The organism is Algicella marina (assembly GCF_009931615.1).
Classification (GTDB): domain Bacteria; phylum Pseudomonadota; class Alphaproteobacteria; order Rhodobacterales; family Rhodobacteraceae; genus Algicella; species Algicella marina.
Window position 1 is genome coordinate 165524 of record NZ_CP046620.1, and the last position, 112752, is coordinate 278275.

Annotated in this window: 109 protein-coding genes and 1 other RNA gene (2 of these 110 only partly in view); 50 read left to right on the forward strand and 60 right to left on the reverse strand. The window is 63.4% G+C overall.

Features of this window, described 5'->3' with window-relative positions; translation table 11 throughout:
• From GO499_RS00935 to GO499_RS00955, 5 genes are all read left to right on the forward strand, one after another.
• Positions 1-813: the 3' portion of an ABC transporter permease gene (locus tag GO499_RS00935; protein ID WP_161860414.1), read on the forward strand. 27 nt of this gene lie to the left of the window's left edge; the window shows 813 of its 840 coding nt (coding positions 28-840); its start codon lies off the left edge, out of view; it ends in the stop codon at positions 811-813.
• On the forward strand, positions 813-1733 hold the full coding sequence (locus GO499_RS00940; RefSeq protein ID WP_161860415.1) for an ABC transporter permease: 921 nt from the start codon (positions 813-815) through the stop codon (positions 1731-1733). The genes GO499_RS00935 and GO499_RS00940 overlap by 1 nt, the downstream gene beginning before the upstream one ends.
• A gap of 84 nt (positions 1734-1817) precedes the next feature.
• Complete coding sequence (locus tag GO499_RS00945) at positions 1818-3437, forward strand: ABC transporter substrate-binding protein (protein WP_161863793.1); 1620 nt, start codon at positions 1818-1820, stop codon at positions 3435-3437.
• Between the two features lie 4 nt (positions 3438-3441).
• Entirely contained in the window at positions 3442-4401 is a 960-nt protein-coding gene (locus tag GO499_RS00950) for an acetamidase/formamidase family protein (RefSeq protein WP_161860416.1), read from the forward strand.
• Positions 4398-6191: an ABC transporter ATP-binding protein gene (locus GO499_RS00955; RefSeq protein WP_161860417.1), complete on the forward strand. Its 1794-nt coding sequence runs from the start codon at positions 4398-4400 to the stop codon at positions 6189-6191. Before GO499_RS00950 ends, GO499_RS00955 begins: the two co-directional genes overlap by 4 nt.
• Before the next feature lie 116 nt (positions 6192-6307).
• Here the strand turns inward: GO499_RS00955 and msrB are convergent, their stop codons facing one another.
• The 5 genes from msrB to GO499_RS00980 form a co-directional block, all read right to left on the reverse strand.
• Entirely contained in the window at positions 6308-6787 is a 480-nt protein-coding gene (gene msrB / locus GO499_RS00960; RefSeq protein ID WP_161860418.1) for a peptide-methionine (R)-S-oxide reductase MsrB, read from the reverse strand.
• A gap of 59 nt (positions 6788-6846) precedes the next feature.
• The gene (locus GO499_RS00965) at positions 6847-7395 is read right to left on the reverse strand and encodes a fasciclin domain-containing protein (protein ID WP_161860419.1); all 549 of its coding nucleotides are present in this window, start codon (positions 7393-7395) and stop codon (positions 6847-6849) included.
• 169 nt (positions 7396-7564) lie between these two features.
• Positions 7565-8158 carry an SCO family protein gene (locus GO499_RS00970; protein ID WP_161860420.1) on the reverse strand — a complete coding sequence of 198 codons (594 nt, stop codon included), beginning with the start codon at positions 8156-8158 and terminating at the stop codon, positions 7565-7567.
• Positions 8158-9144 carry a DUF1775 domain-containing protein gene (locus tag GO499_RS00975; protein WP_161860421.1) on the reverse strand — a complete coding sequence of 329 codons (987 nt, stop codon included), beginning with the start codon at positions 9142-9144 and terminating at the stop codon, positions 8158-8160. Before GO499_RS00975 ends, GO499_RS00970 begins: the two co-directional genes overlap by 1 nt.
• Before the next feature lie 81 nt (positions 9145-9225).
• Positions 9226-9717: a hypothetical protein gene (locus tag GO499_RS00980; RefSeq protein ID WP_161860422.1), complete on the reverse strand. Its 492-nt coding sequence runs from the start codon at positions 9715-9717 to the stop codon at positions 9226-9228.
• Here GO499_RS00980 and GO499_RS00985 point away from each other — a divergent pair.
• The gene (locus tag GO499_RS00985) at positions 9709-10437 is read left to right on the forward strand and encodes a hypothetical protein (RefSeq protein ID WP_161860423.1); all 729 of its coding nucleotides are present in this window, start codon (positions 9709-9711) and stop codon (positions 10435-10437) included. The two genes, GO499_RS00980 and GO499_RS00985, sit on opposite strands and share 9 nt — an antisense overlap.
• Here the strand turns inward: GO499_RS00985 and GO499_RS00990 are convergent.
• The 7 genes from GO499_RS00990 to GO499_RS01020 are packed head-to-tail and all read right to left on the reverse strand — an operon-like array spanning position 10421 to position 16309.
• Positions 10421-10948, reverse strand: a complete 528-nt coding sequence (locus GO499_RS00990) for an NADPH-dependent FMN reductase (protein WP_161860424.1) — start codon at positions 10946-10948, stop codon at positions 10421-10423. The two genes, GO499_RS00985 and GO499_RS00990, sit on opposite strands and share 17 nt — an antisense overlap.
• Before the next feature lie 16 nt (positions 10949-10964).
• On the reverse strand, positions 10965-12278 hold the full coding sequence (locus tag GO499_RS00995; RefSeq protein ID WP_161860425.1) for a TRAP transporter large permease: 1314 nt from the start codon (positions 12276-12278) through the stop codon (positions 10965-10967).
• Entirely contained in the window at positions 12275-12823 is a 549-nt protein-coding gene (locus GO499_RS01000; protein ID WP_284154846.1) for a TRAP transporter small permease subunit, read from the reverse strand. Before GO499_RS01000 ends, GO499_RS00995 begins: the two co-directional genes overlap by 4 nt.
• Position 12824: 1 nt before the next feature.
• The gene (locus tag GO499_RS01005) at positions 12825-13904 is read right to left on the reverse strand and encodes a C4-dicarboxylate TRAP transporter substrate-binding protein (RefSeq protein WP_161860427.1); all 1080 of its coding nucleotides are present in this window, start codon (positions 13902-13904) and stop codon (positions 12825-12827) included.
• A 22-nt stretch (positions 13905-13926) separates the two neighbouring features.
• On the reverse strand, positions 13927-14328 hold the full coding sequence (locus tag GO499_RS01010; protein ID WP_161860428.1) for a YciI family protein: 402 nt from the start codon (positions 14326-14328) through the stop codon (positions 13927-13929).
• Positions 14329-14350: 22 nt separating this feature from the next.
• Positions 14351-15493 (reverse strand): CaiB/BaiF CoA transferase family protein, encoded by a 1143-nt coding sequence (locus GO499_RS01015; protein WP_161860429.1) that lies wholly within the window; start codon positions 15491-15493, stop codon positions 14351-14353.
• Between the two features lie 3 nt (positions 15494-15496).
• Entirely contained in the window at positions 15497-16309 is an 813-nt protein-coding gene (locus GO499_RS01020) for a citryl-CoA lyase (RefSeq protein ID WP_161860430.1), read from the reverse strand.
• 129 nt (positions 16310-16438) lie between these two features.
• Here GO499_RS01020 and GO499_RS01025 point away from each other — a divergent pair, with 129 nt between their 5' ends.
• The 6 genes from GO499_RS01025 (at position 16439) to GO499_RS01050 (ending at position 26081) form a co-directional block, all read left to right on the forward strand.
• A complete protein-coding gene (locus GO499_RS01025) occupies positions 16439-17302 on the forward strand; it encodes a dioxygenase family protein (protein ID WP_161860431.1) in 864 nt (287 codons plus the stop codon).
• 7 nt (positions 17303-17309) lie between these two features.
• Positions 17310-18113 (forward strand): IclR family transcriptional regulator domain-containing protein, encoded by an 804-nt coding sequence (locus GO499_RS01030; RefSeq protein ID WP_284154847.1) that lies wholly within the window; start codon positions 17310-17312, stop codon positions 18111-18113.
• Between the two features lie 58 nt (positions 18114-18171).
• Positions 18172-19611 carry an amidohydrolase family protein gene (locus GO499_RS01035; RefSeq protein ID WP_284154848.1) on the forward strand — a complete coding sequence of 480 codons (1440 nt, stop codon included), beginning with the start codon at positions 18172-18174 and terminating at the stop codon, positions 19609-19611.
• Positions 19612-19851: 240 nt separating this feature from the next.
• Entirely contained in the window at positions 19852-24846 is a 4995-nt protein-coding gene (locus GO499_RS01040; RefSeq protein ID WP_161860434.1) for a peptidoglycan-binding protein, read from the forward strand.
• A gap of 17 nt (positions 24847-24863) precedes the next feature.
• Positions 24864-25469: a hypothetical protein gene (locus GO499_RS01045; RefSeq protein WP_161860435.1), complete on the forward strand. Its 606-nt coding sequence runs from the start codon at positions 24864-24866 to the stop codon at positions 25467-25469.
• A 12-nt stretch (positions 25470-25481) separates the two neighbouring features.
• Entirely contained in the window at positions 25482-26081 is a 600-nt protein-coding gene (locus GO499_RS01050; RefSeq protein ID WP_161860436.1) for a hypothetical protein, read from the forward strand.
• A 2-nt stretch (positions 26082-26083) separates the two neighbouring features.
• Here the strand turns inward: GO499_RS01050 and GO499_RS01055 are convergent, their stop codons facing one another.
• Positions 26084-27208: a hypothetical protein gene (locus tag GO499_RS01055; RefSeq protein ID WP_161860437.1), complete on the reverse strand. Its 1125-nt coding sequence runs from the start codon at positions 27206-27208 to the stop codon at positions 26084-26086.
• Between GO499_RS01055 and GO499_RS01060 the strand changes: the two genes are divergently transcribed.
• From GO499_RS01060 to pcaG, 4 genes are all read left to right on the forward strand, one after another.
• Entirely contained in the window at positions 27207-27905 is a 699-nt protein-coding gene (locus GO499_RS01060; protein ID WP_161860438.1) for a hypothetical protein, read from the forward strand. The two genes, GO499_RS01055 and GO499_RS01060, sit on opposite strands and share 2 nt — an antisense overlap.
• Positions 27889-28917 (forward strand): hypothetical protein, encoded by a 1029-nt coding sequence (locus GO499_RS01065; RefSeq protein ID WP_161860439.1) that lies wholly within the window; start codon positions 27889-27891, stop codon positions 28915-28917. Before GO499_RS01060 ends, GO499_RS01065 begins: the two co-directional genes overlap by 17 nt.
• 67 nt (positions 28918-28984) lie before the next feature.
• The gene (gene pcaH, locus GO499_RS01070) at positions 28985-29725 is read left to right on the forward strand and encodes a protocatechuate 3,4-dioxygenase subunit beta (protein ID WP_161860440.1); all 741 of its coding nucleotides are present in this window, start codon (positions 28985-28987) and stop codon (positions 29723-29725) included.
• Entirely contained in the window at positions 29725-30336 is a 612-nt protein-coding gene (gene pcaG, locus GO499_RS01075; RefSeq protein ID WP_284154849.1) for a protocatechuate 3,4-dioxygenase subunit alpha, read from the forward strand. Before pcaH ends, pcaG begins: the two co-directional genes overlap by 1 nt.
• Here the strand turns inward: pcaG and GO499_RS01080 are convergent.
• Positions 30333-30728 (reverse strand): RidA family protein, encoded by a 396-nt coding sequence (locus tag GO499_RS01080; protein ID WP_161860442.1) that lies wholly within the window; start codon positions 30726-30728, stop codon positions 30333-30335. The genes pcaG and GO499_RS01080 overlap by 4 nt on opposite strands.
• Before the next feature lie 225 nt (positions 30729-30953).
• Between GO499_RS01080 and GO499_RS01085 the strand changes: the two genes are divergently transcribed.
• Genes GO499_RS01085 through GO499_RS01120 form a run of 8 tightly spaced genes read left to right on the forward strand, consistent with a single transcriptional unit; the run spans position 30954 to position 38280 of the window.
• Positions 30954-31955: an ABC transporter substrate-binding protein gene (locus tag GO499_RS01085; protein ID WP_161860443.1), complete on the forward strand. Its 1002-nt coding sequence runs from the start codon at positions 30954-30956 to the stop codon at positions 31953-31955.
• 50 nt (positions 31956-32005) lie between these two features.
• Positions 32006-32779, forward strand: a complete 774-nt coding sequence (locus GO499_RS01090; RefSeq protein ID WP_161860444.1) for an ABC transporter ATP-binding protein — start codon at positions 32006-32008, stop codon at positions 32777-32779.
• Positions 32776-33642, forward strand: a complete 867-nt coding sequence (locus tag GO499_RS01095) for an ABC transporter permease (RefSeq protein WP_161860445.1) — start codon at positions 32776-32778, stop codon at positions 33640-33642. The genes GO499_RS01090 and GO499_RS01095 overlap by 4 nt, the downstream gene beginning before the upstream one ends.
• Entirely contained in the window at positions 33642-34907 is a 1266-nt protein-coding gene (locus tag GO499_RS01100) for a cytosine deaminase (protein ID WP_161860446.1), read from the forward strand. The genes GO499_RS01095 and GO499_RS01100 overlap by 1 nt, the downstream gene beginning before the upstream one ends.
• Positions 34904-36298 carry an FAD-binding oxidoreductase gene (locus tag GO499_RS01105; RefSeq protein WP_161860447.1) on the forward strand — a complete coding sequence of 465 codons (1395 nt, stop codon included), beginning with the start codon at positions 34904-34906 and terminating at the stop codon, positions 36296-36298. Before GO499_RS01100 ends, GO499_RS01105 begins: the two co-directional genes overlap by 4 nt.
• Positions 36299-36880, forward strand: coding sequence for an NAD(P)H-dependent oxidoreductase (locus tag GO499_RS01110; protein WP_161860448.1), 582 nt, complete (start codon positions 36299-36301; stop codon positions 36878-36880).
• Entirely contained in the window at positions 36881-37507 is a 627-nt protein-coding gene (locus GO499_RS01115; protein WP_161860449.1) for an NAD(P)H-dependent oxidoreductase, read from the forward strand.
• Positions 37504-38280 carry a creatininase family protein gene (locus tag GO499_RS01120; RefSeq protein ID WP_161860450.1) on the forward strand — a complete coding sequence of 259 codons (777 nt, stop codon included), beginning with the start codon at positions 37504-37506 and terminating at the stop codon, positions 38278-38280. The genes GO499_RS01115 and GO499_RS01120 overlap by 4 nt, the downstream gene beginning before the upstream one ends.
• 202 nt (positions 38281-38482) lie before the next feature.
• Here the strand turns inward: GO499_RS01120 and GO499_RS01125 are convergent, their stop codons facing one another.
• Both GO499_RS01125 and GO499_RS01130 read right to left on the reverse strand, forming a co-directional pair.
• A complete protein-coding gene (locus GO499_RS01125; RefSeq protein ID WP_161860451.1) occupies positions 38483-39313 on the reverse strand; it encodes an SDR family NAD(P)-dependent oxidoreductase in 831 nt (276 codons plus the stop codon).
• Between the two features lie 57 nt (positions 39314-39370).
• Complete coding sequence (locus GO499_RS01130) at positions 39371-39838, reverse strand: DUF6428 family protein (RefSeq protein ID WP_161860452.1); 468 nt, start codon at positions 39836-39838, stop codon at positions 39371-39373.
• Between the two features lie 114 nt (positions 39839-39952).
• On the opposite strand from GO499_RS01130, the gene parC reads away from it, so the two are divergent.
• On the forward strand, positions 39953-42259 hold the full coding sequence (gene parC, locus GO499_RS01135) for a DNA topoisomerase IV subunit A (RefSeq protein WP_161860453.1): 2307 nt from the start codon (positions 39953-39955) through the stop codon (positions 42257-42259).
• A gap of 90 nt (positions 42260-42349) precedes the next feature.
• Here the strand turns inward: parC and GO499_RS01140 are convergent, their stop codons facing one another.
• The 11 genes from GO499_RS01140 to GO499_RS01190 are packed head-to-tail and all read right to left on the reverse strand — an operon-like array spanning position 42350 to position 52184.
• Positions 42350-43078, reverse strand: coding sequence for a hypothetical protein (locus tag GO499_RS01140; protein ID WP_161860454.1), 729 nt, complete (start codon positions 43076-43078; stop codon positions 42350-42352).
• 19 nt (positions 43079-43097) lie between these two features.
• Positions 43098-44018, reverse strand: coding sequence for an RDD family protein (locus GO499_RS01145; protein ID WP_161860455.1), 921 nt, complete (start codon positions 44016-44018; stop codon positions 43098-43100).
• The gene (locus GO499_RS01150; protein ID WP_284154850.1) at positions 44015-45031 is read right to left on the reverse strand and encodes a stage II sporulation protein M; all 1017 of its coding nucleotides are present in this window, start codon (positions 45029-45031) and stop codon (positions 44015-44017) included. Before GO499_RS01150 ends, GO499_RS01145 begins: the two co-directional genes overlap by 4 nt.
• Complete coding sequence (locus GO499_RS01155) at positions 45028-46335, reverse strand: DUF58 domain-containing protein (protein ID WP_161860456.1); 1308 nt, start codon at positions 46333-46335, stop codon at positions 45028-45030. Before GO499_RS01155 ends, GO499_RS01150 begins: the two co-directional genes overlap by 4 nt.
• Positions 46335-47291 carry an AAA family ATPase gene (locus GO499_RS01160; RefSeq protein ID WP_161860457.1) on the reverse strand — a complete coding sequence of 319 codons (957 nt, stop codon included), beginning with the start codon at positions 47289-47291 and terminating at the stop codon, positions 46335-46337. Before GO499_RS01160 ends, GO499_RS01155 begins: the two co-directional genes overlap by 1 nt.
• A complete protein-coding gene (locus GO499_RS01165) occupies positions 47260-48588 on the reverse strand; it encodes a hypothetical protein (RefSeq protein ID WP_161860458.1) in 1329 nt (442 codons plus the stop codon). Before GO499_RS01165 ends, GO499_RS01160 begins: the two co-directional genes overlap by 32 nt.
• Positions 48585-49388, reverse strand: a complete 804-nt coding sequence (locus GO499_RS01170) for a DUF4129 domain-containing protein (RefSeq protein ID WP_161860459.1) — start codon at positions 49386-49388, stop codon at positions 48585-48587. Before GO499_RS01170 ends, GO499_RS01165 begins: the two co-directional genes overlap by 4 nt.
• A gap of 40 nt (positions 49389-49428) precedes the next feature.
• Positions 49429-49914, reverse strand: a complete 486-nt coding sequence (gene nusB, locus GO499_RS01175) for a transcription antitermination factor NusB (protein ID WP_161860460.1) — start codon at positions 49912-49914, stop codon at positions 49429-49431.
• Between the two features lie 3 nt (positions 49915-49917).
• On the reverse strand, positions 49918-50463 hold the full coding sequence (locus GO499_RS01180) for a 6,7-dimethyl-8-ribityllumazine synthase (protein ID WP_161860461.1): 546 nt from the start codon (positions 50461-50463) through the stop codon (positions 49918-49920).
• Positions 50464-51567: a 3,4-dihydroxy-2-butanone-4-phosphate synthase gene (gene ribB, locus GO499_RS01185; RefSeq protein ID WP_431309879.1), complete on the reverse strand. Its 1104-nt coding sequence runs from the start codon at positions 51565-51567 to the stop codon at positions 50464-50466.
• 11 nt (positions 51568-51578) lie between these two features.
• On the reverse strand, positions 51579-52184 hold the full coding sequence (locus GO499_RS01190; RefSeq protein ID WP_161860463.1) for a riboflavin synthase: 606 nt from the start codon (positions 52182-52184) through the stop codon (positions 51579-51581).
• A 160-nt stretch (positions 52185-52344) separates the two neighbouring features.
• Here GO499_RS01190 and GO499_RS01195 point away from each other — a divergent pair, with 160 nt between their 5' ends.
• The 3 genes from GO499_RS01195 (at position 52345) to GO499_RS01205 (ending at position 56881) form a co-directional block, all read left to right on the forward strand.
• Positions 52345-53622 carry a capsule polysaccharide biogenesis protein gene (locus GO499_RS01195; RefSeq protein ID WP_161860464.1) on the forward strand — a complete coding sequence of 426 codons (1278 nt, stop codon included), beginning with the start codon at positions 52345-52347 and terminating at the stop codon, positions 53620-53622.
• 77 nt (positions 53623-53699) lie between these two features.
• Positions 53700-54842 (forward strand): polysaccharide biosynthesis/export family protein, encoded by a 1143-nt coding sequence (locus tag GO499_RS01200; protein WP_284154851.1) that lies wholly within the window; start codon positions 53700-53702, stop codon positions 54840-54842.
• The gene (locus GO499_RS01205; protein WP_161860465.1) at positions 54755-56881 is read left to right on the forward strand and encodes a capsule polysaccharide biogenesis protein; all 2127 of its coding nucleotides are present in this window, start codon (positions 54755-54757) and stop codon (positions 56879-56881) included. Before GO499_RS01200 ends, GO499_RS01205 begins: the two co-directional genes overlap by 88 nt.
• A gap of 48 nt (positions 56882-56929) precedes the next feature.
• Here GO499_RS01205 and ribD read toward each other — a convergent pair whose 3' ends face one another.
• The 10 genes from ribD to dnaG all read right to left on the reverse strand — a co-directional run bounded on the left by ribD (position 56930) and on the right by dnaG (position 65655).
• Positions 56930-58045: a bifunctional diaminohydroxyphosphoribosylaminopyrimidine deaminase/5-amino-6-(5-phosphoribosylamino)uracil reductase RibD gene (gene ribD, locus GO499_RS01210; RefSeq protein ID WP_161860466.1), complete on the reverse strand. Its 1116-nt coding sequence runs from the start codon at positions 58043-58045 to the stop codon at positions 56930-56932.
• A 4-nt stretch (positions 58046-58049) separates the two neighbouring features.
• The gene (nrdR, locus tag GO499_RS01215) at positions 58050-58526 is read right to left on the reverse strand and encodes a transcriptional regulator NrdR (protein WP_161860467.1); all 477 of its coding nucleotides are present in this window, start codon (positions 58524-58526) and stop codon (positions 58050-58052) included.
• A 175-nt stretch (positions 58527-58701) separates the two neighbouring features.
• Positions 58702-58878, reverse strand: coding sequence for a hypothetical protein (locus GO499_RS01220; protein WP_161860468.1), 177 nt, complete (start codon positions 58876-58878; stop codon positions 58702-58704).
• Positions 58879-58984: 106 nt separating this feature from the next.
• On the reverse strand, positions 58985-59383 hold the full coding sequence (locus GO499_RS01225) for a secondary thiamine-phosphate synthase enzyme YjbQ (RefSeq protein ID WP_161860469.1): 399 nt from the start codon (positions 59381-59383) through the stop codon (positions 58985-58987).
• A complete protein-coding gene (locus tag GO499_RS01230) occupies positions 59380-59907 on the reverse strand; it encodes a DUF4166 domain-containing protein (RefSeq protein ID WP_161860470.1) in 528 nt (175 codons plus the stop codon). Before GO499_RS01230 ends, GO499_RS01225 begins: the two co-directional genes overlap by 4 nt.
• Positions 59904-60356, reverse strand: a complete 453-nt coding sequence (locus tag GO499_RS01235; RefSeq protein WP_161860471.1) for a thiol-disulfide oxidoreductase DCC family protein — start codon at positions 60354-60356, stop codon at positions 59904-59906. Before GO499_RS01235 ends, GO499_RS01230 begins: the two co-directional genes overlap by 4 nt.
• Positions 60356-60634: a hypothetical protein gene (locus GO499_RS01240; RefSeq protein WP_161860472.1), complete on the reverse strand. Its 279-nt coding sequence runs from the start codon at positions 60632-60634 to the stop codon at positions 60356-60358. The genes GO499_RS01235 and GO499_RS01240 overlap by 1 nt, the downstream gene beginning before the upstream one ends.
• A 447-nt stretch (positions 60635-61081) precedes the next feature.
• Positions 61082-61573, reverse strand: coding sequence for a hypothetical protein (locus GO499_RS01245; RefSeq protein WP_161860473.1), 492 nt, complete (start codon positions 61571-61573; stop codon positions 61082-61084).
• Positions 61570-63588, reverse strand: a complete 2019-nt coding sequence (gene rpoD, locus GO499_RS01250) for an RNA polymerase sigma factor RpoD (RefSeq protein ID WP_161860474.1) — start codon at positions 63586-63588, stop codon at positions 61570-61572. The genes GO499_RS01245 and rpoD overlap by 4 nt, the downstream gene beginning before the upstream one ends.
• Positions 63589-63711: 123 nt before the next feature.
• Entirely contained in the window at positions 63712-65655 is a 1944-nt protein-coding gene (gene dnaG / locus GO499_RS01255) for a DNA primase (RefSeq protein ID WP_161860475.1), read from the reverse strand.
• A gap of 67 nt (positions 65656-65722) precedes the next feature.
• On the opposite strand from dnaG, the gene GO499_RS01260 reads away from it, so the two are divergent.
• Positions 65723-66724 carry an HNH endonuclease gene (locus GO499_RS01260; protein WP_284154852.1) on the forward strand — a complete coding sequence of 334 codons (1002 nt, stop codon included), beginning with the start codon at positions 65723-65725 and terminating at the stop codon, positions 66722-66724.
• A 48-nt stretch (positions 66725-66772) separates the two neighbouring features.
• On the opposite strand, the gene GO499_RS01265 is transcribed toward GO499_RS01260, so the two are convergent.
• Together GO499_RS01265 and GO499_RS19610 are read right to left on the reverse strand one after the other, a co-directional pair.
• The gene (locus tag GO499_RS01265) at positions 66773-67507 is read right to left on the reverse strand and encodes a DUF599 domain-containing protein (protein WP_161860476.1); all 735 of its coding nucleotides are present in this window, start codon (positions 67505-67507) and stop codon (positions 66773-66775) included.
• A gap of 27 nt (positions 67508-67534) precedes the next feature.
• The gene (locus tag GO499_RS19610; protein ID WP_284154853.1) at positions 67535-67873 is read right to left on the reverse strand and encodes a DUF6476 family protein; all 339 of its coding nucleotides are present in this window, start codon (positions 67871-67873) and stop codon (positions 67535-67537) included.
• On the opposite strand from GO499_RS19610, the gene GO499_RS01270 reads away from it, so the two are divergent.
• The 3 genes from GO499_RS01270 (at position 67872) to GO499_RS01280 (ending at position 71043) form a co-directional block, all read left to right on the forward strand.
• Positions 67872-68906 carry an RluA family pseudouridine synthase gene (locus GO499_RS01270; RefSeq protein WP_161860477.1) on the forward strand — a complete coding sequence of 345 codons (1035 nt, stop codon included), beginning with the start codon at positions 67872-67874 and terminating at the stop codon, positions 68904-68906. The genes GO499_RS19610 and GO499_RS01270 overlap by 2 nt on opposite strands.
• An 83-nt stretch (positions 68907-68989) precedes the next feature.
• Positions 68990-69883, forward strand: a complete 894-nt coding sequence (gene rpoH, locus GO499_RS01275; RefSeq protein WP_161860478.1) for an RNA polymerase sigma factor RpoH — start codon at positions 68990-68992, stop codon at positions 69881-69883.
• Positions 69884-70386: 503 nt separating this feature from the next.
• The gene (locus GO499_RS01280) at positions 70387-71043 is read left to right on the forward strand and encodes a L,D-transpeptidase (protein ID WP_284154854.1); all 657 of its coding nucleotides are present in this window, start codon (positions 70387-70389) and stop codon (positions 71041-71043) included.
• Between the two features lie 5 nt (positions 71044-71048).
• On the opposite strand, the gene GO499_RS01285 is transcribed toward GO499_RS01280, so the two are convergent.
• The 6 genes from GO499_RS01285 to GO499_RS01310 form a co-directional block, all read right to left on the reverse strand.
• Positions 71049-72023 (reverse strand): sensor histidine kinase, encoded by a 975-nt coding sequence (locus tag GO499_RS01285; RefSeq protein WP_161860479.1) that lies wholly within the window; start codon positions 72021-72023, stop codon positions 71049-71051.
• Positions 72024-72183: 160 nt separating this feature from the next.
• Positions 72184-74001 carry a M3 family oligoendopeptidase gene (locus GO499_RS01290; RefSeq protein ID WP_161860480.1) on the reverse strand — a complete coding sequence of 606 codons (1818 nt, stop codon included), beginning with the start codon at positions 73999-74001 and terminating at the stop codon, positions 72184-72186.
• An 8-nt stretch (positions 74002-74009) separates the two neighbouring features.
• Positions 74010-74363 carry a hypothetical protein gene (locus GO499_RS01295; protein WP_161860481.1) on the reverse strand — a complete coding sequence of 118 codons (354 nt, stop codon included), beginning with the start codon at positions 74361-74363 and terminating at the stop codon, positions 74010-74012.
• A gap of 32 nt (positions 74364-74395) precedes the next feature.
• Entirely contained in the window at positions 74396-75412 is a 1017-nt protein-coding gene (locus GO499_RS01300; protein ID WP_161860482.1) for an endonuclease/exonuclease/phosphatase family protein, read from the reverse strand.
• Positions 75412-76107 carry a molecular chaperone DjiA gene (locus GO499_RS01305; RefSeq protein ID WP_161860483.1) on the reverse strand — a complete coding sequence of 232 codons (696 nt, stop codon included), beginning with the start codon at positions 76105-76107 and terminating at the stop codon, positions 75412-75414. Before GO499_RS01305 ends, GO499_RS01300 begins: the two co-directional genes overlap by 1 nt.
• Positions 76108-76173: 66 nt before the next feature.
• Positions 76174-76638 carry a GNAT family N-acetyltransferase gene (locus GO499_RS01310; protein WP_161860484.1) on the reverse strand — a complete coding sequence of 155 codons (465 nt, stop codon included), beginning with the start codon at positions 76636-76638 and terminating at the stop codon, positions 76174-76176.
• A gap of 70 nt (positions 76639-76708) precedes the next feature.
• On the opposite strand from GO499_RS01310, the gene GO499_RS01315 reads away from it, so the two are divergent.
• Complete coding sequence (locus GO499_RS01315; protein WP_161860485.1) at positions 76709-80326, forward strand: hydantoinase B/oxoprolinase family protein; 3618 nt, start codon at positions 76709-76711, stop codon at positions 80324-80326.
• A 263-nt stretch (positions 80327-80589) separates the two neighbouring features.
• Here the strand turns inward: GO499_RS01315 and GO499_RS01320 are convergent, their stop codons facing one another.
• Positions 80590-81198 carry an ImuA family protein gene (locus tag GO499_RS01320; RefSeq protein WP_161860486.1) on the reverse strand — a complete coding sequence of 203 codons (609 nt, stop codon included), beginning with the start codon at positions 81196-81198 and terminating at the stop codon, positions 80590-80592.
• On the opposite strand from GO499_RS01320, the gene GO499_RS01325 reads away from it, so the two are divergent.
• Entirely contained in the window at positions 81197-81829 is a 633-nt protein-coding gene (locus tag GO499_RS01325; RefSeq protein WP_161860487.1) for an alpha-ketoglutarate-dependent dioxygenase AlkB, read from the forward strand. The two genes, GO499_RS01320 and GO499_RS01325, sit on opposite strands and share 2 nt — an antisense overlap.
• 12 nt (positions 81830-81841) lie before the next feature.
• On the opposite strand, the gene GO499_RS01330 is transcribed toward GO499_RS01325, so the two are convergent.
• The 5 genes from GO499_RS01330 to GO499_RS01350 all read right to left on the reverse strand — a co-directional run bounded on the left by GO499_RS01330 (position 81842) and on the right by GO499_RS01350 (position 88233).
• A complete protein-coding gene (locus GO499_RS01330) occupies positions 81842-83431 on the reverse strand; it encodes an ABC transporter ATP-binding protein (protein WP_161860488.1) in 1590 nt (529 codons plus the stop codon).
• On the reverse strand, positions 83428-84582 hold the full coding sequence (locus GO499_RS01335) for an ABC transporter permease (protein ID WP_161860489.1): 1155 nt from the start codon (positions 84580-84582) through the stop codon (positions 83428-83430). The genes GO499_RS01330 and GO499_RS01335 overlap by 4 nt, the downstream gene beginning before the upstream one ends.
• Positions 84579-85661: a microcin C ABC transporter permease YejB gene (locus tag GO499_RS01340; protein ID WP_161860490.1), complete on the reverse strand. Its 1083-nt coding sequence runs from the start codon at positions 85659-85661 to the stop codon at positions 84579-84581. Before GO499_RS01340 ends, GO499_RS01335 begins: the two co-directional genes overlap by 4 nt.
• 6 nt (positions 85662-85667) lie before the next feature.
• Complete coding sequence (locus GO499_RS01345) at positions 85668-87554, reverse strand: extracellular solute-binding protein (protein WP_284154855.1); 1887 nt, start codon at positions 87552-87554, stop codon at positions 85668-85670.
• Positions 87555-87717: 163 nt separating this feature from the next.
• Positions 87718-88233, reverse strand: a complete 516-nt coding sequence (locus GO499_RS01350; protein WP_284154856.1) for a c-type cytochrome — start codon at positions 88231-88233, stop codon at positions 87718-87720.
• Between the two features lie 162 nt (positions 88234-88395).
• Between GO499_RS01350 and GO499_RS01355 the strand changes: the two genes are divergently transcribed.
• Positions 88396-89259, forward strand: coding sequence for a prephenate dehydratase (locus GO499_RS01355; protein ID WP_161860492.1), 864 nt, complete (start codon positions 88396-88398; stop codon positions 89257-89259).
• Positions 89260-89342: 83 nt separating this feature from the next.
• Here GO499_RS01355 and GO499_RS01360 read toward each other — a convergent pair whose 3' ends face one another.
• The 4 genes from GO499_RS01360 to nudC all read right to left on the reverse strand — a co-directional run bounded on the left by GO499_RS01360 (position 89343) and on the right by nudC (position 92852).
• Positions 89343-91049: a methyl-accepting chemotaxis protein gene (locus GO499_RS01360; RefSeq protein ID WP_161860493.1), complete on the reverse strand. Its 1707-nt coding sequence runs from the start codon at positions 91047-91049 to the stop codon at positions 89343-89345.
• Positions 91049-91348, reverse strand: coding sequence for a hypothetical protein (locus tag GO499_RS01365; RefSeq protein WP_161860494.1), 300 nt, complete (start codon positions 91346-91348; stop codon positions 91049-91051). The genes GO499_RS01360 and GO499_RS01365 overlap by 1 nt, the downstream gene beginning before the upstream one ends.
• Positions 91349-91431: 83 nt before the next feature.
• Positions 91432-91887: a hypothetical protein gene (locus GO499_RS01370; RefSeq protein ID WP_161860495.1), complete on the reverse strand. Its 456-nt coding sequence runs from the start codon at positions 91885-91887 to the stop codon at positions 91432-91434.
• Between the two features lie 2 nt (positions 91888-91889).
• Positions 91890-92852, reverse strand: coding sequence for an NAD(+) diphosphatase (gene nudC / locus GO499_RS01375; RefSeq protein ID WP_161860496.1), 963 nt, complete (start codon positions 92850-92852; stop codon positions 91890-91892).
• A 105-nt stretch (positions 92853-92957) separates the two neighbouring features.
• Between nudC and ffs the strand changes: the two genes are divergently transcribed.
• Together ffs and GO499_RS01385 are read left to right on the forward strand one after the other, a co-directional pair.
• Positions 92958-93054: signal recognition particle sRNA small type (gene ffs, locus GO499_RS01380), an RNA gene on the forward strand.
• A 546-nt stretch (positions 93055-93600) separates the two neighbouring features.
• Complete coding sequence (locus GO499_RS01385; RefSeq protein ID WP_161860497.1) at positions 93601-94506, forward strand: Hint domain-containing protein; 906 nt, start codon at positions 93601-93603, stop codon at positions 94504-94506.
• A 42-nt stretch (positions 94507-94548) separates the two neighbouring features.
• Here the strand turns inward: GO499_RS01385 and GO499_RS01390 are convergent, their stop codons facing one another.
• Entirely contained in the window at positions 94549-95454 is a 906-nt protein-coding gene (locus GO499_RS01390; RefSeq protein WP_161860498.1) for a Hint domain-containing protein, read from the reverse strand.
• 238 nt (positions 95455-95692) lie between these two features.
• Between GO499_RS01390 and GO499_RS01395 the strand changes: the two genes are divergently transcribed.
• From GO499_RS01395 to GO499_RS01410, 4 genes are all read left to right on the forward strand, one after another.
• The gene (locus GO499_RS01395; protein ID WP_161860499.1) at positions 95693-97426 is read left to right on the forward strand and encodes a DNA polymerase III subunit gamma/tau; all 1734 of its coding nucleotides are present in this window, start codon (positions 95693-95695) and stop codon (positions 97424-97426) included.
• 101 nt (positions 97427-97527) lie between these two features.
• Entirely contained in the window at positions 97528-97743 is a 216-nt protein-coding gene (locus tag GO499_RS01400; RefSeq protein WP_161860500.1) for a DUF4287 domain-containing protein, read from the forward strand.
• A 96-nt stretch (positions 97744-97839) separates the two neighbouring features.
• Positions 97840-98598 carry an SDR family oxidoreductase gene (locus GO499_RS01405; RefSeq protein WP_161860501.1) on the forward strand — a complete coding sequence of 253 codons (759 nt, stop codon included), beginning with the start codon at positions 97840-97842 and terminating at the stop codon, positions 98596-98598.
• 155 nt (positions 98599-98753) lie between these two features.
• On the forward strand, positions 98754-99305 hold the full coding sequence (locus GO499_RS01410; protein ID WP_161860502.1) for a DUF2087 domain-containing protein: 552 nt from the start codon (positions 98754-98756) through the stop codon (positions 99303-99305).
• A gap of 76 nt (positions 99306-99381) precedes the next feature.
• Here GO499_RS01410 and lepB read toward each other — a convergent pair whose 3' ends face one another.
• A complete protein-coding gene (gene lepB / locus GO499_RS01415) occupies positions 99382-100050 on the reverse strand; it encodes a signal peptidase I (RefSeq protein WP_161860503.1) in 669 nt (222 codons plus the stop codon).
• Between the two features lie 168 nt (positions 100051-100218).
• Between lepB and GO499_RS01420 the strand changes: the two genes are divergently transcribed.
• The 3 genes from GO499_RS01420 (at position 100219) to recR (ending at position 102513) form a co-directional block, all read left to right on the forward strand.
• Positions 100219-100563: a YbaB/EbfC family nucleoid-associated protein gene (locus tag GO499_RS01420; protein WP_161860504.1), complete on the forward strand. Its 345-nt coding sequence runs from the start codon at positions 100219-100221 to the stop codon at positions 100561-100563.
• Positions 100563-101705: a beta-ketoacyl-ACP synthase III gene (locus GO499_RS01425; RefSeq protein WP_161860505.1), complete on the forward strand. Its 1143-nt coding sequence runs from the start codon at positions 100563-100565 to the stop codon at positions 101703-101705. Before GO499_RS01420 ends, GO499_RS01425 begins: the two co-directional genes overlap by 1 nt.
• Before the next feature lie 208 nt (positions 101706-101913).
• A complete protein-coding gene (gene recR, locus GO499_RS01430; protein ID WP_161860506.1) occupies positions 101914-102513 on the forward strand; it encodes a recombination mediator RecR in 600 nt (199 codons plus the stop codon).
• Here the strand turns inward: recR and GO499_RS01435 are convergent.
• The 3 genes from GO499_RS01435 to GO499_RS01445 all read right to left on the reverse strand — a co-directional run bounded on the left by GO499_RS01435 (position 102459) and on the right by GO499_RS01445 (position 105555).
• Complete coding sequence (locus GO499_RS01435; protein WP_161860507.1) at positions 102459-103382, reverse strand: DMT family transporter; 924 nt, start codon at positions 103380-103382, stop codon at positions 102459-102461. The two genes, recR and GO499_RS01435, sit on opposite strands and share 55 nt — an antisense overlap.
• 88 nt (positions 103383-103470) lie before the next feature.
• Entirely contained in the window at positions 103471-104523 is a 1053-nt protein-coding gene (locus tag GO499_RS01440) for a hypothetical protein (protein ID WP_161860508.1), read from the reverse strand.
• 9 nt (positions 104524-104532) lie between these two features.
• Positions 104533-105555, reverse strand: a complete 1023-nt coding sequence (locus tag GO499_RS01445) for a LacI family DNA-binding transcriptional regulator (RefSeq protein WP_161860509.1) — start codon at positions 105553-105555, stop codon at positions 104533-104535.
• A 386-nt stretch (positions 105556-105941) separates the two neighbouring features.
• Between GO499_RS01445 and GO499_RS01450 the strand changes: the two genes are divergently transcribed.
• The 6 genes from GO499_RS01450 to GO499_RS01475 all read left to right on the forward strand — a co-directional run.
• Positions 105942-107183 (forward strand): ABC transporter substrate-binding protein, encoded by a 1242-nt coding sequence (locus GO499_RS01450; protein WP_161860510.1) that lies wholly within the window; start codon positions 105942-105944, stop codon positions 107181-107183.
• A 73-nt stretch (positions 107184-107256) separates the two neighbouring features.
• The gene (locus GO499_RS01455) at positions 107257-108150 is read left to right on the forward strand and encodes a carbohydrate ABC transporter permease (RefSeq protein ID WP_161860511.1); all 894 of its coding nucleotides are present in this window, start codon (positions 107257-107259) and stop codon (positions 108148-108150) included.
• A 52-nt stretch (positions 108151-108202) separates the two neighbouring features.
• A complete protein-coding gene (locus GO499_RS01460) occupies positions 108203-109084 on the forward strand; it encodes a carbohydrate ABC transporter permease (protein WP_284154967.1) in 882 nt (293 codons plus the stop codon).
• Between the two features lie 4 nt (positions 109085-109088).
• Positions 109089-110150: an ABC transporter ATP-binding protein gene (locus GO499_RS01465; RefSeq protein ID WP_161860513.1), complete on the forward strand. Its 1062-nt coding sequence runs from the start codon at positions 109089-109091 to the stop codon at positions 110148-110150.
• Positions 110150-112549 carry a beta-mannosidase gene (locus tag GO499_RS01470; protein ID WP_161860514.1) on the forward strand — a complete coding sequence of 800 codons (2400 nt, stop codon included), beginning with the start codon at positions 110150-110152 and terminating at the stop codon, positions 112547-112549. Before GO499_RS01465 ends, GO499_RS01470 begins: the two co-directional genes overlap by 1 nt.
• A gap of 112 nt (positions 112550-112661) precedes the next feature.
• Positions 112662-112752: the 5' end (the start) of a sugar phosphate isomerase/epimerase family protein gene (locus tag GO499_RS01475; RefSeq protein ID WP_161860515.1), read on the forward strand. It continues 665 nt past the right edge of the window; only the first 91 of its 756 coding nucleotides appear in the window; it begins with the start codon at positions 112662-112664; its stop codon lies off the right edge, out of view.

Sequence of the window (112752 nt, forward strand, 5' to 3'; positions counted from 1 at the left end):
GCGCTTTTCGGCCTTGCGATCATCTTGCTGGTGGTCGGGGGCGCGGTGTTCGCGCCCTGGGTGGCGCCCTTCGCACCGGATGAGCAGCATTTCGACGGGCTGACATTGCAGGGCGCGCCGATGCCGCCCGGCGGGCAGTTCCTGATGGGCACGGACCTGCTGGGGCGTGACCTGTTGAGCCGCATGTTGCACGGCGCGCGGACCTCGCTGGTGATCGGTGTCGTGGCCAACGGGGTGGCGCTGATCATCGGCACGTTCGTGGGGGTGATGGCCGGGTTCCTGCGGGGATGGATCGGTGCGGTGCTGATGCGGTTCACCGACCTGATGATGGCCTTTCCGGCGCTGTTGCTGGCGATCTGTCTTGCGGCGATCTTCCAGCCTTCGCTGTGGATCGTGGCGATGGTGATCGCCCTGGTGAACTGGGTGCAGACGGCAAGGGTGATCTATACCGAGACCACCAGTCTGGCGGAGCGGGAATTCATCGCCGCGGAAAAGACTCTCGGCGCATCGCAGGCGCGTATCCTGTTTCGCCATATCCTGCCGCATCTGGTGCCGACGCTGATCGTCTGGGGCACGCTCGGAATTTCCGTCACCGTGCTGCTGGAAGCGACACTTTCGTTCCTCGGGGTGGGGGTTCAGCCGCCGACGCCAAGCTGGGGCAACATCATCTTCGAGAACCAGACGTATTTCCAGGCGGCGCCGTGGCTGGTGTTCATACCCGGTGCGGCGATCCTGCTGCTGGCGCTGGCGTTCAACCTTGTGGGCGATGCGCTGCGCGAGGAACTTGACCCGACGCAGAGGGGGAACGGCTGATGCCTGGATACCTGATCCGACGCCTCGTCCAGTCCGCCCTGATCCTGCTGGGGGTAAGCTTCATTACCTTCCTGCTGCTGTATGTGCTGCCCGCCGACCCGGTGCGGCAGATCGCCGGACGCTCGGCGACGGCGCAGACCGTCGAGAACATCCGGCATCAACTGGGGCTCGACCAGCCGCTGCTGGTGCAATACTGGCGCTATCTTTCCGGGCTGGTGCAAGGCGACATGGGCCGCAGCTACCTGCAGAAGACGGAGGTTTCCTCGCTGATCGCCGCGCGACTGCCTGCCTCGCTGCTACTCATGGCCGGCGGGATCGTCTGCGAACTGGTGATCGGCCTCGCGCTGGGCATCATTGCCGCGGTGTTCCGGGGGCGACCGCTGGACCATGCGCTGATGGTGACGAGCTTCGTAGCGGTGTCGGCGCCGCAGTTCGTGGTGGGGCTGCTGCTGCTCTACCTCTTCGCAGTGCAACTGGGCTGGTTCCCGATCGGCGGCTACGGCACGTTCGCACATCTGGTGCTGCCTGCCGTAACCCTGGGGATCATGGGGTCGGGCTGGTACAGCCGGATGATGCGCTCCTCCATGGTCGATGTGCTGCGGCAGGATTACATCCGCACCGCTCGCGCCAAGGGGCTGACCCGCAGGAGGGTGCTGCTGCGCCACGCGCTGCCCAACGCCATCCTGCCGATCATCGCCATGATCGGGATCGACATCGGCATCTTCATGGGCGGTATCGTGGTGGTCGAAAGCGTCTTCGGCTGGCCCGGCATCGGCCAGTTGGCATGGCAGGCGATCCAGCGCGTCGACATTCCCGTCATCATGGGCGTCACCATGGTTTCGGCCGCTGCCATCGTGCTCGGCAACCTTCTGGCCGACCTGATTACCCCGTTCATCGACCCGCGGATCAAGCTGCGGTGAATTTCTGCCCCCCCCCCGCCCCGCGCGTATTGCGGGGCCAGTGATCAAGACCAACCACGAACGACCAACAAGGAGACAGACATGATGAAATCACTGCTTGCATCCACTGCAATCCTGTTCGCCGCGGCGCTGCCCGGCATGGCACAGGACTATACGCCCGACCCGGACGCGACGCCGGGCGGGATGATCACCGTCACCTACAAGGACGATGTGGCGACGCTCGATCCGGCCATCGGCTACGACTGGCAGAACTGGTCAATGATCAAATCCCTGTTCGACGGCCTGATGGACTACGTGCCGGGCACGACCGAACTGCGCCCCGGCCTCGCCGAGAGCCATGAGGTCAGCGAGGACGGCACTGTCTTTACCTTCAAGTTGCGGGAAGGCGTCACCTTCCACAATGGCCGCGAGATGACGGCCGAGGACGTCAAGTATTCGCTCGACCGCGTGACCGACCCGGAGACGCAGTCTCCCGGTGCCGGGTTCTTTGCCTCCATCGCCGGTTTCGATGCGGTGAGCGCTGGCGAGGCGGAGGGCCTTTCCGGCGTCGAGGTCGTCGACCCGCTGACCGTCAAAATCACGCTGTCGCGGCCGGACGCCACCTTCCTGCACGTGATGGCGCTGAATTTCGCTTCTGTCGTGCCGGCGGAAGCGGTGGAAGAGCATGGCACCGATTTCGGCAAGCATCCCGTGGGAACCGGGGCGTTCAAGCTGGGCGAGTGGACGATCGGTCAGCGACTGGTGTTCGAGAAAAACGCGGACTACTGGCGTGACGGCGTGCCGTATCTCGACGGAGTGACTTTCGAGGTCGGGCAGGAGCCGATCGTCGCGCTGCTGCGGCTGCAGCAGGGAGAGGTGGACGTTCCCGGTGACGGCATTCCGCCCGCCAAGTTCCAGGAGGTGATGGGTGACCCGGACCAGGCTGCCCGCGTGGTCGAAGGCGGCCAGCTTCACACCGGTTACATCACGTTGAATGTCGGCATCGAACCGCTGGACAAGCTGGAAGTGCGCGAAGCCATCAACATGGCGATCAACAAGGAGCGGATTACCCAGATCATCAATGGCCGAGCCGTGCCCGCGACGCAGCCGTTGCCGCCGTCGATGCCCGGCTACACGGACGGGTACGAGGGTTATGCCCATGACATCGAGGCGGCCAAGGCCAAGCTGGCTGAAGCCGGAGTGGGTGACGGGTTCACGACGCAACTCTACGTGATGAACACCGACCCGAACCCGCGGATCGCGCAGGCGATCCAGCAGGACCTGAAGGCAATCGGCGTTGATGTCGAGATCCGCTCTCTGGCGCAGGCCAACGTGATCGAGGCCGGCGGCGCGGGGCAGGCGCCGATGATCTGGTCCGGCGGCATGGCGTGGATCGCCGACTTCCCCGATCCGTCGAACTTCTACGGCCCGATCCTCGGCTGTGCCGGTGCGGGCGAGGGCGGCTGGAACTGGTCGAAGTTCTGCGACGAGAGCATAGACGCCATGGCGACGGAGGCCGACAGCATCACCGACCCCGCCGCGCCCGAGCGGCTGGAAATGTGGTCCGATGTCTACATGAAGGTCATGGAGCAGGCGCCGTGGGTGCCGGTTTTCAACGAGCAGCGCTACACGATGAAATCGGCACGCATGGGCGGCGATGACGCGCTCTATGTCGACCCGGTGTCGATCCCGGTCAACTACGACTATGTCTACGTGACCGAGTGAGATCATGTGCAAGCACTGTGATTACACCATCCACGGCGCACAGCATCATTTCGGCTGGGACAATTCCGTTGTTCCGGCCGAGACGGTGGCGCCGGGCAGCACGATCCTGTTCAACTGCATGGATTCATCGGCGGGCCAGCTTGGCCCGTCGAGCACCGTGGCGGACGTGGCCGCGCTCGACTTCGCGAAGATCAATCCCGTTTCCGGGCCGATCTACGTTGACGGGGCGGAGCCGGGTGATGCCCTGAAGATCACGCTGGACGGCTTTGCCCCGCGTGTGCAGGAAGGCTCCGCCTGGGGCTGGACTGCGAACATTCCCGGCTTCGGCCTGCTTGCCGACCAGTTCACGGACCCGGCGCTGACCCTGTGGAAGTACGATGCCGACACGTTGGCACCGGCGCTGTGGGGCAGCACGGGACGGGTGCCGCTGAAGCCGTTTACCGGCACCATCGGGGTGGGGCTGGCGGAACCGGGGGTGCATTCCATCGTGCCGCCGCGCCGGACGGGGGGTAACCTCGACATCCGCGACATCTCTGCCGGGACGGTGCTGTACCTGCCTGTCGAGGTGGCGGGAGCCTTGTTCTCGGTGGGCGATACCCACGCCGCGCAGGGAGATGGCGAAGTCTGTGGCACGGCGATCGAGAGCCCGATGGACGTGACGCTGACGCTGGACCTTGTGAAAGGTGCGAATCTGAAGATGCCCCGGTTCACGACGGCGGGTCCGGTGACCAACCATCTCGACGCAATGGGTTACGAGGTGACCACCGGCGTCGGGCCCGACCTGATGAGCGGGGCGCGGGACGCCGTGGCGGGGATGATCGACCTGCTGTGCGGCGAGCATGGCATGGCGGCAGTCGATGCCTACATGCTGGTTTCGACCTGCGGGGACCTGCGCATTTCCGAGATCGTGGATGCGCCGAACTGGGTGGTCTCGTTCTACTTCCCGCGTGCAGTCTTCGAATGACGCATGCCGCGCACAACTTGGCCGCCCCCGAAACGGGGGCGGTTGCGGCGCCGCTGCTGTCGGTGCGGGATCTGACGGTTTCCGTAAGGGACAGGGGCGTCGTGCGGCCACTGGTGGAGGGACTGAGCTTCGACCTCTCGGCCGGTGAGACGCTGGCCATTGCCGGTGAGAGCGGTTCCGGCAAGTCGATTACATCACTGGCGCTGATGGGTTTGTTGCCGAACAACGTTGCCGTCACGTCCGGCCAGGCGTTGCTGGAGGGCGTCGATCTGCCGTCCTTGCCCGAGGCCCGGATGCGGGGGCTGCGCGGTGCGAAGGTGGCGATGATCTTCCAGGAGCCGATGACATCCCTGAACCCGGTACAGCGGATCGGAACGCAGCTTGTGGAAGCGATCCGGGCCCATGAGCAGGTCGGGATGCGCGCTGCGCGGGAGGCGGCGACGCTGGCGCTGCGACGGGTGCGTATCTCCGAGCCCGAGCGGCGGATGGGGCAGTATCCGCACGAACTTTCCGGGGGCATGCGGCAGCGGGTGATGATCGCCATGGCCCTGGCCATGCGACCTGCGCTGCTGATCGCTGATGAGCCGACGACGGCGCTGGATGTCACGGTACAGCGCGAAGTGCTGGACCTGCTGCGTGACCTGCAGGCCGAGACGGGCACCGCCATCATCCTGATTACCCATGACATGGGTGTCGTGGCGGAGACGGCGGACAGGGTGGTGGTGATGAAGTCCGGGCGGGCGGTCGAGACCGGACCGGTGGAGCAAATTTTCGACGCGCCGACGGACCGCTATACCCGTGACCTGCTGGCAGCGGTGCCCCGGCTCGGGGCCGGGGCGGCCCGCGGCGCGCCCCTGCCGCCCGAGGCACCGGTGCCGGTCGCGCGGCTGGTGGAGGCGCAGGTTCATTTCGATATCGGATCGGGTTTTTTCGGCCGGCCGACGCACCGGGTGCATGCGGTCGAGGGCGTCAGCTTCGATATCCGGCAAGGTGAGACGTTCGGCCTCGTCGGAGAATCCGGGTGCGGCAAGTCCACCATCGCCAAGGCACTGGCCGGTCTCGTGCCGCATCAGGGCCATGTCGAGGTGGCGGGCCGGAAGCTGTCATCCCTCACCGCGTCGGGGCGCAAGGCTATCTGCCGCGATGTGCAGATGGTATTTCAGGACCCGATGGCGGCGCTCGATCCGCGGATGACTGTTGGCGACGCGGTGGCGGAGCCATTGCTTATCCATGGCGTCGGCAACCCGGTGATGCGGCGGTCGCTTGTCAAAGAACTGTTCGACAAGGTCGGGCTAGGTGGCGAACACATGACCCGCTATCCGCACGAGTTTTCTGGCGGGCAACGGCAGCGCATCTGTGTGGCGCGGGCGCTGGCCCTACAACCGAAACTGATCATCTGTGACGAGAGCGTTTCGGCGCTGGACGTATCGGTTCAGGCACGGGTGCTGGACTTGCTGGCGGAATTGCAGGCGACGGTGGGCGTTTCGTACCTGTTCATCAGCCATGACATGGCCGTAGTCGAAAACGTCGTCGACAGGCTGGCGGTGATGTACCTGGGGCAGATCGTCGAGATGGGCACGCGGGATCAGGTGTTCGGCGATCCGCGGCATCCATATACGCAGCGGCTGCTGGATGCCGTGCCGATCCCCGATCCGGCCCGCAGGGGGCGGACGCATGTGCGGCCTGCCGGCGATATGCCTTCGCCCATCCGCCGGCTGGGTGACCCGCCGGACCGCTTGCCGTTGCGGGATGTGGGGGAAGGCCACCTAGTGGCCGATGACACTGCATAAGCGTGGATCGGCGGCTGCCGAAATGGCGAAGCCTCCGGCGTCTGCGGCCGGAGGCTTCTGGCAGGCGACGCCCCGGAGGAACAGACGCCGGCCCTGCTAGATGACTGCCGGGCGGATCAGGCCGCGGGGCGGAATTTCAGGCTGACGCCGTTGAGGCAGTGGCGTTTGCCGGTGGGTTTGGGCCCATCTTCGAAGATATGGCCCAGATGGCTTCCGCAGCGGCGGCAATGTACTTCCGTGCGGGTAGAGAAGAAGGTGTTGTCCGCCATCGTGCCGACGGCGCCGGGCAGGCTCTGGTAGAAACTGGGCCAGCCGGTGCCGCTGTCATACTTGGTCGCCGCAGAATAGAGCGGCAGGTCGCAGCCTCTACACAGGTAGGTTCCGGCGCGGGTTTCCTTGTCCAGCGGGCTGGTGCCGGCCCGCTCCGTCTCGCCCTCGCGCATGACGAGGTATTGCGTTTCGGTCAGCGTGGCGCGCCATTCGGCTTCGGTCCGGGTAACCTCGAAATCCCCGGTGGCGACGGTGCCGGCGCGGAGCGAGGCGGCGGGCAGGGCAGCGGTGGCGAAGAGTGAAAGTGTGAAAGTGCGGCGCTGCATGGTCTCTCCTTTCGGGAGGGGCGATGCGGCGCCGCGATGGGCGCCGCACCGACGTGGATTTACTGCGGCAGAAGAACCGAGTTGACGACGTGAATGACGCCGTTCGACTGGTTGACGTCAGCGATCGTGATCTTCGATCCGTTCGCGCTCTCATCAATCACGTAGTAAGTGCCGTTGCGCATCTCAATGGCGATCCTGTCGCCGGAGACGGTGGTGAGCTCGGTCCGGCCGCCACCCTGAGCAAGCAGGGCGTCGATGTCGGACTTGTTGAGCTTGCCCGAGACGACATGGCTGGTGAGAACCTTGGTCAGCATACCCTTGTTCTCGGGCTTGAGCAGGGTTTCAACGGTTCCGGCGGGCAGGGCTTCAAAGCCGGCGTTCACGGGCGCGAAGACCGTGAACGGCCCGTCGGACATCAATGTGTCGACAAGGCCGGCAGCCTTGACAGCGGCGACGAGGGTGGTGTGATCCTTGGAGTTCACGGCGTTTTCGACGATGTTCTTGTTCTCGAACATCGGTGCGCCGCCCACGTTTGGGTTCGCGGCGATGGCCGCGCCGGAGGCCAGCAGGGCAGTCAGGAAAACGGTGCGTTTGATCAGCGAAGTCATAAGTCTTCTCCCATTTTGTTCAGAACCTCCGATCGGGGTTCTTGGGTGAAGCCACGGGGTGCCCGGACAGATAGTTTCCGGTGGGGCCCGGTTTCCTTATCAAATGTTGTTCAACGATAAGTGATGTGCGAGGGCGCACCCCGGCTGTTTGAGCCGGGGTGCGAAGATTTCACGTTGCCAGCAGGCGACGGAGTTTTTCGATGGCGCGATCGAAGCCTTCGCCGTAGCCGATGGGCTCGAACAGGCGTCCGGTGTCGTCGAACAGCAGCACGCTGGCGGAATGGTCCATCGTGTAGTCGCCATCGTCGAGCGGCACCTTGCGGGCGTAGACACGAAAGGCCTTGATTGCCTTGTCGATCTCTTCCCGTGGGCCGGATACGCCTTCCACCCCCGGCACCCAGGAGACGTATTCACCGAGTTGTTCGACCGTGTCACGTTCGGGGTCTACCGTCACGAAGTAGACATTGAGATCGGAAGCGGCCTCTCCCAGTTCCTCCTGCCAGGAAGCGATGTCGCCGAGTGTTGTCGGGCAGACTTCCGGGCAATGGGTGAAGCCGAAGAAGACGGCGGAGGGCTGGCCCTTCAGCGAGGCCTCGGTGAAGGGTTGGCCGCTGGTGGTGGTGAGCCGGTATTCACCCGCGCCGAAACCGTCTGCGACCGATTGCTGGACGGCCGGGGCCGCCAGCTTCAGCCAGACGAACAGACCGATGGCGATCACGCAGGCGGCGGCGAGGCCGATCTGGATCATTCGGAGAGGTTGCATCAGTTGCTGTCCTTCTGCATGGCGCCATGGTCCATACCGTGGCCGGAGTGATCAGCCTCTCGCGCATTGGGGGCGCCGATGGCGAACGGCACGGTGATCTCGCCCGCGTTGGCGAAGGTGAGCGTGACGTCGACGCTGGTGCCTTCTTCGAGCGGTGCGGCGAGTTGCATGAACATCAGATGGAAGCCACCCGGCTTCAGTTCAACGGTCTCGCCGGCGGGAATTGGCAGGCCATCGGTGAGTTCGCGCATTTTCATGACATCGCCCTGCATCGACATTTCGTGGATTTCCATGTGGCCGGCTGCCGGGGAAGCGGCGGCGACGAGGGTGTCATCCTCGGTGCCGGTGTTGGTAACTGTGAGAAAACCGCCGCCGACCGGGGCGTTGGGCAGTGTCGCGCGGGAGAAGGCGGCGGTGATGGCAAGATCGCCGAGGGTGAATTCGGTGGCGGTCATTGCCGCGCCGTGGCCCGCGTGTTCGTCATGCCCGCCGGCTGTGACGGTGAGTTTCGGAGACGGATTGTCCGCACCCATTTCGTCGGATGTGTTCGTCCAGTCCGCTGTGCCGTTGGCGCATGTCTGGAGCGCCGGAAAGTAGAGCACCGTGCCGGGTTCCACATTCGGACCGACGGTGCCACGCAGGGTGAATTCGTCGTACCAGCCGTCTTCGAGGTTGCCGCCTGTCCAGGAAACCTCGCGCAGGCCCTCCGTCATTTCCGTGCCGTGGTTGTTGTAGGGCGTTGCGTATGCGCCGGTGACGGTTTCGAGTTGCCAGCCGGGCTTGGGCATCGGCTTGGCCGCGTAGAAGCCCTCGGGCAGCGTGATACGGACGGTGTGCGTCGCCTCGCCATCGCAGCCGTGAGGCACGCGGAGGGTGATCTTGGTGGTGGCACCGGCGGCCGCCTCCTTCTGCTCCAGAGTGGCGTGGGCGAAGGCGGCGGTTGCCAGAAGGGTGATGGTGGCGGTCGTGAGAATGAGATTTTGCATCGGCGTTTCCTCGCATCGCGCGCGCGGACGCACCGCTGCCTGCGCGAGATTGATATCGGATGCCCCGTGGGGCGCGAGATTTCAGGTGAGGGCCGGGGGTGCTCGTGTGGTCAGCGTGCCGCGGGCGGCAAGCTGGCGGCTGCGCTGATCGGCAAGGCTTTCCCAGAGGTTCGGCGGCAGGAGGCGCCAGGTTGTTCGAACGGGTGCGTTTGACGGAGGGTGCGCGACGAGGCGGCAGAAGGGACAGCGGTGGTTGTGGCCATCTTCCGGCGCGCCGCAGATATCGGAGAGATCGACGCCGGCGGCGATGTAGATTGCCAGATCGTCGTCGGCTGGACCGGCGGTTGCCATGCCTATAGCCGACGTGACGCTGAACACCGCGAGCAGCAGCGCGGTGACGAGGGCGATCAGTCTGGTGGGCAGGGCCTGCATCCGGTCGGGCATCTCCTTCAGGGCGAAGTTGTGGCGCGGAAACGGGGCCGGATCAACGGTCTTCTCTGCCGCAGGGCGAATTGCGACGAAGGCTTTACTGGACAGGTGCGCAATGTGGTGGATACTGCGGCCATGAACCAAACCCTGCGCCGTCTTTGCTGTCTTCTGCTGATCTGCGCCGCGCTGCCGGTGGCGCGGGCGCAAGCCGAAGGCGTGGAACCGACGATCATAGTCGACCGGCGGTCAGATGGGGTTTCGCTCTACTTCGCGTTGCCGGCGCCGCGGCTCGAAGGTGTGTTCGGGGCGGATATCTCTGCCCTGCTGACGGAGACGGGCACGGCGGATCGGGTGAAACTGCTGGAAGGCACCTACGAGGTGGCGGAGGACCTGATCGCCTCTCTCGGGATTACCGGCGACGGTGAACCTGCGCCGTTTCAGGCGACTTCGCTGATGCTGCACCACCCCGAAGCGCTGCCGCCGTTCGAGACACCGCTCGATGCGGAGATCTCGGTGTCGGTCTGCACGTCGGCGGACACGATTGGCGATGTGGCGCAGTCGCTCTTGCAGGCCTACATGGGCTATTTCGCGTGGAAGCTGCCGAAGACGTCGGTGATCGAGATAGACTTTCCGGAGCGGGGCAACGGCCCGATGGTGTGGCAGGTTCTGGACTATCGCGACTTCGCACTGACGGGGCGGAGTGTGGTCGAGGTGGCTGACGGGGGCACGCTGCGACTGGCACCGATGCAGTATGTGCGCGGTGGTCTGGCAAAGGCCGCGCTGCTAGTCGGCCTTTGCTGTCTGGCGCTGCTGGCAGCGATTGCGCTGTGGCGCCGTAGCGGGGGCCTCAGCCGATCTTCTTGATGAAGGCTGTCAGCCCCTCGATGGCAAACTCGATGATCGGCGGATCGACGAGGATGCCGTCCTCCACCTTCTTGTTGGCCATGGCGACCACGACCTCACGATAGGGAAACACTTCTGCCAGGACGCCGCCGAGGATGTATTTGAGGTGGTTCTGCGCCCTGACGCCCCCAAGCGCACCGCCGGAAACGGAGACGACGAAGCAGGGTTTGCCGGTCAGGCAGGAGTTGAAGGCCGGGCGCGAGGCCCAGTCGATGGCGTTCTTCAATACGCCGGGCAGGCTGTAGTTGTACTCCGGAGAGACGAAGACGACGCCATCCGCGGCCTCTATCTGAGCGATGAAGGCGTCGACCTCCGGGTGGTCTTCCAGATCGGCATTGTAGTGGGGTAGTGGGCCGATATCGGCGGTGCTGCACTCCGCCTTGCCTTCCAGGGCGGCGATGAGGGCACGGGCGGTGGCCTTGGAAGCGGATGCAGCGCGAAGGCTGCCGGGGATGAACAGCAGTTTGGTCATGGTTTTTCCTGTCTTGTCAGAGTCTGGCCAGCCAGGTGGCTATCGGCGGGAAAAGGATGATGAGCGCAAGGCCCGCGAGCACCGCGAAGACAAAGGGTATGGTGCCCCTGAAGATGTCTCCCACGGATAGGTCCGGGTCGTCCATGGCTGATTTGATCGTATAGACCGACAGGCCGAACGGCGGGGTGAGAAGGCCGACCTCCACGGCGACGACGGTGAGGACGCCGAACCAGATCATGTCGAAACCCGCCGCCTGGGCGACGGGCAGGGCGATGGGCAGCAGGATGAGCATGATCGAGATCGAGTCTATCAGGCAGCCAAGGGCGATGATTAGCGCCAGGTAGATCAGCAGAAAGCCATACGGGCCGATGGAGCCGGAGAGGAAAACCTCCGCCAGTTCGCGGGGGACGCCGGAGAGGGCGAGCATCCGCGAAAACAGCGTGGCCGCGAGAATGAGGAAGAGCACGGAGACGGTGATCTGCCCGGTTTCGACGAGCAGTTGCCAGAAGACACGTCCAGGCAGGGCGCGGCGCATCAGGGCGATGACGAGTGCGCCGAAAGCCCCGGCGGCGCCCGCCTCGGTGGGATTGAGAAAACCGCCATAAAGTCCGCCGAGCACGAGCAGCATCAGCGAGAGGATCGGCAGGGCCTTGCGCGCGAGGTCGCCGAGGGTAAGCGCCTCCGGTTCGCCGGCGTGATCCTCGCCGGCATAGACGAAATCCGGGCGGGTGCGGGCGAGGAGGACGATGGTGGCAGAGAAGATCACCGACAGCAGAATTCCGGGGCCGATGCCGGCGAGGAACATGCGGCCGACGCTTTCCTCTGCCAGCACGGCGTAGACGATCATCAGCAGGGACGGCGGGATAAGCATGCCGAGAACGGAGGAACCGGCGACGACACCGGTGGCAAAGCGCTTGGTGTAGCCGTGGCGCGTCATCTCCGGCACGGCGACACGCGAGAAGACTGTGGCCGAGGCAATGGAAATACCGGTGATCGAGGCGAAGACGGCATTGGCGAAGACGGTGGCGATGCCGAGGCCGGCGGAGACCCGGCGCAGCAACCGTTCGAACACGTCGAATGTGTCCTTGCCGACGTTCGAGACGGTGACGAGCAGCCCCATCATCACGAACAGGGGTACGACGGCGAAGAGATATTCCTGCAGGGAATCGTTGGCGACGGCACCGAGCATGCGCAGGGCCACGTCCTCGTTGCGGATCAGCGAGACGCCGGCGAATGAAACGGTGAGCATGCCGACGCCGATGGGCATGCCGAGCCAGATCAGAAACAGAAGGGCTGCGATCGCGAGCGATCCGATTTCGAAGGGACTCACGGTGCCGGCTTCCGGAGGCTGGCGAGTTGCGTGCCAGCGCGGCGCAGGAATTCCAGCGCGGCGATGGTGAGGCCGGCAAGGATCAGGGCGCGGAACGGCCATGTCGGCAGGGTTCCGAGACCGGGTGTGCCGATGAATTCGCCCGAGACGATGTCTTTTGTCAGCACCCGGACGGAGGCCCATGCCATGCCGCCGGTGACGGCCGCGCCGATGAGATGGAATGCTGTTTTCAGCGCGGCGGCCATGCGCGGGCGTCTGGCCGAGAGCGGGCCGATAAACACGGAGGTATGTGCCAGTCGGTCGGCCCGGACCGTGGCCGCGAGTTGCAGCGCAACGATGAGGACGACGAGCAGGCCGCCGAGTTCGGAAACGAGTGGGAGAGAGGCACCGAAGACGTTGCGGGCGACGATGTCGGCGCAGATGATCAGCATGAGGCCGACGATCATCATCGTGCCGAGCGCGGCGCTGCCCTCGACAATGAAGGTCCAGCCGCGGAAGAGGCGCCCCCCGGAGGAGACGCTGTCTTTATCGGAACGCGGTGTCACGTCAGAGTTCTTCGTCCCAGTTGCGGATCGGGGTTTCGCCACGGGCACGAACCCCATCGAGATAGGCGCGCATGAAATCCTGCGCGGGTACGCCCTGCGCTTCCAGCCCATCGGCCCATTCCTTGGCGATGTTGGGCATGGCCGTGACCCAGGCCTCGCGGTCCGCATCGCTCATCGGGGTGATTTTCACGGGCGGCGACTGGGTGGCGCCGATCTCCACCATCTTGTCGAACACGGCTTCGTGCCGCTCCAGCAGATCCTGGCCATGGGAGACCGTGTAGTACTTGCCGGCCTCGACCATCGCCTGCTGCACTTCCTCGGGCAGGCTTTCCCACGTGTCGTTGTTGATGGCGACGGCACCGGAAAAGGCGGTGCCCATGTCTACGCGGGTGATGTGCGGGGCGACTTCGTAGATTTTCGCCGGCAGAACACCGAGGGCGAGAGAGAGAACACCGTCGGAGACGCCCGTCTGGATATCTGTGTAGAAGGTCGTGAGCGCGCCATCGACGGCATTGGCACCGGTGCCGCGCAGCCAGTTGCCTAGAACACCGGGGGCGGAGATCTTCATGCCATCGAGGGCCGCGAAGCCCGCAAGCGGCTCCGACGTATAGAGATCGTAGCCGTCGGTGCCGGTGAAGCCGAGCGCCTTCAGGTTATACTGCTCCCATTCGTTGCGGAAGGCATCGTCGGTCTCGAACAGTTCGGACATGACCTCCAGTTGCAGCGCGGGGTTGTTGGTGGAGAACGGCGCATAGCTGGAGGCCTGGGACAGTGGCAGGCGGGCGGGCTCAAGGAAGGAGAAGACCCAGCCGATATCGGTGATGCCTTCCTCGACGGAGGTCAGTGTCGCGTTGGCCTTGTAGAGGGTGCCGCCGAAAGCTTCGTTCCACGCAATTTCGTAGTTGCCGGACTCGGCGAGGATCTCATCGGTTCTGGCCATGAAATGGCTCTTGATCATGCCGACCCACGGGATCACCAGCGGATGGCTGGAGGCGACGGTGAGATCGATGGTTTCCTGCGCACGGACGGAGCCGGGCAGAAAGAGCGTGGCGGCGATGGCGGCGCCGATCAGATGTTTCATGTTAATCCTCCCATTTTTTTGTTTATTCGACGGCGAAGGTCTGGCTGGAGAAATCCAGCCGGACCTGCACCGAGCCTTCGTTGATCATCCATGGACGCACGCGATAGCTGCGGGCGCCGCTGGCATGCATCGGGTCTCGGGCGGCAATGGCTTCGGCCTCCGCCTTGTTGGCGGCGCGCACGACGACCATGCCTTCGCCGGCCCAGTGGCTGCCGTCATCGGTCCAGAGCGGTCCGGCGGCGAAGAGAATGCCGTCCTTCTCCAGTCCGACCTGAAAGGCGAGATGGTCTTCGAGGTTGGCAAAGATCGGGGCCATGCCGTCTGTGGGGGTGGTGAAGATGGCGAAGAGCTGTTTTTGCAGCATCGCCTTGCTGGCTTCCAGAACGCCATCCTTGGGCACGCATTTCAGATAATCCTGTGCCATCGTCGGATACTCCCCTGTCGGCTCAGCCGGCCTTGCGTTTCTTCAGTTCGGCGCGGATCTCGGCACCGTGTTCATCCAGCAGCGGTGGCGGCAGGACGTCGAGATCGGCTTCGCCGTCGAAGCTGTAGGGTGCGCGGACGGTGGTGAAGGTGCCGAGTTCGCTGCTGGGGGCGCTGACCTTGATGTTGAGGTGCTGCGCCTGAGGGTCTTCGAGGGCCTCGTCGCTGTCGTAGGCGGGCGAATGCGGTACTTCATTGGCGAGCAGGCGGTCGCACCATTCATCGCGGGGACGCGTTTTGAACACGGGCGTGAAATGGGCGATCAGGTCGTCCTGATGCTTGATCCGCTCCAGCCGCTCCGCGAAGCGGAGATCGTCTTTCAGCTGCATCTGGTCGGTGGCTTGCAGCAGGCCTTCCCAGAACTTGGTGGGGGAGGACAGATGGAAGGCGATCCATTTGCCGTCCGCGCATTCGAACGTGTAGCTCTGAGAGACCACCGGGCGGGATAGCGGGCCCATGACTTCGCCGACGGAATAGTAGTGGGTGAAGCTGTCGAGGTTGAAGTGGCACATCGCCTCCAGCATCGAAATGTCGATGCGCCTGCCGGTGCCTGTCTGGCCCTTTTCGAGCAGGGCTGCGAGGATGGCCATGGCTGCGTACTGGCCGGTGATGGCGTCGGCGATGGCTGGGCCGATGACGCGCGGGTTTTCCGGCGGCGTCAGCAGGCGCAGGTAACCGCTGGCGGCCTGGGCGACGGTGTCGTAGGTCGGGCGATCGCGGGAGGGACCGGAAGTGCCAAACCCGGAAATGGCGCAGTAGATCAGGCCGGGATTGAGGGCGCGGAGCTCGTCCTCGCCCGCGCCGAGTTTTTCGGCCACGCCGGGGCGGAAGTTCTGGATGAAGACGTCGGCGTCGCGCACGAGATTGTGGAGGACGTCGAGATCTTCCTTTTCCTTGGTATTCAGGGCGATGGACCGTTTGTTGCGGTTGTAGGTCTGGTAATGCGGGCTGTAGAGGCCGCCCTTGAAGGCGCGGAAGGGATCGCCCTCACCGGGGCGTTCTACCTTGATGACATCGGCGCCAAGGTCAGCAAGGTGCATCCCCGCCGCCGGACCGGTGATGTAGGTTCCGAGCTCGATGACGCGTATGTTGCTGAGGATCTTCATGGCTCAGTCCTTCGCCGGCGCTTCGTGGCCCGACAGCTTGCCGTCGTAGGAAATCGCGAGGTCAGCCTTGTGGGACATGATGAAGCCGATGGAGCGCATGCTTTCCTCGAACAGATGCGCCGAGAGCCCCGCGGTGCGGGCAAGCAACGGCACGGCCTTGATGGCTGGGAGGGGCCAGCCGGCATCTAGGATCGTGGCGGGGATCGCGCCGGAGACATTGATTGGAAGGGGGCGTTCCATGATCTCCGGTGCGTGCTTGCCCAGCATCCGCAGGGCCTCGACATAGGGACCGGAAACTCCGGTCTCGTCGGCGATTTCCATAAGGCGATTGGCGCGGGGGTCGCCGGTGCTGTGCTGGGGATGGCCAAGGCCCGGGGCCTTCTTCTTCGCGGCCCTGAGGTCCTTCAGCACCGCGATTGCGGCGGTCTCGATGTCGGAGCCATCCTTCTCTGCCCGATCAAGCACATCCTGAAGGCAGTAGGCGGCGATTTCCGAAGAGCCGGCGACGACGCTGCCCATGCCGAGCAGGCCGGCGGCCATGGCGCCCTGCCACGCATCGGGCCCGGCAGCGAGCGTCATGCGGGCTGCCTGTACCGAGGGTACGAGACCATGCTCCGCTATGGCGACAAGGCACGCGTCCATCATCCGGCGCTGGGCTTCGGAGGGACGGTCGCCGAGAACGAGCAGCCAGAAGTAATCGGTGAAGTCGATTTTGCCGATGAGGTCCGCGCACAGGTCCATGCCGCGAATGGTGATGCTTTCGGCATCCGACGTGGCGATGGCGGTGAAGGATTGATCCTGTTTTCCTATGCGCATTCATTCCTCATTTTTCGGTATACGAAAATATTTGCTCTTGCCGTACATTATGACCTGAACTAACGTTCCGTCAAGACAGATTGTTGCGCGCGCGGCTGAAACTGCGAAAGCAAACTACGGGAGGACGGGATGAGCGACATAAACCAGTTCACGATCACCGAGGCGGTGAAGGACAGTTTCAAGACAGAGCCGGGCAGCCGGTTCGAGACGCTGCTGCATGGATTGCTTGACCATCTGCACGATTACACGCGGGAAATGCAGGTTACCCACGAGGAATGGATGGGGGTGCTGAATTTCCTGTACGATTGCGGGCAGATCTCGACGCCGGAGCGGCACGAGTTCATCCTGTTGTCGGACGTGCTCGGCTTTTCGGCACTGGTGGACATGATCAACACGCGCGGGGGAGCGACGGAAGGCTCCAACCTCGGGCCCTTCTACCTCGACAATGCGCCGGAAAAGACCTTGGGCGCAGACCTCGGCGATGGCCGCGAAGGGGTGACGGTGCTGGTCTACGGCAAGGTGACCGATTCGCTGCACAACCCGCTGCCGGGTGCGATCGTGGATACCTGGCAGGCGGACGGTGCGGGCACCTATCCGATCCAGGAGCAGGAAATGGGGCAGGACAAGATGGACCTGCGCGGCAAGTTCACCTGCGATGAGAGCGGGCGCTATTATTACACCACGGTTCTGCCCAAGCCCTATACCGTACCTTATGACGGGCCGGTGGGGCGGCTGTTGCGGGCAGGCGACCGCCATGCGTGGCGACCGGCGCATCTGCATTACATCATACGGCATCCGGGCATGGCGGCGATCACGACCGAGATATTCTTCGAGAATGCCGAGTACGTGGACAATGATGCTGTGTTCGGCGTGCGCAAATCGCTCGTCGCTAGGGTGAAGCCGGCAAAGAATGTAGCCGAACTGGGGTTTGAACTGGCCAAGAAGCCGGATGCGATGTTCGAATACGACTTCATACTCGCACCGGAAGACTGAGGCCGCATTGACAGAAGACCCCGACAGACCCGCCGACTTCGTGGAAGCCCTCGCCAAGGGGCTGGCCATTCTCGAAAGCTTTTCAGGCACGCACCCGGAAATGACGCTGAGCGAGGTGGCGCGGCAGGTCGAAATAACACCTGCGGCGGCGCGGCGCAGCCTGATCACACTGGAAGCGCTGGGCTACGTCGGGCGTCGGGAGAAGCGGTTTCACCTCAAGCCGAAGATCATGTCGCTGGGATCGGGGTTCTACTTCGCGGCGCGGATCGACGAGGTGCTGCAGCCGGACCTGCGGCAACTGGTGGAGACATTCGGCGACGCATCGTCGATCGGCACGCTGGACGGTGAGGATGTGATCTACATCGCGCATTATTCGGTGCAGCGGGCGCGACGTGCGGCGGCGGTGGCCGGTGCCCGTTACCCGGCGTTCGCGACGTCGATGGGCCGGGTGCTGCTGGCGGGGCTGGAGGACGACGCGCTGGATATGGCGCTGGAGGCGATGGCGCTGCCGTCGCTGACATCGCGCACCTGTGTCGACCGCACTGAGCTGCGCGAGGAGATCGGCCGGGTGCGGGCGCAAGGTTACGCAACGACCGTGGACCAACTCGATTACGGGATCACGGCGCTGGCTGTGCCCGTGCGAGATGGCGGCGGGCGGACAATCGCGGCGCTTAACACCTCCGGATACACGGGGATGGTGACGCCGGAGAAGCTGGTGGAGGAGCGGTTGCCCGAGCTGCGCGCCGCGGCTTCCCACATCGCCCATCAGATGGCGCGCTACCCGATGCTGGAATCCGTCTTGAGACTTTGAACAAAAAGAAAACCGGGAGGGAAGAATGTGCAGATTGTGTGATCCGGCGAGGCCGCTCTTGCCTTGCCCCGTAGGACGGCCGTTGCGTGCGGCGGCGGATGTGGGCGGCGGAGGCGGACCGCAGACGCTGGCCGGACTGCCGGCGGGGCTGGGCGAGCCGGGACGCAAACTGCTGATCCGCGGTGGGGCTGTTCTGTCGATGGACAATGGCGTCGGCAATTTCGTGACTGGCGATGTGCTTATCGAGGGCGGGCGGATCGCGGAGGTTGCGGCCAGCGTCGAAGCCGGCGACGCGGCGGTGATCGAAGCGAAGGGCAAGATCGTGATGCCCGGTTTCGTCGATACCCACCATCACCAGTTCGAGACAGCGCTGCGCAGTCAGTTGGCGCACGGCATCCTGATCAATGACGGCAGGCCGGAAAACGCCACCAACTATTACGAGACGATCCTGCAGCAGTTCTCGATGGTCTACCGGCCGGAGGATGTCTACATCAACGAGCTGTTCGGCGGCATCGCCCAGCTCGACGCCGGGGTGACATCTGTGATGGACGTCAGCCAGATTCACCACAGCCCGGAGCATTCGGACGCGGCGATTGAGGGCTTGCGCGACGCCGGGCGGCGCGGAGTGTTCGGCTATTTCGAAGGCTGGGGTGACAAGGCGCAGTATCCGGGCGATGCCGCGCGGATCAAGGCGGAGCACTTCGCCTCCGACGATCAGCTTCTGACCATGGTGATGGGCGGGGAGATCTACCTGCCGGGCTACGAGGAGGCGTGGCGTGTGGGACGGGAACTGGGCCTGCCGATTGCGCTGCATGTCGTCGGCACGTTCGGAATGGCGGACACGTTCGACGCGTTGGCGGAGGCCGGGCAGTTCGGTGCCGACAACATCTTCATCCATATGACGGGGATGTCGGACATGGCGTGGCAGAAGGCGGCGGACGCAGGCGCGCATGTTTCGCTTTCGGTGCCGATCGAAATGCACATGCGTCACGGCACGCCGCCGATCCAGAAGGCGCTGGACCTCGGGATGTCGACGTCACTGTCCACGGATGTGGAATGCACGATGACGGCCGATTTCTTCACCCAGATGCGCAGCCTGATAACGCTGCAACGGATGGGAGTGAACGAGAAGGCGTTGGCGGGGCAGGACCACCCGGACCTTATGCAGTGCCCGGCTGCCATCCGCCATGCGACGATGGGCGGCGCCGAGGGGCTGAAACTGGACGGGCGCATCGGCTCTCTGACGCCGGGCAAGGATGCGGACATCATCCTGCTGGATGCAGAGGCTTTGAACGTGGCGCCACTGAACAACGTGCCGGGGGCGGTCGTGACGCTGATGGAGCGGAGCAACGTCGAAACCGTGTTCGTGGCCGGTCAGGTGAAGAAGTGGCAAGGCAAGCTGGTGGGCTTCGATGTGCCGAAGCTGCGGGCGGAACTGGAATCGAGCCGCGATTACCTGTTCGAGACCGCGGGCGTGGACCGCGATCTGTTTGCCTGACGATTGGCTGCCCGACAGGGCCGCCGCTGCCGGCTTCGCTCTGTTTGGACCCGATTTGCGCGGGACGCCTGCTTTCTGAACAGGCGTTGCGGGGTGGAATGTCGGGTTTGGACCGGGACGCTGCCTTTCCCTGTATAGTTTTTGGTGGAAGGGCGAGGTTTTGCTATCCTTTCCCCAAGGTAATTTCGAATCGCGTGAACAGTAGCCGTGCCTGGCACGGACCTTGGGGGAGGTTGATTGATGATCGGCAAATTTGTTTCCGGTGGAATCCGCAGGCTGACATTGACAGCAACGGTAGCGGCGGTGGCTTTGGCCGCTACGGGACAGGATGCGGCGGCCAACAACCTCAAGAAAGGGCTGATCGGGCTGGGAGCCGCGATCATCATCAACGAGGCGATCAAGAACGAACAGCGCAAGCAGGGAACGGCCACGTCTCCATCGTCGTCGTCATCCGGGGCCAAGACCGCAGACCCGGCTCGGGCGCGGGCGATGGACTTGCAGCGCAATCTGAACGCTTTGGGATTCAATGCCGGACCGGTTGACGGCCAGCCCGGTGCGCAGACCCGTGCGGCGGTGGAGGCCTATCAGGTGAGCCGGGGTTTCCCCGCGACCGGTGCTCTTTCGGCGATGCAACTGGTGGCGCTGGAGGCGGATGTCGCGCGGCGGCAGGGCGGCGGTTCCGCGACACCGGCGGTGCAGCGCAGCGCGATGTACGAAATGCAATCCTATCTCGATAGCCTGGGATACAACCCCGGCACCCCGGATGGCGCCTGGGGCCCACGGTCGCAGGCCGCGCTGGACCAGTTCCGCCGTGACCAGGGCCTTTATGGCGGTGGCGGAGCCCCGAGTGACACCGACTATGCGATGCTGCATTCACGGGTGCATGGCGTTGCGCCGGTTACGACACTGATGACGGCCGCGCCCATGGCGTCGCAGCCGGGCGCGCCGTCGGCAAGCGGCTTTGCCGCGACGTCGGCCCAGCCGGTGCCCCAGGGCGGCGGTTTCCCCGCCGCAGGCGCTTCTCCGACGATCAGCCCCAGTTTTGATTGCAACCTCGCCGCCACGCCGGCGGAAACCGCAATCTGCGGCAGTGCCCGGCTGGCGGATCTGGACAACCAGATCAATCGCGCCTTCCAGATGTCGGTGGCCCAACTGGGGCCAGACGCTGCGCGCGAGGCGCAAATGCGCTGGCTGGCGGGAAGAAACCTGTGCACCGGCAACGTCAATTGTCTTGAAAATTCCATGGTGGACCGGATCACGGAACTGACGGGGCTGCCGCCGGTGGCGACGGCGATGACTGCCGGCACGGCGGGCGTGTCCGGTGGAATGAACCTCGCCAGCCTGATCGGTACATCGCAGTCCGACGGTGCCGCCGTGCCTGCCGGTGAGCGGGTGCATATCATCGCCAACCGGTTTGCCGATGTGCCCCCGGGTTTCGAGGACCGGCTGATGATGCTGAACATCAAGGCCAACCCCGAGGTGCTGTCCAACCTGAGCACGGTGCAATCCCTGTACCTCGCCGCGCAGGTGAAGGCGACGGGGCAGGGCGCACATGTGGTGAACAACAGTTTCCGCCAGCATAACCAGCTTGAGCAGGAGGAAATCCTTCAGGCCTATCGGCAGCGGCTGATCGCCGACGCGCATGCGACGCCGGAAATCACTGAGGCGGCGCCGGTTTCGCTGGCTGTCTACCAGCCGGTGCAGGCGGGTACGTTCGAGGAGGGGCGCGGGCTGGCGCTCGGCGACATGGGGAGGACGGCAACGGCCGCCGGCACCACAAACAGCAGCGGACTGGCGCGGCTGACCGTGCGATACGACCTGCCGGTCGCCAACTACATTCCGGCGACGCGTGACGAAGCCAAGGCGCTGCTCGACAGGTTTGCGGCGGCGCAGGCGGCGCAGGAACGGCCGGTGCGCGTGATCTGGGGACGGGTGACGAAGCTGGGAAGCGACGAGACGCTGGCGGATTTCGCCACGCAGAGCAACGCCAACCGTGGCTTGCCGACGACGTTCATTCCCGAGAAGGTCACGCTGCATTTTCTGCCGCGCGGTGACCAGCAGTATTATCACCATCGGCCAGTGACGGCAGCGGACGAGGCGTTCTACACCTGGACGCTGGATAGCGGTGGCGACGACGCGCCCTCGGGCGAGCGCGACGCGTTGCAGGTGGCGCAGGAACTGGGACTGCCGATCGAGGGTGGGCACGTGGCCGTTGCCCGCGACGTCAACCGAGTGGCCGATGGTGAGCGCTGGACGACTTTCAACGCGCTGGCCTACATCGGTGACGAGCCGGATGCGGTGCGCGAAGGCCACAAGTTCGCCGGGGCGGCGCTGCTGTTGTTGCCGGCAGCCGAGCGGCGGGCCTTTTTCGGCGAGCGCCCGGTCGATCACTACAACAACCAGGGTGTGCAGTTGATGATGGCCAACAACGGCCAGAACCTTGCGGACCAGTTCTTCCCCGATGAATTTGCCCGCGAAGATGCGAAAGCGGCTTTCTTCGGCCAGCATTATGATCGCATTCTTGCACGCACGCCGCGGTTTCCGTTGCCGGTGCGGCACACCATATCGGTTCACCTTGGTGAGTACGATTTCGAGGGCGAGTTCTTCCCGCTGCGCTATGACTACAATTTCGTACAGGGGCAGGATGCCGCGCGGGTCGTAAGCCTGCCCGGGCGGACCCATTCCAACCGTTTCGTGCCCGGTCTGGTTTCGGTGGAGCGGATGAAGAATTTGCCGCAGCAGTTGCCGGTGGCGCGGGCGCAGGCGCGGACACTTCGCGATGCCCTGCCCGACGGCAGGCTGACGCTGGCCTGGTGGGCGACGTTGAACTGGCAGGAGGATGCCAGCGATATCGAGGCGCTGTTCGGCGGCAGTTCCGGCGGGCGCACGGTGTTGCGGCCCGGCCGGGCAACGCTGGAGCGGATCGGGTTGTTCGCGGATCCGGCACTGACGCAGGAACTGGTGACGATTGCGCCGGCGGACGTGCTGGTGCCGCTGCCGGAGGTCAAGCCGGTGGGCACGGAAGCCTCTGTCTTCGCACAGGATCTGCCTTCGGATGCCGTCATGAAGCTGGCGGCGATTGAACCGGCGAAGGGGGTGCAGATTCTGGGCACGATTGCCGGCACCATGGGTGGGGCGGACCGCATCTACGAGATGATCGGCAAATCCCAGCAGGCCGTGCAGCAGGCCAACGAGTTCGACGCGCCAGTGGCGTTGGCGGCCGTGGTGGAGGAGATGAAATCCTTCGACGGCAAGCCTGTATGGCTGGCCGGAACCGCGCGGTTGGGCAAGTATGACCTTGGCACCGAGACCTTTGACTTTACCGAGGGCTATCAGAACGTGCGCATCCAGGAAGGGACAGGGCGCACCCGGGTTAACATCGAGTGGGTCGGTGAGCCGATCTTCGAGTCCCTGCCGCTGGCCAAGGTGCAGGCGCGGCCCATCGTGGAAAACGATCAGCGTCAGATCGAGTTCATGGCGCTGGTCGAGCCGCAGGCCGTGCAGAACAACACGCGATTGGGCGGTGAGGACAACCCGCAGTTTAACCTGGTGGTTCGGCCGAAGGAAGTGATCTACTTCCAGCGCCCGCGCGAGCGCGACGCCGAGCCGGTGTTGCTGGCGTCCGTCGAATTCGGTGCGGCGAATGCGGAGCAGGACGAGCGGCTGAATCGTGAGTATCCGGCCGAACTGTTCACCGATTTGTCAGACACGCGGCTGGACGTGACACCGCATATCCTCGACCTGATGACGATCCGCGCCGCGGGGCGCCTGCCCGACGCGGCGGCCCTCGACATGATGATGCAGCAGGCCTGGGTTTACGAACAGCGTGCCATCAGCCAGCCGGGGCCGGGCTTCTTCGATGATATCGCGGAGCGGCCGACGGGGGGTACGGCGCTGGCGCTGCGGGAATCCTTCGGGAGTTACATGCAGGCAAAGGCGGCAGCGCTGGGTGACAAGTTCACACTGAGCATGGTGCGCCGAGCAGAAGACCCGCAAGCGTGCCAGACGGCGCAGGAAATCGGTTCCTACTACCGGCAGGATGCCCCTGTCTTCAAGGCACTGGGCAGCGCGGAGCAGGACATGCGCGACTTGCAGGAGGCGATGGCGCAGCAGGGACGCGACGCGGGTGCGTTCGCGGTCAACCGGCGTTACGGCCTGTTCCAGCAGCGGCGCGATGCGGTCAACGAGTATTGCCGTCAGTGGTTTGCCTTTGTCGTACTTGAAGGCGGGCTGCACGAAGGGCGCGCGGCTCGGGATCAGTCTGCGACGGAAGTGGACTTCACACTGGCCGAAGTGCGTGAATTCTCGGGCCAGAATGCAGTCTCCGACCTGGTGGTCACTGGCAAGGTGGAGGAAACGCGCACGATCGACCAGAATGGCCAATCAACCGTGCTGGCGCTGAAGGCACCCGAGCCGGAACCGGTGCCCGAACCAGAGCCTGTGGTCAATGCGGCCGTCACCGTGCCTGCAGAGGAAACGCCTGCACCTTCCGTACAGCCGACGCCGGAGCCGGAGCCGGACGTGGCGGAGACAGCCGAATGGCCCGAGCTGGCCGAATTCGCCATTCCGGTCTCGGATATCGACCTGCTCGGCCTGAAGATGGGCCAGAGCATGGCGGAAGCCGAGGACATCGTACTGGCGCTCGGGGGCGTACAGGCGGGGTATGAGACGCCCGCACCACCTGAAGCGGGACCGGGACCATTGGCGTATCAGCGTCTCTACCTGCTGCGCGACGGTGCGGAGATGATCGCGCTCGGCTCCTACGCGCCGGACGGGCCGTTGATGGGTGTGCTGCGGCGTATGGTCTTGCAGGAAGGCACTCTGCCTTTCGACAAGATTTCCGGAGCGCTGGAAGCGAAATACGGCGAACCCGACTTCAACATGCCGGAAGAAGGTATCTCCGGATGGGAGGGCAGCCGCGAGGATTGCTACATGATGCCTTATTCCGCCAGCCAACTGGATGATTTCAAGCGGATCGCGAATATCGGCGATGCGGAGTGGCAACCGGCAACGCGCGGTATGTCCGCCTGGCACCTGGGCTTGCCGCAGTATCCGGCAGACATGTTGAGCCACTTCGATGCCTGCGGCACGGTGTTGTCCTTCACGCGTGAACACCGCGAGACCTGGGGCCATTCCGGGTTCAACGTGACCTTCGTGGACCTGGAGGCCATCAGCCGCGCCAGCGAGGCAATGGCGGAGCCGGCGGATGCCGAGGACTTCGAGATCGAATTCTGATCATGAGAGGATATCACGTGAAGACCTTGTTGCCGGCGCTCCTGCTTGGTCTGGCGTTGCCTGTAAGTGCGCAGGATATCGATCTGGAGGCGCTGACCGCCAAGATTGACGCCCGGGCGGGCGATTACACTACGCTGGGGGAGATACTGGAAGGCACCGACGGACAGCGGGCTCTGGCGGCCTTCGACGTGATGATGGAGAGCGGTAACACGACGCTTGCCGAGATCGCCCTGACCCGGAGCCTTGCCGCGCCAGACCGTGAACTTCGGGCGCGGGCGCTGTGGGAAGCGATTTCCCGCAGGGACGGACTGGTGATTACGGTCGATACGTCCGAGATCGACGGGAACGAGACGGCGCTGGCGGTATTGGCGGAATGGGGCGGCCCAATTCAGACATGGCCGTTTTATCAGAAATTTCCGGAAACACAGTGCATCAACCTGTACAGCAGGAATGATTGCTACGCCGGGTACAACATCACGATTTCGGGCCTGAAGCTCGATATCGGCTATGAAAAGAAAATCAAGGGCACGTTCACGTTGACGGAGGACGGCGTGCTGCGCGGCAGGATCGCGCCGCCCGCTGCCGACAACCTGACATTTCCCGCCACAATCGACTTCCGCTGAAAGGTGTTTTCCATGTTGCGTTATCTCGTAATTCTGTCCTGCCTTGCTTTTCCCGCGCTGGCGCAGGTTTCCCTCGACGATCTCAATGCGGAGGTCGACGCGCGGGCGAAGGAGTTGACGACGTTCGAGGATGCGCTTGCCGATACGGACGAGAAGAAGGCGCTGGCCGCGATGCAGATTTTGATCGAACGGGGTGATGCGGACCAGAAGCGCATGGCGATCCGCTCGGGCCTCTATTCCACGAAACTTGCGATGCGCTCCGAAGTGCTGCGGGCAATTTTCAACAGTGCGCCGTCGATCAATGTCTACATGAAACCGCTGACGGAAAAGCCGACGAGCCAGTATATCGGATTCGTGAAGCGAAACTCCGGTGCCTTGCAGACCGATGGCCGAGGCTCCATCGTCATCAAGGTCGGCCCCTGGAAACCGGAAGAGCAATGCTGGCTTTACCAGAAAAACACCAATTATTGCCTTGCCACGCTGAATGCCGATGTCGTCAGCATGTCGCTGGCAACATGGGTTCAGCTGACACTGGATGAATCCGGGACATTGCGCGGCACATCGGAACTGGAAGGGACGCCCGTGGAAGTTTCGATCCCGTTGGCGCAGTAGAGCTATTCCAGACTGACGGCGTCCAACCGAACCGGGCTGCCGCCAGCCCACGCGTCGGTGATCGTCACGATCACGCGGCGGGCATAGGTGGCGCCGCGCTGCATGTCGAGGGAGCCGTCCGGGGCCATATCCTGCGCGAGAAAACGGCGGGAACGGTCTATGCCGTCGGTGGAAGTGTCGACGCGGACGGAGATGCCCTTGGGCACGAAACTCTCGGCATTGTCGGCGTGTGAGGTCAGGCGTATTCGGGAAAGCGTCGCCGTTTCGGGGGCCTCGAAAACAAGCGTTATGCCGCCTTGACCGATGGGGGCGATGTAGGGGGCGTTGCCTGCGATCATCTCCTCTGCGCTGAATCCCGGGCTTGTGGGATGGGATGACCACGACATCAGGCGAAACGGGCCGAGGTTGCTGACCTGGACGGCGGCGTCGCCGCACTGACCGGCGAGGACGGCGGCGCTGGCCGGGTCGCTGCAATCGTCGGCGCCCATACCTTCCACGAAGCGGGAGAGGCGGCCCACGATCTCGTCCATGCGGATGAGATACGCCTCGGTGCGGAGGCTGGCGTCGGTGACCATGCCGATGGGCACATCACCATCGAGCACGGTACTGCCACTGGTGCCCGCCCCGTAGTCGCGTTGCTCGCCTTCTGCCGGAACGATCGTCATCGTCTCGAAATCGACTGTCTGGATACGGGATCGGACCGCCTCGACCGAGGCCTGGTGATGGCGGACGAGGCGGACGGGCGCGCCCACGCGGGCTGCGGCGGGGATGGCGCGTGGCAGCGCAGCCCAGGCGGGACCGCAATTGCCGGTGATGGCGCCGCGTACGAGGGCCAGCGAGATGTCGAGCGCTTCGTCGGTTTCGTAGACGACCGAGGCGGAGCCGATCTCCACAGGGTCCTGCCCGGTGATCCGCAGACCGGACCGATTGCGGCCGTGGACATGTGTCGGCAGGATCAGGAAGCAATTGCCGCGGTGCTGGAAGAGAAAGCCGTGGCCGGTGCCGTCCTCGACCGAAACCACGCGCGCGAAGCCCGCGGGCGCGGTGGCGGCGATAAAGAGTAGAGTGATGATGAGTTTGCGGGTAAGGTCGGACAAAGGTTTCAAGAGTTTGAACGTAGACGCCATGATTACGCGATTCCCGTTTGTACTTGCCATTGCACTCGCCGGAGCGGCTGACGCTCAGGACAGTTCCAGCCCATTCGACCTTATCGAGTTTCACGAAGAGGTCTACCCGCGTGCGAAGGTCAGCACCTCCCTGGTGCTGGGCGTTATGTTTGGATCGGATGACGACCTCAGCGAGGCGCCGCGTATCCGGGCGACCCTGCCGGATGACTGGGCCAAGCCGGGCGAGATGACCTGCATTCGGGTAACCTCCAAGGACGGTACGTATGAATCGGCGGCTGCGTTCCGTTTGCGGGAAGAGCCGGAGGCTCCGCTGGCCAGTTTTCCGCATCCCACGGATGAAGGGCCGCTGATCGCCGAAAAGGCACTGGCGGTGAGGGCGACGCGGGGCGATTGCGCGCAGGAGGATGCGGCTTTCACTCCGGTCTACTGGAACTCGGTGGCGGACGATGCCGACACGCTAAACATATACCTCAATACCGGCGGCGCGGAGACGGTGCTGGCACTGGGGGTAGATGCCGATGCGTTCGCGGTTTTCTGCGAGGACGTGAAGGAAGAGAACGGTCTGAAATACACTGCTCTATGCCGCGTGCCGATCGACAAGTTGCCTGAAGACGACACCTTCACGGTCTACCTGGATGTGACCCGCAACCGAAACATCGAGTACTACGAGTTCGAGCTCAGTGTCGCGGGACGGTAGGGATTGGGCGAAGGCGGCCGTCGAAACCGTAGCGCGGGCGGTCAGGCCGTTCGTGCATGTGGTGGTGGGAGTGGTGAAGCTGATCCTGCGCCCGTTCCGGCACGATGTGCATCCCGGCCTGAAGCTGCTGGCGATCATCGGATATCTCTATGTCATCCAGTTCGGATACGTGCGGATTTATCCGACGAGCACGATCGTTACAGCGGAAACGACACGGCTGGAAGCGACGATGCAGGAGAATGCGGCAGCATGGGTGCTGGGAGACGTGACGATCTGCCGGAAGCGGCCAAGGCCGGACCGGAGCCTGCAGGGAACAGATGGCCCCTGCGCCCTCTCGACCTATGTCGTTACGCAGGTCGGAAGCGAAGTGGCGGCTGCCGGCGAGCGACCTGAAAGTTTCGTTCTCGACCCGCCGTTCGGAACAAGACTGGTGTTCGAGATCATAGGCGAAGATCTTGTGATCGCGGTCGATGAATTGCCGGACAGTGCCGCATCCTCGACCAAGTTCAGCGAGGATATGCTCGTTGTCGTCGGCGCAGAGCGGATCGAGGATCTGGGACGGTTTCTGTTTCACGCCCAGATCGGCATCGGGTCGCTGCCGAAGACGGAAGTCGGCGGCTATCTGGATGAAGGCAGGATCGTGTTTCGCGGGCCGACCTCGTTTTCCCTTATCTCCAAAGGCGCGTATGTGACGCTGCGCGAGGAAGATCTGGAAACTGGTGGTTTCGTGCGGTTCACGGATCGGCTGGGCGAACGGGACACGACAATGCTGGTACAGGTCATCGGCCAGCGGGACCGGATGGAGAAGGAGTCCTTCTTTCTAGTTCAGGCCACTGACGAAGGGGCGGAGGCGACGACCTGGGCGCTGCTGGAGTACGGTGGAAGCGAGACGATCAGGCTGGCACCGGGATTGCTCGACCTGTTGAAGGAGGACCCGCTGGTGATCGTGCTGGCCGCGATCGGCAGTGCCGCCGGATTGGTGGCGCTTTTTCCCGGCAGGAATGGCGTGTAGCGGGTTGGACCTTCCCCGGCTCTGCTGCTAGGAAAAACGCAGGGATAACAAAAATGGGACGGTCACGATGAGCAATGCTGTCAGAGAGACGGGGGCATTCTTTCCGAGGGACCGCGAATGGCATCCCAAGGCGCTGACGCCGGGTTACAAGACCAGCGTAGCGCGTTCGCCGCAGAAGGCCCCGATTTCCTTTGGCAACTCGCTGTCCGAAATCACGGGCCCGACTTTCGGGCACGGTCTCCTCGGACCGCTTGACGATGACCTGATCCTGAATTTCGCGCGGGAGGGCGAGAGTGCCATCGGAGAGCGCATCATCGTTCACGGCCGGCTGCTGGACGAGCGGGCGAAGCCGGTGCGTGGTGCGCTGCTGGAATTCTGGCAGGCGAATGCGGGCGGGCGCTACCGGCACAAGAAAGATGCCTACCTCGCGCCGCTCGACCCCAACTTCGGCGGTTGCGGACGGACGATTACGGATGAGGACGGCTATTATGCTTTCCGCACGATCAAGCCCGGTCCTTACCCCTGGCCCAACGGTGTCAACGACTGGCGGCCATCGCATATCCATTTCTCGGTGTTCGGCGACGGTTTCGCACAACGGCTGATCACGCAGATGTATTTCGAGGGTGACCCCCATATCCCGCTGTGCCCCATTGTCAATACGATCCCGGACAAGACCGCCATCGACCTGCTGACGGCGCGGCTGGACATGAATGCGACGATCCCGATGGACACGCGCGCCTACAAGTTCGACATCGTGTTGCGCGGGCGTCGGCAAACGCACTTCGAGAACCGGCCGGAGGGAATGTGATGCAGGAGCTTGGCTATCTTAAGGAAAGCGCTTCGCAGACAGCGGGGCCTTATGTGCATATCGGCTGCATGCCGAGCTACGTGGGGCTGGACGGCGTGTACCCGGAAAACCTCGGCCGGACGATGCTGGGCGAGGGCGTGAAGGGGCAGCAGATCACCATCGAGGGCCAGGTTGTCGACGGCACCGGGACGCCCCTGAAAGACGCGATGGTGGAAATCTGGCAGGCCGATGCCGCCGGGCTGTACAACAGCCCGTCTGAACGTCGCGGACAAGCTGACCCGGCATTCAGCGGTTGGGGGCGACAGGCGACGGATGCAGATTCGGGCCTGTTTACTTTCGAAACGATCAAGCCGGGTGCCGTACCATGGACCGACGGGAGGATGCAGGCGCCGCACATCTCTTTCTGGATCGTGGCGCGGGGGATTAACCTCGGCCTGAACACGCGGCTCTATTTCGAGGATGAAGCAGAGGCGAACGATGCCGACCCGCTGCTGGCGCGTATCGAGCATCGCAACCGGGTGAAGACGTTGATCGCCAAGAAGACAGACGCCGGGTATCGGTTCGACATCCATCTTCAGGGCCCGGACGAAACGGTTTTCTTCGATCTCTAGGACGGCGGCAGGGCCGCTGTCACCTCCACCTCCACCAGAAATTCAGGGCGGGTAAACCCGCTGACGATAACCAGGGTGGAGGTATATGCGGGCGGGTGCGGACCGAACCACGCATCGCGCGCGGCCATGTAGGCGGCCATGTGCATCCTGTCGGTGACATAGGCCGTAATCTTGACCACATGTTCGGACCCGGCCCCGGCTTCCGCGAGAATTGCCGCGATGTTGGCGAAACAGATATCGGCCTGTGCGCGCGCATCCGGGGGCACGCTTCCATCTGCCGCGAGGCCAAGCTGCCCCGAAGTGAGGATCAGGCGGGTGGCGCTGTCCAGTTCCACCCCGTGGGCGTAGCGGGCGAAGGGCGGGGCGATGGTGCCGGGCGTAAGCGGGCGCATACTGTCTTCTCCTCTGATGACGGTTGCATGATAGGCGCGCGGCGGGGCGGGGAAAGAGCCCGGCTTGAATATGGCATGCAATGCACCTTTTGGCGGCAGCGGCGAGAGCGAATGCCCGCCAAATGGACAGATGCCGGAAGAGGTGCCCAAACGGCGGCTTGCGGGTCTTCCCTTTCCGCGTAAGCTTCACAATCAATGGCGGTGTATCCAACACGGGAGAGTTTCATGAACACCAGATTGATCGCTGCGGCTGGCCTGATGGCTCTTGGCGGCACGGCGGCACTCGCCGACGGTCACATGACGAAAGCCGCCTTCGGCACCAACTGGCTGGCTCAGGCAGAGCATGGCGGCTTCTATCAGGCTGTTGCCGATGGCACCTACGCGGAATGCGGGTTGGATGTGGAGATCGTGCCGGGCGGGCCGCAGGTGAACAACCGGGCGCTGATGCTGGCAGGCAAGATCGACTTTCACATGGGCGGCGACATGCTGCAGGCGTTCAACGCGGTGAAACAGGGGATCCCTGTGGTATCCGTTGCGGCAATTTTTCAGAAACATCCGCAGGTGATCCTAGCGCATCCCGGCAAGGCAGAGACTTTCGAGGACCTCAAGGACCTGACGCTGCTGATCGGCGACAACGGCTTCGCCTCTTTCTATCAGTGGATGATCGCGGCCTACGGGTTCACACCGGAACAGCGGATGCCCTATACCTTCAACCCGGCACCCTTCATCGCTGACGATACCAAGGGAATGCAGGGTTATCTTTCCTCCGAACCCTTTGCTGTGGAGAAGGAAGCCGGCTGGAAGCCGGATGTCTTCCTGATCGCGGATGCCGGATACTCCACCTACGCCACGACGATCGAGACAATGGCCGAGACGATCGAGAGCAAGCCGGAAGTGGTCGAGTGTTTCGTCGATGGTTCGCTGACGGGTTGGTACAACTACCTGTGGGGTGACAGCTCGGTGGCAGATGCGGCGATCATCGCGGCTAACCCGGACATGACGCAGGACAAGATCGACTTCGCCAAGGCGTCGATGCTGGAGAACGGCATCGTCGACAGTGGCGACTCGCTGGAACTGGGAATCGGCGCGATGACCGACGAGAAAGTCGGCGATTTCTACGCGAAGATGGTTGAGGCCGGGGTGATCGAGGACGGGATCGACTGGAAAGCGGCTTACACGACCGAGTTCACCAACAAGAAGGTGGGCATGGACATCAAGCCCGAGTGATACTGAACGGGCAGGTCGACAGGACCTGCCCGAACCGACAGGAACCATCCATGACAGACGCGACGGCACGCGAGGAAATCCTGCGCGTGGAGAATGTGGGCAAGACATTCAACGGCAGTGTCGTTGCCCTGAAGGGCATGACGCTCTCGGTGGGCAAAGGCGACTTCATCTCGCTGCTTGGGCCTTCGGGGTGTGGAAAATCGACGGCATTGCGGCTGATTGCCGACCTGATTCACCCGACGGCTGGGCGGATCAACTGGACCGGCGGACAGGGTGCGGGAGATCTCGGCGTCGTCTTTCAGGAGCCGACGCTGATGCCTTGGGCCACGGTGGCACAGAACGTGTTTCTGCCCTTCCGTCTGCGGGGGCGAAAATTTGCGGATGTCGAGGGTGAGATACTGGACGCGCTGGAGATGGTGGGGCTGGCAAAGTTCGCCCGGTCCTACCCGCGGGAGCTTTCCGGTGGCATGAAGATGCGGGTGTCCATCGCGCGGGCAATGGTGACGCGACCCCGGCTGATCCTGATGGATGAGCCTTTTGCGGCGCTGGACGAGATCACCCGTTTCAAGCTGAACAATGACCTGCTGGAGATGAAGGCACGGATCGGATGCACGGTTATTTTCGTGACGCACTCGGTTTTCGAGAGTGTATTTCTTTCCGACCGGATTGTGGTGATGGCGGCGCGGCCCGGCAGGGTCATCCGCGAACTGCGGGTCGACGAGGCCTATCCACGCGACGAGGAATTTCGCACCTCGGCCAAATATGCCGCCTACACGCGCGAGGCGACGGCGGCGCTGCACGAAGCTATGGGAGAGACGGCATGAGCGTGACGGCGGCGTCGGATGTCCGCGAGGAGGGCGCGACTGTCGATGCCGACGAATTGCGGCGGCGGCAGCGGCAAAGGTTCGAGAAGGTCGGCCGTTGGCTGTTGCCCGTCATCATGCTGTCGGCAACTCTCTGGGCGTGGGACAGGGTGGTGACGGTCAACGAGATTCCACCCTACATATTGCCGGGCCCCGGACTGGTGGGCGAGACGCTGGTGCAGGACTGGGGCACGCTTTCCGGCTCGCTGCTGGTGACGGTGCAGATCACGCTGATGGCGTTGACGGTGGCGGTGATCGGCGGCGTTGGGCTGGCCATTTTGTTCACGCAATCGCGGATCGTGGAAATGAGCTTCTTCCCCTACGCCGTGATCCTGCAGGTGACGCCAGTGGTGGCGATCGCGCCGCTGATTTTCATCTATGTGGACAACCGGATGGTCGGGCTGTTGCTGTGCGCATGGATCGTGGCCTTTTTCCCGGTGTTGTCGAACACGACACTGGGGCTGAATTCGGCCGACCATAACCTGCGCGACCTGTTCCGGATCTATGGCGCGACGCGGTGGCAGCGGCTGCGGTATCTGCAATTGCCGTCAGCGCTGCCCTACTTTCTCGGTGGTTTGCGGATCGCTGGCGGGCTGGCGCTGATCGGCGCGGTGGTGGCGGAGTTCGTGGCCGGCACCGGCGGTCGGGCCTCTGGCCTTGCGTTTCGCATCCAGGAGGCCGGCTATCAACTCAACATTCCGCGCATGTTCGCGGGCCTTGCCCTGATCGCTGCGACGGGCGTGGTGATCTATGCCTTGCTGAGCCTTTTGAGTTATCTTCTTCTCCGCAAATGGCACGAAAGCGCGATCAAGCGGGAGGGATGATGGATTTCAGGAAATTGCCGAGTGGCGCCGTCACGTTGCGTGATGTGCGGGTGCCCGGATGCTTGCTTGGGGACAAGGCGGCGTTCGTAAAGCGGGACATTCATCTGCGTGATGGCCAGATCAGCGATACACCGGGCGAAGCCGTGGATATGGGCGGGGCGATCGTGCTGCCATGTTTCGTGGACATGCATACACACCTCGACAAGGGCCATATCTGGCCGAGGGCGGCCAACCCGGATGGGACGTTCATGGGGGCGTTGACGACGGTGCGGGCTGACAGTTCGGCGAACTGGAGCGCGGAAGATGTGCGTCGCCGGATGGATTTCTCGCTGCGTTGCGCCTTTGCGCACGGCACTCGGGCGATCCGAACCCATATAGACAGCATCGCGCCGCAGGATGAGATTTCGTGGCCGGTTTTCAGGGAAATGCGTGAAGAATGGGCCGGGCGGATCGACCTTCAGGGCGCCTGTCTTATCGCCTGTGACCGAATGGAGCCGGAAGGCCGTTTCCGTGAAACGGCTGATCGGGTGGCGGACGCGGGTGGCGTTTTGGGCATGGTGACGTATCCGGTGCCCGACCTGCGCGCGCGCGTTGAAGGCTTCTTGCGGTTGGCGATGGAGCGCGGTCTCGAAGCGGATTTCCACGTGGACGAGACGCTTGACCCGGAGAGCCAGACGCTGCGCGTCGTGGCAGAGACGGCGCGGGACCTGAGCTTCGACAAGCCGATCACGGTCGGCCATCTCTGCTCGCTGTCTGCGCAGGAGACGGGCGTGGCGATGGACACGATCGATCTGGTGGCGGAGGTGGGGCTGAACGTCGTTTCACTGCCGATGTGCAACCTGTATCTGCAGAACCGGCACAACCACCGGACGCCGCGAAAGCGGGGCATCACGCTCGTGCATGAGATGAAGGTGCGCGGAATCAACGTGAGTTTCGCCTCCGACAACACCCGCGATCCGTTCTACGCCTACGGTGACATGGACATGATCGAGGTGATGCGCGAAGCGACGCGCATCGGGCACCTCGATCACACCGGCGACGACTGGGTGAATGCCTTCACGGCCAATCCGGCAAAGGCCTGCGGTTTCGCGGCGCCAAGTTTCGCGGCCGGGGCTTCCGCCGACCTGGTAATCTGCAAGGCACGAAGCTGGGGCGAGTTCTTCGCCCGGCCGCAGGCGGACAGGATCGTGGTGCGCGGCGGCAAACAGATAGACCGGACATTGCCGGAATATTCGGAACTGGATGACCTTGTAGGAGTACCATGAATATCGAAGCAGCCAAGGCGGCGCTGAGCCATCTCGACATCGAGGGGAACGAGAATTCCATAAGGGCCAAGAGCCGTGATTTCTTCTGGTATTCGCCGGTTCTGAAGGCGAGGCTGGATCACATTGTTGCCGACTTCGTCGTTTCGCCCCGCAACGAGGCCGAAGTGATCGAGGTTCTGAGGGTCTGCCATCAGCATGACGTCCCGGTGACGACGCGCGGGGCGGGTACCGGCAACTACGGACAGGCGATGCCGCTGGCGGGCGGCTGTGTCATGCATCTGCGGCACATGTCTGCCGTGAAGGAGATCCATCCGGGCCGGGTAATCGTGGAGCCAGGGTGCCTGCTGAAGGATCTGGACGCTGCCACCAAGGCGCATTCCGGGCAGGAAATCCGCATGTTTTCATCGACATGGGCGACGGCCACGATCGGCGGGTTCATCGCCGGCGGCTCGGGTGGCGTCGGCTCCTGCACCTGGGGAAGCTTGCGCGACCTTGGAAATATCATCCGCCTGCGTGTGGTAACGATGGAGGCGGAACCGCGGGTGCTGGAGTTTCGTGGTGAAGAATTGCCACGGGTCAGCCACGCCTACGGAACCAACGGGATAATCACCGAGGTGGAGATACCGCTGGCGCCGGCCTACGAGTGGGTCGAGATGTTCGTCGCCTGCGATAACTTCATGGAGGCGGTTCGGTTTACACATGATCTCGGTAACCAGGATGGCATCCTGATCAAGCTCGGGTCGGTCTATGAGGCGCCGATTGCCAAGAACTATTTTCAGCGGGTGGCGCCACATGTGGATGCGGGTACGAGCGTTATCGGCCTGATGGTGGCACCCCATTCGATGGACGGTTTCGAGACGTTTCTCGGACGGCGGCCCGAAGCGCGGGTGATCTACCGCTCCGACGCCAGCGACTGGGAGCGTGGGCCGGGGCCGGTCTTCGAGTACGGCTGGAACCACACGACCTTGCGGGCGCTGCGGGTGGACCCGTCGATCACCTATCTGCAGGTGCGCTATGGATACCCCGATACCCTTGATTTGATTGAAAAGATGCGCAGTGCGCTGTCTCCAGAAGTGATGCAGCACCTGGAGCTGATCCGTGAAAGCGGGCGACTGATCTACGCGGGTCTCAGTCTTGTGAAATTCACAACGGAGGAGCGGTTGGACGAGATCGTGCGGATGCACGAGGAAGCCGGCGCGATGATTTTCAATCCACATCGCTATACGCTGGAGGAAGGCGGACGGCAGACGGTGGATGACCGGCAGTTGCGGTTCAAGCAGGAAGCTGACCCGAAAGGGCTGCTGAACCCCGGCAAGATGATCAGTTGGGACGATCCGGACTGGACGTTCGACAAGATGTACGCCTACCCCAAGCTGAAGGCGGCGACGTAGATGCCGCGGGCGCTGGTTTTGTTTGCGCACCCGTGCGCGGAAAGCTTCTCTGCCGCCCTGCACGATCAGGTGGTTGAATCATTTCAGAAAAGTGGCTGGGACGTTGATGATTGCGACCTTAACGCCGAAGGGTTTTCGCCGGTACTGACGGAGGTGGAGCGGCGGGGCTATCACGATGAACCGACCAATATCGAGCCGGTGCGGGACTATGTCGAACGCCTGCGGGCGGCCGAGGCGCTGGTAATGGTCTTTCCGGTTTGGAATTTCGGCTATCCGGCCATTCTCAAGGGATTTCTCGATCGCGTGTTCCTGCCCGGCGTGTCGTTCAAGCTGGTCGATGGAAAGGTGCGGCCAAACCTGACGCACATCCGCAAACTTGCGGCGGTGACGACCTATGGCGGGACGCGGGTGCGGGCAATCATGGCGGGTGATCCGCCGCGCAAATGTGTGACACGGGCGGTCTGGCACGTGTGCCGGCCAGAGAAGATGAGGTATCTTGCGCTTTACGACATGAACCGGGCAAGTGACGGAAAACGCTCCGAATTCCTGAGCCGGGTCGGGCGTGAGATGGAGGCGTTCTGAATGCGGGCACTGGTGGTTTATGCGCATCCCCGACCGGGCAGCTTCAACGCGGCGGTTCGGGACGTGGTGCTGGAGAAACTGCGGGAGGCCGGGGCGGAGGTGCGACTGGTGGATCTGTATCGCGATGGGTTCGCGGCTTGTCTTACAGCCGGTGAGCTGGAGGCCTACGAGGATACTGAGCGCAATTGTGGACCAGTGGCAGCCCATGCGGATGCGCTGAAATGGTGCGACACGTTGATCTTCGTCTATCCGACATGGTGGTACGGTTTGCCAGCGATTCTAAAGGGTTGGTTGGACCGCGTCCTGTTGCCGGGGGTAGCATTTCTGATGCCGGACGACGCGCATCCGGACATTCGGCCCGGGTTGACGCATGTGAAAAAGCTGGCCGTGTTCACGACCTGTGGTGCGAGTTGGTGGCTGACGGCACTGGTGGGAGCACCGGGGCGCAGAACATTGTTGCGTGGCGTCAGATTCATCTGCGCAAAACGCTGTCGGAGCTATTTTGTAGCGCATTATCTCATGGATAGTTCTACCGATCAGAGTCGCAGGCGGCATCTGGCGCGGGTAGGTCGGACCATGGAGAAGATGACCGGCGGCATGGCACGCGGCCAGGAGGTGGAGGCATGACACGACGGCTGGACTGGTATGAGTACCGGGCATCGGAATTCGAAAATATCGTTGCGGATCAGACGATTGCGATACTGCCGACGGCGGCGGTGGAGCAGCACGGGCCGCATCTGCCGGTGGGCGTTGACACGATGATCGCCGAGGGGATGCTGGCGACGTTTCGCGCGGCGTGCCCCGACGATCTGGATGTGCGCATCCTGCCGGTGCAGGCGGTGGGCAAGTCCAACGAGCATCTTTGGGCGAAGGGCACACTGACGCTTTCGGCTGATAGTGCATTGAAATCATGGGTGGAAATCGGGCTTTCGGTGGCGCGGGCAGGGGTGCGCAAGATCGTGATCGTCAATTCGCATGGCGGAAATCTGGACCTCGTGTCGATTCTTTCGCGGGAGTTGCGGGTGCAGGCGGGGATGCTGGCGGTGAAGTGCCAGTGGGGCGCCTTCGGGCACCCGGAGGGGATTTATTCGGACTTTGAAAGAACTTATGGGATTCACGGTGGCGATATAGAGACATCGCTGATGCTGAATTTCCGACCTGAGACGGTGGATATGGCGAAGGCCGAGACCTTCCGCTCCTCGGCCGAGGTAACGGAAATTTCGCCTGTCGGACCAATCAGTTACGGGTGGATTGCGTCCGATCTCGGGCCAGCGGGCGTGGCCGGCGACGCAGCCTTGGCGACGGCGGAGAAGGGCAGGCTGACGGCAGAGCATCAGGTGGCGGGGTTCATCGAACTGCTGCGGAAGGTGCAGCGAATGGAGGTGCCGGGCAGCACCTGAGGCGTCGTATGGATTTGGTATGGTTTTGGTATGGATTTGGTATTGCGAGTGGATTGGTCGGGTATTGAGGTGAAATCCACTTTTCGCATCCCGGCCGGGGCAGAGGTTGGCGGACAGCCTGCTGCCCTGCGACGATATCAGATGACCGATCAGATCAGGCTTGAAGACATTAGACGCGGCATTGTGACGACGGCGAAACCTGTCACGACTTCCGCAGAATCCTGTCGGCAATGCGCGTCGGCATCAGGCGTTTGATCAGGCTGGCGGCGTAGGTCGGCACGGTCACGAAATAGCGGGGTTTCGGGCGCTCGCTTTCCAGCGCGTGGATCAGCTTCGCGGTGACGGCGGAGGCGGGAAGTTCCCATTGATCTTTTTTGCCGACACCCGCGTAGAGGCGAGGCCGCAGGACGGATTCGTATTGCTCGCGGTTGGGCGAGTTCTGCCAGTCGATCCATTTTTCGAAGGCCACGCGGGCCTTGAGGCGGATGTCCGACGTGATGGGCCCGGGTTCGATCAGGATGAAGTGCAGACCGGGGATGCGGTTCTCCAGGCGGTAGGTATCGGTCAGACCTTCCATCGCGAACTTGGTGGCGACATAGGCACCCCGGCCACGGACGGCAGCGAGGCCGAGGACGGAGGAGTTGTTGACGATCCGGCCGTGACCCTGGGCGCGGAAGGTGGGCATCAGGCGGTTGATGAGGTCGAACTGGCCGAAAAGGTTGGTCTCGAAGATTTCGCGCAGGGCTCCGCGCGGCAGATCCTCGGCGAAGGCGGGGCAGGCGAAGGCGCCGTTGTTGAAAAGCGCGTCGAGGGTGCCGCCGGTGCGGGAAAGCGTCTCTGCGATGGCGGACTGGATGCTTTCCTCGCTGGCGAGATCGAGGGGGAAGCTCTCCAGCCCTTCGGTCTCCAGCCGGGCGCAATCGTCGGGCTTGCGGCAGGTGGCGAAGACGCGCCAGCCGCGCGCCTTCAACCCATGCGCGGCATCGAGACCGATGCCAGAGGAACAGCCGGTGATGAGGATGGTTCTTGCCATGCGCCTGCCTGTGCTTTCCGGCAAGTCCTAGAGCCTTCGCGCCCTGCCAGCAACCTGTCAGGCTGCTGAACAGCAGGCCGTGGCCGGGGTGCAGCACCCACCCTGTCGGGCCGGTTTGCAGGCCGTGGTTTCAGCCGTGAGGGCGAGCCGGACGGTACCGCCTTCAAACGTGATCGCGTCGAGGGTGGCGCGTTGGAGGGGGCCACGGCCGGGCGATGTTTCGAACACAAGTGTGCCGTGGTCGAGGGCGGGAAGGGTGGTGCGGGAGCGATCGACGATGGCGAGAAACTTCGCTGTGGCCATGAAGTCACCCTCGCCGGAGCCGTCGAGCAACTGGATCTGGGTTTCGTCCCACGCGCTCTGCCGCCCGCTGCAATCAATGGAGCGGATGGATGCCGCCTTCAGTTCGGTAACGTGGTAGCCAGCGGGCACGGGTTGAGCGTCGAGCGAGATTTCAAGCGGCTTGTCGCTGTGGGGTGCAAGGGCGGCTGCGAGGCCTGTAAGGGAGTTCGGGCAGGTTGGCATGGTGGGACCTCCGGTTAATTGCGATATTTCTACAATTATAGAAATAATGCCGGTAGTCAAGCTTTGCTGCATCTTCCGCTGGACGAGGGTTGGCGCTGGGGATACACCATATCTATGGCTGATACCGACGATACGAACGATATACCGGAAGGTGACCTGCATGAGCCGCTCCGGCGGGCGCTGGGTGACCGGTACCTGACTTATGCGCTGTCCACCATAACGGACAGGGCTTTGCCGGATGCCCGTGACGGATTGAAGCCGGTGCATCGCCGTGTGCTTTACGTGATGCAGCAGTTGCGGCTGGAGCCGACGGGTTCGTACCGGAAATGCGCAACGGTGGTCGGTGAGGCGATGGGCAAGTACCACCCTCATGGCGACCAGTCGATCTATGACGCGCTGGCGCGGATGGCGCAGGATTTCAACATGCGCTACCCGCTGGTCGACGGGCAGGGCAACTTCGGCAACATCGACGGCGATAACCCGGCTGCGATGCGCTACACCGAGTGCAAGATGACGACGGTGAGCACCGCGATGATGGGCGGGCTGACGGAGGATGCCGTCGATTTCCGCCCCAACTTCGACGGCCGCGATACGGAGCCAACCGTACTGCCGGCAGCGCTGCCGAATCTGCTGGCCAATGGCGCGGCGGGGATCGCCGTGGGCATGGCCACGAACATTCCGCCGCATAACGTGGGCGAACTGGTGGACGCCTGCCTGCACCTGATCAAGGCGCCGAACGCGCGGGACGAGACGCTGCTGGATTACGTACCCGGCCCGGATTTCCCGACGGGTGGTGTGCTGGTGGAGGATCGCGCGGTGATCGCCGAGGCTTACCGGACGGGGCGCGGGGCGTTCCGGATGCGGGCGCGCTGGCATCGGGAGGATCTCGGGCGCGGGCAGTGGCAGATCGTGGTTACCGAAATTCCGTTTCAGGTGCAGAAGTCGAAGCTCATCGAGAAGGTGGCGGAGATTATCAACGCCAAGAAGATCCCGATCCTTGGTGACATCCGCGATGAGAGTGCCGAGGATATCCGGCTGATCCTGGAGCCGAAATCGCGCAGCGTCGATCCCGAATTGCTGATGGAGACGGTGTTCCGGCAGACGGACCTCGAAACCCGTTTCTCGATGAACATGAACGTGCTGATCGACGGCAGGGTACCGAGGGTGTGCAGCCTGAAGGAAGTGCTGCGCGCCTACCTCGACCATCGGCGCGAGGTGTTGTTGCGCCGCTCCCGCCACCGGCTGGAGAAGATCGACGCGCGGCTGGAGGTGCTGGAGGGCTATATCATCGCCTTCCTCAACCTCGACCGGGTGATCGAGATCATCCGCACCGAGGATGAGCCGAAGCCGGTGATGATGGCGGAGTTCGAGCTGACGGACGTGCAGGCCGAGGCGATCCTGAACATGCGGCTGCGGGCGTTGCGACGGCTGGAAGAGATGGAGTTGCGGCGCGAGCGCGAGGATCTGTTGCAGGAGCGCGAAGGTCTGCAGGCGCTGCTGGCCAGCGAGGACATGCAGTGGAGTGCGATCGCCGACCAGTTGCGCGAGATCCGCAAGCAGTTCGGCGCGCCGGCACGGTTCAAGGGGATAACCTTTGCCGGGGACCTGAACGCGCTGAAGGACGAATTGGGCGCGGATTATCCGCCGGGAGCGCGGCGCACCGGGTTTGACAGTGTGCCGGACGTGGCCGAGGTGCCGCTGGAGGCGATGATCGAGCGTGAGCCGATCACTGTTGTCTGTTCCGCCATGGGCTGGATCCGGGCGATGAAGGGGCATGTGTCGCTGGACGCGGAGATGAAGTTCAAGGACGGCGATGGGCCGCGCTTTGCCTTCCATGCCGAGACGACGGACAAGCTGCTGGCATTCGGGGCGAACGGACGGTTCTACACGCTGAGTTGTGCCAACCTGCCGGGCGGGCGCGGCATGGGCGAGCCGGTGCGGCTGATGGTGGACCTGCCGAACGAGGCCGAACTGGTGGCGCTGTTCCTGCACAAGCCGGGGCGCAAGCTGCTGGTGGCCTCGAGCGCAGGCGACGGGTTCATCGTGCCGGAGGCAGAGGTGCTGGCGCAGACGCGCACGGGCCGACAGGTGCTGAACGTGAAGGACGGCGTCACGGCGCTGGTGTGCAAGCCGGTGGAGGGCGACCACGTAGCCGTGGTGGGCCAGAACCGCAAGGTGCTGGTGTTCCCGCTGGACGAATTGCCCGAGATGGGCCGAGGCAAGGGCGTGCGGCTGCAGAAGTACAAGGATGGCGGCCTGTCGGATGCGCGGACTTTCGCGCTGGAAAACGGGTTGCAGTGGAAGGACAGCGGCGGGCGCACGCGGACGGAAACCGAGCTTGGCGACTATCTGGCGAAGCGGGCCGGGGCCGGGCGAATGGCGCCGCGCGGCTTCCCGAGGGACAACACGTTTACCGAGTGAGTTTCCGTGTCAGACGGCCGGCGTCCGCGTGCGTCGGTTCCGGGCCGCTGTGTGCGCATTGGTTGCCGTTCAGCCTGCACCTGTAATGCCTCAGCGGAAGATCTTTTCCAGATCGTCCGGCTTTTGTGGCGGCAGGCGCAGGGCGAGGTAGACGGCGACGATCAGGCAGATACAGAAGGCGTTGACCGGGGCCGAGACGAGATCGTGAGCGATCTCGCGGGCCCAGAGGTCGACGAGGGTTGCACCGCTGTCCGGGTTTCGCTGCGGGCCGGTGGTGAAGATCAGCATCAGCCACGGGATCAGCACGGCGGCCCAGATGCCGGAGAGTGGCAGCAGATGCGGCATTGTTTCCCGCAGGCTTAGGGAGAGAGATTGCCAGCCGCGCTGCTCGATGACCAGCAGTGGCATCAGCAGCGTTGTCAGGGCGCTGACGATGAACAAAGGGATGATCATGAAGAACAGGGACAGATTGAGCAGGTGATCGACGAGGAGCGACAGGACGATGATCGCCACCCACGAAGTTGCTGAGAGGACAGGTGGAGGGGTGCCACCGACGCGGGGCCAGAGGCGCAGGAGAACGCTGACGGTGACGAAAGTGTAGACGGGACTGGCGATCAGCGAGTGCGGATTGACGAAGAGGAATAGTGTATCGTCGATCTCTTCGCCGCAGAGCATGCGCAGGGCGAGATCGGGGAAGAAGACGGTGAAGGCAGACGTGGCGACAATGACTGCACCGGCGTACTCGAGCGTGATCCAGACCCAGTTCTGAAGGAAGATGCGGAACGTGGTTCCGAAGATTCCACCGATACTCAGGCGCATGTCAGCCTCCGCCGGGCACTCACGCCCGTGTCTCCGAGCGGTTGTGGAACTTGTCTTCGCGGGTGTCGCCGAAGAGTTTGCGATTCTCCAGGTAGGCGCGCTGGGTGCGGTAGAAGGCGCGGAGGAAGGCATCGGTATCGGCTTCGGGGATGTTCTCCTCAAAGCCGATGCGGGCGACGATGGCATCGCTGACGCGGCGAAGATTCAGATCGTGTTGCCTGCGGGCGGCGGCGTTGAGCGTGCCAGTCCTGACTTGCAGCAATTGCTCCAGTGTCTGCAATTCGAAGCGGCCGTAGTGATCCAGATGGTGAGGCAGGAAGGTGAACTGGCCGGCGGCAGGCGTCGGCTGGCGGGTGAGGTCGGGCAACAGCACCGGGCGCGGGACACTGATGACATAGGTGTTGGCGATGATATCGCCGAGGCGTTGGCGGCGCTTGTTGAACAGCGGGATCAAGAGAAGGGCGATGATCCAGACCAGCAGGATCAGGCCCGGCACGATGCCGAGGTTGGAGGCGATCAGCAGATAGGTTCCGGGAACGAAGACCTCGAACTCCTTCATCAAGTTGCGCACGGTGATGGCATGAGGGCTGAGGGCGCGGCCGTCGCCGGAGACGACGCGCAGGCCGAGCAGGCGCTTGCCGAGCGTCTGGCCGTTCCAGAGGATTTCCGTGGTGATGTAGTAGGGCGCGCGCAGCAGAAACATGCTGAGCGCGAGGATGGCAATGACGCCTTCGCCGGTAATGACGTCGGCGGCTGACAGCACGAAGATGAACAGGGAAACGACCAGCAACGACAGGAGGATATCGACCAGCTGGGCACCGAACCTGCCACCGAGCCCCGCGAGGTCGAAGCGGATGGGGACGCCTTCGGGCGGCAGGATCTCCGTCATCCTTGTCTTCGGGACGGGTGGACGCTTGCGGCTGTCCGGCTTCCGGCTCATGACTTGTCCTCCCCCCGGCCGGAAAAGAGGAAATAGGCGAGCCAGAGGCCACCGATGCCCCAGCCGACGAGGATGCGGGTTTCAGGTGTCTGGATGATCTGCCGGAAGAAGCCTTCGAGAACGGCGGCGACCACGAGCATGGCTGCGGCGAGGATGGCGAGCTTGACGGCATCGTAGCCCGCGTGACGCAGGGCGTCGCGGCGGGTCATCTGGCCGGGGAACAGCACGGCGAGGCCGAGATGGAAGCCGCCGGCACAGGCGATGGCGATGGCCGACAGCTCCGTCACGCCGTGGACCGAGAGCCAGGCAAACAGTTCGTAGGCGAGGCCGCGATCGGCGTGCAGCGCTGCGAAGGCGCCGATAACAAGGCCGTTGTAGAAGGTGAGCAATGTCGACGGCACGCAGATGACCACGCCGAGTGCGAAGGTGAAGAGGGCGATCTGGGTGTTGTGCGAGAACAGGTAGCTGGCGAAGGCGGAGAACCTGTCGAGGCTGCCGTCGGCGCCGGAGGTGAGCACGGCCTCCAGTTCATCACGGCTGCTGAGTATTCCGCGTTCACCGGCCAACCCGCCGGGGACGATGGTGTTGAACCACGTGGGATCCTCCAGAAACAGGAGGTAGCCGGCGACACCACCGAGGATCATGGTGGCGAAAGCCATGACGAGAACGAAGCCGGAGCGGCGGACGGCTTGCGGAATGCCGCGCGAGAACAACTGCCAAAGCATGCCGCCAAGCGCTTTTTTCGGCGCGTAGACGGCGAGATAGGCACGGGCGGCCAGTGCCTCCAGATAGGCGTGCAGCGCCCTGTCGAGCGAGATTTCGCGGGCAAGGGACAGGGCATTGACTGTGTTGCGGTAGAGCGAGGCCAGTTCGCGGGCTTCGTCGAAGGATAGGTTGGAGAGGCCGCGTTTCTCGACGCGGGTGACGAGGCCGTCGAGCCTGATCCAGTCGTCCTCCCGCTCGGCGCGGAAGCGGGCGGAGCGGATGTCCTGCATGCCGGTTTCGCCGTTCATATCAGTTCCTGCGCCTTGATTTCGAGGTAGGTGGAGACGAGACGGGCGGTGAGTTCGCCGGGGTTGGTTTCGAGGCAGATGACACCGATGCGGGACAGGCCGTCCAGCACTAAGCGGCGCTCCTTTACCATTTCTGTCGCGGCCACGGCTTCGGCCATGCCGTTGAGCGAGTGGGCGGCGGTGCCGACGCGCCACTCCAGTTCGGGGTCCGAGAAGGTGGCGAAGATGATCACATGGGCGCGATTCAGGACAGTGAGGTTCTCGACCAGCAGTTCCGCTGTGGTGGTATCGGCGAAGTCCGAAAAGATGATGATCAGGCTGCGGCGGTTGAGTTTGCCGTTGAGGTGCGCCAGCGCCAGCGTCGGATTGGAACTTGCGGTCTGGTAGGAGAGGTCGGCGGTGTGGGCGCGCAAGGCCGGAAAGGCGGCACGGCCGGGCTGGGGCGGGACGAAGAGGCGTGGCACGGCGTCGAAACTGTAGAGGCCGACCAGATCGCCGCCGATGCCTGCGGCCCATGCGGTGGCAAGGGCTGCGTTGACGGCGTGGTCGATCTTCGGCAGGCCTGCCAGTTCTTCGCGCATCAGGTAACCGTTGTCGAGAGCGACGATGATCTGGTGGTTGCGTTCGGACTGCATCTCCTTGACCACGAGATCGCGGCGGCGGGCGGAGCGCTTCCAGTCAATTCCGCGGGTGTCCATCCCGGGCATGAAGTCGCGCATCTGGTGGAATTCGGATCCTTCGCCGACGAGCGCGTTTTCCTTCACGCCGTAGAGATCCGACTGAACACGCACGTCGATCTGGCCGGAAACGACGGGCCGGATGTTGGGGATGACCCGGAGGACGGTGTCGAGGGAGAAATGGGGCGTGAATTCCCAGAGGCCGAGGCGGGACGGCCACGAGAGCCAGAGGCCGGGCAGGGCGAAGGTGCCGCGGCGACGGGCGGGCACGCGGGCCTCTCCGAGAACGGCGCGGGACGACCCGCGCAGGGTGAAATCCTGACGGGTGCCGAGATCGCCGGAGAGCTCAAGAATGGCCGACAGGCTGGTAGGGATTGGCTGACCCTGGCTGCGGATGGAAGCCCGGATGATCGCATCCTCACCGGTGAACACTTCGTCGGGGGCCGTCACCTCCACCGCGATGGCGCGGCGGGAGGGGCTGATGGCAAGATCGGCGAGCATGAACGACAGCAGCGCCCCCCAGAGGAGGGCGACAGGCAGGAGCGGCGCGGCAAGGGCGCTGACCGTCAGCGCCGTTGCCGCGAGGAACGCCGATGCGATGGCCAGCAGTCGGCGGCTCGGTCGCATTATTTCGGCGCCTCGATCCGGTTGAGGATGTTCTTCATCACGTCTTCGGCGGTGCGCCCCTCGATCTCGGCGGTGGGGCCGAGGACGATGCGGTGGCGGAGGGCGGGAACGATGAGGTGCTGGACATCATCCGGGATGGCGTAATCGCGACCGGCGAGGGCGGCGCGGGCACGGACAGCGCCGGCGATGGCGTCGGCGGCGCGGGTGGAGGCGCCGTGGCGGATTTCCTGATCCTCCCGCGTGGCGCGGACGATCTTCAGGATATAGAGCAGGATCGTGTCGTCGAGGCGGATACTGTCCACGAGGTCGCGTCCGGCCTGCAGCTCTTCTGCCCCGATCACCGGCCTGATATCGGCGCGGCGGGCCTCATGATCCAGCGACTGGGTGGCGTGGAGCTTGAGGATGTCGAGTTCGGCGGCGGCATCCGGGAAGTCGATGACAAGCTTGAACAGGAAGCGGTCAAGCTGGGCTTCGGGCAGTGGATATGTGCCCTGCTGTTCGATCGGGTTCTGGGTGGCGACGACGAAGAAATCGGGGCCGAGCCGGTAATCGGTGCCGTCGATGGTGGCGACACGTTCGTTCATGACCTGAAGCAGCGCGGCCTGGGTCTTGGGCGGGGCACGGTTGATTTCATCCGCGAGCAGGATGTCGGTGAAGACCGGACCCTTTGTCAGGCGGAAGCTGGAGGAACCGAAGTCGAAGATGTTCACGCCGAGGACATCACCGGGCATCAGGTCCGGTGTGAACTGGATCCGGCCGAAGTCGATGGCAAGCGCGGAGGCGAGACTCTGGGCGAGCAGGGTCTTGGCGGTGCCCGGCGGGCCCTCCAGCAGGCAGTGGCCACGAGAGAACAGGGCGGTGAGCAGCATGTCGACGGCTGCATCCTGCCCGCGGACTGCCTTGCCGATTTCGGTGCGGACAAGATCAGCTTGTTCGCGAAGTTCTTCCAAATTCATAAAGCACCTTTTCGATTTCGGCTTCAAATCTATCAGAGATGGCAACCAGAGCGGTAGCGCTGGTGTCGGACTGCCCGGACATGGCGGCCGCGGCGGCGGCGCCGAAGCTGCGGGCGAGGTCGGGATCCTTGTTCTTTACCTGCTGGACGAGCCGGCGGAGGAGGTCTTCGCTGTGGCCGTGATGGCCGTGGAGGCGGTGATCGAGCCAGCGGAGGCGGGACTGGACATAGGCCTCGAAGACGTGGGCCTTGCGGTCGGCGGCGCGCATCAGCCGGGCCTTTGCCGCGATGGAAACGGATTTGGAGGCGCCGATATCGTCGTTGAACGGTCGCGCCGGCGGCCCGAGGCGACGCCAGCTTCGCCAGAGGCCGAGGGCGACGGCCAACGCGAGGGCAGCCCAGAAAAGCGAGAGGGGATATTCGAAGAAACGCAGGAGATCGGACCATTCGCGCCTCGGCAGTTCCGGTCTTTCCGGAAAGATGCGTTGCGCGGTGGTCATGTCGACGAGGACAGTGCCTTCCGCGACATAGGGGCCGAGGAAATCGGCGACGAGGGCAGCGTTGCCTCCGAGACCGAGACCATGGTTGTTCAGGAGATCGGGATCGGACAGGAGGAGGGTATCGGTGCCGTTCTCCTGACAGGTGATCAGCAGCGCACCGAAGGGGGTGTCGAAGACAGGCGAACAGGCTTGGGGCAGGTCGCGGCGGAAGAGTTGCGGGGCGTATATGGTGGCGGTATGGCGCTGACCTTCGGGCAGGGTGCCGGGCAACTGGGCGAGTTTCATGTCAGGGCGGGTGAGCATGTCCTGCCCGAAACCGAGTTGCTCGAAGGGGCGGGCGTTGTCCGCCACCTCCAACAGGAGCGAGGCATGGGCGTAGCCGCTGTGCCGGGCGCCACGGGTCCATTTGGGGGCGATGACGAGACTGGGAACAATTTCGACCTTCTCGCGAACGATGTAGAGCGAGATGTTGAACTCGGTGCCGGTGCGCAGGTAGGCGGCGCGATCTTCCGGCGGCTCGAAGAAGGTTTCGAGATCGGTGTCGAACAGTGGCAGGATGCGCAGGCCGACGCGATTGGCCTCCATGCCCACGCCCTCCAGGTTCTGGACGTCGGAGCCCTGAAGCTTCGCCCAGTGTACGAGACCCGCGAAACCCATGGGCGAGCGCGCCAGCGGCTGCTCCCCATCGCGGGTCAGCAGCCAACCGAAGCCACCGATGACCAGCACGGCCAACAGGATCAGCGCGATGTTGGCACCGGAATTTCCGGAGCGAAGCGGCTGGGCGCTGACGTGGCTCATGCGGTTCCCCGCAAGATGTTCTCTGCCCGGCGCAGGCAATCCTCGAAGGTCTTTTCAGCCAGTGGACGGCCGCCAAACTGAACCAGTTCCTCGGCCATGGTGATGCGGCGGAGATCAGGCAGGCTGGGCCAGGCGGATGGCAGACGGTTGAGAAATTCCCGCGCCGTCTCGGACCGGCGGAGCGGGATCGAGTTCTGACGGCCTGCCGCCTCCAGCGTATAGGCAATGAGCTTGACGAGAGCTTCTTCCCTGTCCTTCATCGCACGAATAGACTGCAGGAAGGACTGCGCTTCTGGCAGAGGGACGGCGGCCTCTTCAGCCTGCCGTACCTCGTTGGCGTCGCCGATGACTTCGGCGCGCTGGAAGCGGGCGGCGATGCGGCCATGTTTCACGGCGACGTAGAGCAGAAGCGCAAGAATGGCCAGCAGGATGATGCGGCTGCCTGTTTCCAGACCGTTCCAGATACGGACAATCTGTGACGCATCCACTTCCTTGCGCGGTTCTGGCGGGGTGATGCGTGCGGCGTCCATGGGTATGGCGCCGTTGGCTTCGTCTACGTAGGACAGCCGGCCGTCAATGCGGGTGAAGCGCAGGCTGCCAGTATAGGCTTGGTTTCGCGGCGGGTCGATGACGGTGATCGTGGTGGCAGTGTTTTCCTGCGCTGCCGCCGGCACGGCAAGGGCCAGACCGATCGCTGCGAAGTGCAACCCGGTTCGTACCCTCGTGAAACTGTTGGCGAAAGCCATCTCGAACATGCGCCTGACCGTACCGCTATTGCCCTTGGTTTCAAGTATTTGCATGTCCAAACTGTGATGAACACGCGGCTATGGTGCGGCCTAGTCAGAACGCGGAAGGCTGTGCGGCGCGGGCCATGTGATCGAGAACGGCGTTGACGAACTTGCTTTCGCGCCCCTCTGGAAAGAATGCCTTCGCGACATCGACGAATTCGGTGATCGTCACTTTCGGCGGGGTGTCCTGTGTGACCAGTTCGGCCCCGGCGGCGCGGAAGAGGGCGCGCAGCGTCGGGTCGATGCGTGCGATGGGCCAGGTTTCCTTGAGCGCGGCATCGGTAAGCTGGTCGATCCTTGCCTGACGGTTGACCGCCTCGTGCAGGAGGGCGCGGAACAGGTCCACGTCCGCCTCGGAGTAGGTGTCGCCATCAAGTTCCATGCCGAGGCGATGGGTCTCGAACTCCTCGCGCACGTCGTCAAGCGACTGGTCGGAGGCCTCCATCTGGAAGAGCGCCTGTGTGGCAAACAGGCGGGCGGCGGAGCGCATCTGCTTCTTGTTGGATTTTCTGCCGGTATCGGGGGGGGAGCCGGTCATCGTTCAGCCTATCGTTGGGGTTTGATCCGACCCGGCGACACGGAATTCGCCGGTGTCGGCGGGAGGGACGGGACGGCTTGCCTGAAAGCGGCGGGCGAGAGCCACGAGGTGAAGTGCTGCGTCGGCGGCACCGCCGCCCTTGTTCTGGCCGGCGGCTTCGGCGCGGACGACTGCCTGATCGACGTTATCGACCGTGAGGATGCCATTGCCGATTGCGTGGCCTTCGAGGCCGAGGTGCATGAGACCGCGGGAACTGTCGTTGCACACGGTTTCGTAGTGAGTGGTTTCGCCCCGGATCACACAGCCGAGCGCGACGTAGCCGTCAAACTCACCGGAACGGGCGGCCAGCCCGATGGCTGGTGGGATTTCCAGCGCCCCGGGCACTTCGATCACATCGTACATGGCTTTCGCAGCCTCGCAGGCAGCTTTTGCGCCGGCGAGAAGCTGATCGGCGATTTCGCGGTAGTAAGGCGAGACGACGATGGCGATGCGGGTGGGGCGGTCGAAGACCGGTGCGGGCAGCGAATAATGGGTGATGCTGGTGGCCATTCATTCACCTCCGGATATGCGGCGGGTGCCGTGAATAGTCAGCCCGTACCCTTCAAGCGCGACGGGCTTGGGGCTGGGTGAGTTCGTGAGCAGGATCATGTCGTGCACGCCGAGGGAGCCGAGGATCTGGGCGCCGAGACCGTATTGCCGCAGGGTTTGCGGCGAAGCCTCGTGCTCTCGCACCAGTTTCATCGACATGTCGCGCAGGAGGACGACGACGCCGCGCCCTTCGGCGGCGATGATGCGCATCGCGTCCTGCAACTGGGTGGAGCGGCCGGGAGCGATGCCGAGCATGTCCTCCAGCGGGTTGGCGGCGTGCATGCGCACGAGCACCGGTTCATCGGTGGTGATGTCGCCCTTGGACAGGGCAATATGCTCCGCCCCCTCGGTGTCGTCAGTGAAAATGCGCAGCATCCATTCGCCGCCGAATTCGGAAGTGACGGACCGGACCGCATTTTCCCGGACGAGGTTGTCGTGCTTTCGGCGGTAGGCGATCAGGTCGGAGATGGTTCCGATCTTGAGGTTGTGCAACTGGGCGAAGGCGACGAGATCGGGCAGACGGGCCATCGAGCCGTCGTCCTTCATGATCTCGCAGATGACGCCCGAAGGGTTGAGACCGGCGAGGCGGGAGATGTCCACCGCCGCCTCGGTGTGGCCGGCGCGGACCAACACGCCGCCTTCGCGGGCGCGGAGCGGAAAGACGTGGCCCGGGGTGGCGATGTCCTGGGGGCCGGAGGACTGGTCGATAGCCACGGCGACTGTACGGGCGCGGTCATGCGCGGAAATGCCGGTTGTCACGCCTTCGCGGGCCTCGATGGAGACAGTGAAGGCGGTTTCGTGCCGGGAGGAGTTGGACGCGGCCATCAGCGGCAGGCCGAGCGCATCGAGGCGCTGGCTGGAGAGCGCAAGGCAGATCAGGCCGCGACCGTGGGTAGCCATGAAATTGATGGCGTCCGGCGTGGCCATCTGCGCGGGAATGACGAGATCGCCTTCGTTTTCACGATCCTCGTGATCGACGAGGATGAACATGCGGCCGTTGCGGGCATCTTCGATGATCTCGTCGACGCTGGAGATGGCGTCGGTGTATGTTGAGGCGTCGTCCATGCGGCTTTCGCTCATTTCGGCTGAGTTGCGTTCAGACGGGCCACATAACGGGCCAGGGTGTCGATCTCAAGGTTGACGGCATCACCCGCGGCGACATTACCCCACGTCGTCTGGCTTTTGGTGTGGGGGATGAAGTTGATGTCGAAGCGGTTGCCGGTGACGGTGTTGACGGTCAGTGATGTGCCGTTGAGGGCGACGGAGCCTTTTTCAGCGATGAACGGTGCAAGGTCTTCAGGGGCCTCGAAGGTGACGCGGGTGCTGTCGCCGACATCCGCTGTCTCGAGCACTCGTGCCAGGCCGTCGATATGGCCGGAGACGATGTGGCCGCCGAGTTCATCACCGACGCGCAGCGCGCGTTCCAGGTTGACGGGTGTGCCGGGTTTCCAGGTGCCGAGGTTGGTGCGGGCCAGAGTTTCGGCGGAGATGTCGACATCAAACCAGTGGCGACCCTCCGTCGTGCCACGATCCACCACCGTCAGGCACACGCCCTCACAGGCGATGGAGGCGCCGAGATCGATGCTTTCCGCCACGTAAGCGGTGCCGATGCGGGCACGCAGATCGCCCTTTTCCTCGACAAGCAGGATTTCGCCAATATCTGTTACTATTCCGGTAAACATGGACCTGCCATTGAGCTAGCACTAGTGCATGGCGGGATACACGCGCAAATGACACACCACAAGAGTTCTTGGGGCAGACTCGAAGACGGCACTTGCCGGAAAGGTGGGCGAAGGCGTATCGAAATCGGGCTGAAAGCTCGTATAATAAAAGGGCAATAGCTTGGCAGAGCGGCATTTTCTGTTTCTACAGGGTCCCCATGGGCCCTTCTTCTCCGATCTTGCGGGACTGCTGAAGCAGGCCGGGACGAAGGTCAGCCGTATCGGCTTCAATGCGGGCGACGCGCATTTCTGGAAGCACAAGGATGACTATACGCCCTTCACGGACAGCAAGGACGGGTGGCCGGAGTTCCTGAGAGACTTCCTGAAACAGCAGGAAATCACCGACCTCGTGCTATATGGCGATACCCGTTTCATTCATGCCAAGGCGCGGGAAATCGCCCGTGAACTGGCACTGACGGTGCATTGTTTCGAAGAAGGCTACCTGCGGCCCTACTGGGTGACCTACGAGCATGGTGGCGTGAATGGCCATTCACCGCTGATGAACATGACCGTCAGCGAGATGCGGGCGCAGATGGGCGATGTGCGCCGCCCGGTGCCGGAAGCGCCGGCACAGTGGGGTGCGCTGTGGCACCACATCTATCTTGGGGCGCTGTATCACTGGCACATCCTTTTCCGTAACGGCGCCTACCGGAATTACCGCCCTCATCGCACCATCAGTGTCCGCAAGGAGTGGTTTCTTTATATCCGCCGGCTGGCGCTGTTTCCTTTCCACGTGCTGGAGCGGAAACGTGAGACACAAAAGCTGCACAACAGCGGTGCCAACTATCACCTGGTGCTGCTGCAACTTGCACATGACAGTTCCTTCACCGAACACAGTGATTTCAACAATATCGGCGAGTTCATAGACCTGTGCTGCAAGGGCTTCGCGGAGGGTGCGCCGAAATATCACCGTCTGGTGTTCAAAACCCATCCACTAGAGGACGGTCGCGAGCCGCTGCGCCAGATCATCCGTGACTGCGCTGCCGCCTATGGCGTCGGCGATCGGGTGCAGATGATCCGCGGCGGCAAGCTGGGGCCGATGATGGACCACGCGACGACAGCCGTTACGGTAAACTCCACTGCCGGGCAGCAGGTGCTGTGGCGCGGGATGCCGCTGCGGATTTTCGGGCGCTCGGTCTATGCCAAGCCTGAGTTCGTGAGCGAACAACCGCTGGCCGAGTTTTTCGCCAACCCCAAGATGCCGGATACGGATGCTTACCGCGATTATCGCCAGTATCTGCTGGAGACATCGCAGTTTACGGGTGGTTTCTATACTGGAGAGGGTCGCGCGGAGGTGTTGAGGAACATCGTTCACGTGATGTTGGAGAGCCTCGATCCCTACGAAGAGCGTTGCAGAAAAAGCAAACTCCGCAAGGTTTGGGACGCGGTGCAGCCGTAAACCGTTGCTTTTGTTGCCGCGGACCGGTCTTTTACGTAAAAATAGAAAAAAACAGAACCAACCGAGGCAGGCTGGGCATGAGCAGACTTACAAGGATCGGCCGCATGGCCGTGGTATCCGCGTGCATCGTCGCGCTGAGTGGCTGTGCGCTTCCGCGCTCCGGCCCAAAGGATGACGAAATTCTCGCGGGATCAAAGGCCGAGGGCGGACCCGTCAACGTGGTGCTGGTGGACAACCGCGTGGCGGTGGCGAGCTATCTCGACGACAATCTCTCGTTCCCGTCAAGTTTTACTGGCGCGGGGCTGGCGAGCACCGACACGATCAACCCCGGCGACGTGATCTCCGTCACGGTCTGGGAGAACGTGGACCCGGCGCTGCTGGTCGGGCCAGGCCAGAAGCAGGCCTTCATTCAGGAAATTCAGGTCGATCAGGCGGGTAATATCTTCATGCCCTATGCCGGTGTTCTGAAGGCGGCCGGCAACACGCCGGAGCAGTTGCGGCGTTTGATTACCCGCAAGCTGGACCCGCAGACGCCGGACCCGCAGGTCGAAGTGCGCCGCGTGGCCGGCGACGGTTCCTCGATCAGCGTGATCGGCGGGGTCGGGGCGCAGGGCGTCTATCCGCTTGTGCCCTCCACCACGCGGCTCAGCGCGATGCTGGCTACGGCGGGCGGTGTGACCATCGACCCTGATGTCGCGCAAGTGGCGGTGCGGCGCGGCGGCACAACCGGACGCATTTTCCTGCAGGACCTCTATGACGATCCGCGGTTGGACGTCGCGCTGCGGGCCAATGACAAGATCATCGTGGAAGAGGACCGGCGGACGTTTACAGCGCTGGGTGCCACCAGCACGCAGGCGCGGGTTCCATTTCCGCAAGGGCGGATGTCGGTGGTCGAGGCCGTGGCGGAGGTTGGCGGCCTGAACGGTAACACATCCGATCCGACCGGCATCTTCGTATTCCGGCGGGAGGTTCAGTCCATTGCCAACAAGGTGACTGGCCGCAACGATCTTGGCGAGAACGAGCCTTTCGTCTACGTCATCGACCTGACCCGGCCAGACGGTGTCTTCCTTGCCAAGGAGTTCCAGGTCCGCGACAAGGACACCATCTACATCACGGAAGCACCATTTGTGGCATGGACGAAAATCCTGACGGCAACCTCGCAGACACTCAGCTTCACGGCGGACGTGGTGCGGGTGGGCGATCTGCTGACGGACAACTGAGCCGGCATCGGCTTGGCGTCTATACGCTCGGATTCCTGAACAACAGGCCCCTGCGCCGCATCCTGTCCCTTGCGGGCTGGGAAGTGGTGCCGGGGTGGCGGCCTGGCACCTGCGATGCCATCGGCGTGTGGGGACGGCGGCCGGTTTCTTCGCGCGGGCTGGCAGTGGCGCGGCGTACTGGCGTGCCGGTGCTGAACGTGGAGGATGCGTTTCTGCGCTCCGTCCGGCCCGGCTATGCCGGTGAGCCACCGACGGGGATTATCCTTGATGATCTCGGTCTCTATTTCGACGCTTCGCAGCCCTCGCGGCTGGAGGAGATGCTGCAATCTGGCGATCTGTCGGACCCTGCTTTGATGGCGCGGGCGGCAGCGGGGATCGCGTTTCTGCGGCGGCACAAACTCTCAAAATACAATGCGTGGGAGCCGGCGGACCTGCCGGAGCCGGGTTTCGTGCTGGTGATCGATCAGACGCGGGGCGATGCCTCGATCCGGCTGGGTGGAGCGCATGAGGCTGATTTTGCGGCGATGCTGTCCGAGGCGAAGGCCGCGCATCCCGACCGCCGGATCGTGGTGCGCACGCATCCGGAGGTTTCCGCCGCGAAGAAGCGCGGGCATTTCGGAACTGAGGATTGCGATGCGCGGACGGAGCTTTTCACCGCTCCGGCCAACCCGTGGGACCTGCTGGAGCGGGCCGAGGCAGTCTATTGCGTGACCAGCCAGATGGGGTTCGAGGCGCTGATGGCGGGGCACCGGCCGGTGGTGTTTGGCCAGCCCTACTACGCCGGCTGGGGACTGACGGAGGATCGCAAGCCGCTGGCGCGGCGAACGGCGCGGCGCAGTGTGGAGGAGGTTTTCGCCGCGGCGATGCTGCTCTACCCGACATGGGTGGACCCGTGTCGCGACCGACTTTGCGATTTCGAGGAGGCAGCGCTGCAACTGGCGGAAGCCGCGCGGGCGTGGCGCGAGAATGCGCGCGGCGCGGTGTGCGTGGGCATGAAGCCGTGGAAGCACGCGCCGATGCGGGCGTTTCTGAAGGGTGCCAAGGGAGTGCCGAGGTTCGAGCATGACCCGGAGAAGGCGGCGGCGCTGGCACGGGCCGAGGGCCGCGAGGTGATCGTCTGGGCGGGCAAGGAAACGCCGGAATTGCGGGCGGCCTGCGGCGATGATGTGCCGCTGCGGCGAATGGAGGACGGGTTTCTGCGTTCCGTCGGGCTGGGGGCGCAGCTTTTGCCTGCGGCCTCGCTGGTGCTGGATGACGAGGGCATCTATTTCGACCCGACGCGGCCGAGCCGGATGGAGCGGCTGATCGCGGAGGCCTGCGTGATCGGCGCTGGGGAACGGGCGCGGGCCGAGGCGCTGCTGGCGCGCGTGGTGGCGGCGAAGGTGACGAAGTACAACGTCGGCGCGGAGGTGCCGGAATTGCGGGTGCCCGCGGGCAAACGGGTTGTGCTGGTGCCGGGGCAGGTGGAGGATGACGCCTCGATCCGGCTGGGCACAGGGGAGGTTTCCACCAATCTGGCGCTTTTGCGGCGGGCACGGGCGAGGTTCCCCGATGAATACGTGATCTACAAGCCGCATCCGGATGTGGAGATCGGCCTGCGCAAGGGCGCCATCGCAGAGACCGATCTGGCGGGTCTGGCGGATTTCGTGGCGCGCGATATGTCGGCAGCCGATCTGATGGACCGGGCGGACGTGATCGTGACGATGACCTCGCTGATGGGGTTCGAGGGGCTGATGCGCGGGCTGGAGGTGCATTGCCTCGGCATGCCGTTCTATGCCGGTTGGGGACTGACGGAGGATCACGGGCAGGTGTGCGACCGGCGGGTGGCGCGGCCCGATCTGGTGGCGCTGGTGCATGCCAGTCTGATCACCTATCCGCGTTATTTCGACCCTGTCAGCGGGCGGGCGTGCAGCGCCGAGGTGATCCTCGACCGGTTGGCGGAGCGTGTGCCGCAGGTATCGCGCAACCCGCTGCGGCGAGCGCGTTGGCTCGCGGCCGTGCAGTACCGGCTACGCGGGTTCGCGCATTTATGGCGGTGACCGGTCGGTCGCTCGAGGACTGGCCAACGGCGTGAATACTGCGCGCGGTCAGGCGGTGGACATATGAGCCAGCAGGCCGTTCCGGGGGCGCCAGACGCTCATGATATCAGAGCCGAGAGGGCGGGTCTCGATATGTTCCAAGTCCGGTGCCTCCTCCAGCCTTGCGAAGGGTAGGGCGCCTAAGGCGGGGAGACCGGTGCCGCCGATGGCCTTGCCGGCGGTTATCCAGACGATCTCGTCAATCAGGCCTTCGGCCAGCAGCGCCGCCGCCAATTGGCCACCACCTTCGCAGAGAATACGGGTCAGCCCCTTTTCCGCCAGCGCCTCCAGCGCGTCTGTCAGGTTCAACTTGCCCGGTACGGCCTCCGGCACCGGAATGATTTCCGCGCCGAGGGCCGCGAGTTCCGCGCTTTCCGCCCTTGGCCCGCACAGACACCAGAGCGGTTGTTGACGCGCGGTGCGGGCGAGGTGGCTGTCGGCGGGTAGCGCCAGTTTCGACGACAGGACGATGCGGACGGGCAGGGGCGGGACGTGGCCGAGATGGCGAATATCGAGGCGCGGATCGTCGGCCAGCGCCGTACCCGCGCCGATGAGGACGGCATCATGGGTGGCGCGAAGGTGATGGGCATAGATGCGGGCCATCGGGCCGGTGATCCAGCGGCTTTCGCCGGAGGCCATGGCGATGCGGCCGTCGACAGTTGTTGCCAGTTTCAGGGTGACGAAGGGGCGTCGACGGTGGATGCGGGTGAGGAAACCGGCGTTCACTGTGGCTGCCTGCCTGGCAAGAAGGCCGGTCTGGACCTCGATCCCGGCGGCCTGCATCCGGGCAATGCCGGCACCGGCGGTGCGCGGGTCGGGATCCCGGAGGGCGACATGGGCGCGTTTGATGCCGGCGGCGACGAGGGCATCGGCGCAGGGCGGCGTGTGGCCGTGGTGGGCGCAGGGCTCAAGCGTTATGTAGGCGGTGGCGCCACGAGCTTCAGCGCCGGCATCGGCCAGCGCCTGTGGCTCCGCGTGGGGCCGGCCGCCATCGGCGGTGCGGGCGGAGGCAAGCATCCGGCCATCCTTCACCAGAACGCAGCCGACGGTAGGGTTGGGCCATGTCCGCCCGAGGCCCTGACGCGCGAGTGCGAGGGCGTGGTGCATCCAGTCGGCGTGGTCCATCGGATCAGGCGGGTTCTTCGGGGCCGGGCTCCGGTGGGCGCAGTTCGGAGACGAAATCCTCGAAATCGTCGGCTGCCTGGAAATTCTTGTAGACGCTCGCAAACCTGACGTAGGCAACGGTGTCGATGCGGGCCAGTGTTTCCATGACGATCTCGCCGATCTTGTCGGAGGGGATGTCGGCGTCGCCGAGGCTTTCCAGCCGGCGGACAATGCCGGAGATCATCTGGTCAACGCGCTCCGGCTCTATCGGACGTTTCTGAAGCGCGATGCGGATGGAGCGTTCCAGCTTGTCGCGATCAAACGGCTCGCGTTTCTGGTTCTTCTTGATGACGACGAGATCGCGGAGCTGAACCCGCTCGTAGGTGGTGAAGCGGCCGGCGCAGGCGGGGCAGAAACGGCGGCGGCGGATGGCGACGTGATCCTCGGCAGGGCGCGAATCTTTCACCTGTGTGTCGACATTTCCACAAAATGGGCAGCGCATCCCCGGTACCTCGTGTCGTTCAGGATTATTACCTCAACCACTATAGGGGCGTCGCTACAATTTGAGTAGAGGGCTTGTGCGCCCCACGATATGGGGCGTTGCCGTTGCATCACGCTTTGGCGGGAGAGTGCCCGCGGGCCTGCTGGTACCGCGTGGGTGCTGCGCCGCGCAGACCTCAGGCGGCGTGGCTGGAGAACGCTCCCGAGAGCGCGGGGTGCTGGCGCCAGCTCATCAGGAAGGCGAGCGCATAGGCGACGGGTGAGGGGCGGGAATCGGGTGCTGCGGTGTTGGATTTCACGCCGGGTGCGGGAAAAGCGCCGTTCGATTCAAGGCCATAGGGGATGTTTGCCATGAGGAATACTCCACTAACTGCGAGACTGTGCGTGCAAAATGCTGCACCTGCGTAATGTCTCTGCCTCGAAGCGCGAGTGATGTCAATAAAATGAGTGAAAATAGGTTTATCTGCTTAGATGCAGTGCAACATTGCGGCGATGCGGGCGCGTGCGATGCTCCACGAGATAGATACCCTGCCACGTGCCGAGCATGAGGCGACCATTGCGGACCGGGATCTGGAGGGAAGTCGGCAGCAGCGCCGCCTTGATGTGGGCCGGCATGTCATCGGGGCCTTCGGTGGTGTGGCGCAAATAGGCGAACGAAGGATCATCGGCCGGAGGGATGAAGCGCTGGAGCCAGTTGAGCAGATCCGTCTGTACGTCCGGATCGGCGTTTTCCTGGATCAGCAACGAGCAGGACGTATGGCGGACAAAGAGCGTCAGAACTCCGTCGCCCTCGGCATGGGCCGCGGCCTGTCGCGTGAAATCGTAGAAACCCGGTCCGTTGGTTTCGATGGTGATCATGGAAGTGTCTCCGGGGTCAGGGTGCCGGTGTAGCGAACGAGAAGGCCGGTTCCGGGCAGGGCGGCGGCAATGTCGAAGGCGAAGCTGCCATCCGGTGCCTGCCATTCGCGGGAACTGCTGCGCGGCGTCAATGCGCCGGGCATCGGCAGGCCTAGCAGGGTGAGGCGGGTTATGACTATGTGGAGGGTGTCGTCCGCGAACGTCGGGAGCAGGTGCAGGGTGGACGGGCCGAGCCTCTCGACGATCCGGTCTTTGAAGGCGAGCCGCGAGGACAGGCGGTGCGTGCCAAACTCTCGGTGCCAGTGTTCTCCGGTTTCGGTTTCCTCGACAGTGACGCGCAACCGGGTTGTACCGGCGGGCGGGAAGCCGCCGAGCCGGATGGCGAGTGCGGCGAGGAGACCACGGCCGTGGGTGAGCGTGGCGGTGCCGCTGAAGCTGCGTGGAGACGGCCCGGCGTGGAAGGCACGCAGGGCTGGGGGAAGGCGGGTGAAGGCCGGACCGAGGGCGGCGGCGAAGGGGCTCATACGGTGTCCATGAAGCGGGCGCGCAGAGACGGCTCGGGCACGAGGCAGGTGCTGCGGCGACCGAAGATGCGGTAGCGGTTGCGGGCGACGAGGTGGTAGAGGGGAGCCTTGACCAGCCCCGGCAGGTGGCGAAGGAGGCCTAGCGCTCGCCAGGGCCAGCCGAGCGCGGTCATTGCGGCGGCGAAGGCATCCAGATTCTGGTGAATCTGACCGCCGGTGAGGACGAGATTGGTCTCGAAATCATCCAGGGGAAGGCCGAGTTCGCTGTAGAGGCGTTGGCCCAGTTGTCCTTGTGCAGTGGCGAAGCGGAAGCGCTGTTGCCTGTCGTGACGGAGGATGAAGCGGAAGAAGCGTGAGCAAAGGACGCAGTTGCCGTCAAAGACGATCAGGTCATTGTTGGCAAGGGTCCGGCGGAGATCGGCAGAGAGGCCGGTGACGGGCGTGGGCATCACCGGTCGGGTAGAGCCATGACGGCGATGGCGGTCTGGACACCGGCGAAGACGATGCCGTTGAGCACGAAGAAGACCACGGCGGCCAGCCAGCCGCCATGGACGCTGGAGACGAGATGGCCGAGTCCGGCGGTATCGGTGACGAGGATGAGAGTGGTGAAGAGCGCCGCGGCGGTGAACCCCATGGCGGAATGAAAGATGTAGAACCGGATCAGGCGTGGCAGGCGGGCAAGGGCGCGCGGGCGGTTGCGAAAAGGGTTGGTGCTGTCAAACGCCATGGTGCCTCCGGGCGGAGCGTATACCCTGAGGATACGGGGTTTCAGGGGACGATCAAGTGGTGCGGGCGCGGCTTCTGGCCGCCCCGGGTTCGGGACTGCGTCCCTCACCGGCCCGCCCGCCAGCCTTGCGGGCGATTGGGGTGCTGAGGGAGGTGGGCAGGCCACTGATGCTAAGGATTTTTGCCTGACAACGGAAATGGGAGGTTCGATCTCCGCCCAACGGCGCGGAAAGAAGATCGGAGCCGCCGCGCCAGCGCCGACCCGCCCGGACGGCGCGGCACTTTGGCTGGTGGTCGCGCTTTGAACGGATGTTGAGCGATGTGGCAGGGATAGAGTGCGGTGAGCTGTGGGTGCGAGCGCCACCTCGCGGGGCGACGCTGGCGTGGCTTGTGCTTTGCGTGCACGTAGGACTGGGGGTTTTTATCCTTCCCTACGGTACAGATCGTTTTAAAGCACAGCGAAAGGTTTTGACCCGTGAGCTCCTAAGAATGCTTCAATCAAACGTGCCTTCTCGACTTCGGGCTCTTCGGAAGTTTTCCAGAAGAGCAGTAGTGTATCGCTCTGTTCGATTTGCCAGAGCAGTCTGCCACCCCAATGTCCTACAGCTTCGCCCATTCCGAACCTCACTAACTCATTCGTTCGCTTTTTGAGGCCGCGCTGGTTGGCCTTGCCCGCAGATGCGCGTCCAAAATAGAGAAGCAGACTTGTCCGAACCCAATTGCGCTCCAACTCCAGGAGACCAACATTTGGGTCTTTGCCTTTAAAGAAACCTCCGGTGCCTATCTGCAGCCATCTCGGTTCAAGATCGGATGGAGCTGCAACGCAATAAACACCCGGTTCCCGTGGAACGACGCCTGACCTATCTCTGAGTGTACGAACAGATACCCCACCGACAAACCCCAGACTCTCGAGGTCTTCGATGGTGGCCAGCTTGTTCACTGATCCAGGAAACTCCGCAGCTTCCGGCTCCGGCTCGGGTGTTTTAGCTTGCGCAGCGCCTTTGCCTCGATCTGGCGGATGCGTTCGCGTGTCACCGAGAACTGCTGGCCGACTTCTTCCAGCGTGTGGTCGGTGTTCATGCCGATGCCGAAGCGCATGCGCAGGACGCGTTCTTCGCGGGGGGTCAGCGATGCGAGCACCCGCGTTGTGGTTTCCTTCAGGTTGCCCTGAATCGCGCTGTCGAGCGGCAGGACGGCGTTTTTGTCCTCGATGAAATCGCCGAGTTGGCTGTCTTCCTCGTCGCCGATGGGCGTTTCCAAAGAGATCGGTTCCTTGGCGATCTTCATCACCTTGCGGACCTTCTCCAGCGGCATCTGCAGCTTCTCGGCCAGTTCCTCCGGCGTCGGTTCGCGGCCGATCTCGTGGAGCATCTGGCGGCCAGTGCGCACCAGTTTGTTGATGGTCTCGATCATGTGCACAGGGATGCGGATCGTGCGGGCCTGATCGGCGATGGAGCGCGTGATCGCCTGACGGATCCACCATGTGGCGTAGGTGGAAAACTTGTAGCCGCGGCGGTATTCGAACTTGTCGACGGCCTTCATCAGGCCGATGTTGCCTTCCTGGATGAGATCGAGGAACTGCAGACCGCGGTTGGTGTATTTCTTGGCGATGGAGATCACGAGGCGGAGGTTGGCCTCGACCATTTCCTTCTTGGCGAGGCGGGCTTCCTTTTCGCCCTTCTGGACCTGATTGACGATGCGACGGAACTCGGAGATGTCGACGCCGACGTATTGGCCGACCTCTGCCATCTCGGCACGGATATCCTCCACCTGCGGGCGAAGCTTGTCTGTAAGCACGTCCCAGCCGCGGCCATCATTATCGGCTATGCGGTCAAGCCAGCTCGGATCCAGCTCCGAGCCCTTGTATTCGTCAATGAAGTCGCGGCGGCTGATGCGGGCGCTGTCAGCCAGCTTCACCATCGCGCCATCGAGGCTCATGATCTTGCGGTTGATGCCGTAGAGCTGATCGACCAGCGCCTCGATGCGGTTGTTGTGGAGGTGAAGCGAGTTCACTTCCTGAACGATTTCCGCGCGCAGGCGCTGATAGTCGAGTTCCTGCATGGACGAGAAGCTCTCATCCTCGTTCAGTGCGGCGGACATGCGGCTGTCCTGCATCGCGGCGAGGCGGGCGTAATCGTTGGCGATGCCGTCAAGTGTTTCGAGCACCTGCGGCTTCAGGCTGGCCTCCATCGCCGCGAGTGACAGGTTGGCCTGTTCGTCCTCGTCATCCTCGTCGTCGTCGGTGGCACGGGTTTCGCCTTCTTCGCCCTCGCTCTCCGAAGCTTCGGATTTTACGGGAGCTTCGTTGGCGGTGGCAGGGGCGGTGCCAGTGTTGGCCGCCGGAATCACCGCTTCGTCTTCGCCATCTTCGTCCATGGAGGCGCCGAAGGTCGTCTCCAGGTCGATCACGTCGCGCAGCATGACCTCCTCTTCGAGAAGTTCGTCGCGCCAGATGGTAATGGCCTGGAAGGTCAGAGGGCTTTCGCAGAGGCCCGCGATCATCGTGTTGCGGCCGGCCTCAATGCGTTTGGCGATGGCGATCTCACCCTCGCGGGACAACAGCTCCACCGAGCCCATCTCGCGCAGGTACATGCGCACCGGGTCGTCGGTACGGTCGAGCGTTTCGTTGGAAGCCGAGGTGGTCGCAAGTTCGCGGGACTTGGAAGCGCCCTCCACGAGTTCCGTCGATGTGATGGGCTGGGCGTCCTCGTCGGCTTCCTCGGCCTCGATGACGTTGATGCCCATCTCCGAGAGCATGGCCATCACGTCCTCGATCTGCTCGGACGAAACCTGGTCAGACGGCATGACTTCGTTGAGCTCGTCATAGGTGATGTAACCGCGGGCTTTCGCCTGAGCGATCATCTTCTTGACGGCGGCCTGGCTCATGTCGAGCATGTGGCCTGCGCCCTCGTCCTTCTCGTCCGTCTTGACCTGGTCGTTGTCTTTCGCGGCCATCTACTGCTCCAACTGACTGCTGGGCCCGTGAAAAGGCCCGTTTTCAGGGTTTGTCGAATGTCTCTGACGAATCACTGATTCGCAATGTGATTCTTTTTTTACTTTGGCGGGTGTAGCCTGATTCTATTTAGGGCTCTTTAACCATACCTTGCTGTCGATCATCGCCTGCAGCTTCGCGCGCAGGTCTTCCGTTTCCTCGTCGCCGGCATCGCTGTCGCCGAATGGTTTGCGGTCGACGCTTGCGCGGGCCTCTCCCGCTTGCTGGATGCGCCAGAGCAACCCGTCGCTGGCGACGCCTGTGGCTTCCTGTTCCGCGTCGCGCAATTCCTCCGCGTGGCCTATCAGGGCGCGGTGGCGGGCTATCACTTCCTCCAGTTCCAGAGCCGTATCCTCGATATCCGCGCCGGAGCGGATGTTGCGCGTGATCCGGCCGTGGGCCATTGCGGAGAGCCGTTCCTGCACGTCGAACCCGAGCCGGGCCGAGATCGCCTCCGCCGCGTCAGGTAGGGTTTGCATCGCCACTTGCAAGAGTGCGCGGCGAATCTCGTCGAGATCGGGACAGAGAAACGGCAGGAATTCCAGCCGGTCCTCAAAGCGTTCGATCAGTGCGGGATGGTTGAGACATGCGATGAGGATCAGACTCTCGCGCACGCGAGCTTCCACGTCCGCTGCTGCGCCGCGCTGGGCGAGCAGCGACGCGCGGGTCGACTGCGCGGGGCCTTCGGGAGGGCGGTTGCGCGGGTTCCACTTCTGGAAGCCGCCTCCGCCACCTTTCTGGCGCGTTGGGCGGAAGAGGTCGCGACGCATTTCGCGGATGGCGTCTTCGTAGTGACGGCGCAGGCCGGTGTCGGCGATACGACCAAGGGTCTGGCGGAGGCTGGTGTCGAGCGCGGCGCGGCGTTCGGGGCTGTCGAAAACCCGGCCCTCGGTTTCCTTTTGCCAGAGCAGGCGGACCATCGGCTGGGCGTCTTCGACCAGTTTGTCCATCGCGCCACGACCCTGCGACCGCACGAGATCGTCCGGGTCCAACCCCTCCGGCAGAAGGACAAAGCGCAGGGATTTGCCGGGGGCGAGCAGTGGCAGGGCAAGATCGACAAGGCGCATGGCGGCGCGGAGGCCGGCCTTGTCGCCGTCGAGGGCAATGACGGGTTCATCGGCGATGCGCCACATCAGCGCCAGCTGATCCTCGGTGATCGCGGTGCCGAGCGGCGCGACCACATGGCCGATTCCAACCTGGGAGAGGGCGATCACATCCATGTAGCCCTCGGCGACGATCAACTGCCCGGACTTGCCCGACGCCTCCCGCGCCGGGGCATGATTGTAGAGCGCGCGCCCCTTGTCGAATAGTGGCGTCTCTGGCGAATTGAGGTACTTGGCACGAGCATTGGGGTCCATCGCACGACCGCCGAGGGCGATGGCCCGGCCCTGGGCATCGCGGATGGGGAAGATGATGCGATGGCGGAAGCGGTCATAGGGCTGGCCGCCATCCTCGGGGGTGGCGCAGAGGCCGGCAAGGTCCATTTCCTCCGCAGTGATGCCCTTGGCCCTCAGATGTTCAAACAGCGCGTTGCGGCCATCGGGGGCGAAGCCGATCTCGAAGCGGTCTCGGGTTTCCGGCTTCAGGCCGCGGCGGTCCAGATAGGCGCGGGCCTCTTCGGCGTTGGCGGTGTTGAGTTGCAGACGATAGAACTGGACGGCCAGTTCCATGATCTCCGCCAGTCCCTTGCGTTCCTCGGCCCGGCGAGCAGCTTGCGGATCGCGGGCCGGCATCTGGACCCCGGCTTCGCGGGCCAGGATTTCCACCGCCTCCATGAAACCGACGTTTTCCGTCTCGCGGATGAAGGTGAGGGCGTCGCCCTTGGCGTGGCAGCCGAAGCAATAGTAGAAACCCTTCTTGTCCTCGACATGGAAGGAAGCCGTCTTTTCGGTGTGGAACGGGCATGGCGCCCAGTAGTCGCCCTTGCCGGGATTCGACTTGCGGCTGTCCCAAGTGACCTTCCGGCCCACGATCTGGGCGATCGAGGTGCGGGTGCGGAGATCGTCGAGGAAACCGGGCGGGAGACTCATGGGGGTTAGTATCGGCGGATTGGGGGTGGGAGCAAGGGTTAGCGGTTTGGATAAAGCATGACGCACATTGTTCGAATGCTTCGCACCGTTTTATGAATCCAAAAGCAAAATTTGTTGCAATGTTTTTGCCAAGCATTTCCAATTAGGCATGGTGAAACTCGTCCTCATGCACAAAGCCGACTCAATCTATGATGATGTGCCGGACCAAGTTTATGATTTCCCTCGCACATATCTGAAAACGATGGAGGAAGCCGTTGGGGATTGGGTGATTTACTACGAGCCGGTAAAGGCCGGTCCGCGGGGGTACTTTGCTGTTGCAAAAGTTTTTAAGGTAATTGAGAAGCCGGGAGCCGAAGGACGCTATCTCGCGCTTATTGAGCCAAGAAGCTTTTTGCCATTTGACCAGGAAGTTCCGCGGTTAATGAGTGGGCGACCGTTGGAGCTTGCGCTGACTGAGCCAGATGGCACGCCCAAAAAAGGTGGCGTAGTTCAACGAGCTGTTCGCAGGTTGTCTGAGGTGGATTTTGCACGGATTATTGATATCGGGCTTCCACAAAATTTGGAGCAGCTTGAGGCAGCTAAATATGACACAGCGACGAGTTTTGATGAGGGCGCAGAGCCGTTTCAAAGGCCTGTTTTGGAGCGTCTGACCCGAAGGCCGTATCGTGATGTGGCATTTCGCAGAAAGGTTCGGCAGGCTTATGGTTATCGTTGCGCGTTGTCAGGATTGGAACTTCGTAATGGCGGAGGGAGACCAGAGGTTCAGGCTGCCCACATCAGGCCGGTTGAGAATGACGGCAGTGACTCTGTCCGCAATGGCCTGGCTCTTTCTGGTACTTTGCACTGGATGTTTGATCGAGGCTTAATTTCGATAGCTGAAGACTGCGAGACAATTCTGATTTCGAAGAATAAGGTTCCAAAGGACGTTATTGATCGTTTGCTTCCGGCGGATGGAAAAATTCTGAAGCCGGATGATCCTCGGGATTTGCCGCATCCCGAAAACCTAAAATGGCATCGTAAAAACATCTATGGGCAGGTCCTGAGAGATGAATCTGAGCCGTGGGTTTAGTTGATTGATTTAGCTGAAACCGCAACGAATGTCAGGGCACGAGATTTGCTACTTCGTGCGGCCATGGCAGGCATTGGCGGCGGTGACGTAGGCCTGGATGGCGCGGGCGGTGCGTGTGGCGACCTGGCGGTAGATCAGGATCGAGGTCATCAGCAGTGTCAGCCCGGCGCTGAGCCAGGGTGAGATGAAGAGTCCGAGGGCGGCGACGAAATAATAGTAGCCGCGGATGCCGAAGTTGAAGGTCTTCAGCGCCTCGGTCAGCACGATGGAGGCATTGGCGATCATCAACGTTCGCTGGCTTTCCGCCGCCTCGTCAAGCGGACCTTCCGGGATGGCGCCGATCAACGCCAGCACATAGATCAGCTTGCGCAATGCGTAGGTGAACGAAAAGAAGGCGATGGTGAGCGTCAGACCGAGCACGGCAATATGCACCACAAAGAGCTCGAAGCTGGGCGGTGTGGCGATGGCGAGATCGACGATCGTGTCATAGAGCGTGCGGACATTGGCCAGCAGCGAGATGATGCCGGCGAGGACGATCAGGGTGGCGGAGCCAAAGAAGGCGATGGCGTTGACGATATGGCCGATCAGGATGGCATCGTAGGGCCGCTGGTTGCGGGTATGGCCTGTCGCGAGCCAGTCCGTCCGAACCATCGAAAGCTGCTCGTTGAGCGAACCGCGGGCGATCAGCTTGAGGATGCCGGAATAGGAAAACCACGCGGCGAACAGCGCGGCGATGGCGAGGCCATGCAGAAGATCGAAATCCGGGGGTAGCATCGTGATCATGGGTGCTTTCCTTGCGGCGGCGCAGCTTCAGCGCTGTAGAACCAAGGTTTCGCTGATTTCGCCGTTGTCCTTCGTAAGCAGGTGCAGCCTTTCCTGTCCGTCCGCATCGCGGGTGATGAGCACGGTGTAATCGGGGCTTTGGGTATAGCTGATGAGGGTTTCGCCGGATGGCAGGGGCAGGTTCTCCGGCAGCGTGGGGCCGGGCTGCAACTCCGCCTGACCGGCGGTGGAGAGGCGCCATGCGAGCAGGCCCGTAATCGTCAGCATGCCGACGATCATCGTCAGTGTCAGGACAGTGACGAGCAGCCGCAGGCGCCGCAGGGGGGCTGGCTCCGGCCCGGAGGGTGCCGTATCGTGCTCTTCCATGACCGAACCTCTCCTTCTCACCGTACCTGATGGCGCGCCTCTGAGGCTTGATAAGGCTTTGGCGGCGGCTCTGCCAGAGGGCAGTGTACTCAGCCGGTCGCGGTTGCAGGCCCTGATCGCCGAGGGGGCCGTTGCCGGACCGGAGGGTGTGATGCTGGACGCCAAGGCGAAGGTCACGGCGGGCACGGTGTTTCGCGTGGCCGTGCCGGAGGCGCGGGAGATGGCACTGGCGGGAGAGAACATACCGCTCGACATCGCCTACGAGGATGATGAACTGATCGTCGTCAACAAACCTGCCGGGATGGTGGTGCATCCGGCCCCGGGGGCGGAGACCGGCACGCTGGTGCAGGCGCTGCTTCACCATTGCGGCGACAGCCTTTCGGGCATCGGGGGCGCACGGCGGCCGGGGATCGTGCATAGGATAGACAAGGAAACCTCGGGCCTGTTGGTGGTGGCAAAGACCGATGCCGCGCATCAGGGGCTGGCAGCGCAGTTCGCCGCCCATGACGTGGAGCGGGAGTACCTCGCGCTGTGTTGGGGAGCGCCTTCGCCGATGGATCCGCGGCTTGCGGGACTGCCGGGTGTAAGTTTCGAGCCGGGTGCGGTGCGGATCGAAGGGGCGATCGACCGCCACCGTGCAGATCGCAAGCGCATGGCGGTGGTCGCTTCGGGTGGCCGCAGGGCCGTGACGCGGGTGGCGGTGGAGGAGGCTTTTGGCTCCGATGAGAAGCCGGTGGCCGCGAGGGTGCGCTGTTGGCTTGAAACCGGGCGCACCCACCAGATCAGGGTGCACATGGCCCATGTCGGCCATGCGCTGGTCGGCGATCCGGTTTACGGCCGCCCGCGAGCCGTGGCCCGGGGGGCATTGCCAGAAGCGGCGGTAGCAGCCTTGCGGGGGTTTCCGCGGCAGGCACTGCACGCGGCGACCCTGGGATTCATCCACCCCGAAACACGTGAGCGACTGCGGTTCAGCGCCGGAAATCCCGAAGATATCAACCTTTTGTTAACGGCATTGCGCGCACCCATGCCGTAAGGTTAGCTGTTTCATCCGCGACCCTCTTGAAACCCGTGTAAGCAGTGCTTACTTCCCGTGAGCAGATTAAGGACAGGGATCAGATGAGCTATACAAACCTTCCTGCGCCGTCGCCCGAACAGGGGCTGTCCCGGTACATGCAGGAGATCCGCAAATTCCCGATGCTCGAGCCGGAGCAGGAGTACATGCTGGCGAAGGCGTGGGTGGATCATGAAGACAAGGACGCCGCCCACCAGCTGGTGACGTCTCACTTGCGACTGGCGGCGAAGATCGCGATGGGATATCGCGGCTACGGCCTGCCGACTGCAGAAGTTGTTTCAGAGGCCAATGTCGGCCTGATGCAGGCGGTCAAACGCTTCGACCCGGAAAAGGGTTTCCGGCTGGCGACCTATGCGATGTGGTGGATCCGCGCTTCGATTCAGGAGTATATCCTGCGGTCATGGAGCCTTGTAAAAATGGGCACGACGGCCGCGCAGAAAAAGTTGTTCTTCAACCTCCGCAAGGCAAAGAACAAGATCGGCGCGCTGGAGGAAGGCGACCTGCGTCCGGAAAACGTGGCGCGTATCGCCACGGAACTGAATGTGACCGAGGATGAAGTCGTCTCCATGAACCGACGTCTCTCCGGTGGCGATGCTTCTCTGAACGCCCAGATCAAGACCGATGGCGAAGGGGCTGCCGAGTGGCAGGACTGGCTGCAGGACGAGGATGCCGATCAGGCCTCCGCTTATGCAGAGCAGGACGAACTTGAATCACGTCGGGCAATGATGGAAGCGGCCATGGGCGAACTGAATGAGCGCGAACGTCACGTACTGATGGAGCGGCGCCTGAAGGACGACCCGATGACCCTGGAGGACCTTAGCAAGGTCTACGATGTCAGCCGTGAGCGCATCCGCCAGATCGAGGTTCGGGCCTTCGAGAAACTGCAGAAGGCAATGACGGCCATGGCTCGCGAACAAGGCATGGCGCTGAGCGCCTGAAGCGAAGCTGCATTGGATGCAATCCGGGCCGCCCCTGAGAACACGGGGGCGGCTCTTTTCCTTGCGTTTTCCGTTGCCGGTCCATTCCAAGGGCCCGGTTCGGGTGGAGCCTGCGTCGCGGAAGCTGAAGTGGTGCATTTGTAAACGAATGCCTGTCAGACGGTAACTTCAGTACTGCGGGTGGCGAACTCGATGGGAAATCACTCGTATTTGCCTGGGATACAAATGCGCAGATCGAACGCGCGCACCGAAACGCCCGTGTTGTCCAGCTGGGCATCTTCTCCCTCAGATCTACAGTTCCGCTCCTTCCGGCGGCCAGAACCGCAATGGTATGGCGGATGCACCGGTAGTGTTTTGCGCCCGGCAGTGTCGATCACCAGAAAGATTTTTCACTTTGGTGTCCGGCACCTGTCACCGGGCCGCGACGGTTGAATGGAACTTGGGGTCTGGTTGCTAGGCCGGTGAACCGACTCTTGCTAGGGTGCGGTTCGGGGCGTCTGATCGTGGAAGGACTTACAGTGTTGATCAAGTTGCGTGCGAGCGTTCTGGGGCTGGTTGCTTTGTTGGTGGCTGGGTGCCTGCCGCCGGACATGCTGCCCCCGGAGGATCGCCCTGCGGAACCTACGGATGTCAGCTATTATGCCGCCCGGCAGGATGGCAACCGGGCGCTGCGAGCCGTTGATGTCGTCAATTTTCATCCGTCGCTGCTGCGCCAGAGGGTGGGATATCGGACCGACGAGGCACCGGGGACGGTGATCATCGATACCAAGCGGTTCCATCTCTACCTAGTGGAGGGCGACGGCTGGGCGCTGCGATATGGAGTAGCCATCGGACGCGAAGGGTTCGGCTGGACCGGCGAGGGCGTGATTTCCCGTCGGGCACAGTGGCCGCGCTGGACGCCGCCGCCGGAGATGATCGAGCGGCAACCGGAACTGGCCCAGTTCGAACAGGGGATGCCGGGCGGTCCGAAGAACCCGCTTGGGGCACGTGCTTTGTATGTTTATCAGAACGGGCGCGACACGCTGATCCGGGTGCATGGCACCAACACGCCGAACAGTATCGGGCGGCGGGCATCTTCCGGCTGTTTCCGGATGTTGAACCAGGACGTGATCGACCTGTACAACAGAGTGCCGGATGGCGCGAAGATCATCGTGATGTAAACACGTTACCGCAACACGCGACCCGGCAGCCTGAACGTCAGCGCGTTGCCGCCGGGTATGCCCGGTGGTCCGGCCGAAAGGCTGCCACCAGAGGCAAGGATGATCCGGCGCATGACAGCCAGCCCGAGCCCTGCATTCCACAGGGCGGTGCGATCCTCCGACAAGATTGCGGCGATCGCCTCGTGATTGCGGGAATTGTCGCTGAAGTGGAAGGCGAGAAGACCGTCGGGTTGCTGTTCAACTTCCAGCATCATCACCACATTGCCGCCGGATGCGCCGACCAAGGCATTGGCGATGAGCTTGTCGATCACGGTGCAAAACGCGGGTTCGTTACATTCCAACTGTATCGGCGGCGCGGAAATAGAGTGGCGGAAGTCCGAATCCTGCTGGAGAAGCCTTGCCGTGACGAAATTGTCCAACTCGAGAGTGCGGACAACGGCTTCCTGATTGGCGAGGGTGACAAAATCTATGATCTCGTCAATCATCTTGCCGCCATTTTGGCCGATGCGCATCAGCATCTCAGTTAGTTTTCGGTTGTCTTCGTCTTCCTCTGGCAGGGTTTCGAGCAACATTTCCGCAATACTCTGGACGTTGCGCATCGGTGTGCGCAGGTCATGCGCTGCGCGGGCGATGAATCTCTCTGACTCCGGGTATTTCAATGCGGTCGCGGTTGCTGTCGCCGGCAGGAGCGTAACGAGCAGGGCTTGCAGCGGGCTCTCTGCCGGACGGATGGTGACATCCAACTGTTGCGTGCCGTTCGCTAGGGGGAGAGCCATTGTTCGCTTGAGTGACGTAGAGGACGCAGTGCATTCAGCGGCGAGGGCGGCAAGTTCCGCGCCGGGTTCGTCGCCTGCCGCGATGCCGGTGATATCGGTGCAGGCCGGGTTGACCGAGAGGCAGCGGCACGTACCGTCTTCCTGCCGGGCGATCAGCAGAACGGGGATGTCGAGCAATTCATAGGCTCTGAAAGCGTCTTGCAAACGTTCTTTCCCGTTGTCTGCGCGCCGCCATTGCGCGGTTTCTGCTCATCACTTTGGTCGGCGGACACCGCCACGCAAGAGAAACGAAGCGGCGTTTCAAAAATTTGAGCGAGCATCGCCGGACCTGGCCGGGATGCAGGTTTCGTCGGAATTCGTCCCGTCAGGCCTCCATCGCCTCAAGCTCGGAAATCATTGAAGAGATGAGAGCGATGCCCTTGTCCCAGAATTTCGGATCGGAGGCGTCGAGGCCAAAGGGTGCGAGCAACTCCTTGTGATGTTTGGAGCCACCGGCCCTCAACATCTCGAAATACTTGTCCTGAAAGCCCGGCGTTCCTTCGGCGTAGACGGCGTAGAGGGCGTTTACCAGTCCGTCGCCGAAGGCGTAGGCGTAGACATAGAATGGCGAATGGATGAAGTGGGGTATGTAGGTCCAGAACGTCTCGTAGCCGTCCATGAAGTTGAACACCGGCCCAAGGGATTCGTGGCTGATCTCCATCCAGATTGCGTTGATCTGATCGGGCGTGAGTTCACCCTCGGCGCGCGCGGCGTGCACACGGCATTCGAAATCGTAGAACGCGATCTGACGAACCACTGTGTTGATCATGTCCTCGACCTTGGAAGCGAGCAGCGCCTTGCGCTGAGCCGGTTCGGTCGTGGCGGCGAGCAGCTTCTGGAAGGTGAGCATCTCGCCGAAAACGGAGGCGGTTTCGGCCAGTGTCAGGGGCGTAGATGACAACAATTCGCCTTGGCCGGCGGCCAGTACCTGGTGAACGCCGTGTCCCAGCTCGTGCGCAAGGGTCATCACGTCGCGCTGTTTGCCCAAGTAGTTGAGCATGACGTAGGGATGCACGTCCGTCACCGTCGGGTGGGCGAAGGCGCCGGGGGCTTTCCCTGCCTTCACCGGGGCATCGATCCACCCTTTTTCGAAGAATGGTTCGGCGATCTCGGCCATTTTGGGGGCAAAGTCACCATAGGCGTCGAGAACGATCTTCTTCGCCTCCGGCCAGGCGACAACCTTCTTGTCTTCGGTCGGCAGCGGGGCATTCCGATCCCAGATCTCCAACTTTTCAAGGCCAAGCCATTTGGCCTTGAGTGCATAATAGCGGTGACTGAGGTCTGGGTAGGCGGCGACGACTGCGTCACGCAGGGCCTGCACCACCTCCGGTTCCACGTGATTGGCGAGGTGGCGGCCGGCCTGTGGTGTCGGCAGCTTCCGCCAATGATCCTCTATCGACTTTTCTTTGGCGAGCGTGTTGGTGATGCGGGCGAAAAGCGGAAGGCGTTCGGTGAAAACGCGGGCGAGCGCCTTGGCGCCGGCTTCGCGGCGGTCGCGGTCATGATCCGTCAGAAGGTTGAGAGTGGCCTCGAGTGGCAGGGACTCGCCGTCTACGTCGAAAGTCAGTCCGGCCATCGTCTCATCGAACAAGCGATTCCAGGCGGCGGCGCCCACAACTGACTGATCGTGCAGGAATTTTTCCAGTTCGTCGGACAGTTGGTGTGGCTTCATGGCCCGAAGGCGGTCGAACACGGGTTTGTAGCGGGCGAGTTCAGTCGAGGCGTCGAGCAGGGTAGCGAGGGCGTCATCCTCCAGCCGGTTGAACTCAAGGCTGTAGAAAACGAGGGGCGTGGATATGTCCGTCAACTTCGCCTGCATGTCGGAGAAGAACTTGGCGCGGGCGGAATCGGTGGTGTTCTGATAGTAACGCAAGCCGGCGAAACTCATCACACGGCCGGACTTGCCTTCGATGGCCTCATACCGCTGGACAGCGCGCAGCATGCCGGCTGCATCGAGAGTGGAGAGTTTGTTTTCGTAGTCATCCGCGAAGGCCCTGCATTCCGCCTCCAGCCATTCGATGTCCGCCTGAAGTTCGGGCGCGTCCTCGCCGGTGTAGAGATCCGACAGGTCCCATTCCGGCAAGTTGCCGAGATCGGGGCCGGAGGCGGCGTCGTTGGCGTCGAAGGTGCGGGTATCTTGCATGCGGGTTCTCACAATTCGATGGGTTCGTTCGTCTCGGGATCGACGGTTACGGGGGGCGCATCCTGCTTGCGGCGGATGATGATATCGCCGTTGGGCAGCACTTCGGGCAACTCGTACATGGCAAGGCCGCCGAGCTTCTCCGTCAGGTCGCGCAGACGCGGAATCAATTCGGCGAATAGCCCTTCCAGTTCGGGGCCGAGTTCGTCGATCATCTTTTCCAGCTCGGGGCCGATATCGTTCATCAGGCCTTTCATCGTCTCTTCCGCCCATTTCTCGAGGAACGGCTGGGGTTCCTCCGTCTCCTGCGCGAGGGCGGGGGAGAGCGAGAGCGAGACTACGGCGGCAAGAGCGATCTGTTTCATGGGCCTGAATATGGGGTGGATGGCCGGGAATGTCACGGGGTTGGCAACAGATCGACGGTGACGGGAAAATGATCCGAAGCCTGCAGGAGGGCCTTTTGCAGGGCCGGGGTGTCGAAGCACTCCGGATCGTCGAACGGATGCCAGATGCGCCAGACTGGCGCGGTGCGCGCGGCAAGGGCAGGGGAGAGCATGATGAAGTCTATCAACGTATTGACGTAGCGCTTCGCCTCACGGTCATAGAAACGGGCGGTTGCGGCGGTTGCGCCGCGCAGGCCTTCGCGCCAGCGGCCGGTGAAAGGCTCGACCAATTGTTCCTGCCCATCACCGCCCAGCACGACCTCCACGCCCGATCGCCCGAAGAGTTTCTCGAATGTGTCGAGACCGGGACCGTCGTTGAAGTCACCGAGTACGATCAGGTCTTCACCGGCGCGCAGATGTGTGTCCACCCGCTGCCGCAGCCAGATGCACTGAGCCAATTGCTTGCGGCGATTGCTGATGGAGATGGTCTGGGCTTCGGCTTCCGTGCGCGCGCCGCGCGGGGCCTTTGACTTGGCATGAACACCGATAAGGCGGAGTGGCCCGAGCGCGGTTTCGGCGGCGAGTTCGAGCGGTGGCTTGGAGAAGACATGGGTTTCGGCGGCGCTATCGACATCGGTGTCGAGTTCGAAGCGCTGGTCGAACCGGGGGGCATGACCCACCATGCCGCCCTGCGGATCATGCTCGATTGCCACGCTGTCCGGATCGTAGAGAGCGGCGATTTCCTGATGGGTCTCGCTCTCGAAGCCGATCAGGGCGTGGCTCTGGCGCAGGTCGAACGTATCCGCGAACCGGGAAAGGGCGCGGCTTGTGGATTGGCTCTTGCCAGTGTTCGGGGCTTCGATGATGAGGACGAGATCGGCATCAATGGTCCGCAGAACACGTGCAATTGCCTCGGCCTGTTCCTTGCGGGTGACGTTGTATACCTTCGACCATTCGCCATCGAGCAACAGGTTGTCGTGGCGGTCGAACAGTTCGGAGAACCAGCAGACGTTCCAGGTTGCAATGCGCATCAGGCGGCGGGCTGACGGGGATGGGTGCGCTGAATTTCTTCCCACGCGTCATTGATGGCGGCGAGTCGCCTGGTGGCAAGCTTGATCGCCTCTTCCGGCAGGCCGCGGGCGATCAGCCGATCGGGGTGGGTTTCGCGGATCAGGCCGCGCCATGCGCCGCGGATTTCATCAAGAGGCGCGTCGGCAGGGACGCCGAGGACCGTATAAGGGTCCGGTTCCGCATCGGGAACGTAGCGGGCGCGGATCTTGCGGAAACAGGCTTCCGTCAATCCCAGCTTCTCCGCAACGGTGCGCAGGAACTCGTTTTCGGCATCGTGGTAGAAACCGTCGGCGGTGGAAATGTGGAACAGGCCCTCAAGGATGTTTTCCAGAACCTCGCGATCATCGGCGAACATCTGGCCGATGCGGGCGGCATAGAATTCGTAGCCGGCGACATCCTGGCGGGCGAGGTTGAAGACGCGGGCTGCGCTTTCCTCGTCCTCCCGTGCGATGTGGAAGACTTCACGGAAGGCCGCAACCTCCGCCTGGCTTACTGCACCATCGGCCTTGGCCATCTTTGCACCCAGAGAGATGACCGCGATGGTGAAGGCGATGGAACGCTCCGGCGGGGTGCGGAGACGGTCGAATATCTCCGACAGGTGCTCGCCGGTAGCGAGTGCCTTCAGGGCTTCGAGAATGCGGGTCCAGATCGACATGGGCGAAGGCTATTCGGTTCCGGCAGGGTGGGCCAGTGGGGTTTTGCACTTTTGTGCGGTGCGATCTCAGAGCCGCTTCTGCAGGAGGCGCAGATCGTGCCAGTCACCGAATTTCCAGCCTGCTTCGGGAATGAGGCCAACCTCGATAAAGCCGTGGCGGAGGAAGAAGGCGCGGGCGGGGGCATTCTTTCCGGCCAGTCCGGCGATCAGGCTGTGAATGCCCGCTTCTCGAGCCTCCTCTTCCAGCGGCCGAAGGAGCGCGACGCCGAGGCCGCCGCCTCTTGCACCTTCGGCGAGGTAGATGGTGATTTCATGCGTGCGAAGGTAGCCCGGCCCGGCGCGAAACGGGGCACGGGTAGTGAAGCCGAGGACGGTGTCGCCGTCTGCCAGAACATGGGTGTTGGTCAGGGGGATATCCTTCGCCGCTTTCTCCGCGGTCGTGAAGGTGGTCGCCGTTTCACGAATGATCCGGTTCCAGATCTGCGCAATGGCACGGCAGTCTTCGGTGGTGGCGGGGCGTCTAACGGGCATAGCTCCAGAGAGCAGATTGCGGCCCCTTGCTCAAGCCGCTAGCGTGCCCGCTAACAGGCAGGAGGACACGATGAGCGTTTGGGATTTCTGGGTCGATCGGGGCGGCACATTCACGGATATCGTCGCCCGCGATCCGGAAGGCGTGCTGCATCGTGCGAAACTACTGAGCGAGAACCCCGAGCAGTATGAGGATGCGGCGCTGGCGGGCATGCGGCGCTTTCTCGGGCTGGAGGCGGACGAGCGGATTCCCGTGGCGCGGCTGGGGGCGCTGAAGATGGGCACGACGGTGGCCACCAATGCGCTGCTGGAGCGCAAGGGCGCGCCGGTGGTGCTGGTGACGACGCAGGGGCTGGGGGAGCAGTTGCGGCTGGCCTACCAGCACCGGCCACGGCTGTTCGACCGGCACATCGTGCTGCCGGAGATGCTGTATCGACATGTGATCGAGGCGAATGAGCGGGTGCGGGCCGACGGCGCGGTGGAGGTACCGCTGGACCTTGGTCATCTGGAGGCGGAGCTTGGCGCGGCGCGTGAGACCGGGATAGAGGCTTGTGCCATCGTGTTCGTACATGGCTACCGGCATACGGCGCATGAAGCGGCGGCGGCGAAACTGGCGCGGGAGATGGGTTTTGCTCAGGTCTCGGTCAGCCACGAGGTGAGCCCCCTGATGAAGATGGTGAGCCGGGGGGATACGACGGTGGTCGATGCCTATCTCTCACCCATCCTGCGGGCCTATATCGACCGGGTGGCGGCGGCCTTCGAGGGGGATATCGCGGGCAAGGTGATGTTCATGCAATCCTCCGGCGGGCTGACGGATGCGACGCGTTTTCAGGGTAAGGATGCGATCCTTTCCGGCCCTGCGGGGGGCGTGGTTGGGGCTGTGCGCACCTCCGCCATTGCCGGGCAGGAGCGGATCATCGGGTTCGACATGGGCGGCACCTCGACGGATGTGTGCCACTATGCGGGCGAGTATGAGCGGGTGCTGAACACCGAGGTCGCAGGCGTGCGGATCACCGCGCCAATGATGAACATTCACACCGTAGCGGCAGGGGGCGGCTCGCTGCTGACCTATGACGGCACGCGGATGCGGGTGGGGCCCGAGAGTGCGGGCGCGAACCCCGGCCCGGCCTGCTACGGGCGCAGCGGGGCGCTGGCGGTGACGGATGCGAACGTGATGCTGGGGCGGCTGCGCCCTGAGTTTTTTCCCGCGATTTTCGGACCCGAGGCCGACAGGCCGCTGGACGCGGAGGCCACCAAGGCTGCCTTCGAGGCGCTGGCGGGCGAGATCGGGATGGCTCCGGAGGAGGCGGCCGAAGGGTTCCTGAAGATCGCCGTGGAGAACATGGCGAACGCGATCAAGAAGATCTCCGTCCAGCGCGGCTACGATGTGCAGGGCTATTGCCTGACGGTCTTCGGCGGGGCGGGGGCGCAGCATGCCTGCGCGATCGCCGACACGCTTGGGATGGAGCGGTGCCTCATCCACCCGATGGCCTCGCTGCTGTCGGCCTACGGGATGGGGCTGGCGGATATCCGTGCCTCCCGGCAGGAGGCCGTGGAAGCGGTGCTGGGCGCGGAGGCGCGGCTGGAGGCGGCGGCGCGGCTCGATGCGCTCGGCTCCGCCGTTCTGGGCGAGGTTGAGGCGCAGGGCGTGGCCGAGACGCGCATTCGCGTGGTGATGACGGCGCATCTGAAGGTGAAGGGCACGGATACGGCGCTGGGCGTGCCGTTCGGACCGGAAGCGGAAATGCGGGAGGCGTTCGCCGAGGCACACAAGGCGCGGTTCGGCTTCGATCCGGGCGAGGCGGACCTCGTGATCGAGGCGGTGAGCGCCGAGGCGGTGGGCGAGGCGGCGGACCTTTCGGAGACGCCGGTGGAAACCGCCGAGGTGGACGAGACCGCCATGGATGTGGCGCTCGAGGCGCCGGTGTTCGCCTCGGGCGGATGGCTGGACAGCCGGTTCGTGAAGCGCGACGCGATGGCGCCCGGTGCGCGGCTGACGGGGCCGGCGGTGCTGGTGGAGGATCACACGTCGATCTTCGTGGCACCCGGCTGGCAGGCGCGGATTACGGAATTCGATCACGTCGAACTTGTGCGCGTTGAGGCGCGGGACAAGACGGGGGCTGTGGGCACGCAAGCCGACCCGGTGATGCTGGAGGTGTTCAACAACCTTTATATGTCCATCGCCGAGCAGATGGGCGCGGTGCTGGAGAACACGGCCGCGAGTGTCACGATCAAGGAGCGGCTCGATTTCTCCTGCGCGGTCTTCGACGCGGCGGGCGACCTGATCGCCAACGCGCCGCATATGCCGGTGCATCTGGGCAGCATGGGTGCCAGCGTGAAGACGGTGATCGCCGAGAACCCGCAGATGGGGCCGGGGGACGTGTTCGTGCTGAACGCGCCTTACAATGGCGGCACGCATTTGCCGGATATCACGGTTGTCACGCCCGTCTGGGACGATGGCGGGAAAGAGGTGCTATTCTACACCTCCGCCCGTGGGCACCATACGGATGTTGGCGGGCTGACGCCGGGTTCGATGCCGCCGGACAGCCGGACGATCCACGACGAAGGTGCCTATATCGACAACTGGAAGCTGGTGGACAAAGGGCGGTTCCGCGAGGTGGAGACGCGGGAGTTGCTGCTTTCGGCGAAGTACCCGGTGCGGGCGGTGGATATCAACATCGCCGACCTCAAGGCGCAGGTGGCGAGCTGCGAGAAGGGCGCGCAGGAGTTGCGGCGGATGGTGGCGCAGTTCGGTCTGGATGTCGTGCAGGCCTATATGGGCCATGTGCAGGACAATGCGGAGGAATGCGTGCGCCGGGCGATCACCACGCTTTCCGATGCCGATTATGTCTACCGGATGGACCCGGATTTCGACGGGGCGGAGCGGGAGATCCGGGTGAAGCTGCGGGTGAACCGGGAGGCGCGTGAGGCGGTGATCGACTTCACCGGGACGACGGGGCAGCTTGCGACCAACTACAACGCGCCGGAGCCGGTGACGATGGCGGCGGTGCTGTATGTTTTTCGGCTGTTGGTGGACGACAACATCCCGATGAACGAAGGGGTGATGAAGCCCCTACGGGTGATCCTGCCGAAGGGGACGATGCTGAGCCCGGAATACCCGGCGGCGATCATCGCGGGCAATGTGGAGACAAGCCAGGCGGTGACATCGGCGCTGTTGCTGGCGCTGGGTGTGCAGGCGGCGGCGCAATCCACCATGAACAACACGACCTGGGGGAACGCGACGTACCAGTATTACGAGACGATCTGCGGCGGGTCGGGTGCCGGGCGGCTGGCGGATGGGCGGGGGCATCCGGGCACCTCGGGTGTGCACACGCATATGACCAATTCGCGGCTGACGGATCCGGAGGTGCTGGAGTGGCGCTTCCCGGTGGTGCTGGATGCGTTCGGAATCCGGCATGGCTCGGGCGGGGACGGGGAATTTCGCGGCGGCGACGGGACGGTGCGGAAGATCCGGTTCCTCGAGCCGATGACGCTGGCGGTGCTGGCCGGGCACCGTGTGGTGCCGCCGCCGGGGCTGGAGGACGGCGGGCCGGGGGAATGCGGGCGCGTGCGGATCGTGCGGGCGGATGGCGGCGTGGATGAGTTGCGCTCCGCCGATCAGACGGAGATGGGGGCGGGGGATGTCTACTGGCTGGAGACGCCTTCGGGGGGCGGGTTCACGCCCCGGTAGCGGCTGTTGACATGAGGCGCTGACGCGCCGTTCCTTTTCTCCCCGCTCCTTTCCTTCGGAACGGAGCGGGGCCCCGCCGCGACGTCTCCGCCGCGCCTTGATTGGTGGTCTGTAGTCTGGTTTCGGGCTTCTTGATGCTTCTGCTGGGGAAGGCCGACAGGGCCGGCCATCTTCGAGCATCGCGAGTCGCCCCGGTCCGTCAAGGCCGGGCCGCCTTCGGCGGGCGCTGGCGCGCGCCATGACGGACCGGAACGAATCGCGTGTCAGGCTGGTTCGGGGATGGCCACGGGAGCGGTGTGGAGCGAGTCGCCCCGGCGCTCGACGTGCCATGCCGCCTCGGGCGCCATGCGGGCACGGCGGCGGGTGAGGGTCCAGGCGGGGTGGCCGCCGGGGGCAGCCCAGCCGGGGGCGGGGGCCATGTGCCAGCGGCTTTCCACCCCTTGTGCGCCGCCGTCGCCGGGGGTGAGCAGGAGGGCGGTGGGATTGCTGCCGGTCGACTCTGCCGCGAGATGCAGACGGCGGACGGGAGTAAGGGGAGGTGGCTCCGGCAGTTCTGCCACCACCAGTGGTACAACACCGCTGCGCAAGACTTCCTCGACCGTCCACAACAGGTCGTTGGCGCGGCTGGCGGTGACGAAGATGAGGCGGGCCGGTTCCAGCCACGGGATGATGCCGCAGCCGTTCATCCGGCCATCGGCCAGCGCGTGTCTGATCCAGAACACCGGCCCCGAAGCGGCGCGGGCCAGCATCATCGCGAAACTGTGGCGGGCGGGGCCGCAGGCCTCATGCGCGCGGGCCTTCAGCAACATCAGGCCGGGAGCGGGCGTGAGCAAGGCGGTGGGAACGGGCCGGGAGCGGGACAGGGCTGACATGGATGACTCCGTATTTTGTTCTTGTTATGTTCTCATATCCTGCGATATCGTCAAGGGCATGAGCCTGTTTCTGCCCGGACTGGACCTGCCGGTGCCCGCACTGCCCGCGGGGCTTGTCTACACGCCCGAATTCATCAACTCGACTGAGGAGCGGTGCCTGATGGCAGCGGTGGAACGGGAGAAGTGGAACCGCGAAATCAGCCGCCCGCGCCAGTCGCATGGCGGGCGCCACGGGCCGTTGCCGGACTGGCTGGCGGCAATCGCCCGCAGACTGGCCGACAGCGGCCATATGGAAGAAGTGGCGGACAAGGTCGTGGTCAACGGTTACGCGCCCGGGCAGGGCATCGGCGCGCATGTCGATGACACCGCAAGTTGCGGTGGAGAGATTGCGATCGTCAGCCTCGGATCCCTGGTCGAGATGGTCTTCGCCGAGGTGGCAGGTGAGCGAAAGGCGGCGCAATTGCTGGAGCCGCGGAGCCTGCTGATGCTGTCCGGCGCGGCCAGGTATGATTGGAGCCATGCGATTTCGGCGCGCAGGTCCGATCCGGTGGCCGGGATGAGGATGGCGCGGCAATGGCGGGTTTCGCTGACATTCCGCACCAGCGTGCGGCGAGGGCCGGCAACGGCCTGACGCTGTGACCGTTCAGGTGCCGGCGCGCTTGTCGAAGGCGGCAGCAAGCAGGGTGCGGGTATAGTCCGTCCGCGGATTGTCGAAAATCTCGTCGGCCGGGCCGGCTTCCACAACGTCACCCTGTTTCATCACCATCACCTTGTGGCTGAGGGCACGGACAACGCGGAGATCGTGGCTGATGAAGAGGTAGGCTAGACCGTGCCTGCGCTGCAGGTCGCGCAGGAGATCGACGATCTGGCCCTGCACAGTCATATCCAACGCCGATGTCGGCTCATCCAGCACAAGCAGTTTCGGTTCGAGAACCATGGCGCGGGCGATGGCGATGCGCTGGCGCTGCCCACCCGAGAACTCATGCGGATAGCGTTCCAGCATCGCCGGGTCGAGACCGACCTCGTGCATCGCCGCGCGTACCCTTTCTCGCGGATTGCCGTGCCGGTGTACCGTCAGCCCCTCGCCGATGATGTCGGCGATGGTCATGCGCGGAGAGAGCGACCCGAACGGATCCTGAAAGACCATCTGGATCTGGGATCGGAGCGGGCGGAGCTGACGGTTCGTCCAGCCCTGTATGTCACGCCCCTCAAAGCGGATCGGGCCCTCCGATGAGATCAGGCGCATGATCGCCAGGGCCAGTGTCGTCTTGCCTGAACCACTCTCGCCGACGATACCGATGGTTTCGCCCGCATGGAGGCGCAGGGTTGCAGCATTGACCGCCTTAACGTGGCCGACTGTCTTGCGCATGAAGCCGCGCTGGATCGGAAACCAGATACGCAGACCGTCGGTGTGAACGACTTCACCGGCGCCGGCAGGCACCGGGGCGGGGCGGCCGCTGGGTTCGGCGGCAAGCAGCATTTTCGTGTAGGGATGCTGTGGGTTGTCGAAAATTTCGGCCGTTGGACCCTGCTCGACGATTTCGCCATGCTGCATGACGCAGACCCTGTCCGCGATCTTGCGGACGATGCCGAGATCATGGGTGATGAAGAGCATCGACATGCTCTCCTTCCGCTTGAGATCGGCCAGCAGTTCGAGAATCTGGGCCTCGATAGTCACGTCAAGTGCGGTCGTCGGCTCATCGGCCACCAGCAGGTGCGGACCGTTGGCCAGAGCCATGGCAATCATCACACGTTGTCGCTGGCCACCTGAAAGCTGGTGCGGATAGCTGGAGAGTCGGCTTTCCGCATCGCGGATGCCGACCTGACGCAAGAGGTCAAGGGTTCGTTTGCGGGCGGCAGTGCGGGTTAGGCCCTGATGCAGTTCAAGGCTTTCGATGATCTGCTTCTCGATGGTCTGGAGCGGGTTGAGCGAGGTCATCGGCTCCTGAAAGATGAAGCTGACGTCGTTGCCGCGGACCCGCCTCAGGGCGGTATCGCTGGCCGTGACCATCTCTTCGCCGCGATACCGGACCGAACCAGCCACCTCGGCGCCGTCGCCCAGCAGTCGGACGGTGGAGAGCGCGGTCACCGATTTGCCGGAGCCGCTCTCACCGACCAATGCGACGGTTTCGCCCTCTGCCACTTCGAAACTGACACCCTTGACCGCGTGGGTCGCCTTGCCGCCCTGCCGAAACGTGATCGAGAGATTGTCGATTTTCAGGATCGGGTTCACTTGAAGGTCTTCCGGGGATCAAAGGCATCGCGCACGCCCTCGAAGATGAACACGAGTAGGGAGAGCATGATGGCGAACGTGAAGAAGGCGGTGAAGCCAAGCCACGGACGAGTGACGTTGTTTTTGCCCTGAAGGGCGATTTCACCGAGCGAAGGGTAGGAGGGCGGCAGGCCGAAGCCCAGGAAATCAAGGCCGGACAAGGCACCAATGGCACCGGTGATGATGAACGGCATGAACGTTAGGGTCGCGACCATCGCGTTGGGCAATACGTGGCGGAACATGATGCGACCGTCGGAGACGCCGAGCGCGCGCGCGGCGCGGACATATTCGAAGTTGCGGGCGCGCAGGAATTCGGCCCGGACGACGCCGACGAGACCTGTCCAGGAAAAGGCTATGATCAAGGTTGTCAGGATGGTGAAATTCATGGGGATGATCGCGGCGATGATGATGATCACGTACAGCGACGGTGTGGAGTTCCAGATTTCGATGATCCGCTGGAAGAAAAGATCCAGCAGACCGCCGAAATAGCCCTGAACCGCACCGGCGGCGATGCCGATGGCCGAGGCGAAAAAGGTAACGGTGATGGCGAACAGGATCGAAATTCGGAAGCCGTAGATAACGCGGGCGAGAAGGTCGCGCGCCTGATCGTCCGTGCCGAGGAGGTGCCGCGCGGAGGGCGGCGCCGGAGCAGGACCGCCAAGGTTCTCGTCAATGGTGCGAAAGTTGTAACGGATGGGCGGCCAGAGCAGCCAGCCGGCGTCAACCGGTTCGCCGGCATAGGTGCCGGTGGCGGCTTCTTCCATCACCGCTTCAGGATCGTCGAGGCAGTCCTCTATACCGCCGGTTTTGATGAGGCAGACGACAACCTCGTCCGCATATTCGGCTTCTGTCCGGAACTCGCCGCCATAGGACTCTTCCGAATAGAAACTGACAATCGGAAAGCGCCAGTCACCGCGGTAACTGGCGATGATCGGCTTGTCGTTGGCGAGCACCTCGGCAATGAGTGAGAGGCCAAAAAGAAGAAGGAAAATCCAGAGCGACCAGAAGGCCCGGCGATTTGCGCAGAAATTCTGCCAGCGGCGCTGGCCAATCGTCCGCAGTGGATCCTGCGGCAGGGGTTCTGCCTGAAGTTCTTGCCCGGCAGCGCTCATGTGTTGCGACTTTCGAAGTCGATGCGGGGATCGACCCAGACATACATGAGGTCGGATATGATCCCGAGGATCAGGCCTAGAAGACCAAAGATATAGAGGGTGCCGAAGTAGACCGGATAGTCACGGTTGAGCGCGGCTTCGAAGGCGAGGCGGCCAAGGCCGTCGAGGCTGAAGATCACCTCGATGATCAGGGACGCGCCAAAGAGTACGGAGACGAGAATGCCGGGAATGCCGGCCACGATGATGAGCATGGCGTTGCGGAACACGTGACCGTAGAGCACGCGGCTTTCCTTGAGACCCTTCGCGCGCGCCGTCATCACGTATTGCTTGCGGATTTCGTCCAGAAAGGAGTTCTTCGTCAGCAGTGTCAACGTTGCGAAGCTACCGATCGTCAGGGCCAGGGTGGGCAGGGCGATGTGCCAGAAGTAGTCCGCGACCTGACCGATGAGCGTATAGCTGGATGCGTCAGAGGAGGTGAGCCCGCGCAGCGGGAAAATCTGCCAGTATGAACCGCCGGCGAACAGAACGATCAACAGGATGGCAAAGAGAAAACTCGGAATAGCATAGGCGACAATGATGATGCCGGACGTCCAGGTGTCGAAACCGGTGCCGTCCTTTACCGCCTTGCGGATGCCGAGCGGGATGGAGACGGCATACGCGATGAGCGTGGACCACAGGCCAAGCGAGATCGAAACCGGCATCTTTTCGAGGATCAGGTCGATCACCGAGATGGAGCGGAAATAGCTCTGACCGAAGTCGAAACGCAGATAGTTCCAGACCATCTCCCCAAAACGCTGGTAGGCGGGCTTGTCGAAGCCGAACTGTTTTTCCAGATCGGCGATGAAGTCCGGCGGCAGGCCCTGTGCGCCCTTGTAGCCACCATCGCCGCCGGAGGCGATGCCGGCGTCGCCGCCCCCGGAAATGCGATCGGTGGCCGAGGCCGTTTCATCCTCGATCTGGGAAAGGATCTGCTCGATCGGGCCACCGGGAACGAACTGGATCAGCGCGAAGTTGATTACCAATATGCCCAGCAGCGTCGGAATGACGAGCAGCAGTCTTTTGAGGATATACGCGCCCATGGTGGCCTAGAATGCGCCTTCGGACTGAAGTTCCCTGGCCCGTTCAGCGTCATACCACCAGAAGTCGGTCTCTCCCATGGCATAGGGCGGAAGGGTATCAGGCCTACGATAGACATCGAAGAAGGCGATGTTGTGGGTCTTGTTGTGCCATTGCGGCACCCAGATGTGCAGGGCGCGCATGACCCGGTCGAGCGCGTGAACGGCGACGGTAAGGTCATCCCTGGACTTGGCCCGCTCCACCTCTCCGATCAGGGCATCCACAGCCGGGTTTGCCAGCCCCATGAGGTTGGCGGAGCCTTGTTCCTTGCCGGCGGCGGAGGAGAAGAGTTGTCGCAGTTCCATACCGGGCGTGATCGACAAGGCATAACGTCGGGTGGTGATGTCGAAATCGTATGTCTTCTCCCTTTCCGTCGCCTGCGCGTTGTCCACTTTCAGGTGAACGGCGTCGATGCCGATCTTGCGCAGGTTCTCGATATAGGGGTTGACGATACGGTCGAAGCTGGGGCTGTCGTTCATGATCTCGATGCGCAGTATTTCACCCGCTTCATTGCGGCGCATGCCGTCATCACCCACCGTCCAGCCGGCTTCGTCCAACAGTTGTCCGGCCGTACGGCGGGCCGAACGATCAAGCTGCTGGGCGCGGGAAACGTTTGGCGAATAGGCGGGCTCGGTAAAAACCTCTTCGGGCAAGTGCTCGCGCAGTGGTTCAAGAAGTTTCAGTTCATCTTCGGAGGGCATCCCCTCCGCCTGAAGATAGGAGTTCTCCCAGAAGCTGTCGGTGCGGCTGTAAATACCATAGAAAAGCGTCTCGTTCGACCATTCGAAATTGAACATCTGGCCGATAGCGATGCGGACACGCGGATCGCTGAACTTTTCGCGGCGCAGGTTGAAGAAGAAGCCCTGCGCCCCGTTCACCCGCCCGTCGGGCACGCTCTCCTTGATCATCCAGCCCTTTTCCAGTGCCGGAAGGTTTTCGTAGCCCGTGCCCCAAATCAGCGATGAGTACTCTGTCCGGAACAGGTAAGTGCCGCCTTTGAACCCCTCGAATGCCGCAGTGTAATCGGCAAAATATTCGAACAGCAATTCGTCAAAGTTCTGGCGGCCACGATTGATGGGCAGGTCCTTGCCCCAGTAGTCCGGATCGCGCACGTAGGTCACCGACCGGCCCAGGTCGAGGTCTTTCAAAAGATATGGGCCTGAACCGACCGGCGGCTCCAACGTCGTTTCCGCAAAGTCCCTGTCTTCCCAATAGGTGGCCGAAAATACCGGCAATCCGGCGGCCGTCATCGGCAATTCACGCGTGTTGGCGCCTTCCTTGAAGGTATACTTGACGCGACGGTCATCAAGCTTTTCCACCGTTTCGAAGTCGCTCAGGACGACCTTGTAGCTTGGGTGGCCTTTTTCCAGCAGCACCTCGTAGGAAAAGACAACGTCTTCGGGACGGACCGGGGAGCCGTCGGAGAAACGGGCTTCCTCTCGCAAGGTGAAGATCGCCCACTGGCGATTCTCCGGATATTCGATGGTTTCCGCGAGGAGGCCATACATCGCGTCGGGTTCGTCCGCGTTACCCTCCATCAGGCTTTCGAAGAAGATGGAGGCGCCAACCGGCGTGGTGCCCTTCAGGATGAAGGCATTGAGGTTGTCAAAGGTGCCGAACCCCCAGGTAGAAAAAATACCGCCCTTCGGGGCATCGGGATTCACATAGTCGAAATGCTCGAAGTCCGGGCCATATTTAAGATCACCGAAAACGGAAATACCGTGGCTGACAATGGTTTCGCCGTTGTCGTGACTCTCAGCGGAAGCTTGTGACTGTGGCCCCGCGAGGGCGAGGCATAGAACGCCTGCGCTGAAAATTTTTCCGGCGATAGATCGGGACGCAGCGGTACTGAGCAAATCGGATCTCCCGTTGGTTTTTCCCTCGCATTTCACTGTAATGCGGAAATCCGGGAGGTAAAGTTACATTGCATTCATCTTCCCGCGAGGGCGGTCTGGACGCCGCAGGCTGCCTATTTTGCCTGCGGCGAAGAGTGTCTCCATGGGCCGGAACTTTAACCGATCAGTCGTCGAGGCTGTCGAGATAGGCGATGAGTGCGGCCCTGTCTTCGGCATCACGCATGCCGCGATAGGCCATCTTTGTGCCGGATGCGAAGCCTTTGGGGTCCGCGAGGAAATGGCCGAGCTGATCTGGCGTCCAGTCGCCCTCGATACCGCCGAGCGAGTCTGAATAGGTGTAACCGGCAGCGGAGGCGATATCGCGACCGACAACACCATATAGGTAAGGTCCGACGCCGTTTGCTCCGTCCTCCAGCTTGTGACAGGCGGCGCAGGCGCGGAACAGACCTTCGCCGGAAGCAGGATCGGCCTCGGCCACCAGTGCGGCCATGTCCACGGTTTCCTCTTCCGCGACCTCGGCTTCACTGTCGCCTTCGGGCACTTCGATCACATAGGCGTTGTGATGCTCTTCTCCATGACCACCCTCACCACCGTGAATGAGCGCCTCTGCCCCCATCTTTAGGAGGAGGAGAACAAGCAGAGAGCCGCACACGCCGCCGACGATTTTCGTGATTTCCATCGTATTCATGTTCAGAACACCCGATCCGTTATTAGGCCTTGGCAGTGGCAAGCCTGCCCGCTATGCGCCGATTTGGCAAACTTCTATCCGCTTCCCCTAGCCGCGTGCAAGGTGTAGAAGCCGCGACCAATCGACCAACGCAGAATTTCAGGAACGGATTAGGTGGCAAACAGTAAAGGAAGAATTTCCTACCAGGGCGAACCGGGTGCATACGGGCACCAGGCCTGCCGTGAGGCGCGGCCAGAGTACGAGCCGGTACCGGCTGCGACTTTCGAGGGCGCGATCGACCTCGTGCACCAGGGGGAATGCGATCTTGCGATGATTGCCGTGGAGAACTCCACCTACGGCCGTGTCGCCGACGTGCACCAGTTGCTGCCGGAAAGCGGGCTCCATATCATCGGGGAGCATTTTGTTCGCGTGCACATTAATCTTTTGGGTGTTCCGGGTGCGCGGGTGGAAGACGTGACGCGGGCGATGTCACACCCGGTGCTTCTGGGCCAGTGCCGTGGCTTTCTGAAACCTCTCGGAATCGAACGAATCGCAGGCTACGACACGGCCGGGTCGGCCAAGCATGTGCGGGAAGCAAACGACAGGTCGCTTGCGGCGCTGGCCTCCCCTCTCGCGGGGGAGATCCATGGGCTGGATGTGCTGGCCGCGGAGATCGAGGACAACAAGAACAACACAACACGATTCCTGGTGATGGCACGGGAGCCGGAAGAGCAGCCGGTGGACGACGGACACCGGGTGATGACGTCATTTGTGTTCCGGGTGCGCAATATTCCTGCTGCACTTTACAAGGCTATGGGCGGGTTCGCGACCAACGGAGTGAACATGGTCAAGCTGGAGAGCTACATGGTCGGCGGTTCGTTTACGGCGACCCAGTTCTTTGCCGAGGTCGAGGGCCACGCCGAGGAACCGGCAGTCGCGCGGGCTTTGGAGGAGCTGGAATATTTCACGACCGAGTTGCGGATTCTCGGGATCTATCCGGAAAGTGTTCAGCGTTTTGCCAGCGACGACGTGGCTTGAGGTAACGGACGTGAAAACGGTCTCCTGACCACAGGCCAGATGTCAGGTAACGCTTCCTGGCGTCGTCACACAAGTTGGTCTCGCTAGACTGCTTGACGGAATGTTTTCGTTGCTTCCTCTTGTTCGAGCCGGAATTTCTCGGCGATCGCGGAGAGTTGGCTGATGTTGCTGTCCAGCGCCTGCGCTGCGGCCGCGCTTCGACTGGCCATACTGGCGTTGGACTGGATATTACCGTCCATGTCCCGGATGTTATCGCGCATTTCGGCTATGTTCTCAAATTGCTCCCGCCCGGAGTTGGCGATCTGGCTGATGGTTCCGGCGAGCGCATCGAGGGATTCGGTTATGAGGCCAAGAGCGGTACCTGTCTGTTCAACCATCTCGACACCCTGACTTACGCTGGATGTCGTGGCCTCTATCAGGACTGAAATATCGCGTGCGGCTTCCGACGAGCGCTGCGCGAGGGTGCGGACCTCCGACGCGACGACAGCGAAACCCTTGCCGGCCTCGCCTGCGCGAGCCGCCTCGACCGCAGCATTGAGGGCGAGCAGGTTTGTCTGGAAGGCAATTGATTCGATGACGCTGATGATTTCCGTGATGCGGCCGGAGCTTTCCTGAATCCTGCCGACGGCTGATACTGCACGTGATACGGCGCGCGAGCCCTCGTCCGTCCGGTCTGTCAGGTGGCGGGCTAGCGATTCCGCCTCATCCAGTCGCTTGCTGTTCGCCGAAACGGTCTCTGTCAGTTGTTCCATCGTCGCCGAGGTTTCCTGAACACGCGCCGCCTGCTTCTCGTTTCGCTGTGCCAAAGCGGCCGCTTCATTGTTGATTTCGCTAGTATTTGCGCGCGCCACGACCACCGCGGACTGAACGTCGCCGATCATCCCGCGCAGCGAAGCAACCGAACCGTTGACACCCTGCCGCAACTCCTCGAACTGGCCACGCAGTGCCTTGTCCATGCTGTGGGAAAGATCGCCAGATGCGATAGAGGACAGGTTTTGCTGAATATCGCCAAGCGTTTCGGCTATGGCGGCAAACAGAGCGTTGAGGCTTTCAGCGAGCTTGTTCATGCGTTCGTTGTCAAAGGAACGCGTGATCTTGCTGCCGAACCGGCCCTCGACACCCTGAGAGACGAGCGCGGTAAATTCCTGCTCCATCAGTTTCATGAGCTCCTCCCGCTCCGTCTCGCTCCGCGCGCTGGCTGCCTCCATTTCGGTGAGAGCCTGTTGGGCGCGTTGCTCGGCTTGTCGGGCGCGCTGATTGTCGGTTTCGGCGGCGGCGGTCAGTTCGAGACGGAAATGGGTCATCAGGATCAGCGCGGTCGATTCGATGATGAGAATGACCGCGTGGAATACAGTGCGTAGGATGCTGGCTCCACCAGGGTATATGAGGCTGGAGAGAAGGAAGTTCAGCGTCAGATGATGAACCGCGATCAGGGCGGTGGCGGCGAGCAGCGCCCGGATGTCCACCAGCGTCGAGAGAACGGCGATGATGGCGAAGAAGTACATGTGGCTGTCCACTTGCCACGGATGGCCGGCGAGGCTCGCCGTGATCAGGCTCGCTTGGGCTACGAGGTTGATCGCGATGGATATTTTTGCTGCCTGCGGGTTCAGGCGAAGCATCGCGAGTGGCACGAGACAAAGGACGGCGGAAAGGCTGGCGAAGACGATGATGTTTTGGCCGAGCAACAGGCAGATTGCGGCGATTACCGGCAAGTGCAGGCAGCCGAAGATAGCGAGGATTTTAACCTCCCGCTCCTGCGAGGTGGAGGAAGTCATACGTGCAGCGGACATCAGGCCAACCCTCCGCAAAGAGTGGAAATACGTGCAGAATCAAGGAGAAACCAGATTTCAGGAGCTCTCTTGACGTGCGTAAGCGACGCCGACGAAAAGACGGCACGCCGGAATGGCAGAGCGCCTTTTGCGGGAATTTCCGTCCCGCCTGTCCGGGCGATGGCCCTCGCTGCATCTTGCCAGGGATTGGCGATGACCACCACAGGTTCGCCGGGGCGGGGCGTGGCCGTCGCGATCGTCGCTGCCAATGGCAGCAGGGCGACGCCGATAAAGAACACGGTATTGGTCAGTTTCAGCATTCGGATCCTCTGCACTTGAAGCTGGTGCAGAGTGTCCGCAGGACGTTAACGGGCGGTTTCCATCACGCCGCAAGAGGCGACCTCTAGCTGGATTTTGCCTTGATTTTTAAATGTTTGGCGATCAGACGGCTGATCTTGGCGGAGAAATCCTTGCGACGCATGTCGACCGGCACCAGCATAGCCTTGGCGGCGAGGTTCTTCGGCTTCAGTCTGATATTGAAAGCAAGTGTGGTGCCGGAGGCTGCCGGCGACAGGCGGAAATCCAGCGTTACCGCGATGCCGTGGGCCGAGGTTTCGAGGGCAAGGTAATCCGGCGGGTTGTCGTTGGAAAGCGTCACCTGCGTGTCTAGGGGCAGGGGGCCGGCCTTGCCGCTGACATTCCAGACCTGACCGGGTGAGTAGGACGGCGGGTCACCGACCGGAGTTACCTGCAAACCCGCTGATTTTGCAAGGTTTTCCCAGTGCGGAAAGTCTGTCAGGCGGGGGTGGATCTCACTTGCGGTTTCCGCCGCCTCGATGGTTCCGGAGAGCTTGGTCAAGGTCAGTCCTCCGCCAGCCAGCGCTCGATCAGAGTGCGGGCGATGGCACCTTTGCGCGCGGGACGGAGAGCGGGATTGTTGCCGGCCAGTGAGGCGCGGATTTCATCCTTCGTGGCCCAGATCGCCTGTTCGAGTTCGGCCGGGTCGAGTGTGATCCGCTCATCCTGTGCATGACCCCAGCACCCGATCATGAGGGAGGCCGGAAACGGCCATGGCTGGCTGGCCATGTAGCCGACTTCACCAACAGAAATGCCTGATTCTTCAAAGGTTTCGCGGCGAACCGCGGCCTCTATCGTCTCGCCCGGTTCCATGAAGCCGGCCAACAGGGAGAACATGCCGTCGGGCCAGCCGGGAGAGCGGCCGAGGAGGACGCGCTGGCCGTGGGTGACCAGCATGATGACGACGGGATCGGTGCGGGGGAAGTGGCTGGCCTTGCAGGCGGGACAGGTGCGTTGCCAGCCGCCGAGGGTGACATCGCTGGCGTGGCCGCAGCGGGCACAGAAACCGTGGCCCTGGTGCCAGGCGAAGACACCGCGGGCGGTGGCGGCGTGGGCGGCATCCTCGGGACTGAGCAGACCCATGTTGGCGCGGATGTCGAGAAAGGCTTCACCGGGGCGCATGGCGGGGTGGCGGTTCTGGCTGGTGTCCATGAACTGCCCGAGCAGGGCCGTGTCGGCGTCGGGGTCTTCCCAGGTGGAAATGTCATGAGCGAAATGGGGTGCGCCGGAGGCATCAAGGCCAAGAAAAACAGGGTCTTGCGCTGCTTCGGACAGGATCGGTGCGTCGAGAGGAAGCCAGCGGAGAAATGGTTTTTCCTGCCCCTCGAACAGCGCCTTGCCGCGCCATATCACCGCCGTTCTGGCAACGGGATCGGCGCGGAGACGGGCCTGATCACTGGCGTTGCGGAGGTGGCCTGCGCGGTCCAGCGTGGCGCCGGCGAAGGTGATGGGCGGATGGCTTGGCATGGGAAATTCCTGACGATCTGGGCCGGGTTTAACCGCAATCGGACCGTTTTGGCAACGTGGGCTGCCGGTCTTGTGATCGGGCGCCGTCTGGCCTATATGGGCGTTGAGAGGTTGGTGCGGGCGAGCGCCTCGCCAACCCGGTCAGATCCGGAAGGAAGCAGCCGTAACGAGCCCCGCTTGGGTCGTTTTCCAGCCTCTCACCTTTCCACCCCTTGCAGACAAGGCCCATAGCGCAATTTCGGCGTATGGGTTTGGTATGGTTTCCATATGGTTTTGGTATGGGTGAGCTTCGACTTTTCGCCGAATTTGCCCGGCTGACACCTGCGCGATGCCAAGCGGCGGTGAGGTAACTGTTTTCGTTACCTGAAAGGTAGGCGATTTGATTACCCCGCTGTCCCGGCGACTATACTGTCGCGACCGCCACAGCCACGCTTGCGAAGCGCTTGGCAGCGCCAATGAGGTTGGATGACGTTGCGTAATAATAAATCCGATTGATTTAAAAGTGTTGATTTACAAATAACGAATCGATATACAGAGGCCGCCTTCTGATAGGGTAACATTAGCCCGGGTCGCGGTGAACGAACTGCGAATCCAAGAAGAGCCAGCATGCTGCAGGAACTGCTCCAAGAGAAGGCAGTCGGCGCCGCCAACAAGAAACGACAATGAAACTATTTGAGCGCGCCTTGCGTGTGTCCTGTGACGCGCTACATGCCGATGCGCGCAAGTTGATGCGTCCTGGAGGACTACCATGCCTGTATTGAGTTTCTACGTTCTGAGCCAGAACGGCAAAAGTGACAACGGTACCTTCGATTCCTTCGGAGGTGCGCCGATCAGCGTCGATACGATCGACGATTTCGTCAATCAGGCCGATTTCGCGGGCTCGGCGCTGGAGGGAGCGACCGTTGGCGGTTTGGCAACCGTGAACCTGAACGGGACCGACTACACGCTGGTGGAAGTGTCGCTGGGTGGCGAGACCTATTACGCGGAGACGAGCGGCTTCAACCTCGAATCCCTCGGGACGGTGCAGAATGTAATCAGCACATTGGAGGCTGCGGATTTCGATGAGGGCGAGGGCGTGCTCGTCTGCTTCGTGCGTGGCGCGATGATCGAAACGGCGGATGGCCCGCGGGCGGTGGAAACCCTGCAGGCCGGCGACATGGTGCTGACGGCGGACAATGGCTATCAGCCAGTGCGCTGGGCGGGATCCACCCGCGTTTCCGCCCGTGGCCGCTTCGCGCCCGTGCGGGTGAAGGCGGGGGCGTTGGGCGACGGTCCGTCAACGGACCTGCTGGTTTCACGGAAGCACCGGATGCTGGTGAAGGGTTGGCGGGCAGAACTGCTGTTCGGCGCGAGCGAAGTGCTGGTGACGGCGGAGAGCCTGATCAACGACGGCACGATTCGCCGCGATGCATCGTCGGCACGGGTCGAGTATTTCCATGTGCTGTTCGATCGGCACGAACTGATCTGGGCCAACGGTTGCCTGAGTGAAAGCTTCAACCCGAGCGAAGCGGCGCTGAGCGACATGGAGGCGGCGACGCGCGACGAAGTGTTGGCACTGTTTCCGGCGCTGGCCGGTGACACCGACGCGATGGCGGAGAATGTCCGAATGGTTCCCGGCCGGGCCGAAAGTGCGCTGTTGGCGCCCGCACACTGACCGCATCCGAATCCTGCCGCCGGTTTGCCTTGCCGGCGGCATCTACTCGGCTATCAGGCGCGCCTCCTTGCCGGTGACGACCATGCGGGCCGTCTTGCCGTAGGATCGCGGGCTTTCCCGCAGTTCCGGGAACAGGGCATAGATCTCGTCTCTCACATGCCGCTCACAATCCTGCAGCGCGATGCTGGAGGGATTGAAACTCTCGCTCGCCGTGTCGTTGGAGAGGATGATCTGGTGAGTATCGAACAGAATGTGGAAGTAGTCGATGGTATCGACATCGGGCACCGGACGGATGGTGTCGTCATTGATGAGGCTCTCGGCCGTCGCCAGCACTTCCTCCTGCCCGAACAGGACTTCAGCCCGCCAGCCACGGATGACGACGCGGTGACGGGGTGAGACGATGAGATCCTGCGAGGGCGCGCCGGGGCCCAGGGCACCCGCCGAGATGCAGACGGGGCGGAGCGAGCCACGGGCGCGGACGGTGTTGCTGCCGATCCAGCAGATGGGCAGGGGGCCTTCGTCCAGCGTGGTGACGGCATCGCCGATGGCAAGATCCTCGACCGGCACGGGGCCGTCCGGGGTAGTGATCAGGGTGCCGCGGGCGAAGCATACGGCGACTGGCGCGGCATCCGAGAAGGCGCCATCCTCTTCCAGTTCGGCCAGCATGTCGGCGCTGCCGGGCAGAAGGCCGAGGGCCGCAAGATCCGTGCCGGTGCTGTCGGCGTAATATTCATCGCCGCCGAGCGTAACGCGGGCCAGTTCATATTCGACGCCGCCGAGTGGCACGGTGGCGATACCGTTGCAGATGCCGTCTTCCAGAGGCGTTCCCTCCAGAGTCGCGGCGTCGAGTTCGTGCGAGTCCGTGGGTACGAAAATGGCGGGGGGCTGGAAGTGGCCATCGCCGCTTTGCCCTGAAAATTCAAACTTGTAGAATGCCCAGCCGGCCATTTGTGCCCTTCCGATCCGGCCTTATTTCTGCCTTGATTTCAACATATTTCGCAAGTGCGAAGAAATCATTACGTTCGATTAAGACTTCTGATGGGGTAATCGCAATAGGAGACACGTACTCCTGCCTGCCAAAGTTGCAACCGGTGGGTGAATTTCTCGGTGGTGCTGCGCTGCATTCAGCCGATGGCGCGGGGCCGAGAGCGCTTTCGCTGCCGGTCGAATCGGGGTAGCCAAGGTTATGGACAGCACGCCTCAAAGCCCCGCCTACCAGGTTCTTGCCCGCAAGTACCGCCCGCACACCTTCGCCGATCTGCGCGGGCAGGAGGCGATGGTGCGGACGCTGAAGAACGCTTTCGCCGCCGACCGGATCGCCCATGCCTTCATCATGACGGGTGTGCGTGGGGTGGGAAAGACAACCACAGCGCGAATCATCGCCAAGGGGCTGAACTGCGTCGGGCCGGACGGCACAGGCGGGCCGACGATCGAGCCCTGCGGCCAGTGTGAGGCCTGCGTGGCGATTGCCGAGGGCCGGCATGTCGATGTGCTGGAGATGGACGCTGCCAGCCGCACCGGCGTGGGCGACATCCGCGAGATCATCGAGAGCGTGAACTACCGGGCGGCCTCGGCACGCTACAAGGTCTACATCATCGATGAGGTGCACATGCTGTCGACCAGCGCTTTCAACGCGCTGCTGAAGACGCTGGAGGAGCCGCCAGAGCATGTGAAGTTCATCTTCGCCACCACCGAGATCCGCAAGGTGCCGGTGACGGTGCTGAGCCGCTGCCAGCGGTTCGATCTGCGGCGGATCGAGCCGGAGGTGATGATCCAACTGCTGGGCGAAGTGGCGCGGAAGGAAGGCGCCGAAATCGGTGCGGAGGCTCTGGGCCTGATCACCCGTGCGTCGGAAGGCTCCGCGCGCGATGCCCTGAGCCTTTTGGACCAGGCGATTGCGCATGGCGCGGGCGAGACTTCGCTCGACCAGGTGCGGGCGATGCTGGGGCTGGCAGACCGGGGGCGTATCCTCGACCTGTTCAACCTGGTGATGACGGGCGACGCGGCGGGGGCGCTGGCGGAGCTTTCGGCGCAGTATGCCGACGGGGCGGACCCAATGGTGGTGTTGCGGGACCTGGCCGAGGTAACGCACTGGATTTCCGTGGTGAAGATTTCGCCCGACGCTGCCGAAGATCCGACGGTGAACGCCGACGAGCGCACACGCGGGCTGGAGATGGCGGGCAGGCTGTCGATGCGGGTGTTGTCGCGCAGCTGGCAGATGCTGCTGAAGGCACTGGAAGAGGTGGCGGCTGCGCCGAACGCGATGATGGCGGCGGAGATGGCGCTTATCCGGCTGACGCATGTGGCGGACCTGCCGACGCCGGGCGATCTGGTGCGCAAGCTGCAGGCGCAGCCGCCGGTGGCGGGTGGCGCGACACCGCGGGCGCCGGGGCCGGCAGGCGGCGGCGGTGCGCAGGCGGTGGCCGGTGGCGCGCCGGTGCAGGCGCAGGCGGAACCGGGCCCCTATGCGCCCTATGCCACGTTCGAGGACGTGGTGCGGCTGATCCGGGCGCGGCGGGACATGGCGCTGCTGATGGAGGTCGAGCGGGGGCTGCGGCTGGTGAAATACACGCCGGGGCGCATCGAGTTCTCGCTGGCGGATGACGCCGCCCCGAACCTCGCCGCGAGACTGGCGGGGCGGTTGCAGGACTGGACGGGCACCCGCTGGGGCGTGACGGTGGTGAGCGAGGCCGGAGCACCGACAATTGCCGAGGTGCGGGCGGCGGACCGGAGCGACAAGATCGGGCAGGCGCTGGCGCATCCGTTGGTGCAGGCGGTGATCACGGCGTTTCCGGGCGTGAACGAGGATGCGATCCGGGTGCTGGAAGCGGTGGTCGAGGACGAGGGCAACGAGGACATCGTGCCGATCGATCCGGAGGAGGACGACGACTGGATGCCGGTGGATCCGTTCGAGGAATAGGGGGGCCGGGGTGGAACCCGGAGGCATTTGGATTGCCTTGACGCGAGAATTCGCAGTCGGGAATTGTGTGCGCGCATTTGCAGGGAACCTGAAGGTGAGGCATGGCTGAGAAGGTGAAGGGGCCGGCATCGTATTTTCCGGCAATCGAGGCGAAGTACGGGCAGCCGATTGATTTCTGGAAAGAGCTGATCCGCGGTAGGACCGGCCAGAAGCACATGGAGCTGGTCGGCTGGCTGAAGGCGGAGCATGGGATGGGGCACGGCCATGCCAATGCGCTTGTCGCCCATACCTTGCGTGAAATGAACGATAAGGGCTGATGGCGGGCTGGTCTCCTTTCGGACCGGCTCGGCCGGGGTGGCGGGTGTGCCAGCCGGTGAATAAGGTGCGGGCGTGCAGGCAACAGGGGTGAACCGATGCGAACCTCCGGAAGAAAATATGTCATTACCGGTGCGGGGCGTGGTCTTGGCGCGGCGCTGGCGACCGTGATGGCCGATGCGGGTGCCCGGCTGGTATTGCTGGCGCGGTCGGAGACAGCCTTGCAGGGCACGGCCGACACGATCTTTGCCAGGACCGGGCAGCGGGTTGCGACCATGACCTGCGATCTTGCGGATCGTGAAAGCTCTGCTGCGGCAGGTGCATGGCTGGCCAGAGAGCATGCCGATCTTGACGGGGTAATCCACAACGGGGCCATGTGGCTTCCTGCCCCGTTCTCTGCGGCCTCCGATGCCGATATCGAGACCTGCGTCGCCTCGGCGGCCATCGGTTCCCTGATCCTGACACGCCACCTGCTGCCGAACCTGCTGGCGAGGGAGCACGCCGACATCCATACGGTTGTTTCGACGAGCGGCGTGCAGAATTACCCGCTCGATGGTGTCTCGGTGGCGTTCAAGGCGGCCAAGTTCGCGCAGGCGGGGTTTGTTCAGGGACTGACCGACGAGTTGGCGGGCACCGGTGTCCGGGTGACGGCCGTGTTTCCGGGAGATTTCGACGATGCGTCACCGGTCGATCCGGGGTGGACGGAGGCACGAGCGGACGATGCAGGGCTCACGGGGCGGGAAGTGGTCGATGCGATCCTGTTCATCCTGAACCTGCCGCCTTCCGTCACTGTCCCATCGCTGGTCATCGAGTCGCGGACTGGCAACGGCATTGTTTCGCGCGGCGGCTTCGCCTAGTCTGGCGCCACGGTCGGCAGACACCGAGGCGTCGCTGCCCCGCAAGGGGAGCTAAACCTGCCATTCGAAACCGACAGCACCGGGTCAATCCTTCCAGTGCCGCGTCGTGAAGCCAGCGACCGACGACAGAACGGCGGCACGCCCGAGGATTCGATATGTCCAGACAACCCATACCGCTTGCTGTGGCGGATATTTCCAGCTTTGCCCGTGCGCTTGCACAGCAGATGAACGAGGAGGCGGCGGCGCCTTCACATCTGAGCCTTATGAACATGCTCGCCCGCGCTGCCGGGTTTCGCAATTACCAGCATCTGCGGGCGGCACATGCCGCGGGGGCGCGGCTGGAGACGCCGGTGGACGAGAGTGCCGATTTCCGGCTGGTGGAGCGGGCCTTGCAGCAGTTCGACGACGCCGGGCGGATGCTGCGGTGGCCGTCGCGCCGCGCGGTGCAGGAACTGTGCTTGTGGCGGATGTGGGCCGACCTGCCGGCGGGGAAGCACCTGCATGAGCGGGAGGTGAACGCCATTCTCGATGCCGGACACCATTTCGGCGACGCGGCGATCCTGCGGCGCAGCCTTGTGGGCATGGGATTGCTGACGCGCAATGCCGACGGCTCCGACTACCTGCGGCTGGAAATGCGGCCGCCAGCGGAGGCGCGGGACCTGATCCGGCGGGTGGCGGCGCGTCGGGCGCCCGTCGCGGTGGGCTGAGGACCGTGGCGACGCATCCGGGTGCATGATGCCTGCGCACGGTGGTGACGCGCTGCCGCAGAGCGCGCTTCAGGCGTCAGCCATCATCGGGGTCGAAAACGCCGAAGATCGTCTCCAGGCCGATGAAACCGGGAGCGCTGACGAAACCGGAGAGGCGGCTGTCTATCGCGTTGTCGCGGTTGTCGCCGAGGCCGAAGACGTGGTCTTCGGGCACGGTGAACAGCTCCGTGTCGTCGAGCATCGACTCGCCGGAATCGAGTGTATCGTAGCTGACGTCGTTGGGCAGGGTTTCGCGCCAGCGCGGGATCAGGCATGTGGCGCCAAGCGGTGTGGCATCGGGGCAGCGGGGCAGGGCGCCGGTGCGCGGATCGGCCGCCATCTCGCGGGGGAGGGCGGGCCGTTCGCCGCGGGGAACCGGGGTGCCGTTGAGGTGCAGGATGCCGCCGATCATCTGCACGGTATCGCCCGGCAGTCCGACAATGCGGAAGATGCGGGCGGTGCGGTCGCCCGGTTTGCGACGGACGATGACATCGCCGTAGTCGGGCTGGTATTCACCGGGGCGCACCAGCCGGGCGATGGGGCAGTCTCCGGCCTCGTAGGTGGGCGACATGCTTTCGGACGGCAGGCGGAACATCTCGTGCGTCAGCTTCATGCACTTGATGCAGACGCAGGACGACTGGGCCGTGGCGACGCCGGGGACGAGACCCGGGAAGAGAAAAAGCAGAAACAGACCTACATACCGCACATCGCACTCCCATCTTGTGGCGTGAGCCTAGCGGCAGGGACCGGCCGGGCCAAACGGAAATGCACGCGTATGTTGTGACGGACGACAGACGGGCAAACGCGGCACGCTTGTCGGGGCGGCGCTCTCGCCGTATGTGTGGGCAAACGCGAATGTGAGAGGATACGAGATATGCTGAAGGGCTTGGGACAGATTGGCGACATGGCCAAGATGATGAAGCAGGCGCAGGAAGTTCAGGCGAAGATGACCGAGGCCCACGAGGGGCTGGAGCACCTGAACGTGGTCGGCGAGGCCGGCGCCGGCATGGTGAAGGTGGAGGCAAACGCCAAGGGTGATATCCTTGGCGTCACCATCGACCCGGCGCTGATGGACAGCGAGCAGAAGGATGTGCTGGAGGATCTGATCCTCGCCGGGGTCAAGGACGCGCAGGCGCGCGGACGGGCGGCCGCTCAGGATGCGATTGCCAAGGTGACGGAAGAACTCGGCCTGCCCGCGGGCATGAAGCTGCCGTTCTGATGTTCACCCCCGCCATCACCGGCACCGGCGTCTACACCCCGCCCGACGTGATCACCAACGACGAACTGGTCGCGGCCTATAACGGCTATGCCGACAGGATGAACAAGCGCAATGCCGTGGCCATAGCCACCGGCGTGGAGGAGCCGATACCGCATTCGAGCGCGGAATTCATCGAGAGCGCCTCGGGCATCCGGCAGCGGTATGTGGTCGACAAGAGCGGTATCCTCGACCCCGAGATCATGCACCCGGTGCTCCGCGAGCGGAGCATGGAGGAGCCGGGGCTGATGGCGGAGATGGCGCTGGCGGCGGCGAAGCGCGCGCTGGCGGCGGCCGGGCGCGAGCCGGGCGAGATCGGGGCGGTTATCGTGGCGGCTTCCAACCACGAGCGGCCCTATCCGGCGATCGCGGTGGAGGTGCAGGAGCTTCTGGGGATCGAGGGGTTCGGCTTCGACATGAACGTCGCCTGTTCCTCGGCCACCTTCGGCATCCAGGCGGCGGCGGACATGATCCGCTCCGGCTCGGTGAAATCCGTGCTGATGGTCAACCCCGAGATCTGCTCGGGCCATCACGAGTGGCGCGACCGCGATTGCCATTTCATCTTTGGCGATGTCTGCACGGCGGTGGTGCTGGAACGGGCGGAGGAGGCGAAGGGGCCGCACTGGGAAATTCTCGGCACACGCTGCCAGACGAAATTCTCCAACAATATCCGCAACAACAACGGCTATCTGCGCCGCACCCGCGAGGGGCACATGGAAGACCGGCGCGACATGCAGTTCATGCAGAACGGGCGCAAGGTGTTCCGCGAGGTGGTGCCGATCGTCACCACGCATATCGGCGCGCAGCTTCAGGATCTGGGGCTGGGCGCGGACGAATTGAAACGGCTGTGGCTGCATCAGGCCAACAAGACGATGAACGACCTGATCGGCAAGAAGGTGCTGGGCCGGGAGCCCGCGGCGGGCGAGCAGCCCAACATCCTGCAGGACTACGCCAACACCTCGTCGGCCGGGTCGATCATCGCGTTCTCGAAGTATTCGGAGGATCTGGGCGAGGGCGATCTCGGGCTGATCTGTTCGTTCGGGGCAGGCTATTCGGTGGGCTCGGTCGTGCTGCGCCGCCGTGGTGCCGCCACGGCGGGCCATTGAGACCCGCCGCGTCGGCTTTGGCGCCCTTGTGTCGGCGGTGTTGCCCGTTGTTTGCGGAATTTTTGCCGGGGAGGCGATTCAGGGGCAGGTCTGCCCTGAATGCGCCAATGCGATGATGGGGATGCGAGTCGCGCCCGCGTCAAGGACAGGCGCCTTCGGCGTGGCTTCGCCATCCTTGACCCGGGCCCGACTCGCGAAGGGGTGAGCGATGGATGAGGCGGGGCCCGAAATCGGGCGGTTGATCGAGATGATGGCGAAGCTGCCGGGGTTGGGGCCGCGGTCGGCCCGGCGGGCGGTACTGACCATGATTGCGAAAAAGGCGAGCGTCATGGAGCCGCTGGCCCGGGCGATGGCCGAGGCGGCGGCGGTGGTGCGCGCCTGCCGGGTGTGCGGCAATATCGGCTCCGCCGAGTTGTGCGCCATCTGTTCCGCGCCCAAACGCGCGACCGGGGTGCTGTGCATTGTCGAGGATGTCGCCGACCTCTGGGCGATGGAACGGGGGCGGGCCTTCGGCGGGCGCTACCACGTGCTGGGTGGCGTGTTGTCGGCACTGGACGGGATCGGACCCGAGGAATTGCGCATCCCGGCATTGCTGGAACGGGTGGCGGACGAGAGCATCAGCGAGGTGATCCTGGCGCTGAACGCCACCGTCGACGGCCAGACCACGGCGCATTACATTGCCGACCAGCTGGAGGGGGCGAATGTCGAGGTGACCTCGCTGGCGCAGGGGGTGCCGATCGGCGGTGAACTGGATTACCTCGACGACGGTACGATCTCGGCGGCGCTGGCGGCGCGGCGGCGGTTCTGAGCCTGCCGCGCGGCGCGCTGCGAGATGTAGAGCGTCGAGGCGATGATGATGGCGGCACCGATGAGTGTCGGCCCGTCGATGATTTCCCCGTAGAACAGGTAGCCGGCCAGACCAACCAGCACCAGCCGCAGATAGGTGATCGGGCCGAGGATGCTGGCCTCGCCGTGACGATAGGCCTGAATGTCGGCAATGCCGCGGGCGGCACCGGTGATGACCAGAAGGCCCGTGATCGCCCAGGCGAAGCCCGTCGGCGGCAGGCCCCAGCCGCCGGACATGAACGGCAGCGTTGCCAACGCGGTGATGATCACCGAGGAGGTGAAGGCCGAGAAGGGACCATCGGCCTCGGCCAGGCCGCGGGACTGCAGAAGCGCGATGGCGAAGAAGGCGGAGGAGCCGAGCGCGGCGAGCATCGCCGGGTGCAGGTCGCCGACGCCGGGACGCAGGATGATCAGCGCGCCGGCGAAACCGGCGGCGACGGCGGCCCAGCGGCGGGGGCCGACATGTTCGCCCAGCAGCGGCCCGGCAAGGATAGTGGCGAAGATCGGCGCGGTGAAGAACAGGATCGCGGCGGTGGCCAGTGGAATTTCCGCCAGAGTGTAGAAGCCGAGATGGGTGGACAGGGCGATCAGCAGGCCGCGGGTGATATGGGTGGCGGGCCGGGTGAAGCGCAGGCTGGCGCGCAGGCGCGGCAGCGTTGCCAGCAGCGCGAGGATCGCGGCGGACGAAAGGGTGGCGCGCAGGAGCACGATCATCCGGCTGTCGAGACCGCCCGACAATTCGCGGACGGCAACCGACATGCCGCTGGCGGCCAGTACAGAGAACAGTATCCAGGCGATGCCGCGCAGGTTGTCGCGCGGGGCGGGGAGCATTTCCATCCGGCGGAAAGTGCTGTGGTTCGGCCGGGAAGGCAAGGGGCAAGAGCGCCGTGGCCGGGCCTTGTTACGGAACATGCGGCGGTCAGAGGGAGGCGAGCGGACCGGGGCGGAAGAGATCGTGGTAATGGCCGAGTTGCCATGAGAGGGCCAGCAGAGTGGCGATGGCGATCAGCCAGAGCGGCAGGCGGGCCGCGGGGCGCGGGGCCGCGGCCGCCAGCAGTTGCAGGGTGGCGATGACGGCGAAGGCAGAGAGAAAGCGGCCCCAGTCGCTGGCGATGGCGGCGAGGGCGCAGAGGGATGCCGCCGTCAGACCAAGGCCGGCGAGTTGTGCGGCAGTCGGGCGGGCGGCCCAGGCGGCGGGCAGCAGGGGGGCGAGGCCGAGAAACAGGATCCATGGCAACTGCCGGAAGTAGTCGGGCAGCAGCGGGGCGAGGGCGGCGCGGGCGTCGGTGACATCCTCGCCCAGAACGGAGAAGGGGCTGTTGACCGCGCAGGCAGGGGAGCGGCCGGCGCAGAGGCTTGTGACCTGTTCGGCCGTGCCGTGGTGAAGGATGACGGCGGTGGCGGCGAGAATGGTAGTGGCCAGCGCGGCGTGTAGCAGTGGCTTGCGCCAGTGGCCATGAAGGAGCGGCAGGAGGGCTGGCAGGAGGGCCAGCGTGATCTCGTGAGCGAGAACGCAGATCGGCAAGGCGAGACAGAGCACGGGGATGAGGTGGCCGCGGCCGCGGGCCTGCTGCCAGAGCATCGTGGCGAAGAGTGCGAGGAACAGAAGCTCTGCACGGAAGGCGCCTTCCGGATCACCAAACGGGAAGAGGAAGGCGGCGGGGCTGGCCAGCGCGAGGAGGAAGGCGGGCGCCGGACCGGCGCGGAGCGTCAGCCGCCAGGCGGCATGGATCAGCACGAGGCTCAGGGCGGTGACGAGCAGGAATACCGCCGAGGGCGCGGGGACGGGCAGGCGGGAGATGAGGGACCCGGTCAGGCCGCGCCGGACGAAGCCGGCATCGTAGGAGATCAGCCAGCCGTCAAGGCTCCACGCATGCTGCTGGACGATGATCTGCCGGTAGGCCAGCACCACGGTGGCAAGAGCAAGCACGGCAAAGCAGAGGTGGACCAGGGGCTTGGCGGGGACGGTCATCGCGGCGGCTCAGTCCCCGTCGAAGCCGGAAGGCTGGTGGAGGATTTCGGGGATCTCGTCGGTGGAGTCGTCGAGATGGACGAGCATGGCGCGGGCCATGTCCGCCCCGGCGCGGAACAGATCCTCGTGCATGACGTGGATCTCCGGCCGAAAGAGACGAAGCAGTTCGAGCGGTTCCTTGGCGACGATGTCGATGTCGGTGCCGATGCGCAGGCCTGCCGCCTCGATTGCGGCGGTGGCTGCAAGGCAACTCATCACCGTTGAGGCGACGATGCCGTCCGGGCGGTGGCGGGAAGCGAGGATCCGGGCAATTTCGTTGATGACGTCCAGACGCGGGCTTTCCGAGGAGATGTCGCGCAGTGGCACCTCGATCAGATCATGGGCATCGACGACGGCGCGGAAGCCTTCGAGCATGTGCTGGGCGTAGGCGTAATGGGCCGGTGGCTGGATGAGGGCCAGGCGACTGCGGCCGAGACTGCGCAGGCGTTCGGCGGCGTGGGTGGCGAAAGCGTGGTTGTCGAAATCGACATATGGGGCGGGAGCGGCCAGGCCGGGGCGCCCGTGGGTGACGAAGGGAAAGCCGCGCTCCTGCAGATAGGCGGCGCGGATGTCCTGCGGTTCGATATCCGAGAGGATGATGCCGTCGGCGGAACCGGTCTCCACCACGTATTGCACGGCCGAAAGATCTTCGGCATCGGCGGGGGCGGGGGTGACGATCAGGTGATAGGCGGTGCCGGCGAGACCGTGGGTCAGCCCCTGCATGAGGTGGGTGGTGGTGCCCAGCTTGTCGCGCTTCATGTTCAGGATGAAGCTGATGACATTCGTCTTGCCAGTGCGCAGGCGGACGCCGGCCCGGTTCGGTCGATACCCGATTTCGCGGGCGACGGTGCGGACGCGGGCCTTGGTGGCCTTGGAAATGTCGGGCGCGTCGGAGAGCGCGCGGGACACGGTGGTGACGCCGAGGCCGGTGATGTAGGCGATCGTCTTCAGCGTCGGACGCGGCTTGCCTGTGGGGCGTTGTTTCTCTGCCATGATCTTTACGCCTGAATGTCGAGTCGCGGACGGGATGCCCGATGGATGTCGGCTTGATTCGGAATTCGGAACCGGAAGTCGCTGAAACGTTTCAGTTATCCCCAGCCGAATTGTGGTGAGCGCAGGCGGAGTGTTCGGCCCACCTGAGCGGAATGTCAGCATAGACGCCGCAGGCAAAATGCGTCAACACCTTTGTTTTTCAGGGAATTTTTGGCGTCATCTGATGTACGTGCCCGATTTCCCGCGCAAGCAGGCGGGGGCTGTTGCCGCAAGCTTTCGCGGCGTATTCCAGATTGCTTTGCTGCATGGGTTTGGCTACGGTCGAGCGGCATCGATTTAGAATGTGCAGACAGAAAATGTCAAAAAAGACACTGGGAGGAATGAAAATGAAGACATCCATGCGGAAGATCGCCCTTGCGGCGTCCGTGGCCCTGCCGTGGGCGACGATGGCGGCAGCGACCGATCTTGAGGTCACGCACTGGTGGACATCCGGTGGCGAAGCGGCTGCCGTGGCGGAATTCGCCAACGCGTTCAACGAGAATACCGATCACAACTGGGTCGACGGTGCCATCGCCGGCGGCGGCAGTACCGCGCGGCCTGTGATGGTCAGCCGGATCATCGGCGGCGATCCGATGGGCGCGTTCCAGTTCAACCATGGACGTCAGGCCGAGGAACTGATCGAGGCGGGCGTGCTGCGCGACCTGACCGAGCTGGCGGAAGCCGAAGGCTGGCGGGATATCATCAACCCGCCCTCGCTGCTGGACAGTTGCACGGTGGATGGCAAGATTTACTGCGTGCCGGTGAACATCCATTCCTGGCAGTGGCTGTGGCTGTCCAACAAGGCATTTGAGGATGCGGGCGTAGACGTTCCGACGAACTGGGATGAATATGTCGCTGCCGCCCCGGCGCTGAAGGAAGCGGGCAAGGTGCCATTGGCGCTGGGTGGCCAGCCGTGGCAGAACTCCGGCCTTTTCAACGTGCTGATGGTGGCGCTGGCCGGGCCTGACGTACTGGTACAGCTCTATGGTGAAAAGGACGCCGATCTGGCGGCCGGTGAAGAAATCGCCCGCGTGTTCAAGGCGGCTGCGGATGCGCGCGACATGTCCCAGGGCTCGAACGTGCAGGACTGGAACCAGGCGACGAACCTGGTGATCACCGATGCCGCCGGCGGCCAGGTGATGGGCGACTGGGCTCAGGGCGAATTCCAGGTGGCCGAGGAAGTGGCCGGTGAGGATTATACCTGCCTGCCGGGCCTTGGCGTGAACGAACTGATCTCCACCGATGGTGACGCGTTCTATTTCCCGTTGATCGAGGATCCTGAAATCGCGGCGGCGCAGGAAGCGCTGGCCTCGACGATGGTTTCCCCGGAAACGCAGGTGGCCTTCAACCTGAAGAAAGGGTCGCTGCCGATCCGGGGTGACATCGATCTCGCCGCGGCAAACGACTGCATGAAGAAGGGGCTGGAGATCCTGGCTTCCGGCAACGTGATGCCCGCGGTGAACCAGCTGAATACCGAGGACACGAACAACCAGCTCAATGACCTGTTCGTGGAGTTCTTCAACGACACTTCCATTACCGTGGAAGACGCGCAGGCGCGTTTCGTCAATATCGTGAAGAACGCCGACTGATCCCCCCTGACGGGCGGTGTGCCCTCTGCGCACCGCCCGACTTGCGCCCTATTCACGCACAGGAGGGGACTGCATGGCCGCCACCGGTCGCCCGATACAACTGTTCCGCAATCTGAATGCCAAGATTGCCGCCATACCGATGATGCTGACGGCGGTGGTGATCTTCTTTGGCTGTTCGGTGTGGACGATCGTCTATTCCTTCACCAATTCCAAGCTGCTGCCGCGGGCCAAGTTCGTCGGACTGGACCAGTATGAGCGGCTGTGGTCCGCCAACCGCTGGCTGATCTCTATCGAGAACCTGTTCATCTACGGCATTCTCTCGCTGATTTTCTCGTTGCTCATCGGCTTCGTGCTGGCGGCATTGCTGGACCAGAAGATCCGGTTCGAGGACACGTTCCGCACCATTCTGCTGTATCCGTTCGCGTTGTCCTTCGTGGTGACGGGGCTGGTCTGGCAGTGGCTGCTGAACCCGGAGTACGGGGTGCAGGCGGTGGTGCGATCCATGGGATGGGAAAGTTTCACCTTCGATCCGCTCTACACCGCGGACATCGCCATCTATGGCGTATTGATCGCAGGTTTGTGGCAGGGAACCGGACTGGTGATGTGCCTGATGCTGGCGGGTTTGCGCGGCATTGACGAGGATATCTGGAAGGCCGCGCGGGTGGATGGCATCCCGATGTGGAAGACGTACCTGTTCATTGTCATCCCGATGATGCGCCCCGTCTTCATCACCACCATCGTGATCATCGCCAGCGGCATCGTCCGGGTCTACGACCTCGTTGTCGCGCAGACGAGCGGGGGGCCGGGCATCGCCACGGAGGTGCCTGCCAAATACGTCTATGACTACATGTTTCAGGGGCAGAACCTCGGTCAGGGCTTTGCAGCCTCGACGATGATGCTGCTGTCGGTGTCCATTGTCATCATTCCCTGGGCCTATCTTGAATTCGGAGGGAAGAGACGTGGCTAATCCGGCAACACTTTCCGCCACCGTCGCCGGGGCCGATGCCGCCGCCGGGGCGATGGCAGGGCCGCGCGGTCCGCGACCGCGCCGGCGATTCTCCCGCCGCAACATCTTCATTTACGGCACCCTGATCGTTGTGAGCGTCTACTACCTGTTGCCGCTCTACGTTATGATCGTCACCTCGCTGAAGGGCATGCCGGAAATTCGGATGGGCAACGTGTTCGCGCCGCCGGTGGAGGTGACCTTCGCGCCGTGGGTGAAAGCCTGGGCGGAGGCCTGCACCGGGCTGAACTGTGACGGGCTGAGCCGGGGTTTCTGGAATTCGGTCCAGATCCTCGTGCCTTCGGTGGTGGCCTCGATCATCATCGCCAGCATCAACGGCTATGCGCTGGCGAACTGGCGGTTCAAGGGGGCCAACCTGTTCTTCACGATCCTGATCATCGGGGCATTCATTCCCTATCAGGTGATGATCTATCCGATCGTGATCGTGCTGCGCGAGATCGGTCTCTACGGTTCGCTTTGGGGTCTCGTGATGGTGCACACCATCTTCGGGATGCCGATCCTGACGCTCTTGTTCCGCAACTATTTCACCTCCGTTCCAGAGGAGCTTTTCAAGGCGGCACGGGTCGATGGGGCCGGATTCTGGGCGATCTACTTCAAGATCATGCTGCCGATGGCGCTGCCGATCTTCGTGGTGGCGATCATCCTGCAGGTGACCGGCATCTGGAACGATTTCCTGTTCGGGGTGATCTACACCAAGCCCGAGAATTACCCGATGACCGTCCAGCTCAACAACATCGTCAACTCGGTGCAGGGGGTGAAGGAATACAACGTGAATATGGCCGCAACGATCCTGACGGGGCTGGTGCCGCTGGCCGTCTATTTTGTTTCGGGCAAACTGTTCGTGCGCGGCATTGCCGCCGGCGCGGTGAAGGGGTGAGGCAATGCCAAGTATCGAAGTGAAAGACCTGAGCCTGAGTTTCGGCGCCGTCCATGTGCTCAGGAAAATGAATATCACCGTCGAGGACGGAGAATTTCTGGTGCTGCTGGGGCCCTCGGGCTGCGGCAAGTCCACGTTGCTGAACTGCCTTGCCGGGCTGTTGGATGTCTCGGACGGGCAAATCTGGATAAAGGGCAAGAACGTGACATGGGAGGAGCCGAAGGACCGGGGTATCGGCATGGTGTTCCAGTCCTACGCGCTCTATCCGCAGATGACGGTGCGTGGGAACCTGAGTTTCGGCCTGAAGAACAAACGGATGCCGAAAGCCGAGGTGGAGAGCCGGGTGGCGCGCGCGGCGGAAATCCTGCAAATCGAGCCGCTGCTCGACCGTAAGCCGGGTGCGCTGTCGGGTGGGCAGCGGCAGCGGGTGGCGATCGGGCGGGCACTGGTGCGCGATGTGGACGTGTTTCTGTTCGACGAGCCGCTTTCCAACCTCGACGCCAAGCTACGCTCCGAATTGCGGGTGGAGATCAAGCGGCTGCACCAGAAGCTGGAAAACACCATGGTCTACGTGACGCATGACCAGATCGAGGCGTTGACGCTGGCCGACCGGATCGCGGTGATGCGCGGCGGGATCATCCAGCAACTGGCCGGACCGAAGGAGATCTACAACAAGCCCGCGAACCTGTTTGTGGCCGGGTTCATAGGTAGCCCGGCCATGAGCATGCTGGAAGGGCGGAGCAGCGAGGCCGGGTTCGTCATGGGGGACGTGACGGTACCGCTGACGGCGTATGACGGCGGGCAGGTTCTGCCGGGGCGTGACCTGATCCTCGGGGTGCGGCCGGAGCATATCACAGTGGGGCCGGAGGGTACGGGCATTCCGGCGGTGGTGGACATCGACGAGCCCATGGGCTCCGACAGTCTGTTGTGGGTGCGGGTGGCGGGGCAGGTGGTATCCGTTCGGATCTCGGCGGATGCCGAGTACCGCCCGGGGCAGGTGGTGGGCCTGACGTTCGATATCGCGAAATCGTCGTTGTTTGACGTGAAGAGCGAGGACCGCATCTGATGAACCTCGCCGGTGTCTGGCGGCTGCGGGACGGGCTTGGGGAGTACGATCTGGAGATCGTGCTGCCGGGTGACGTGCATTCTGCGCTGATCGCCGCCGGACATTTGCCGGAGCCTTATGAAGGCCGCAACGAGATGGCCTGCCGCTGGGTGGCAGAGCGGGAGTGGACAATCTCGCGCCGGTTCGAGGCGGAGGGGGCGGAGTGGGCACATCTGCACCTGGAGTGTGTCGATTGCGTCGCGGAGATCAGCATCAACGGCGAGTTGGTGGCACTGGCGGAGAATGCCTTTCATCCGCAGGAGGTGCTGCTGGCCGGCGTGCTGCGGCCAGGCGAGAACGAGATCGCAGTGAAATTCCCATCCAGCCTTGCGGTGGCCGATGCCCTGCAGGCGGCGCAGCCGTTCAGGGTGCCGTACCACGAGGGTAACTCGCCGCTGGCCAATGGCAACATGCTGCGGAAGGTGCAGTGTGATTTCGGGTGGGACTGGAACATCGCGCTGGCGCCGCTGGGCCTGTACGGGGCGATGGAGTTGCGCGAGACGGGGCCGTGGATCGGTGTCGTTGACGTGACGCAGGTGCATTTCGACGGCAGGGTGGAGCTTGAGATCGGGGTGAGCCTGCAGGGGCTGGCCGGGGCCGAGCGTGTGGAACTGGAGGTGAGCTGCTGCGGTGAGGATGCGCGCGCCACGGTGGAGGTGACGCGGGAGCCTGTACGCCACGTGCTGGGGCTGGAGATAGACGACCCGGAATTGTGGCAGCCGGCGGGACTGGGCGCGCAGGTAATGCACGCCCTGCGGGTGACCGCAGGCAGCGAAACGCGGGTGATCCGGCTGGCGCTGCGCGAGGTCTTGCTGATCTCGGAGCCGGACGAAGTGGGGCGCAGCTTCAAGCTGCGGGTCAACGGTGAGGATGTTTTCTGCCGGGGGGCGAACTGGATTCCGGCGGATGCGCTGCCGGGACGGATCAGCAGGGAGAAGACGCGGGCGCTGCTGCAATCGGCGGTGGACGCCAACATGAACATGATCCGCGTCTGGGGCGGTGGCCGGTATGAGCCGGACAGCTTCTACGAGGATTGCGACGTGCTGGGGCTGCTTGTCTGGCAGGATTTCATGTTCGCCTGCAACCTCTACCCCTCTACCGAGCCGTTTCTGGAAAATGTCGGTAGGGAGGTGGATTACCAGGCGCTGCGTCTGGGCCATCGCGCGGCGATCTGGTGTGGCGACAACGAGTTGATCGGCGCGCTGGGCTGGTTCGAGGAGAGCCGCAACGACCGGGACCGCTACCTTGTCAGCTATGACCGGCTGAACTGGCGGATCGAGGAGCGGCTGAAGGCGGCCCTGCCCGGTGCGCAGTGGTGGCCGTCCTCGCCTTCGCCGGGGCCGCTGGCGTTCGGAGATGCATGGCATGATGACACGAGCGGGGACATGCATTTCTGGTCTGTCTGGCACGAGGGCCGGGACTTTGCGCATTACCGGGACGTGGCGCCGCGCTTCTGCTCCGAGTTCGGGTTCCAGTCGTTTCCGTCGCTGCCGGTGATCCGGGGTTTTGCGGCGCCGGAGGACAGGAATATCGCCAGCCCGGTGATGGAGGCGCACCAGAAGAATGCCGGCGGCAATGCGCGGATCGCGGAGACGATGTTCCGCGAATTCCGGTTTCCGGCGCGGTTCGAGGATTTTGTCTACCTCAGCCAGATCCAGCAGGGGCTGGCGATCCGGACGGCGGTGGAGGCCTGGCGAGCGACGAAACCGCGCTGCATGGGCACGCTGTACTGGCAGTTGAACGACACATGGCCGGTGGCAAGCTGGGCGAGCCTGAACCATGGCGGAAGCTGGAAGGCGCTGCACCACATGGCGCGGCGGTTCTATCAACCGGTGCAGGTGGTGGCGATCCCGGAGGGCGAGGACTTCCGGCTGGTGGGACTGAATGACACCGGGGCCGATGTGGAGGTGGATCTGCAGGTGATGCGCTTGGCGGAATGTGGCGAACAGGCGCCAATGCCGCGCCGCAGTCACCTGTTGTCGCATCGGGTGGCAACGGAGATCGGCACGCTGTCAGCGGGCGATCTGGGCGACTTTCCGTTGCTGGCGCTGGAATGGTCCGGCGGCGGCATGGATGGCTTCGACGTAGTGGCGCGGCAGCCGTGGAAGGCGCTGGCGCCCCGCCCGCCGGAACTGCGTCTGGCGGTGGAAGACGGGCGGCTGACGGTGACATGCGCGGCGCCTGCCTTTTTCGTGATGCTCGAGACGGATGTGCCGGGACGGTTTTCCGACAATGCCTTCGCGGTGCTGCCGGACCGGCCGGTAACGGTGACGTTCTCACCGGATGAAGGCGGGATGCCGGCGGCCGGGGATTTTCGCATGTACGACCTGCAGGGTGCCACCTGCGGGCCGGGGCCGTAAGCGGGCCGGGGCCGTGAGCGGGACGGGGCCGAATGTTGGGCGTACGCACCGAAGAAGCAATCAAGCCGAAAGACAGCAAGGGCCCCGTGCCGGGCCGGAAAGAAGACGACAGATGACCGATTTTTCCTATCAACTCTACAGTTCGCGCAATTTCGGGCCATTGGCAGACACGCTGAGCATGCTGTCCGGTATGGGCTACAAGG

Bases quoted from the DNA above. Each gene is read 5' to 3' on its own strand.
- GO499_RS01445 (WP_161860509.1), bottom strand. From the start codon at position 105,555: ATGGCAGAGAAACAACGCCCCACAGGCAAGCCGCGTCCGACGCTGAAG.
- GO499_RS01170 (WP_161860459.1), bottom strand. From the start codon at position 49,388: ATGCAAATACTTGAAACCAAGGGCAATAGCGGTACGGTCAGGCGCATG.
- GO499_RS01145 (WP_161860455.1), bottom strand. From the start codon at position 44,018: ATGAGCCGGAAGCCGGACAGCCGCAAGCGTCCACCCGTCCCGAAGACA.
- GO499_RS19610 (WP_284154853.1), bottom strand. From the start codon at position 67,873: ATGGAAGAGCACGATACGGCACCCTCCGGGCCGGAGCCAGCCCCCCTG.
- GO499_RS01350 (WP_284154856.1), bottom strand. From the start codon at position 88,233: ATGGAAATCACGAAAATCGTCGGCGGCGTGTGCGGCTCTCTGCTTGTT.
- GO499_RS01325 (WP_161860487.1), top strand. From the start codon at position 81,197: ATGGATGACTCCGTATTTTGTTCTTGTTATGTTCTCATATCCTGCGAT.
- nrdR (WP_161860467.1), bottom strand. From the start codon at position 58,526: ATGCGCTGCCCATTTTGTGGAAATGTCGACACACAGGTGAAAGATTCG.
- GO499_RS00975 (WP_161860421.1), bottom strand. From the start codon at position 9,144: ATGCAAAATCTCATTCTCACGACCGCCACCATCACCCTTCTGGCAACC.
- GO499_RS00955 (WP_161860417.1), top strand. From the start codon at position 4,398: ATGACGCATGCCGCGCACAACTTGGCCGCCCCCGAAACGGGGGCGGTT.
- rpoH (WP_161860478.1), top strand. From the start codon at position 68,990: ATGAGCTATACAAACCTTCCTGCGCCGTCGCCCGAACAGGGGCTGTCC.
- GO499_RS01100 (WP_161860446.1), top strand. From the start codon at position 33,642: ATGGATTTCAGGAAATTGCCGAGTGGCGCCGTCACGTTGCGTGATGTG.
- ribB (WP_431309879.1), bottom strand. From the start codon at position 51,567: ATGGACGACGCCTCAACATACACCGACGCCATCTCCAGCGTCGACGAG.
- GO499_RS01400 (WP_161860500.1), top strand. From the start codon at position 97,528: ATGGCTGAGAAGGTGAAGGGGCCGGCATCGTATTTTCCGGCAATCGAG.
- nusB (WP_161860460.1), bottom strand. From the start codon at position 49,914: ATGACCGGCTCCCCCCCCGATACCGGCAGAAAATCCAACAAGAAGCAG.
- GO499_RS01360 (WP_161860493.1), bottom strand. From the start codon at position 91,049: ATGTCCGCTGCACGTATGACTTCCTCCACCTCGCAGGAGCGGGAGGTT.
- GO499_RS01320 (WP_161860486.1), bottom strand. From the start codon at position 81,198: ATGTCAGCCCTGTCCCGCTCCCGGCCCGTTCCCACCGCCTTGCTCACG.
- GO499_RS01225 (WP_161860469.1), bottom strand. From the start codon at position 59,383: ATGATCACCATCGAAACCAACGGACCGGGTTTCTACGATTTCACGCGA.
- GO499_RS01025 (WP_161860431.1), top strand. From the start codon at position 16,439: ATGAGCGACATAAACCAGTTCACGATCACCGAGGCGGTGAAGGACAGT.
- GO499_RS01050 (WP_161860436.1), top strand. From the start codon at position 25,482: ATGTTGCGTTATCTCGTAATTCTGTCCTGCCTTGCTTTTCCCGCGCTG.
- GO499_RS01015 (WP_161860429.1), bottom strand. From the start codon at position 15,493: ATGAAGATCCTCAGCAACATACGCGTCATCGAGCTCGGAACCTACATC.
- GO499_RS01150 (WP_284154850.1), bottom strand. From the start codon at position 45,031: ATGAACGGCGAAACCGGCATGCAGGACATCCGCTCCGCCCGCTTCCGC.
- GO499_RS01130 (WP_161860452.1), bottom strand. From the start codon at position 39,838: ATGCCAACCTGCCCGAACTCCCTTACAGGCCTCGCAGCCGCCCTTGCA.
- GO499_RS01005 (WP_161860427.1), bottom strand. From the start codon at position 13,904: ATGAAACATCTGATCGGCGCCGCCATCGCCGCCACGCTCTTTCTGCCC.
- GO499_RS01290 (WP_161860480.1), bottom strand. From the start codon at position 74,001: ATGCAAGATACCCGCACCTTCGACGCCAACGACGCCGCCTCCGGCCCC.
- msrB (WP_161860418.1), bottom strand. From the start codon at position 6,787: ATGCAGCGCCGCACTTTCACACTTTCACTCTTCGCCACCGCTGCCCTG.
- GO499_RS01120 (WP_161860450.1), top strand. From the start codon at position 37,504: ATGACACGACGGCTGGACTGGTATGAGTACCGGGCATCGGAATTCGAA.
- GO499_RS01315 (WP_161860485.1), top strand. From the start codon at position 76,709: ATGAGCGTTTGGGATTTCTGGGTCGATCGGGGCGGCACATTCACGGAT.
- GO499_RS00940 (WP_161860415.1), top strand. From the start codon at position 813: ATGCCTGGATACCTGATCCGACGCCTCGTCCAGTCCGCCCTGATCCTG.
- GO499_RS01180 (WP_161860461.1), bottom strand. From the start codon at position 50,463: ATGGCCACCAGCATCACCCATTATTCGCTGCCCGCACCGGTCTTCGAC.
- GO499_RS01160 (WP_161860457.1), bottom strand. From the start codon at position 47,291: ATGAATTTGGAAGAACTTCGCGAACAAGCTGATCTTGTCCGCACCGAA.
- GO499_RS01300 (WP_161860482.1), bottom strand. From the start codon at position 75,412: ATGCGCATTGCAACCTGGAACGTCTGCTGGTTCTCCGAACTGTTCGAC.
- GO499_RS01310 (WP_161860484.1), bottom strand. From the start codon at position 76,638: ATGCCCGTTAGACGCCCCGCCACCACCGAAGACTGCCGTGCCATTGCG.
- GO499_RS01060 (WP_161860438.1), top strand. From the start codon at position 27,207: ATGATTACGCGATTCCCGTTTGTACTTGCCATTGCACTCGCCGGAGCG.
- GO499_RS01200 (WP_284154851.1), top strand. From the start codon at position 53,700: ATGAGCAGACTTACAAGGATCGGCCGCATGGCCGTGGTATCCGCGTGC.
- GO499_RS01465 (WP_161860513.1), top strand. From the start codon at position 109,089: ATGCCAAGTATCGAAGTGAAAGACCTGAGCCTGAGTTTCGGCGCCGTC.
- GO499_RS01425 (WP_161860505.1), top strand. From the start codon at position 100,563: ATGTTCACCCCCGCCATCACCGGCACCGGCGTCTACACCCCGCCCGAC.
- GO499_RS01390 (WP_161860498.1), bottom strand. From the start codon at position 95,454: ATGGCCGGCTGGGCATTCTACAAGTTTGAATTTTCAGGGCAAAGCGGC.
- GO499_RS01410 (WP_161860502.1), top strand. From the start codon at position 98,754: ATGTCCAGACAACCCATACCGCTTGCTGTGGCGGATATTTCCAGCTTT.
- GO499_RS01155 (WP_161860456.1), bottom strand. From the start codon at position 46,335: ATGCGACCGAGCCGCCGACTGCTGGCCATCGCATCGGCGTTCCTCGCG.
- GO499_RS01295 (WP_161860481.1), bottom strand. From the start codon at position 74,363: ATGAAACAGATCGCTCTTGCCGCCGTAGTCTCGCTCTCGCTCTCCCCC.
- ribD (WP_161860466.1), bottom strand. From the start codon at position 58,045: ATGGACCACGCCGACTGGATGCACCACGCCCTCGCACTCGCGCGTCAG.
- GO499_RS01395 (WP_161860499.1), top strand. From the start codon at position 95,693: ATGGACAGCACGCCTCAAAGCCCCGCCTACCAGGTTCTTGCCCGCAAG.
- dnaG (WP_161860475.1), bottom strand. From the start codon at position 65,655: ATGAGTCTCCCGCCCGGTTTCCTCGACGATCTCCGCACCCGCACCTCG.
- GO499_RS01420 (WP_161860504.1), top strand. From the start codon at position 100,219: ATGCTGAAGGGCTTGGGACAGATTGGCGACATGGCCAAGATGATGAAG.
- GO499_RS00990 (WP_161860424.1), bottom strand. From the start codon at position 10,948: ATGACCAAACTGCTGTTCATCCCCGGCAGCCTTCGCGCTGCATCCGCT.
- rpoD (WP_161860474.1), bottom strand. From the start codon at position 63,588: ATGGCCGCGAAAGACAACGACCAGGTCAAGACGGACGAGAAGGACGAG.
- GO499_RS01220 (WP_161860468.1), bottom strand. From the start codon at position 58,878: ATGGCAAACATCCCCTATGGCCTTGAATCGAACGGCGCTTTTCCCGCA.
- GO499_RS01090 (WP_161860444.1), top strand. From the start codon at position 32,006: ATGACAGACGCGACGGCACGCGAGGAAATCCTGCGCGTGGAGAATGTG.
- GO499_RS01365 (WP_161860494.1), bottom strand. From the start codon at position 91,348: ATGCTGAAACTGACCAATACCGTGTTCTTTATCGGCGTCGCCCTGCTG.
- GO499_RS00985 (WP_161860423.1), top strand. From the start codon at position 9,709: ATGAACCAAACCCTGCGCCGTCTTTGCTGTCTTCTGCTGATCTGCGCC.
- GO499_RS01165 (WP_161860458.1), bottom strand. From the start codon at position 48,588: ATGAGCCACGTCAGCGCCCAGCCGCTTCGCTCCGGAAATTCCGGTGCC.
- GO499_RS01440 (WP_161860508.1), bottom strand. From the start codon at position 104,523: ATGACCGTCCCCGCCAAGCCCCTGGTCCACCTCTGCTTTGCCGTGCTT.
- GO499_RS01455 (WP_161860511.1), top strand. From the start codon at position 107,257: ATGGCCGCCACCGGTCGCCCGATACAACTGTTCCGCAATCTGAATGCC.
- GO499_RS01340 (WP_161860490.1), bottom strand. From the start codon at position 85,661: ATGGGCGCGTATATCCTCAAAAGACTGCTGCTCGTCATTCCGACGCTG.
- GO499_RS01205 (WP_161860465.1), top strand. From the start codon at position 54,755: ATGGACGAAAATCCTGACGGCAACCTCGCAGACACTCAGCTTCACGGC.
- GO499_RS01335 (WP_161860489.1), bottom strand. From the start codon at position 84,582: ATGAGCGCTGCCGGGCAAGAACTTCAGGCAGAACCCCTGCCGCAGGAT.
- GO499_RS00950 (WP_161860416.1), top strand. From the start codon at position 3,442: ATGTGCAAGCACTGTGATTACACCATCCACGGCGCACAGCATCATTTC.
- GO499_RS01235 (WP_161860471.1), bottom strand. From the start codon at position 60,356: ATGCCCACGCCCGTCACCGGCCTCTCTGCCGATCTCCGCCGGACCCTT.
- pcaH (WP_161860440.1), top strand. From the start codon at position 28,985: ATGAGCAATGCTGTCAGAGAGACGGGGGCATTCTTTCCGAGGGACCGC.
- GO499_RS01140 (WP_161860454.1), bottom strand. From the start codon at position 43,078: ATGCGCCTGAGTATCGGTGGAATCTTCGGAACCACGTTCCGCATCTTC.
- GO499_RS01110 (WP_161860448.1), top strand. From the start codon at position 36,299: ATGCCGCGGGCGCTGGTTTTGTTTGCGCACCCGTGCGCGGAAAGCTTC.
- GO499_RS01450 (WP_161860510.1), top strand. From the start codon at position 105,942: ATGAAGACATCCATGCGGAAGATCGCCCTTGCGGCGTCCGTGGCCCTG.
- GO499_RS01085 (WP_161860443.1), top strand. From the start codon at position 30,954: ATGAACACCAGATTGATCGCTGCGGCTGGCCTGATGGCTCTTGGCGGC.
- GO499_RS01040 (WP_161860434.1), top strand. From the start codon at position 19,852: ATGATCGGCAAATTTGTTTCCGGTGGAATCCGCAGGCTGACATTGACA.
- GO499_RS01270 (WP_161860477.1), top strand. From the start codon at position 67,872: ATGACCGAACCTCTCCTTCTCACCGTACCTGATGGCGCGCCTCTGAGG.
- GO499_RS01230 (WP_161860470.1), bottom strand. From the start codon at position 59,907: ATGAGCCCCTTCGCCGCCGCCCTCGGTCCGGCCTTCACCCGCCTTCCC.
- GO499_RS01190 (WP_161860463.1), bottom strand. From the start codon at position 52,184: ATGTTTACCGGAATAGTAACAGATATTGGCGAAATCCTGCTTGTCGAG.
- GO499_RS01095 (WP_161860445.1), top strand. From the start codon at position 32,776: ATGAGCGTGACGGCGGCGTCGGATGTCCGCGAGGAGGGCGCGACTGTC.
- GO499_RS00945 (WP_161863793.1), top strand. From the start codon at position 1,818: ATGAAATCACTGCTTGCATCCACTGCAATCCTGTTCGCCGCGGCGCTG.
- GO499_RS01435 (WP_161860507.1), bottom strand. From the start codon at position 103,382: ATGCTCCCCGCCCCGCGCGACAACCTGCGCGGCATCGCCTGGATACTG.
- recR (WP_161860506.1), top strand. From the start codon at position 101,914: ATGGATGAGGCGGGGCCCGAAATCGGGCGGTTGATCGAGATGATGGCG.
- GO499_RS01405 (WP_161860501.1), top strand. From the start codon at position 97,840: ATGCGAACCTCCGGAAGAAAATATGTCATTACCGGTGCGGGGCGTGGT.
- GO499_RS01460 (WP_284154967.1), top strand. From the start codon at position 108,203: ATGGCAGGGCCGCGCGGTCCGCGACCGCGCCGGCGATTCTCCCGCCGC.
- GO499_RS01305 (WP_161860483.1), bottom strand. From the start codon at position 76,107: ATGTCGATCTGGACCCGCATTCTCGAAGCCCTGAAGGCACTCGCTACC.
- parC (WP_161860453.1), top strand. From the start codon at position 39,953: ATGGCTGATACCGACGATACGAACGATATACCGGAAGGTGACCTGCAT.
- GO499_RS00965 (WP_161860419.1), bottom strand. From the start codon at position 7,395: ATGACTTCGCTGATCAAACGCACCGTTTTCCTGACTGCCCTGCTGGCC.
- GO499_RS01385 (WP_161860497.1), top strand. From the start codon at position 93,601: ATGCCTGTATTGAGTTTCTACGTTCTGAGCCAGAACGGCAAAAGTGAC.
- GO499_RS00970 (WP_161860420.1), bottom strand. From the start codon at position 8,158: ATGCAACCTCTCCGAATGATCCAGATCGGCCTCGCCGCCGCCTGCGTG.
- nudC (WP_161860496.1), bottom strand. From the start codon at position 92,852: ATGCCAAGCCATCCGCCCATCACCTTCGCCGGCGCCACGCTGGACCGC.
- pcaG (WP_284154849.1), top strand. From the start codon at position 29,725: ATGCAGGAGCTTGGCTATCTTAAGGAAAGCGCTTCGCAGACAGCGGGG.
- GO499_RS01265 (WP_161860476.1), bottom strand. From the start codon at position 67,507: ATGATCACGATGCTACCCCCGGATTTCGATCTTCTGCATGGCCTCGCC.
- GO499_RS01115 (WP_161860449.1), top strand. From the start codon at position 36,881: ATGCGGGCACTGGTGGTTTATGCGCATCCCCGACCGGGCAGCTTCAAC.
- GO499_RS01125 (WP_161860451.1), bottom strand. From the start codon at position 39,313: ATGGCAAGAACCATCCTCATCACCGGCTGTTCCTCTGGCATCGGTCTC.
- GO499_RS01055 (WP_161860437.1), bottom strand. From the start codon at position 27,208: ATGGCGTCTACGTTCAAACTCTTGAAACCTTTGTCCGACCTTACCCGC.
- GO499_RS01080 (WP_161860442.1), bottom strand. From the start codon at position 30,728: ATGCGCCCGCTTACGCCCGGCACCATCGCCCCGCCCTTCGCCCGCTAC.
- GO499_RS01020 (WP_161860430.1), bottom strand. From the start codon at position 16,309: ATGCGCATAGGAAAACAGGATCAATCCTTCACCGCCATCGCCACGTCG.
- GO499_RS01240 (WP_161860472.1), bottom strand. From the start codon at position 60,634: ATGGCGTTTGACAGCACCAACCCTTTTCGCAACCGCCCGCGCGCCCTT.
- GO499_RS01105 (WP_161860447.1), top strand. From the start codon at position 34,904: ATGAATATCGAAGCAGCCAAGGCGGCGCTGAGCCATCTCGACATCGAG.
- GO499_RS01010 (WP_161860428.1), bottom strand. From the start codon at position 14,328: ATGGCACAGGATTATCTGAAATGCGTGCCCAAGGATGGCGTTCTGGAA.
- GO499_RS01470 (WP_161860514.1), top strand. From the start codon at position 110,150: ATGAACCTCGCCGGTGTCTGGCGGCTGCGGGACGGGCTTGGGGAGTAC.